This window comes from Dyadobacter sp. SG02, assembly GCF_900109045.1.
In the GTDB taxonomy this organism is placed as follows: Bacteria; Bacteroidota; Bacteroidia; order Cytophagales; family Spirosomataceae; genus Dyadobacter.
In genome coordinates this window covers 692057-807399 of sequence record NZ_FNYL01000002.1, presented here as the reverse complement: position 1 = coordinate 807399, position 115343 = coordinate 692057, and the positions used below count along the sequence as shown (strand labels likewise).

95 protein-coding genes (2 of these 95 running past the window's edge) are annotated in these 115343 nt (G+C 52.7%); 42 read left to right on the top strand and 53 right to left on the bottom strand.

The genetic code is table 11. The features are described from left to right. Both BMW93_RS06850 and BMW93_RS06845 read left to right on the top strand, forming a co-directional pair. Positions 1 to 338, top strand: partial view of a sodium:solute symporter family transporter gene (locus tag BMW93_RS06850; protein WP_090374437.1) — the 3' portion only. Its footprint begins 2182 nt before the window's first position; 338 of the gene's 2520 nt are visible here — the last part of the coding sequence; its start codon lies off the left edge, out of view; its stop codon occupies positions 336 to 338. Positions 339 to 466: 128 nt separating this feature from the next. Next, complete coding sequence (locus BMW93_RS06845; protein WP_090374436.1) at positions 467 to 1426, top strand: c-type cytochrome; 960 nt, start codon at positions 467 to 469, stop codon at positions 1424 to 1426. On the opposite strand, the gene BMW93_RS06840 is transcribed toward BMW93_RS06845, so the two are convergent. From BMW93_RS06840 to BMW93_RS06830, 3 genes are all read right to left on the bottom strand, one after another. Beyond that, positions 1423 to 1896, bottom strand: coding sequence for a hypothetical protein (locus BMW93_RS06840; protein WP_229240228.1), 474 nt, complete (start codon positions 1894 to 1896; stop codon positions 1423 to 1425). The genes BMW93_RS06845 and BMW93_RS06840 overlap by 4 nt on opposite strands. A gap of 23 nt (positions 1897 to 1919) precedes the next feature. Further along, complete coding sequence (locus tag BMW93_RS06835) at positions 1920 to 2480, bottom strand: Crp/Fnr family transcriptional regulator (RefSeq protein WP_090374435.1); 561 nt, start codon at positions 2478 to 2480, stop codon at positions 1920 to 1922. A gap of 75 nt (positions 2481 to 2555) precedes the next feature. After that, positions 2556 to 3869, bottom strand: coding sequence for a Gfo/Idh/MocA family protein (locus BMW93_RS06830; RefSeq protein WP_090374434.1), 1314 nt, complete (start codon positions 3867 to 3869; stop codon positions 2556 to 2558). A gap of 342 nt (positions 3870 to 4211) precedes the next feature. On the opposite strand from BMW93_RS06830, the gene BMW93_RS06825 reads away from it, so the two are divergent. The 6 genes from BMW93_RS06825 to BMW93_RS06800 all read left to right on the top strand — a co-directional run bounded on the left by BMW93_RS06825 (position 4212) and on the right by BMW93_RS06800 (position 14548). Beyond that, on the top strand, positions 4212 to 4760 hold the full coding sequence (locus BMW93_RS06825; protein WP_090374433.1) for an RNA polymerase sigma-70 factor: 549 nt from the start codon (positions 4212 to 4214) through the stop codon (positions 4758 to 4760). Between the two features lie 296 nt (positions 4761 to 5056). Beyond that, positions 5057 to 6103, top strand: coding sequence for a FecR family protein (locus BMW93_RS06820; RefSeq protein WP_090374432.1), 1047 nt, complete (start codon positions 5057 to 5059; stop codon positions 6101 to 6103). Positions 6104 to 6234: 131 nt separating this feature from the next. Next, positions 6235 to 9534: a TonB-dependent receptor gene (locus BMW93_RS06815; RefSeq protein WP_090374431.1), complete on the top strand. Its 3300-nt coding sequence runs from the start codon at positions 6235 to 6237 to the stop codon at positions 9532 to 9534. A gap of 21 nt (positions 9535 to 9555) precedes the next feature. Continuing rightward, complete coding sequence (locus BMW93_RS06810) at positions 9556 to 11202, top strand: RagB/SusD family nutrient uptake outer membrane protein (RefSeq protein WP_177194031.1); 1647 nt, start codon at positions 9556 to 9558, stop codon at positions 11200 to 11202. Between the two features lie 48 nt (positions 11203 to 11250). Continuing rightward, the gene (locus tag BMW93_RS06805; RefSeq protein ID WP_090374429.1) at positions 11251 to 12915 is read left to right on the top strand and encodes a glycoside hydrolase family 28 protein; all 1665 of its coding nucleotides are present in this window, start codon (positions 11251 to 11253) and stop codon (positions 12913 to 12915) included. Continuing rightward, entirely contained in the window at positions 12902 to 14548 is a 1647-nt protein-coding gene (locus tag BMW93_RS06800; protein WP_090374428.1) for a glycoside hydrolase 43 family protein, read from the top strand. Before BMW93_RS06805 ends, BMW93_RS06800 begins: the two co-directional genes overlap by 14 nt. An 8-nt stretch (positions 14549 to 14556) precedes the next feature. Here the strand turns inward: BMW93_RS06800 and BMW93_RS06795 are convergent, their stop codons facing one another. The 3 genes from BMW93_RS06795 to BMW93_RS06785 form a co-directional block, all read right to left on the bottom strand. After that, positions 14557 to 14943 (bottom strand): hypothetical protein, encoded by a 387-nt coding sequence (locus BMW93_RS06795; protein WP_090374427.1) that lies wholly within the window; start codon positions 14941 to 14943, stop codon positions 14557 to 14559. Between the two features lie 76 nt (positions 14944 to 15019). After that, positions 15020 to 15784, bottom strand: coding sequence for a LytTR family DNA-binding domain-containing protein (locus BMW93_RS06790; protein ID WP_090374426.1), 765 nt, complete (start codon positions 15782 to 15784; stop codon positions 15020 to 15022). Positions 15785 to 15787: 3 nt separating this feature from the next. Then, on the bottom strand, positions 15788 to 19375 hold the full coding sequence (locus BMW93_RS06785) for a histidine kinase (RefSeq protein WP_090374425.1): 3588 nt from the start codon (positions 19373 to 19375) through the stop codon (positions 15788 to 15790). A 303-nt stretch (positions 19376 to 19678) separates the two neighbouring features. Here BMW93_RS06785 and BMW93_RS06780 point away from each other — a divergent pair, with 303 nt between their 5' ends. After that, on the top strand, positions 19679 to 20383 hold the full coding sequence (locus BMW93_RS06780; RefSeq protein WP_090374424.1) for a DKNYY domain-containing protein: 705 nt from the start codon (positions 19679 to 19681) through the stop codon (positions 20381 to 20383). Between the two features lie 51 nt (positions 20384 to 20434). Here the strand turns inward: BMW93_RS06780 and BMW93_RS06775 are convergent, their stop codons facing one another. The 4 genes from BMW93_RS06775 to BMW93_RS06760 form a co-directional block, all read right to left on the bottom strand. Then, positions 20435 to 20815, bottom strand: a complete 381-nt coding sequence (locus tag BMW93_RS06775; protein WP_090374533.1) for a hypothetical protein — start codon at positions 20813 to 20815, stop codon at positions 20435 to 20437. A gap of 175 nt (positions 20816 to 20990) precedes the next feature. Beyond that, the gene (locus BMW93_RS06770; protein ID WP_090374423.1) at positions 20991 to 21170 is read right to left on the bottom strand and encodes a hypothetical protein; all 180 of its coding nucleotides are present in this window, start codon (positions 21168 to 21170) and stop codon (positions 20991 to 20993) included. Positions 21171 to 21323: 153 nt separating this feature from the next. Next, positions 21324 to 21764 carry a hypothetical protein gene (locus BMW93_RS06765; protein ID WP_090374422.1) on the bottom strand — a complete coding sequence of 147 codons (441 nt, stop codon included), beginning with the start codon at positions 21762 to 21764 and terminating at the stop codon, positions 21324 to 21326. 81 nt (positions 21765 to 21845) lie between these two features. After that, positions 21846 to 22853 carry a glycoside hydrolase family 43 protein gene (locus BMW93_RS06760; protein ID WP_090374421.1) on the bottom strand — a complete coding sequence of 336 codons (1008 nt, stop codon included), beginning with the start codon at positions 22851 to 22853 and terminating at the stop codon, positions 21846 to 21848. Between the two features lie 170 nt (positions 22854 to 23023). Between BMW93_RS06760 and BMW93_RS06755 the strand changes: the two genes are divergently transcribed. Further along, positions 23024 to 24055 carry an SDR family NAD(P)-dependent oxidoreductase gene (locus BMW93_RS06755; protein ID WP_090374532.1) on the top strand — a complete coding sequence of 344 codons (1032 nt, stop codon included), beginning with the start codon at positions 23024 to 23026 and terminating at the stop codon, positions 24053 to 24055. A gap of 6 nt (positions 24056 to 24061) precedes the next feature. Further along, positions 24062 to 24877, top strand: coding sequence for an AraC family transcriptional regulator (locus tag BMW93_RS06750; RefSeq protein ID WP_090374420.1), 816 nt, complete (start codon positions 24062 to 24064; stop codon positions 24875 to 24877). A gap of 109 nt (positions 24878 to 24986) precedes the next feature. On the opposite strand, the gene BMW93_RS06745 is transcribed toward BMW93_RS06750, so the two are convergent. Both BMW93_RS06745 and BMW93_RS06740 read right to left on the bottom strand, forming a co-directional pair. Further along, positions 24987 to 26642 carry an arylsulfatase gene (locus BMW93_RS06745; RefSeq protein ID WP_090374419.1) on the bottom strand — a complete coding sequence of 552 codons (1656 nt, stop codon included), beginning with the start codon at positions 26640 to 26642 and terminating at the stop codon, positions 24987 to 24989. Between the two features lie 267 nt (positions 26643 to 26909). After that, positions 26910 to 27806: a glycoside hydrolase family 43 protein gene (locus tag BMW93_RS06740; RefSeq protein ID WP_090374418.1), complete on the bottom strand. Its 897-nt coding sequence runs from the start codon at positions 27804 to 27806 to the stop codon at positions 26910 to 26912. A gap of 219 nt (positions 27807 to 28025) precedes the next feature. Between BMW93_RS06740 and BMW93_RS06735 the strand changes: the two genes are divergently transcribed. From BMW93_RS06735 to BMW93_RS06725, 3 genes are all read left to right on the top strand, one after another. Then, positions 28026 to 28436, top strand: a complete 411-nt coding sequence (locus BMW93_RS06735; RefSeq protein ID WP_090374417.1) for a DoxX family protein — start codon at positions 28026 to 28028, stop codon at positions 28434 to 28436. A 128-nt stretch (positions 28437 to 28564) separates the two neighbouring features. Continuing rightward, positions 28565 to 28795 carry a thioredoxin family protein gene (locus BMW93_RS06730; RefSeq protein ID WP_090374531.1) on the top strand — a complete coding sequence of 77 codons (231 nt, stop codon included), beginning with the start codon at positions 28565 to 28567 and terminating at the stop codon, positions 28793 to 28795. A gap of 264 nt (positions 28796 to 29059) precedes the next feature. Beyond that, positions 29060 to 31624 carry a TonB-dependent receptor gene (locus BMW93_RS06725; RefSeq protein WP_090374416.1) on the top strand — a complete coding sequence of 855 codons (2565 nt, stop codon included), beginning with the start codon at positions 29060 to 29062 and terminating at the stop codon, positions 31622 to 31624. A gap of 98 nt (positions 31625 to 31722) precedes the next feature. Here the strand turns inward: BMW93_RS06725 and BMW93_RS06720 are convergent, their stop codons facing one another. Next, positions 31723 to 32028: a helix-turn-helix transcriptional regulator gene (locus tag BMW93_RS06720; protein ID WP_090374415.1), complete on the bottom strand. Its 306-nt coding sequence runs from the start codon at positions 32026 to 32028 to the stop codon at positions 31723 to 31725. Beyond that, entirely contained in the window at positions 32025 to 32492 is a 468-nt protein-coding gene (locus BMW93_RS06715; RefSeq protein ID WP_090374414.1) for a hypothetical protein, read from the bottom strand. The genes BMW93_RS06720 and BMW93_RS06715 overlap by 4 nt, the downstream gene beginning before the upstream one ends. 176 nt (positions 32493 to 32668) lie before the next feature. On the opposite strand from BMW93_RS06715, the gene BMW93_RS06710 reads away from it, so the two are divergent. Beyond that, entirely contained in the window at positions 32669 to 35974 is a 3306-nt protein-coding gene (locus tag BMW93_RS06710) for a glycosyl hydrolase (RefSeq protein WP_090374530.1), read from the top strand. 178 nt (positions 35975 to 36152) lie between these two features. Here the strand turns inward: BMW93_RS06710 and BMW93_RS06705 are convergent, their stop codons facing one another. Beyond that, the gene (locus BMW93_RS06705) at positions 36153 to 36839 is read right to left on the bottom strand and encodes a hypothetical protein (RefSeq protein ID WP_090374413.1); all 687 of its coding nucleotides are present in this window, start codon (positions 36837 to 36839) and stop codon (positions 36153 to 36155) included. A 390-nt stretch (positions 36840 to 37229) separates the two neighbouring features. Further along, a complete protein-coding gene (locus BMW93_RS06700) occupies positions 37230 to 38294 on the bottom strand; it encodes an endonuclease/exonuclease/phosphatase family protein (protein ID WP_090374412.1) in 1065 nt (354 codons plus the stop codon). Positions 38295 to 38444: 150 nt separating this feature from the next. On the opposite strand from BMW93_RS06700, the gene BMW93_RS06695 reads away from it, so the two are divergent. Then, complete coding sequence (locus BMW93_RS06695; protein ID WP_090374411.1) at positions 38445 to 40016, top strand: glycoside hydrolase family 43 protein; 1572 nt, start codon at positions 38445 to 38447, stop codon at positions 40014 to 40016. Here BMW93_RS06695 and BMW93_RS06690 read toward each other — a convergent pair. Further along, positions 40013 to 40933 carry a sugar phosphate isomerase/epimerase gene (locus tag BMW93_RS06690; protein ID WP_090374410.1) on the bottom strand — a complete coding sequence of 307 codons (921 nt, stop codon included), beginning with the start codon at positions 40931 to 40933 and terminating at the stop codon, positions 40013 to 40015. The two genes, BMW93_RS06695 and BMW93_RS06690, sit on opposite strands and share 4 nt — an antisense overlap. Positions 40934 to 41034: 101 nt before the next feature. Next, complete coding sequence (locus tag BMW93_RS36045) at positions 41035 to 41163, bottom strand: hypothetical protein (RefSeq protein ID WP_255372341.1); 129 nt, start codon at positions 41161 to 41163, stop codon at positions 41035 to 41037. Between the two features lie 245 nt (positions 41164 to 41408). Here BMW93_RS36045 and BMW93_RS06685 point away from each other — a divergent pair, with 245 nt between their 5' ends. From BMW93_RS06685 to BMW93_RS06675, 3 genes are all read left to right on the top strand, one after another. Further along, positions 41409 to 42668 carry a hypothetical protein gene (locus BMW93_RS06685; protein ID WP_090374409.1) on the top strand — a complete coding sequence of 420 codons (1260 nt, stop codon included), beginning with the start codon at positions 41409 to 41411 and terminating at the stop codon, positions 42666 to 42668. A 189-nt stretch (positions 42669 to 42857) separates the two neighbouring features. Continuing rightward, positions 42858 to 43598 carry an SDR family oxidoreductase gene (locus BMW93_RS06680; RefSeq protein WP_090374408.1) on the top strand — a complete coding sequence of 247 codons (741 nt, stop codon included), beginning with the start codon at positions 42858 to 42860 and terminating at the stop codon, positions 43596 to 43598. 113 nt (positions 43599 to 43711) lie between these two features. Then, entirely contained in the window at positions 43712 to 45040 is a 1329-nt protein-coding gene (locus tag BMW93_RS06675; protein ID WP_090374407.1) for a glycoside hydrolase family 28 protein, read from the top strand. Here the strand turns inward: BMW93_RS06675 and BMW93_RS06670 are convergent. The 4 genes from BMW93_RS06670 to BMW93_RS06655 form a co-directional block, all read right to left on the bottom strand. After that, positions 45037 to 45435 carry a response regulator gene (locus BMW93_RS06670; protein ID WP_090374406.1) on the bottom strand — a complete coding sequence of 133 codons (399 nt, stop codon included), beginning with the start codon at positions 45433 to 45435 and terminating at the stop codon, positions 45037 to 45039. The genes BMW93_RS06675 and BMW93_RS06670 overlap by 4 nt on opposite strands. Positions 45436 to 45445: 10 nt before the next feature. Beyond that, the gene (locus BMW93_RS06665; RefSeq protein ID WP_090374405.1) at positions 45446 to 47329 is read right to left on the bottom strand and encodes a PAS domain-containing sensor histidine kinase; all 1884 of its coding nucleotides are present in this window, start codon (positions 47327 to 47329) and stop codon (positions 45446 to 45448) included. Between the two features lie 114 nt (positions 47330 to 47443). Beyond that, complete coding sequence (locus BMW93_RS06660; protein WP_090374404.1) at positions 47444 to 48190, bottom strand: SDR family NAD(P)-dependent oxidoreductase; 747 nt, start codon at positions 48188 to 48190, stop codon at positions 47444 to 47446. An 18-nt stretch (positions 48191 to 48208) separates the two neighbouring features. Next, positions 48209 to 48430, bottom strand: a complete 222-nt coding sequence (locus BMW93_RS06655) for a 4-oxalocrotonate tautomerase family protein (RefSeq protein ID WP_090374403.1) — start codon at positions 48428 to 48430, stop codon at positions 48209 to 48211. Between the two features lie 179 nt (positions 48431 to 48609). Between BMW93_RS06655 and BMW93_RS06650 the strand changes: the two genes are divergently transcribed. Continuing rightward, entirely contained in the window at positions 48610 to 49869 is a 1260-nt protein-coding gene (locus tag BMW93_RS06650) for an Hsp70 family protein (RefSeq protein WP_090374402.1), read from the top strand. A gap of 7 nt (positions 49870 to 49876) precedes the next feature. On the opposite strand, the gene BMW93_RS06645 is transcribed toward BMW93_RS06650, so the two are convergent. Further along, complete coding sequence (locus tag BMW93_RS06645; RefSeq protein WP_090374401.1) at positions 49877 to 51955, bottom strand: glycoside hydrolase family 127 protein; 2079 nt, start codon at positions 51953 to 51955, stop codon at positions 49877 to 49879. Between the two features lie 118 nt (positions 51956 to 52073). On the opposite strand from BMW93_RS06645, the gene BMW93_RS06640 reads away from it, so the two are divergent. The 3 genes from BMW93_RS06640 to BMW93_RS06630 are packed head-to-tail and all read left to right on the top strand — an operon-like array spanning position 52074 to position 55234. Beyond that, a complete protein-coding gene (locus BMW93_RS06640) occupies positions 52074 to 53051 on the top strand; it encodes a GntR family transcriptional regulator (protein WP_090374529.1) in 978 nt (325 codons plus the stop codon). A gap of 45 nt (positions 53052 to 53096) precedes the next feature. After that, positions 53097 to 54323 carry a Tm-1-like ATP-binding domain-containing protein gene (locus tag BMW93_RS06635; RefSeq protein WP_090374400.1) on the top strand — a complete coding sequence of 409 codons (1227 nt, stop codon included), beginning with the start codon at positions 53097 to 53099 and terminating at the stop codon, positions 54321 to 54323. A gap of 44 nt (positions 54324 to 54367) precedes the next feature. Then, positions 54368 to 55234 (top strand): phosphoenolpyruvate hydrolase family protein, encoded by an 867-nt coding sequence (locus tag BMW93_RS06630; protein ID WP_090374399.1) that lies wholly within the window; start codon positions 54368 to 54370, stop codon positions 55232 to 55234. Positions 55235 to 55425: 191 nt separating this feature from the next. On the opposite strand, the gene BMW93_RS06625 is transcribed toward BMW93_RS06630, so the two are convergent. From BMW93_RS06625 to BMW93_RS06585, 9 genes are all read right to left on the bottom strand, one after another. After that, on the bottom strand, positions 55426 to 59784 hold the full coding sequence (locus BMW93_RS06625; RefSeq protein ID WP_090374398.1) for a T9SS type A sorting domain-containing protein: 4359 nt from the start codon (positions 59782 to 59784) through the stop codon (positions 55426 to 55428). Positions 59785 to 59925: 141 nt separating this feature from the next. Continuing rightward, entirely contained in the window at positions 59926 to 60588 is a 663-nt protein-coding gene (locus BMW93_RS06620) for a peroxiredoxin (RefSeq protein WP_090374397.1), read from the bottom strand. Positions 60589 to 60651: 63 nt separating this feature from the next. Further along, positions 60652 to 60867 (bottom strand): hypothetical protein, encoded by a 216-nt coding sequence (locus BMW93_RS35120; protein WP_218147669.1) that lies wholly within the window; start codon positions 60865 to 60867, stop codon positions 60652 to 60654. A gap of 126 nt (positions 60868 to 60993) precedes the next feature. After that, positions 60994 to 61737: a LytTR family DNA-binding domain-containing protein gene (locus tag BMW93_RS06610; protein ID WP_090374395.1), complete on the bottom strand. Its 744-nt coding sequence runs from the start codon at positions 61735 to 61737 to the stop codon at positions 60994 to 60996. 6 nt (positions 61738 to 61743) lie between these two features. Continuing rightward, positions 61744 to 64887, bottom strand: a complete 3144-nt coding sequence (locus BMW93_RS06605; RefSeq protein WP_143061614.1) for a histidine kinase dimerization/phosphoacceptor domain -containing protein — start codon at positions 64885 to 64887, stop codon at positions 61744 to 61746. 87 nt (positions 64888 to 64974) lie between these two features. After that, a complete protein-coding gene (locus BMW93_RS06600) occupies positions 64975 to 65463 on the bottom strand; it encodes a response regulator (protein WP_090374393.1) in 489 nt (162 codons plus the stop codon). Between the two features lie 196 nt (positions 65464 to 65659). Next, positions 65660 to 66412: an SDR family oxidoreductase gene (locus tag BMW93_RS06595; RefSeq protein WP_090374392.1), complete on the bottom strand. Its 753-nt coding sequence runs from the start codon at positions 66410 to 66412 to the stop codon at positions 65660 to 65662. A gap of 115 nt (positions 66413 to 66527) precedes the next feature. After that, on the bottom strand, positions 66528 to 67913 hold the full coding sequence (locus BMW93_RS06590; protein ID WP_090374391.1) for a sulfatase-like hydrolase/transferase: 1386 nt from the start codon (positions 67911 to 67913) through the stop codon (positions 66528 to 66530). A 46-nt stretch (positions 67914 to 67959) separates the two neighbouring features. Further along, positions 67960 to 70362 carry an ABC transporter permease gene (locus BMW93_RS06585; protein ID WP_090374390.1) on the bottom strand — a complete coding sequence of 801 codons (2403 nt, stop codon included), beginning with the start codon at positions 70360 to 70362 and terminating at the stop codon, positions 67960 to 67962. 284 nt (positions 70363 to 70646) lie between these two features. Here BMW93_RS06585 and BMW93_RS06580 point away from each other — a divergent pair, with 284 nt between their 5' ends. After that, the gene (locus BMW93_RS06580; RefSeq protein WP_090374389.1) at positions 70647 to 72029 is read left to right on the top strand and encodes a serine hydrolase; all 1383 of its coding nucleotides are present in this window, start codon (positions 70647 to 70649) and stop codon (positions 72027 to 72029) included. A 21-nt stretch (positions 72030 to 72050) separates the two neighbouring features. Here BMW93_RS06580 and BMW93_RS06575 read toward each other — a convergent pair whose 3' ends face one another. After that, positions 72051 to 72482 carry a hypothetical protein gene (locus BMW93_RS06575; protein ID WP_090374388.1) on the bottom strand — a complete coding sequence of 144 codons (432 nt, stop codon included), beginning with the start codon at positions 72480 to 72482 and terminating at the stop codon, positions 72051 to 72053. A gap of 162 nt (positions 72483 to 72644) precedes the next feature. Here BMW93_RS06575 and BMW93_RS06570 point away from each other — a divergent pair, with 162 nt between their 5' ends. The 9 genes from BMW93_RS06570 to BMW93_RS06535 all read left to right on the top strand — a co-directional run bounded on the left by BMW93_RS06570 (position 72645) and on the right by BMW93_RS06535 (position 80009). Continuing rightward, positions 72645 to 72950, top strand: a complete 306-nt coding sequence (locus tag BMW93_RS06570) for a hypothetical protein (RefSeq protein ID WP_090374387.1) — start codon at positions 72645 to 72647, stop codon at positions 72948 to 72950. A gap of 166 nt (positions 72951 to 73116) precedes the next feature. Then, positions 73117 to 73362: a hypothetical protein gene (locus tag BMW93_RS06565; RefSeq protein ID WP_143061613.1), complete on the top strand. Its 246-nt coding sequence runs from the start codon at positions 73117 to 73119 to the stop codon at positions 73360 to 73362. A 179-nt stretch (positions 73363 to 73541) separates the two neighbouring features. Next, positions 73542 to 74417: a hypothetical protein gene (locus BMW93_RS06560; protein WP_090374385.1), complete on the top strand. Its 876-nt coding sequence runs from the start codon at positions 73542 to 73544 to the stop codon at positions 74415 to 74417. A gap of 146 nt (positions 74418 to 74563) precedes the next feature. After that, on the top strand, positions 74564 to 77218 hold the full coding sequence (locus BMW93_RS35115) for a sigma 54-interacting transcriptional regulator (protein WP_143061612.1): 2655 nt from the start codon (positions 74564 to 74566) through the stop codon (positions 77216 to 77218). 172 nt (positions 77219 to 77390) lie between these two features. Continuing rightward, entirely contained in the window at positions 77391 to 78140 is a 750-nt protein-coding gene (locus tag BMW93_RS06550) for an SDR family oxidoreductase (RefSeq protein ID WP_090374384.1), read from the top strand. A gap of 57 nt (positions 78141 to 78197) precedes the next feature. After that, the gene (locus BMW93_RS35380) at positions 78198 to 78371 is read left to right on the top strand and encodes a hypothetical protein (RefSeq protein ID WP_177194030.1); all 174 of its coding nucleotides are present in this window, start codon (positions 78198 to 78200) and stop codon (positions 78369 to 78371) included. A gap of 116 nt (positions 78372 to 78487) precedes the next feature. Then, the gene (locus BMW93_RS06545) at positions 78488 to 79366 is read left to right on the top strand and encodes a pirin family protein (protein ID WP_090374383.1); all 879 of its coding nucleotides are present in this window, start codon (positions 78488 to 78490) and stop codon (positions 79364 to 79366) included. 15 nt (positions 79367 to 79381) lie between these two features. After that, the gene (locus BMW93_RS06540) at positions 79382 to 79606 is read left to right on the top strand and encodes a hypothetical protein (RefSeq protein ID WP_090374382.1); all 225 of its coding nucleotides are present in this window, start codon (positions 79382 to 79384) and stop codon (positions 79604 to 79606) included. Positions 79607 to 79658: 52 nt separating this feature from the next. After that, positions 79659 to 80009: a YciI family protein gene (locus tag BMW93_RS06535; RefSeq protein ID WP_090374381.1), complete on the top strand. Its 351-nt coding sequence runs from the start codon at positions 79659 to 79661 to the stop codon at positions 80007 to 80009. A 123-nt stretch (positions 80010 to 80132) separates the two neighbouring features. On the opposite strand, the gene BMW93_RS06530 is transcribed toward BMW93_RS06535, so the two are convergent. From BMW93_RS06530 to BMW93_RS06495, 8 genes are all read right to left on the bottom strand, one after another. Further along, positions 80133 to 80450: a hypothetical protein gene (locus BMW93_RS06530; protein WP_090374380.1), complete on the bottom strand. Its 318-nt coding sequence runs from the start codon at positions 80448 to 80450 to the stop codon at positions 80133 to 80135. A gap of 168 nt (positions 80451 to 80618) precedes the next feature. Next, entirely contained in the window at positions 80619 to 82697 is a 2079-nt protein-coding gene (locus BMW93_RS06525) for a sigma 54-interacting transcriptional regulator (RefSeq protein WP_229240227.1), read from the bottom strand. A gap of 99 nt (positions 82698 to 82796) precedes the next feature. Continuing rightward, the gene (locus BMW93_RS06520) at positions 82797 to 83819 is read right to left on the bottom strand and encodes a hypothetical protein (protein ID WP_090374379.1); all 1023 of its coding nucleotides are present in this window, start codon (positions 83817 to 83819) and stop codon (positions 82797 to 82799) included. Positions 83820 to 83837: 18 nt separating this feature from the next. After that, the gene (locus tag BMW93_RS06515; RefSeq protein WP_090374378.1) at positions 83838 to 84845 is read right to left on the bottom strand and encodes a bestrophin family protein; all 1008 of its coding nucleotides are present in this window, start codon (positions 84843 to 84845) and stop codon (positions 83838 to 83840) included. Positions 84846 to 84886: 41 nt separating this feature from the next. After that, on the bottom strand, positions 84887 to 85939 hold the full coding sequence (locus tag BMW93_RS06510) for an alpha/beta fold hydrolase (RefSeq protein WP_090374377.1): 1053 nt from the start codon (positions 85937 to 85939) through the stop codon (positions 84887 to 84889). Between the two features lie 85 nt (positions 85940 to 86024). Beyond that, positions 86025 to 86837 (bottom strand): alpha/beta fold hydrolase, encoded by an 813-nt coding sequence (locus BMW93_RS06505; protein ID WP_090374376.1) that lies wholly within the window; start codon positions 86835 to 86837, stop codon positions 86025 to 86027. Positions 86838 to 86881: 44 nt separating this feature from the next. Beyond that, positions 86882 to 87874 (bottom strand): alpha/beta hydrolase, encoded by a 993-nt coding sequence (locus BMW93_RS06500; RefSeq protein WP_090374375.1) that lies wholly within the window; start codon positions 87872 to 87874, stop codon positions 86882 to 86884. 341 nt (positions 87875 to 88215) lie between these two features. Then, complete coding sequence (locus tag BMW93_RS06495; protein WP_090374374.1) at positions 88216 to 88563, bottom strand: hypothetical protein; 348 nt, start codon at positions 88561 to 88563, stop codon at positions 88216 to 88218. A gap of 138 nt (positions 88564 to 88701) precedes the next feature. Between BMW93_RS06495 and BMW93_RS06490 the strand changes: the two genes are divergently transcribed. Continuing rightward, complete coding sequence (locus BMW93_RS06490; RefSeq protein ID WP_090374373.1) at positions 88702 to 89988, top strand: glycosyltransferase; 1287 nt, start codon at positions 88702 to 88704, stop codon at positions 89986 to 89988. Positions 89989 to 89997: 9 nt separating this feature from the next. Here BMW93_RS06490 and BMW93_RS06485 read toward each other — a convergent pair whose 3' ends face one another. From BMW93_RS06485 to BMW93_RS06460, 6 genes are all read right to left on the bottom strand, one after another. Then, positions 89998 to 91185, bottom strand: a complete 1188-nt coding sequence (locus BMW93_RS06485; RefSeq protein ID WP_177194029.1) for a tail fiber domain-containing protein — start codon at positions 91183 to 91185, stop codon at positions 89998 to 90000. 29 nt (positions 91186 to 91214) lie between these two features. Further along, positions 91215 to 92651 (bottom strand): T9SS type A sorting domain-containing protein, encoded by a 1437-nt coding sequence (locus tag BMW93_RS06480; RefSeq protein ID WP_090374371.1) that lies wholly within the window; start codon positions 92649 to 92651, stop codon positions 91215 to 91217. Positions 92652 to 92692: 41 nt separating this feature from the next. Beyond that, entirely contained in the window at positions 92693 to 93850 is a 1158-nt protein-coding gene (locus BMW93_RS06475; RefSeq protein ID WP_177194028.1) for a tail fiber domain-containing protein, read from the bottom strand. Between the two features lie 324 nt (positions 93851 to 94174). Then, positions 94175 to 95152 (bottom strand): ThuA domain-containing protein, encoded by a 978-nt coding sequence (locus BMW93_RS06470; RefSeq protein WP_090374369.1) that lies wholly within the window; start codon positions 95150 to 95152, stop codon positions 94175 to 94177. 89 nt (positions 95153 to 95241) lie between these two features. Next, complete coding sequence (locus BMW93_RS06465; RefSeq protein ID WP_090374368.1) at positions 95242 to 96438, bottom strand: cytochrome-c peroxidase; 1197 nt, start codon at positions 96436 to 96438, stop codon at positions 95242 to 95244. A gap of 107 nt (positions 96439 to 96545) precedes the next feature. Continuing rightward, positions 96546 to 98960 (bottom strand): ABC transporter permease, encoded by a 2415-nt coding sequence (locus BMW93_RS06460; RefSeq protein ID WP_090374367.1) that lies wholly within the window; start codon positions 98958 to 98960, stop codon positions 96546 to 96548. Between the two features lie 227 nt (positions 98961 to 99187). On the opposite strand from BMW93_RS06460, the gene BMW93_RS06455 reads away from it, so the two are divergent. Both BMW93_RS06455 and BMW93_RS06450 read left to right on the top strand, forming a co-directional pair. Next, entirely contained in the window at positions 99188 to 100090 is a 903-nt protein-coding gene (locus BMW93_RS06455; RefSeq protein WP_090374366.1) for an AraC family transcriptional regulator, read from the top strand. Positions 100091 to 100176: 86 nt separating this feature from the next. Beyond that, on the top strand, positions 100177 to 101409 hold the full coding sequence (locus BMW93_RS06450; RefSeq protein WP_090374526.1) for an MFS transporter: 1233 nt from the start codon (positions 100177 to 100179) through the stop codon (positions 101407 to 101409). A 42-nt stretch (positions 101410 to 101451) separates the two neighbouring features. Here the strand turns inward: BMW93_RS06450 and BMW93_RS06445 are convergent, their stop codons facing one another. Next, entirely contained in the window at positions 101452 to 102309 is an 858-nt protein-coding gene (locus BMW93_RS06445; protein ID WP_090374365.1) for an alpha/beta fold hydrolase, read from the bottom strand. Between the two features lie 71 nt (positions 102310 to 102380). Beyond that, positions 102381 to 103520, bottom strand: a complete 1140-nt coding sequence (locus BMW93_RS06440; RefSeq protein WP_090374364.1) for a TlpA disulfide reductase family protein — start codon at positions 103518 to 103520, stop codon at positions 102381 to 102383. Positions 103521 to 103667: 147 nt separating this feature from the next. On the opposite strand from BMW93_RS06440, the gene BMW93_RS06435 reads away from it, so the two are divergent. From BMW93_RS06435 to BMW93_RS06420, 4 genes are all read left to right on the top strand, one after another. Continuing rightward, on the top strand, positions 103668 to 105107 hold the full coding sequence (locus BMW93_RS06435; protein ID WP_090374363.1) for a sulfatase: 1440 nt from the start codon (positions 103668 to 103670) through the stop codon (positions 105105 to 105107). A 651-nt stretch (positions 105108 to 105758) separates the two neighbouring features. Continuing rightward, positions 105759 to 106556: a glycosyltransferase family 2 protein gene (locus BMW93_RS06430; RefSeq protein WP_090374362.1), complete on the top strand. Its 798-nt coding sequence runs from the start codon at positions 105759 to 105761 to the stop codon at positions 106554 to 106556. Then, on the top strand, positions 106540 to 107388 hold the full coding sequence (locus tag BMW93_RS06425) for a glycosyltransferase family 2 protein (protein WP_090374525.1): 849 nt from the start codon (positions 106540 to 106542) through the stop codon (positions 107386 to 107388). The genes BMW93_RS06430 and BMW93_RS06425 overlap by 17 nt, the downstream gene beginning before the upstream one ends. 3 nt (positions 107389 to 107391) lie before the next feature. Continuing rightward, positions 107392 to 108099 carry a glycosyltransferase family 2 protein gene (locus BMW93_RS06420; protein WP_090374361.1) on the top strand — a complete coding sequence of 236 codons (708 nt, stop codon included), beginning with the start codon at positions 107392 to 107394 and terminating at the stop codon, positions 108097 to 108099. Here the strand turns inward: BMW93_RS06420 and BMW93_RS06415 are convergent. Genes BMW93_RS06415 through BMW93_RS06405 form a run of 3 tightly spaced genes read right to left on the bottom strand, consistent with a single transcriptional unit; the run spans position 108096 to position 110370 of the window. Next, positions 108096 to 108953, bottom strand: a complete 858-nt coding sequence (locus tag BMW93_RS06415) for a glycosyltransferase family 2 protein (protein ID WP_090374360.1) — start codon at positions 108951 to 108953, stop codon at positions 108096 to 108098. The genes BMW93_RS06420 and BMW93_RS06415 overlap by 4 nt on opposite strands. Positions 108954 to 108983: 30 nt before the next feature. Further along, a complete protein-coding gene (locus tag BMW93_RS06410; RefSeq protein ID WP_090374359.1) occupies positions 108984 to 109361 on the bottom strand; it encodes an FdtA/QdtA family cupin domain-containing protein in 378 nt (125 codons plus the stop codon). A 19-nt stretch (positions 109362 to 109380) separates the two neighbouring features. Then, positions 109381 to 110370, bottom strand: coding sequence for a glycosyl transferase (locus BMW93_RS06405; RefSeq protein ID WP_090374358.1), 990 nt, complete (start codon positions 110368 to 110370; stop codon positions 109381 to 109383). Between the two features lie 267 nt (positions 110371 to 110637). Between BMW93_RS06405 and BMW93_RS06400 the strand changes: the two genes are divergently transcribed. After that, positions 110638 to 111420 carry a methyltransferase, TIGR04325 family gene (locus BMW93_RS06400; RefSeq protein WP_090374357.1) on the top strand — a complete coding sequence of 261 codons (783 nt, stop codon included), beginning with the start codon at positions 110638 to 110640 and terminating at the stop codon, positions 111418 to 111420. 88 nt (positions 111421 to 111508) lie between these two features. On the opposite strand, the gene BMW93_RS06395 is transcribed toward BMW93_RS06400, so the two are convergent. Continuing rightward, positions 111509 to 112054: a RidA family protein gene (locus BMW93_RS06395; protein ID WP_090374356.1), complete on the bottom strand. Its 546-nt coding sequence runs from the start codon at positions 112052 to 112054 to the stop codon at positions 111509 to 111511. Between the two features lie 367 nt (positions 112055 to 112421). On the opposite strand from BMW93_RS06395, the gene BMW93_RS06390 reads away from it, so the two are divergent. Then, on the top strand, positions 112422 to 115343 hold the 5' portion of the coding sequence (locus BMW93_RS06390; protein ID WP_090374355.1) for a TonB-dependent receptor. It continues 393 nt past the right edge of the window; 2922 of the gene's 3315 nt are visible here — the first part of the coding sequence; its start codon is at positions 112422 to 112424; its stop codon lies off the right edge, out of view.

Below are 115343 nucleotides of genomic sequence, written 5' to 3'. Positions count from 1 at the left end.
GCTTCGCCCGCTACACCACGCTCGCATTGGGCGCAGCGGGAATAGGCATTGCCATATGGCTGGTATTTATGGAAAACAACAGCATCTGGGACCAGTACCTGAAACTGATCGGCATATTCGGCGGGTGCCTCGCGGGCATGTTTGTGGCGGGTATATTCTTTCCTTCCATTAACAGCACGGGCATTCTCGTCGGGTTTTTCATAAGTGCGGTGCTACTGTATTTTGTCCAGGCCCACGGTTGGCTGCATTTCTTCCTGTACCCGGGCGTGGGAATTTTCGGATGTGTGATTTTTGGCTGGCTGGTCAGCAAACTGCTACCGGTTACTCAACGCGCCTGACTTTTGTGATTTGAATCAAATGCATTTGAAAATGGCGCTCCTACTTTTGAACCGCCATCTGATCCGGCTCCGGACCGGTGACGGGGCAGTTTATTCAAAATAGTCATTTTTCAAATCAGAGATTCGCCATGAAATTCCTCAAATGGACAGGATATGCGCTTGCCGCCATCCTGTCAATCATTTGTATTGCAGCCACTTATGTAAAAGTAGCATTACCGGACACCGGCCCCGCACCGGATATTCAAATCGAAAAGACGCCTGCCCGCGTGGAGCGCGGCCGGTACCTGGCCAACCACGTCACAGTTTGCATGGATTGCCACAGCAGCCGCGACTGGTCGCGCCTCGCAGGTCCGATGATGCCCACCGGCCAGGGCGCAGGTGGCGAGCGCTTCGACCAGCAAATGGGTTTTCCGGGTACATTTTTCGCCCCTAATATCACACCTTACGCATTGGGCAGCTGGACCGATGGCGAGCTTTTCCGAGCCATTACAACCGGTGTCAACAAGAAAGGCAAGGCGCTTTTCCCCGTCATGGGCTACCATCGGTTCGGGCGGATGGACCAGGAGGATATTTTTTCCATTATCGCCTACATGCGCACCCTGCCGTCCGTGAAGAAGGATGTGCCCGAATCCCAGGCGGATTTCCCGGTTAACTTCATCATCAACACCATGCCCGCCAAAGCCGAACTATCGACCCGGCCCGATACCAGCGACGTGATAGCTTACGGCAAATACCTCGTGAATGCGACCGGTTGCGTGGACTGCCACAGCAAAACCGACAAAGGCAGCGTCATCCCCGGTACGGAATTCGGTGGCGGCATGGAATTCAAAAGTCCGGCGGGAAGTATGTTTTCGGCCAACATTACCATGCATAAACAAACCGGCATTGGCAACTGGACGGAAGCGGACTTCGTCGGCCGTTTCAAGGTATTCACCACGCCGGGTTACGTTGCGCCGCCCGTGCCCGCTTCCCAGCCGAACACCCCGATGCCCTGGACCATGTATGCCGGCATGAAAGAATCCGACCTGAAAGCCATTTTCAGCTATCTGAAAACAATCAAACCGATTGATAACCAGGTAAGACGCTAGGCTTCCTTTGCCTGCCTTTCGGCGATAAAACTTTCCGCTTCGCGCAGCGTGTTCACCAGCACGGTCGGTACGGTCGCCCCGTGCTGGTTGAACAGCGTCACGGAGGCCATTTTGGAGAAAAAATCAGGGGAAATGATGCTGATATTGCAGGAAAGGCCTGCCTGATGGCATTCGGGAAAGAAGTCGTTGCAAATGTAATCCATCGCACCGGCCCACGAGCCCTCCACTTCTTTGGTATCATGCACGTGAAATCGCAATTTCCGGGCCTTACCCTGGCTCTGCGACCATTTTTTCATGCTTTCGAGCGCCACGATAATCTCAGAATCGGTAGAATAACCGATCCATTTCATCAACAGGTAGTTTTTGGAACCATTATAGCTCAGCACGGCGTGGACCTGGCCTTCTGCATTCAGGAATTTCCCGATGCGGGTGATGGAATCCGCGGTCGGACTGGTGGAGGAGGTTTTCATAGGAGTATGCAAAAATCAATCTTTCAAATCCGGCTACGGTAGCGGCTCAGCGTTTCACGGGTAATGCCCAGGTAGCTGGCGATGTATTGCAGGGGTATTCTGCTAAAAAGTAAGGGATGTTCTTCCAGGATATTCCGGAACCGCACGTCCGGCGGGTCTTTCAACAAGGCCGTTTCGCGGTAATCGGTTTTCATCAGTTGCTCCACCACTAAAAGATTCCAGAACCGATGCCAGGCCGGACAATGCGCGTACAGATAATGGAAATCGTCGTTCGACAACACCAGCAAATGCGTTTCTTGCAAAGCCTGAATGCCCACCCGCGAAGCTTGGCCAAAGAAAAGGCTGTCGTACGAGCACGCAACGGCGTTTTCAAACAAAAAATCTTTGCAAATTTCCTTCTCAGCCGTCTCGACGTAAAGCCGCATCGTACCCTTTTCAACCAGCGCAACTTCCCCGGAAACATGGCCCTGCCGTACGAAATGATCGTTTTTCCGCAACACTTTCAAATGCAGGCGTTGTTCCATCATATCCAGCTCTTCCCGGGAGGGGTTGATCAGCTTTGCCAGATTGGAAAGTACTCTCATGCAGCTTAACGGGGGATGGGCAGCTCCAAAAATACCATTTGCGCTCCAATTTACCCACATCCGCTTCCTGAACGGCTACGCGCGGGGCATCTTGTAACCATTGTGATATTCCTTGCCGATCAGCTTGTTGGCCGCCGCGCTGTCGAATTCCCCTTTCTTGGCATCCCAATGCAGCGTACTCCCCGTCCGATAAGCGATATTGCCCATTTGCGAAAGGATCGCCACCTCCGCACCCGCATGTATAGGCGCGTGCAGGTCGCCCATGCGCCGCGAACGGATCACCTCCACGAAGTTTCTGGCATGCTCATCCAGCCCATTGTCCGACGACTTCTGCAACGGAACGGCTTCCATGCGCTTTTCGTAAGGTACCACTTCCCAGCTTGCCCTGTCGACGATCAATGTACCGTTCTCGCCCAGGAATGCGATGCCGTGCTGGCGGTTGTAAATACCGGCGCCATAGCCGATCACGTGCTCCCATTGTATGTTAAAATCGTCGAATTCGAAGAGGGCCGTTAAGGTATCCGGCGCTTCCGCACCGGGATTACGGACCATGGTACCGCTCGCGCTGACACGTTTCGGCGAGGCCCCGGCCTTCATGCCCAGCAATGCATAGTCGAGCAAATGCACGCCCCAATCGGTCAGGATGCCGCCCGCGTAATCCCAGAACCACCGGAATGAGCCGTGAAAGCGGTTCGGGTTGAATGGCCTTTTAGTCGCAGGGCCGAGCCACATGCCATAGTCCACCCCGGCCGGTGCTGCGCTATCTGGTTGTTTTAAAATTGGATTACCATAATTAAAATATCCCCAAACCTTCACCAGCCCCACTTTCCCGAGCTTCCCGGAATGCACAAAATCGACCGCGTCGCGGAAATGCTTCTGGCTGCGCTGCCATTGCCCTACCTGCACGACCCGCCCGGTCCGCTCCTGCGCCGCGACCATCGCCCGGCATTCGGCAATAGAGTTCCCGATCGGCTTTTCGACGTACACGTCCTTACCGGCCTCGCAAGCCTCGGCCATCATCAGGCAATGCCAGTGGTCGGGCGTACCGATCACCACCGCATCGATATCCTTATTATCCAGAATTCTACGGTAATCACTGAAAGTACTCACCTTGATCCCTTTCGCGGCTAGTTCGGCGGCGCGTTTATCGAGCACATTGCGGTCGGCATCGCAGAGCGCCACGCATTCCACACCCGGGTTTTTCATCACCGCATTGACGTCCGCCCACCCCATGCTGTTGATTCCGATCGCTGCGACACGGATCTTGTCCGCAGCCGCAGCCCGAAGCGGCGGGCTGGCATGCGCGAACCCGGTGATAACTGGCGAAAAGGCGGCGCTACCGGCAACGGCCGAGGCGGTATGGATGAATTTTCTTCTGGAAATAGTCATGACATATCAAGATGATGATCAGCGCGAAACAAAGCAGGATTTTGCACAGTTTTACCGCTGTTTTTACACAAAGTATTCTTGCAATATTTCAAATGTCAATCTGACAAATCTAGACTGATAATTTTGCATTGTCGTGAAAAAGTATGGCTTTCCTTATAAAAATCCGGAATGACAACGTTCCCGGCAACGTCTGCGTAAAAAAATCGGCCGATTGCATTGGTCACGATCAAAATTGGATTCAAATTAAGTCCCGGCAGGGTTCACCGCTTTTGCCGGATACCGGAAAAATCCAATTTCAGAATAACGCATCAGGCACCTTAAATAAGCATCGGGTAACCGCACATGAACTTCCAATCGCTACCGGACCAACACCTACTCGACGCCCTGCGGGACGACGACAGCCTGGCTTTCCGGGAGATTTACCAGCGTTACTGGAAAAAAATGTACCTGCTCGCCCTCCGCAAGATCGACGACCGTGAAGCCGTGGAAAGCATTATCCAGGACGTTTTCCTGCGTTTATGGGAGCGCCGCAGCCTCTTGCAGGTCGACAACCTAGAAGCCTACCTCGTCACGTCGGTCAAATACACGTGCATTAACCATTTCAAATCGGCGATGGTGCACGAAAAATACCTCGCCCACGCATTCACAGGCTATTCCGATGCCATTTGTACCACCGAAGAGCAACTCGATGCCAGCGAGCTCATGCGCAACATCGAAGCCCGCCTGAGCCATTTCCCCGAAAAAGCCCAGACCATTTTCCGCCTCCACCGCCTCGAAAACCGCTCCACCAAAGAAATCGCCTCGGAGATCCGGATGCCTCAGCGGACGGTTGAGTATCATTTGAGCCTTGTGGTGAAGGCGCTGCGGTCTTATTTGAAGGATTATTTGTGAAAGGCCAGCCGCGTAGGAAAAAAGGGAGTCATTCTGAGAATTCTTTTGGAATAAGTTGGTGACGCGTATCGATTGCTGTTACGTACGGATAGCCGTTGGGCGTAGTCTCCGACTACGTCCGAGCGACAACTGGTCTCTGACCAGTAAGCAACATTAAAGCGACGTTGCACAAAAACCAGAACTTTCCCCACAAACTCCAATTAAAATATAACTTATCAAATAATATTTAAAATCTTTTGCGGATCGCCGCCACGACCTTTGACTACTCATTAAAAAGCAAGTAGCCATCGGCACCCATGAACCGGGAACAATTCGCAGCATTATTGAAGAAATATCAGGAAGGCACGTGTACCGAGCAGGAGAAACAGCTGGTCGAGCATTGGTTTGCAATTCTTGAAAACGAAAATGCCGGTGAGGTTTCTGACAGCGATCTGGACGGGGCCGAACTTCGGATTTGGGCTGGAATGCAGGAAAAGGCTTACCTCCCCGATCTTCATGAACGCGACGGCAACAGCCCTTTTCGATCCATCTACCTCCGATGGGCCGCTATGGCCGCCTCCCTCCTGCTGATCGGCTGGTTTTTAGCGGGAAAGCTCCTCGATCGGAATGTACCGCTGTCGGCCTATACCTGGGAAGAAAAGCACAATGGTGGCAGCAACGTCATGCCGGTCATGCTGGAAGACGGCAGTGTGGTGGAACTTCGTCCAGGCGGCTCGCTGCGCTATCCAAGCCGATTTGAGGACAAAAAAAGGGAGGTAATATTGAAGGGAAACGGCTTTTTCATTATTCGAAAAAATCCCAAAAAGCCCTTTTACGTGCATTCGGGCAGTGTTACTACGCGGGTACTGGGCACGAGCTTTTACGTGAGCACGGCTGCGAATGGCGGCCAGACGAAGGTGGAAGTGGTAACAGGCCTCGTTTCGGTGTACAGCGAGCGCGGGAGCGAAGAGGCTGCGGACATGCTTTTGACGCCCAACCATACAGCTACTTTCGACCGGAATTCGGGCAAATTTTCGGCAGGGCTGGCGGAGCGCCCCCGGTTGCTGAATGCGAATATCTCATTCCGATTTCACAATACGCCACTCGTGCAAGTGGCGCAGCACCTGCGCGATGCGTGGGGTGTGGACGTAAGCACCGAAAGCAGCCAGATTATGAACTGCCCATTGACGGCCGACCTGAGCGGACAACCGCTTTATACCCAGCTGGATATCATCTGCGCTGCATTAGGCGCGAAATACAAAGTCCGCGGCTCGACGATCCGTATTGCCGGTCCCGGTTGCAAACCACGCGCGACGCACGCTTTCCGAACACGTAAACCCATCTATTCCAATATGCAAACATAGCCGCAAACGAAAACGCTGGCCATGCAGCGAACATGGGCCAGCGCCAGCAAATCCTGTGAGGCCGACAGCGAATCGCGCCTTACCGGGAGTTTCATTTTATCAAATCTCCATTTAATAAAACATTTAAAGGTATGAAAAAAACAGAACCTTTACTTTCCAGGACCTGTCGGCGCATGAAAGCGACCGGGAATGTACTGCTGCGGGTGCTCATGGTGACGTTGCTGGCTTGCCAGACCGCGTTCGCCGTTGACCAGCAGGAAGTAATGGCGCGGCTCGTTACATTGAATTTCCGTAACCAGCGCTTCGAGAAGGTCATCAGCAGCATTGAAAAACAGACCAAAGCCCGCATTGTGTACAGCTCAGAGCGCGTGAATGTGGCCAGGAATGTGAGTGTGGACGTGAGCAAAAAACGGCTGGATACCGTGCTGGACGAGATTTTGGCTCCGCTAAACCTCACCTACCGCGTCGTAGGCGGCCAGATCGTGCTGGAAAGCCTGGCCCGCGAGGAATCTGCGGCCCCCACGAAACAACAGGTTATCGACCGGACGGTGACCGGCGTACTGACCGACGAAAAGAACGCGGTACTTCCCGGCGTGAGCGTGATTTTGAAAGGTACCAACCGCGGTACGAGCACCGACGGCCAGGGTAAGTTCAGCCTGCTCGTGCCCGACGACGCGAGCGCCGTGCTGACCTTCTCATTTGTGGGTTATCAAAGCCAGGATGTGGTGCTGGGTGCCCAGACGACATTTAACATTTCGCTGAAACCGGACGTGAGCGCATTGGACGAGGTCGTCGTGATCGGTTATGGCGCCGTGCGCAAGCGCGACCTTACCGGCTCGGTGGTGCAGCTCAAAAGCGAGCAACTAAAAGAGGTACCTTCCGCCAATGTCCTCGATGCCGTACAGGGCAAAATCGCGGGCGCGGATATCACGCGTAGCAGCGGGCAGGCCGGTGCGGGTGTGAACATTACCATTCGAGGTAACCGTTCGATAGGCGGGAATAACTCCCCGCTCATTATCGTCGACGGCGTGCAGTATGGCGACCTGGCCGATATCAATTCGAACGACATCGAGTCGATGGAAGTTTTGAAAGATGCTTCTTCGATTGCGATTTACGGTTCACGCGGTGCGAACGGGGTTATTTTAATTACCACTAAAAAAGGAAGAAGCGGGCGTCCGGACATTTCCTTCAATTCTTACGCAGGTATTTCGCAGGTAACCATGTACCCACGTGCCATGAATATCACCGAGTTCCGCGATTTCAAACGCGAAGCCTGGCGCGCGGCGGGTGTCTGGAACACCCCGGCCGACGATCCGTCGATTTTTACCAATGTGGCCGAATACGATGCATTACAAAAAGGCATTTGGACCGATTATCAGAAGGAACTCATTCGTCCCGGCTTCCAGCAGAACTACCAGCTGGGCTTCCGGGGAGGTTCGGACAAATTGAAATCCTATGTTTCAGTGGATTATTTTAATGAAAAAGGAATCCTGAAACTGGATGAAATGAAGCGTTACACGGCACGTCTGAATGTCGATTATACGCTAACGGACTGGATGAAGATCGGTTTGCAAAGCCAGCTCACCTATTACAACCAGAGCGTCCGCCGCGACCCTTTGAACCAGGCCAACAAGATCAGTCCGCTGGGTTCGCTGTATGACGAGAATGGCAATTTCAACTTCATTATGCTGGATGGGCAGACTGCAAACCCGCTATCCGACGAGCAACCGGGCGTTTTTAACAACAATATCCTGACCACCCGCACGCTCACGAACGGTTATGTCGAAATCACGCCGCTGAAAGGACTTACGTTCCGCAGTACCCTCGGTGCGAACCTTTCCAATTCGCGTAACGGGGCCTATTCGTCGCCGAAGTCCATCGACCGCTCGCTGACCGGTAAATCACTGGCTACTTACAATGTGTCGAATGGCCGGACGATCAACTGGGAGAACGTGGTGACTTATCAAAAGGCATTTGAACAACATAGTTTTACATTCACGGGAATCGGCAGCTCGCTGGCCACCGTGTCGGATAACGCACAGGCTTCCGGCGTGAACCAGCTTATCCCGTCGCAGCTGTTTTACTCGCTCGGTAGCGCCACGGAAGAGATTAAAATCAATTCGGCTTATTCCAAAAATAACCTCGTATCGTTCGCCGCGCGTGTGAACTATGGTTTCAAAGACCGCTATTTGCTCACCTTGACGGCCCGCAAGGATGGTTCTTCCAAACTCGCACCGGGCAACAAATGGACGTTCTTCCCATCGGCTGCATTTGCATGGCGGATCATCGACGAGGGTTTTATGAAGAATGTTAAAAAACTCAGCGATCTGAAACTGCGTTTGAGCTACGGGATCGCGGGGAACGACCCGTCGGGGCCTTACGCGACGCAAACCACGCTGACCCGCATTGCATTTGGTTTTGACGAGGTGGCTTATCCGGCGTACACCTTCTCCCGCAATGTCGGTAATGCGGCGCTGGGCTGGGAACTTTCGGCTACGCAAAATCTCGGCCTGGATTTCGGGCTGTTCGACGGCCGCATTAACGGCTCGATCGATTACTACGATACCCGCACCTCCGACCTGCTCCTCGACCGTGGCTTACCTCCAACAACCGGCGTAACCACCGTGAAGCAGAATATCGGCAAAACCCGCAATCGTGGTGTCGAAGTCGTGCTGGGAACGACCAACATCCGTACCCGCGATTTCACCTGGAATTCGAGCCTCACATTTACCAGAAACAAAGAAGAAATCACCGAACTGGTGACCGAAGGCAACGACATCGGCAACGGCTGGTTCATCGGCAGCCCGATCAGCGTGTTCTACGATTATGAGAAACTGGGTATCTGGCAAACTTCGGAAGCGGAACAGGCCAAAGCGATGTCGCCTACGCAGTTACCGGGTGAAATCAAAGTAAAAGACCAGAATGGCGACGGCAAGATCGACGCCGTGAACGACCGGGTGATCCTCGGAACCCCGCGCCCGAAATGGAGCGGCGGCCTCGATAATACCATCAAATTCAAAGGTTTCGATTTGAATTTCATGATTTACGCACGGATCGGTTCGATGATCAACTCCGACCGCTACGCACGTTTCGACCAGCAAGGCGTTGGTAACAGCACGACCGGCCTCGATTACTGGACGCCGGAGAACCCGACGAACGAATACCCCCGCCCGAACAAGAATGCGGGTTTGAAATACCTCTCGACATTGGGTTACCGCGATGCCTCGTACGCACGTATCCGCAACGTGACGCTCGCGTACAACCTGCCGGTCGACAAGTTCAACTGGAAGATTATCCGCGGTCTGCGCATTTACGCGACGGCGAAGAACCTGGCGACATTCACCAAACTCGATTACGACCCGGAACGCGGCGGATCGGAGAACTTCCCGATGACGAAACTGTTCGTTTTTGGCCTGAATGTGAACCTGTAACCCTTTAAACCAGTCAAAACAATGAGATCAAAACTATTGAAAACAGGGTTTATAGCGGTTTCCCTCATGGGACTGTTTGCCTGTGAGCATACATTGGAAGAATACAACCCCTCCGGCCTGACTTCCGAGACGGTTTACACCACGCCCGAAGGCTTCGAAACGCTCGTGAATGCCGCCTACTCCTACCAGCGCTGGTGGTATGGCAAGGAAGAAGGCTACAACATCGCCGAAACCGGTACCGACATCTGGACCAGCGGTGCCGGCGAAGTATACCGCGATTTGACCCAATACCTCAACCTCCAAGGCAGCAATACCGCCCTTACCAACGAATGGCGGGAATTTTACGCGGCCATTAACCTCTGCAACGGGGGGATCAACCGCATCGATCAGGCGGGTCTTTCCGCTGCATTGCGCCCCGTGCGTGAGGGTGAGCTGCGCTTTTTGCGGGCATTCTACTATTGGCATATTGTCGAAACCTGGGGAGGCGTGCATTTCACAACCACCGAAACCAACGGCATCGTGACCACCGCCAATAAAACACCCGTCGAGACATTCTACAACCAGATTTTCGAGGATTTGAAAATCGCCGTCAGCAACCTCCCCGCCACACAGCCGCAATATGGCCGGGTTACCAAAGGTGCCGCGCAGGCATTTCTCGCCAGAATGTACCTCACCAGAGGCATGAATAAGGAGGCACTGGAAATGGCGAAAGCGGTTCTGGACGGCAATTACGGCTACAAACTGGAAGCCAGTTACGCCGATCTCTGGAAAATGAGTAATCTCAAATCCAAAGAGGTGATCTACACCGTGGACTACTCCGCCAACCTCGCATTGAACGACCTCGCGAACTCGACATTCAACCCTTACGGTCACAGCCGCGGCAGCAACAATGCGCATTTGCTTTTCCTGATGAAGTACGACGACCGCCCGGGCATGACCCGCGACATTAACAACGGTCGCCCGTTCAACCGCTACATGCCTACCCGCTTCCTGCTCGACCTGTTCTCGGCAGACGACGCGCGTTATGAGGGCAGTTTCATGGAGTCATGGTATGCCAATTCTGCGACTTTACCGACCGGCGTCGCCAAGGGAGATACCGCTGTTTACTGTACTAAATTGGAAATCGCCGACAATGTGGAAGCTTCCAAAAAGTACCAGACTTACGACCGCAGCGACATTTACCTCGCCGACGGGACCGTGAAGGATAACCTTCGTTACCCTACCCTGTCCAAATTCATGGACCCAACACGGGCGAGCCTGAATGAGGCCCAGAGCGCGCGCGACGTGTTCGTGATCAGGCTGGCGGAAGTGTACCTCATCGCCGCCGAAGCCGCCATGCAAACCGGCGACCTTACCGCTGCGGCGGAATATGTGAATGTGGTACGCACCAGGGCCGCCAAGCCCGGTAAAGCGGCGGCAATGCAGGTAAAGGCCTCCGATATTACACTGGATTTCATCCTCGACGAGCGTGCACGCGAGCTCGCCGGCGAGCAACTGCGCTGGTTCGACCTGAAACGTACGGGCAAGCTCGTGGAGCGTATCAAGAAATATGCGCCGGATAATGCAGTCAATATCCAGGAACACCACACCATCCGCCCGATCCCGCAAACGCAGCTGGATGCGGTGGTGAACAAGAACGAGTTCAAACAGAATGCCGGTTATCAATAATCCATTTTAAATGTCTTCCTGCCCCAAAAGCAGGAGGACGCTTTTGCTATGACCCATAAAACACGAATTGCAGCATTGGCCGCCGCCGCATGGGCGTGCTTCGGCCTGTCCACGCACGACGCCTCCGCCCAGGAAGCATACAGCTGGTCGAACCTGCCGAAAATCCAGCAGCCGGTTTTCCGCAAGGATACCATCCGCATTACCGCATTTGGCGCGGTGCCCGACGGCCATACGCTGAATACCAAAGCCATTAACCAGGCCATTGCAAGTTGCAGCCAAAAAGGAGGCGGTGTGGTGCTGGTACCTGCCGGGCTCTGGATCACCGGCCCCGTGCTGATGAAAAGCAATGTGAACCTGCATTTGCAGGAAGGCTCCCTGTTGCTTTTTACGACGGACAAGTCGCAATATGCTATTACCGAGGGCTTTTATGAGGGTAAAGCGGCGGCCCGTAATGAATCGCCTATTTCAGGAAAAGATCTTGAAAATGTGGCTATTACAGGCAAAGGCATTGTGGATGGCAACGGCGATGTGTGGCGGGCTGTGAATAAAAACCAGCTTACGGAACCGCAATGGAAAGAGAAAATTGAATCCGGCGGCGTGCTGAAAGACGATGGCAAGGTCTGGTACCCGAGCGAGCAGTTCAAAAAGGCCAGCGTCGAGAGCAAAAGCATGCTGCTGACCGGCGGTAAAAAACCGGCGGATTTTGCGGATATCAAAGATTTCTTACGGCCTAATCTCGTGGTTTTCAATAACTGTAAAAAGGTACTGCTGGAAGGTGTGACGTTTCAGAACTCAGCCGCCTGGTGCCTGCATCCGCTGATGGTACAAGACCTGACGATCCGCAATGTACGTGTCAAAAACCCCGAGTATGCTCATAATGGCGATGGTATGGACATCGAATCCTGCAAAAACTTCCTTATCGAAGGCTGCGTGCTCGACGTGGGCGACGATGCGATCTGCATTAAATCTGGCAAGGACGAAGAGGGCCGGAAACGCGGCATACCGACCGAAAACGGCATTATCCGCAACAATATCGTATACCAGGGGCACGGCGGGTTTGTGGTGGGCAGCGAAATGAGCGGCGGCGCGCGGAATATTTTTGTGGAGCAATGCACATTCATGGGGACCGATAAAGGCCTTCGTTTCAAATCGGTGCGCGGCCGCGGCGGTGTCGTGGAGAAGATTTATGCCAGAAATATCAATATGAAGGATATCAAACAAGAAGCGATCTTCTTTGACCTTTACTATTTCGTCAAATTCGCTACGGATGGAGAGCGCGATATGCGCCCGGTCGTAAATGAAGGTACGCCGGTTTTCAAGGATATGGTTTTTGAAAATATCATGTGTAATGGTGCTACCAAAGGTGTTTTTGTACGCGGCCTCCCCGAAATGCCGGTCCGCAATATCAAAATGGAGAATATGGTACTCTCCGCCGCAACCGGCGTCGAGCTTACCGATGCGGACAAAATCTCGTTCAAGAATGTGAAGCTGATCACGAAGCATTCCAAACCGATCATTTTCACCGATAATGCAACCAATATCAGTATCGACGGCCTGCAATACAACGACCACAGCGAAACGCTCATTTCGGTCGCCGGCGAGCGTAGCCAGAACATCAGCATTGCCCACACCGACGCTTCGAAAGCGCAAAAAGTAAAGGAATTTTCAAAGGGAGCACAGGAGAAAAGCCTGGTTATTCATGAAGGTAAATAAGTACTATTGGGTCGCCGGCGCATTGCTGGCGACCTCTGCTTTTGCACAAAAATCCATTAAAGAAACACCCGATTCGCAAACCTGGGTCGCCGATTTACAGGACGGCCGCTACCAAAACCCCATCCTTCACGCCGATTACTCCGACCCCGACGCCTGCCGCGTGGGGGAGGATTATTACATGACCGCATCCAGCTTCGACGCGATCCCGGGCCTTCCTATCCTGCATTCCAAAGACCTCGTCAACTGGACATTGATCGGCCATGCTTTGCCGCGCCAAGTGCCTATCGGACATTTTGAGCAAACGCAACATGGGAATGGCGTTTGGGCACCCGCGATACGCTTCCATAAAGGTGAATTCTACATTTACTACCCCGATCCGGATTTTGGTATTTATGTGATTAAAGCTAAAAACGCCGCCGGGCCGTGGAGCGAGCCGGTACTTGTGGAAGGCGGCAAAGGGCTTATCGATCCGTGCCCGCTTTGGGACGACGACGGCCAGGTGTACCTCGTACACGGATGGGCGGGCAGCCGCGCAGGCATCAAGAGCGTGATCACCGTCAAGAAAATGAATGCCGACGGCACCAAAGTCACGGACGCGGGCGCACTCGTGTACGACGGCCACAAGACAGACCCGACGGTGGAAGGGCCTAAGTTTTATAAGCGAAATGGCTATTACTACATTTTCGCACCCGCGGGCGGGGTGGCTACGGGCTGGCAGATTGTGTTGCGCTCCAAAAACGTGTACGGACCTTACGAACGAAAAGTGGTCATGGCCGAAGGAAAATCGGGCATCAACGGTCCGCACCAGGGCGCCTGGGTGACGACCAGCCCGGTGAATGGTAAAACGGAGGATTGGTTCCTGCATTTCCAGGACAAAAGCGAATATGGCCGCGTGGTGCATTTGCAACCGATGAAATGGGTAAACGACTGGCCGGTCATCGGCACCGACCCTGACGGTGATGGTGTCGGCGATCCTGTTTTGACCTATATCAAACCATTAACCACCCAAAAATACCCTGTCGCAACGCCGCCGGAATCCGATGAATTCACTATGCCTGCATTAGGAAAGCAATGGCAATGGCAGGCCAACCCGAAGAGCACCTGGGCCATGCCGGCGGCAGGCTTTCTGAGACTATATTCCTACAAAACACCCGAGCAAGCCAAAAACCTTTGGGATGTACCGAATGTGCTCCTGCAAAAATTTCCGGCAGAAGAATTTACGGTTACTACCAAGCTACGGCTTACCCCAAATGCAAATCTGATGAACGAAAAGACGGGACTGGTAATCATGGGGCAAAGCTACGCGGGCATTTACCTGAGAAGCGGAAAGAACAAGACGGAGCTGATTTATGCGGTTTGTCGGAAAGCCTCGGACGGGAAACCGGAAACTGAGCGTATTCTGGCGGAATTTAAACCTGAAACCGACCTGCATTTGCGTGTGAAAGTAACTAAGGGCGGCCAATGTGAGTTCGGGTTCAGCGAGGATGGGGCCAGTTTTAAAATGACCGGAGATGTTTTCCAGGCCGAAGCAGGAAGGTGGATCGGTGCGAAAGTGGGCCTGTTTTGTACCCGGGAAACGCAGACGAACGATTCGGGATATGCGGATTATGAGTGGTTCAGAATTACCAGGTAACCGGAATGTCAGACTGATCCGATGCTGTCCAGGTTCAAAACCACCATAGGCTTGCGCCCTGAGTAATTGTATTTGACCGAAACGCGGTCGCCGGCCTGGGGAATGCGGGTGAGTTGTTCGCGCAATACGTGCACTTCCGTCACAAAATTGCGGCCCCTGGCCGGCTTCACATGCACCTGAAATGTATAATAGGGTTCACCTTGAAGATAAGAGCCACGGTGTTCTTCCGAAAGCAGTACCACGGCGTCTGCTACCTGCCCGTCACGGATCCCCCTGCCGCCCAGTAGCAGCATCGTGCGGCGAAACCGCAAGCCAAACCAAAGCCCTCCAATGATCAGAAATGCCAGTAATAAAATGAGCAACAATTGCCCTGAACGTATCGCCAAAATCTCCATAGCCAGTTAAATTCGATGGCTTCAAAGAAAAGACGCAATGTTCCAAAGTACGACAATAGTGATTTAACGGACATTTTCACTTATCAAGTGGCTGGTTTCCGAGAGGCAATTGTAAAAGCACTTCCTCCTTTTTACGCCGCGATATTTCTACACGGCTGCCATCCAGTAGTTCGACCAAATCGTGGTCAGCCATGAGTTTTGCAATAAATTTCGGGTTGACCAGGTGCGATTTGTGCGTCCGTATAAACCCGAATTCCGTCAGCATTTCCTCATAGTATTTCAGGGTCTTGCTGGCCAGTACCGGTCTGCGGCTTTTGATGAAGATATTGGTGTAGTTACCCTCCCCCTGCAAGCGGACGATCTGATCGAGGGTGAAGAACGATACGCCGTCCTGATACGGCACCGCCAGCCGGAACTCGCTCGCCCGCTTGTGCGCGATGTTGCGCACGAGGTTATCGAACAGCACGGGGTTCTGGGACACGTTCTGTTTTTTCAGGAACCGGTCCACAGCCGCCCGCAGTTCATCGGGGTCGACCGGTTTGAGCAAATAATCGAGTGCGCTAAAACGGATCGCCTGCACCGCATATTGGTTATAGGCCGTCGTGAATATGACCTCGAAAGCGGGCTCTTTTAAAGCCCTCAGAAAATCGAAGCCATTTTTACCAGGCATTTCTACATCCAGAAAAACAATATTCGGACGGAACGTTTTGAGTATTTCGAGCGCACTATCCACTGATTCGGCTTGCTTTACTTCACGGATCTCTCCCACATAAGTTTCAATGTAATGCGCCAGCACGTTTCTTGATTTCGGCTCGTCGTCGACAATAAGTGCTTTGATCATCGTCTAAGTCTGATATAAATAGGTAGATAATTCTATTCTGACCAGCGTTCCGGTTGCGTTGCCGGCAACATCGTACCGGTCGATCACTTCCAGGCTCGCGTGGTTGCCCTGGCGGGCGAGGACATCGATCCGGTCTTCACAGATACGTATTCCGCGCGATTCGTGTTCCCGCGTACGCGAAGAATTTGCCCTCAGTTCCGCTGATTTTTTCCGGCCAATGCCGTTGTCCTCTATTTCGCATGCAAACTGCTCCGGCCCGATGAGGAAAAACCTGACGCTCATGTGCCTTTCGCCCTCTCTGTGCATTAGCCCGTGCCATAAACCGTTTTCCACAAAAGGTTGGAGCAGCATGGACGGCAGCCTCACATAATCGTCTTCCAGCTCCGGGTCGATTTCAATGGTATAGGCAAATCCTTGCCCGAAACGCAGCAGTTCGAGTTCGAGATAGAGTTCGAGAACGTCGCGTTCCTCGGAGATCGTTACCAGGTTACGGCCCGAGTTGTTGAGCACCAGCCTGAACAGCTTCGCGAACTTGTTGAGGTATTTGCTTGCTTCCGTATATTTTTGGGTAACGATGCACTCCTGGATGCTGTTGAGGCAATTGAAAATAAAATGCGGGTTCATCTGCGCGCGCAGGGCCATCAACTGACTTTCCGCAAGCATTTTATTGATCCGCAGCAGCATAATCTCCTGCCGCTCGGCCTGGGCACGGGCCATGGCCTCTGTAATCTTGTTGGCGCTGATGGCGGCGATAGTCGAAATCACACGGATGTGGTCTGACGTATAAAAGTTCCTGCTCGGGTGTTCCGAATCGATGACGCCGATCACCTGCCCTTCATGCAGGATAGGCACCGCGAGTTCCGATGCCCTCGCCTGGTCGTCGATAATGTAGCGCGGGTCTTTCGAGGTGTCGCCGATGATCTGCGGTATGCCGGTGGCCGCAGCTGCCCCTACGATACCCTCGCCCACCGGTATTTCGATCGGGTTGAGGATTTCATATTCTTTCGGACTTTTCGGCCCGTATGCGGCTTTCTGGATCAGTTTGCCACTTTCTTTATCCAGCAAGTAAACTACGCAATCCTCAAAATGTAGTTTCGAAATACAATTCCGGGCAATATCCCAGCATATTTCGTTCACGGAATTGTCGCCGTAAACGCTGTTGGCAAAATACTCGATCGTATCGTCGAGGTCTTTTTTCCGTTGCCTTTTGGTATAAACAATGTAAATCCAGTAGAGGATACCCACGACAACCAATGTGCAGGCAGTCACAAACCACCAGGTTTGCCACCAATGCGGTAACACGCGGATTTTGAGCGTTTCAGCTGCTTTCATCCATCGGCCATTCTCGTCGGTGCTTCTTACTTTAAAAACATAATCACCGGGAAGGAGGCTGGTGTAGGAGGCCGTGATGTTACGGCCCGCCATTACCCAGTCGTCGTCCAGTCCCACGAGTTGATAACTATATTGCAGCGAAGGAATATCCCGATGGCTGAGCGACGCGTACTGGAAAGCGACGAACGACTCGTCCGGTTTCAATTCCAGCAAATCGTCTTTGAGGTCCCGGATACGCTCCTGCCCGAAAATTTTTACCGAAGTAATGGTGGGTGGCTTTTGAACGGGCACCGAAGCGAAATGCTGCGGATTAATCACCACCACGTGATCGAGCATGACGGTGTAGATTTTCCCCCCGGCCACGGTCAGGTAGTTCCAGTAATCTTGCAACGTTTTGCCCAGATCCAGCTCGACCTTGCTGACGTTGTTGCTGGCAGGGTCATACGCGGCGAGCCCTTCGCGCGTAGCCGCCCATACTACCCCGTTATTATCGATATCCAGCGACGAAACCTGATCGTACGGCAGGCCGTTTTTAGTACTTATTGTTTTGATAACCTTGCCGTTAACGTCGATTTTCATCAACCCGTTGGCCGTCGACGCCGCCCAGATGTCGCCCGTTTTACTCTGGCGCATCGCGTACAGGTACTCTTCCGCAAGCGCGGGCGCGGGCAGGGATGTGAACCGCTGCGTCGCGTGATCGTACCGCAACAGCCCTTTCCCATGCACGGCAAAAAGAATATCCCCATTCGAAAGCAGCACAAATGCCTGCGAATTGGCAAATGTGAACAAGCCGTATTTAGGATCGGTGCCATCGAAGCGGACACAGGCTTTTGTGACCGGATTGTAACGGTAGTAGGCATCACCATCGATCTCGAACCAGATATTACCCTGTTTGTCCAGAAACACGAAAGGTGCCTGGTTCGACGACAGTCCCTTCCTAATCTGATCGAAACGCTGCAATACTGACTGCCCGGGAGAAAGCGAATAAATGCCTCCAAAGCCCGCGAACCACCGTGTATCGCCCGCTTTGGCCGTCATCACAAAGCGGTTATTACGCAGGATTTTGCTCAGGGTGAGGTATTTGCGGTACGTACGATCCACGGTATTGTAGAAGATGACACCGTCCTCCTTACAAGCTACTATTGTCTTGCCATCGACTGCGATAGAATTGGCGTGAGCGAAACCGGTTTCGAGGAAAAACTCAAAACTGGGCAATTTATAAATGGACTCGATGGGATTCTTAGGCAATGTTTTGCTCACACCATTGATCGTGCCCAGCCACACATTGCCTTGCGCATCCGAAATTGCATCCCGGAAATGCCCATATGCGATCGTATACGCCTGATCCTGACTATATTCAAACTTGCGAAATGGCTGCCCCGGCTCTTTCAAAAATGCAGCAAACAACCAGGTTGACACCCATACCCGGTCCTGGCGGTCGATAAAAATGAAGTTACACCCCTCGCCGATCAGCTTGCCGTCCAACTGGTAGTATTTGTCCAGTTTGCCGGTGCGATAATCCCAGTAGTTCAATGTCGGCTCCGTATCGCAACCGTACCATACATTACCATGGCGGTCGAGCGCAATGGCATTCACATCTTCTGATTCAAGCAGCGGGCAGTTCAGCGGGTTATTACCTTTGAAATAAACCCTGTTGGCTTTACAATCCACAAATAGCGGACGGCTTCCTCCGACCCACAAGCCGCGCCGCAGGGTATCATAGGTCATGAATGTGAGCTGAAAACGCGAAAAATCGAACTTTTGAGCTTCCGGGAATACGTCTGTCAGCGGTTTCAGTTTTTGTTCGTCATACAGGTAAAGGCCTGATGACGTGCCGATCCATATGCGCCGCTGCCCGTCCGCACGTATGCTCACGATGTTTTTTTGCGCCAGGGCTTCGAACCTGGGATCGCGCGAGAACTTGCCGGATTTTTTGTCAAAAAGAAGAATACCCCTCCTAAGCCCGATGATGAGCGTGTCTTCACCCCCAAACGGCAAAATCGCATTCACGAAATGCTTTTGTCCGCCATTGGTATCATGAAACCGTTGCACCACGGCCCCATCGTACCGGTCGAGCCCGGCGGAAGTGCCGATCCACAGGAAACCGGAGGAATCTTTATATAAACTTCTGACTTGCTTCGCGCTGAGGCCGTCCTGCCACCGGATGTTTTGAAACAGCGTTTGTGCCCCGAGCCCTTCGCCGAACAGGCAAACGCATACAAGGGGTAGCACACAGACCAGCTTTTGGAGGAAGCGCATCACTGCTGACGGATTTTTTTGACGATTCGCACCCAATATGTGCGATACCAAGACCAAATACGTCAATTCTATGTAACTGTACTATCCCATTTATTTATCGGTAAAAACCCCCAATCGCCTCAGAATGGAAGAAATAGGGTTTTTCATAATGCCATATAATCAGTGATTTACCGGTAAATAGCCAAGAGTTACCGTTGCATCATTAAAACTGGACGATACTTTTCCCGATCCACACTTTTGCGGCTCGATTCCCAACGCCATGAAAAATAATCCTTATCACACTCAACCTCATCCTATACCATCATGCTCATCCTACTCCTGATAACCGGCATTTGCCTGACCCTGGTCATCACAAGCCTGCTCCTGCTTCGCCCTGCTACTCAACCTTTCGCACCTTCGGCATCATTTGACATTTACCAGATCGAAAACAAGCTCGTTTACTACACCGAAAACGATGGCAGAAAATCGCTGATTCCCGATGCACACGCCAGGACGTTCCAGATATTGACCGCGGGGTCGGTAGGGCAGCCGGATGCGTCGCTTTATGCACGCGATTTTGATCAAGTCTATTTCCGGGGCAAAAGCATTCCGGGGGCCAATCCGGTACATTTCCAGATCCTGGGCCCCGATCTCGGCCGCGACGACCGGCACGTTTTCAAAGCCCATCACCTGATTTCAGCCGATGCCCGAAACTTCAAATGCCTCGACGAGCACCTGAGCAAAGACAGTCACCGTGTCTATTTCGACGACCAGGTTATTTCGGAAAATGCCGGCCATTTCAGATACATTGGCAAATGGCAGAAAACCTCATTCTATAAAGATCAAAGTAAGGTTTTCGTAAATGGAAAGGGCTATCGCGTCGCCGATATCGACACTTTCGACTACGCCGGAAACGGCATTTTCACCGACCGCTACCAGGTTTACAAGTTCCATGGAGATGGTTTTCAAAGTAATTCCGGGCAGCCAGTTTTCCGGGCAATGATGCAGTTTCAGCCGGTGTTTGGGTAAGTATGACCGCCGAGGGGGTTCTGTGGACCATCGGCGGCCTTCAGGCCTCCCCTACTTTACTCTCTTCGCCGAAGCATCGAACATGCCCATCATGCTCCCTTTCAAATTATCGTCATCTAGTTTCGAGAGATCCAGGGCAACATCGTAACCCTGGGCGGAAAAGCCGATTGTGATCTTGTCAGCCGCTTCATCGACACTGGTGATAGCGATTTTTTCCGCACTGGGGTCGGTTGCATTTGTAATCTGGCCAGCAAGCTTGCCGTCAGTCCTTGCGAGGTCCGCCACTAGCTTGGCGTCGCCATTAGGTGTTCCCACAACGGTGATCTCCCATTTACCGGCAAAAAAATCCGCAGGTGCCGTCGTTTGGGCAATGCTGGTGCAAACCGCGCCAAGCAGGCACAACATCATCAGAATAGAACTAACCCTTCTCATAGTCAATAAGTTTTGGTGAAGAAATGGAACCATCCGGTTACGTTCATTTCAAGCTTTCGCAACCATCCTGCGACAAATGTAAAAAAGATGTTCGTTTATTGTCTATATTTAAGACAATAATATTTTTCCAATTACTTATTTATTTAGTCCAAAGAAATCCGGGAGCTCGAACGCGCTAATGCCGCTCTTTGCCCCAGTTCTTTTTCATCGCCGAATACGACTTTTTGCTGACCGTCTTTTTGCTCTTCGATCGCGAAGTGCCCTTCTTTTTCCGGGCGTTGATATTATTGACCAGCGAATTCTTCACGCCAAGCTTGTTGCGCTTCGCAGTCCCTTTCTTTTTAGCTGTTGACATAACTTTTTTCTTTTGAAAAAATGGTATGTCAATATCTGTGCCCCAGTGGAACTGCCGCAGTGGAACTACCCCAGTGGAACTGCCCCAGTGGAACTGCCCCAGTGGAACTGCCCCGGTGGAATTGCGGCTTTAAGGGAACTACTGCATTCCTATTTAATCATTGGAAAAACTTGAATTATCACTGGAAGAATCGGAGTACGAATCGCTGCTTCCTGAATCGTTCGTCCCGGAATCGCAACTATTGAAATCGCTGTTATTAGAGACAATATCGCTTTCACAAGTCCCGAAACTATTGACTTCGCTGCCGGCAGGATCGCTTGCTCCGGTATCGTAGGAATCACCGGCACCGCCTCCGCCGAACTCTCCGCCTTCGAAAGCCAATGCTTCGTGCATTGTATACCCGGCCCCGGTTTCCCGCTCGGCATGGTAGTCGGAGGAAGCTGGTGGGCCGAAGGCAGACGGGTGGTCGTTGATCGAACATATCCGATCGGGCGGCGCAACGCGTTTTCGGTAAACGATCGTGTTCTGCCTGCCGGCACGTAAAAAAAGTAGTATTAATGCAATGATAACCAGGGCAACAACAGCTTCGAGCATAGGAAGTGGGTTTTGGTTCAAACCCAATTTAACGCTCACAAAAGCCGACCTTAAATCCGATTACCAGGCGGAAGCAAATAATTATTGTTCGTTTTTCAACTGCTTTCCTACCACCAGCTTATCGCCCGAATCGTCGATCTCAAACAGCTTCGGATAGCGCATTGTCCGGCCGTTTACGCTCCGGTGGCTGTGAATGGACATCAGCAATTTGCCGTCGAATGTTCGGAACAGCATCCCGTGACCGAAGTTGGGCGGGGTAATCGGTTCCTTTTCCTGAACCCAGGGGCCATCGAGCGTGCCGCTTTGAGAATAGGCAACTCCCTGCGTATAAACGTCATAAATCCAGCTTGTCCAGAGCATACCCAGCTTCCCGGTTTGCGTACGGAAGACCCACGGACCGTCGGTAACCTTGTTAGGGCGGTCGGAACCGTCCTTGTTTTTCTCGCGGCTCCAAGGTGAGTCGCTGGCGCGAAACAGCAGTTTCGGAGAACCGGTCGTACCGCTAAAATCCGGCTTCAAGGCGATCTTTTCAATGGTACCATTGTCATTTTGAAGCCATTCGTGGCAAAAAAGCATGTAGGGTTTACCATCGGTATCGGTCCAGAGCGTGGCGTCGAGCGTGAGTTTATCAGCCGGCAAATAAGTGGAATCCTTCATAGGCACATAAGGCCCTTCCGCGCGATCGCTCACGAGTATATGGCACGCACGGCGTTCGAGGCCTTCGCCGAGTTTTACGGCCTTATTGGTAAAAGTCGCGAAGTAATAGTATTTGCCCTTGTGCGCATGCAACTCCGCCGCCCAGATCATCGGCGCCGGCCCCATCCACGATTTCGGATCGGTTTGTGCCACGGTAAACGGCCCTGTCCACTTTTTCAGGTCCTTGCTCTTCCAGAGTTTACCGCCCGTGCCGGTCATGTAATAGGTTTGGGTAGGCTTATCGGCCATAATGAACGGGTCGCTGAGGCGGATGGAATCCAGCGGCACGTCGGTTTTCACCACCGGAGCGGCATTTTGCCCGAGCGTCGCGCCTGTCACGCACAAGGTTACCGCGCATGCGCGCAAAGCACTTTTAAAAAGGGTCAGGATCATTACTAACAGGTTCTTTGAGATTAGTAAAGGTGAATGGGCGGGCATTTACTGGATGTTCCGGCTATTTTGTTTTGGAATGGTCTTTAAAACAAATAAAATCGGCCCTTAAAACAAAACCCTCCGGAATGCGACAGGCTAATTTTGCTCCATCACAAAACAACCAGATTTTTATGGAACATTCAGCAACAGCAGCCGTTCAATCAAACCATTACCAACAACCCATCGGCTCCGGCTTCGATGCGTTTTCGACATCGGACGATGTGATCCGCGGCATTGACCTTGGCGGCAAAACCATTATCGTCACAGGCGGCTATGCAGGTATCGGCCTCGAAGCCGTGAAGACCTTCGCGGAAGCGGGCGCGCAGGTCATTGTACCCGCCCGCGACCTCGCCAAAGCCGCACGCAACATCGCAGGCATCCCGAACACGACCCTCGAATCCCTTGACCTGATGGATCCGGCTTCGATCGACAGTTTTGCCCGGAAATTTTTGCAAAGCGGCCGTTCGCTGGATATATTGGTCAACAATGCAGGCATTATGTGGGTACCGCTCACCCGCGACGCACGCGGGTATGAATCGCAGCTGTCGACCAATCATTTGGGGCATTTTCAACTGACGGCAAGGCTTTGGCCAGCATTAAAGCAGGCGGGCAATGCGAGAGTGATCAGCGTTTCGTCATTCGGTCACCATATTGCGCCGTTTGATTTTGAAGATCCTAATTTTGAAAACAGGGAGTACGAAACGCTGGCAGGCTACGGGCAGTCGAAAACGGCCAATAATCTTTTTGCTGTGGAGCTCGATCGTCGTGGAAAAGCATTGGGTGTCCATGCATTTTCGTTGCATCCGGGGTCTGTGAATGGTACCGATCTCGGCCGGGTAGCGCCGATGGCGCTTTTCCAGCAAATGGGCACACACGATGCCGACGGCAACATTTACCCGGAAGTCGCGCGGATGCTGAAAACCATCCCCCAGGGTGCCGCAACCACCGTGTGGTGTGCGACGAGCCCGCAGCTGGAAGGCATCGGCGGATTATATTGTGAAAATGCGGAAGTGGCGGAGATCGATAACGGCGACATCGAGCACCGGTACGACGAACCGCTGACGTTGCGGGGTGTGAAACCCTATTCCATCGACCCTGAAAATGCCCGTCGGCTTTGGATATTGAGCGAGCAAATGACCGGTATTAATTTCGAAACAAACTGACATTCAGTGGCACACGAGGCGCATTACATCCATCCCGACCTGAAAATCTCCGGCTTTACCGAGCATTTTCACAAAAGCGATGTGCTTTTTGAAGAGCATTTGCTGGTCTGGCTTATTTCGGGAGAGACCAAAATCATTCAGGGCGGACAAACACACCGCTTCGGCGCGGGAGATACGCTTTTCTTTCCGAGGCACGAGTTGGTTACTGTTATCAATTATCCCAAGGACGGTTTGCCCCATCAATCGGTGGTAATGCATTTGACTTCGCAGCGGTTGGAAGCCTATTATGCCAAAAATAAAGTGGAAGTAAAACCGGTACCGAAACCGGGTTTCAGGACATTTGACAAGCATCCGTTGCTGCAAAGCTGCCTGGCGTCGCTCGTCCCGTATTTCGATCTGCGTGAGCCGCTGCCGGAAGCCCTGGCGGCCATTAAAATCGAGGAAGCCATTACCATTCTGAGAATGCTCGCACCGGATATCGACCATTTGCTGGCCGATTTCGGGGAACCGGGCAAGATCAATCTCGTCGATTTCATGGAACAGCATTATATGTATAACCTGCCCATGAGCAAATTCGGCTACCTCACCGGCCGTAGTCTTACCACGTTCAAACGCGATTTTAAAAAGACCTTCCAAACCACACCGCAGAAATGGCTGACCGAAAAGCGGCTCGACCTGGCGCATTACCTCATCCGGGAAAAGAAACGGCGGCCATCGGAAGTTTACCTCGAAGCCGGATTCGAGAACCTTTCGCATTTCGGGTACGCATTCAAGAAGCATTTCGGATACGCGCCCAAATGGCACGAAGGTCCACCTTCGTGACTAAATATGCGCAGGCCTCCGGCCGGTCCGTACCGCAAACAAAGTTGCTGTTAAGACCGGCCGGAGGCCAACTATTAGCGTGCACGAAGCAGAGCTTCATGCCAACGTCTCAAAAAGTAGGCGGTCTGCGGTTCGGCCGCTCAGCCTGCGCACCAATCGGGTTCGCAGGCTTGATTTTCTCATAATCCACCACCCCTGTTTTCTCGGCCCAACGGAAATAATCGGCAGCTAGCTGATCCACCACATTCGGGTTCGCAGACGCTACATCGGTCGTTTCGCCACGGTCGGTTTCCAGGTCGTAGAGCTCCCATTTGTAGGCCGGGTAGGTCGAAACGATCTTCCATTTACCCTTCCGTACTGCCCGGTTACCGGCGCGTTCCCAGAAAATCGGTTCGCCGCTGCGGTCTACTTCGCCCGACTTGCCTGTAAGCACGGGGACAAGGCTTTTTCCCGGAAGCGGATTGATATTTATGCCCTTTTCAGTCGCCGGATAGGTCGCCTTGGCCAGGTCGTAGAACGTCGGAGCGAGGTCGATCAGGTGGCCTGTACCTTTCACGATCTGTCCGCCCTTGATCTGCTTCGGAAACCATGCGATGAACGGCGCGCTGATACCGCCTTCATGCATATTGTTCTTATAAGCCAAATGCGGCGTGTTCGAAACATACGCCCACGGCTGATCCTGGTACACATACGAACCTGCCGTTCCAGCCGGACCGGTATTGCGCTGGGGCCTGCGGGGCGATGCGCCCGCATAGCCGCCCTGCGCGCCATTGTCTGAAATGAATACAATCAGGGTATTATCGTCCTTCTTCAACGCTTTCAGCTTCTCGCGGAGCTTGCCGATGTTCTGGTCTACCCGGTCGACCATCGCCGCATAGATTTCCATTTTCTTTTCCCAAAGCAACTTTTCATCATAAGGTACATTATCCCAGGGTGTTACATCCTTGTCGCGCACGGCGATCGCCTGCTTCGGATCTGCGATACCCAACGCTTTCTGACGTTCGATCCGCTCGCTGCGTAGCGAATCCCAGCCGATACTGTACCGGCCTTTGTATTTTGCAATATCCGATTCCGGGGCTTGCAGCGGCCAGTGCGGCGCATTGAAAGCCAGGTACAGGAAGAAAGGTTTGGCGGTTTTGCTTTGCTCGTCGAGGAAGCCGAGAGCATGGTCGGTGATCTCGTCGGTCAGGTATTTGTCGGGCGGGAGGTTGATGCGTTTGTTGTTTTCAACCAGCTCCACCGCCTGGCCTTTGCCGTATTTACCGATGTCATAATAGTTGCTCGCGCCATTGATAAAACCATAAAAACGATCAAAACCGCGCTGGTTAGGCCATGCGATGCTATCGTTACCGACGTGCCACTTGCCGCTCAGCAATGTGCTGTAACCTGCATTGCGCAATACCTCGCCAAATGTGAGCGACTCCTTGTTGAGGTATCCCTGGTAAGCGGGCAAGCCCAGGTTCACATTGAAATACCCCACGCCTGCCTTATGCGGGTACTGGCCCGTAATGAGCGACGCACGGGTGGGAGCGCAAATGGAGTTGTTATAAAACTCGCGGAAGCGGATGCCCTCGCCGGCAAGCTGGTCGATATTGGGGGTTTTGATTTCGGAACCATACGCGCCGATGTCGGAGTAGCCCAGGTCGTCGACCATGATCAGGATAATGTTGGGGCGCGAGTCGGGGCCTTTGGGCGCGGATTTCTTTTGAGCCACGACGCCGGAGAAGGTCATCAGTGCCAGGGCTAAGAATGCGGAGGTCTTCATGATTTGGGGAAATGGTGTAACAAGAGATGCCTGAGCGCAAAAATATATTTATTCCATATATCCTATATACTATATTGAAAAATAAAATTGCGACTGATAATACTCACTTGTTTGTGCTATCTGCTGTTACATGCCTACGGCATTCGAAAATACATGGGTGCATGCGTTGTGCTACAAATATTGCGTGCCTAACGGCACTTGCGCGGTGGGGTAACAAGCGTAAAAGGCAGGACATACCCGAAATGCCGTGAGGCATGTGACAACAATTCAAAAGTCTATCGCATTGTTGATGCCCTCGGTCGTCATCACCACCCTGCGCATTGTGCCGTCGCCATTGTAATACAACCGATCGACACACACCGACCTGCGGTGACTGCCGCCTTTCGGCAATGCACCATTGTGATAGAAAAAATAATCAGAACCCTTGAATTCAATGATCGCAGGCCGGTTTGTCGCACAGTTTCCGGCTGTTTCATTCAAAATACCCTTGAATTCCCAAGGTCCGGTAATGGTACGGCTAGTCGCATACGCCACTTTTTCGGGATAACCGTAGCCGTAAGCCAGGTAATAGGTGCTCCCCCGCTTATGAATATGCGCGCCTTCGGTAAATTCAGGAAGCTCTATGACGCTGATTGGACCCGCGAGTTCCAGGAGATTCTCATTCAATTCGGCAAAGTAACAGCGGCCATTGCCCCAGAACAGATACGCCTTGCCGTCGTCATCGATCAGGACGGTCGGATCGAGGTTGGCCTTCTCACTTTTGGTAACCGGTAACATATCATGGGTAACTAATGCCGAGCCTATGGCGTCTTTGAAAGGCCCGGTCGGGCTGTCGGAAACTGCCACACCGATCGCCTTGTACGGCCCGCCCGCGTGGGTTACGGATACGAACCAGTAGAATTCACCTTGATATTCAACCACTTTCGAAGCATAGGCATCGCCGCTCGCCCACGCGAAGTCCGTGGCTTTCAACGGGGAGTTATGTTCAATCCAATGCACGAGATCGTTCGAAGAAAAGCATAGCCAGTCGTGCATATGATAATCGTCGATGCCCTCGGGCGGATCGTCGTGGCCGGTGTAGAGGTAAACCGTTTGGTTATGCACGAGCGCCGTTGGGTCGGCGGTGTAGGGGCTTTGGATAATCGGATTGCCTTCTTTTATCATGGTCTGCCTTGGCTGAAACCGGTTTTCAGGGCGGTTGCAGCGATTAGTTTAGGTTTTTAGCCTAAAAACCATTCCAAAAGTCACTCGTGCTTCGGCAATGTCACCGGTCGCCGCGTCCATTCCGGCTGCGGATGTGTCCAATTCGCCACGAATGCAAATGTGCAATCCACGGTTTCAGGCCAGTTTTGTGTCATCAATCACTCAAAAACAATCAAGGTCATGACACAGAAAACAACAACCACAATCTACTGGATAGGCACAGCACTCACATCCCTTTGGTTCGGCGCAAGCGGCTTTTTTGAACTTACTAAAAACCCCGTCGTGTGGGATATTACGGTACAACTGGGTTACCCCGCGCATTTCATTTACCTGCTCGGCGTTTTCAAGCTTTCGGGCGTAGCGGTACTGCTGACACCCAACAAATTGCACAGGTTAAAAGAATGGGTGTTTGCAGGAATCTTCTTCGATATCATTTTCGCATTCGTATCGAAACTGGCGGTAATAGGCTTTGCAGCAACCACCGACGCGATCATTGCATTTATCATGGTATCAGTCACTTACACTATGTTCCGCAGGCTTGAAAAGTACTCAGGCAGCGCATTCGATCACAAACACGCCCTGGCGCATTAAGTAAAATGGATTTCACGCCCAACTCATCTGGCCTAGCTGTTTTTGTAAAAACTGCACCAGAGCAACAGTCCACCAGCGATTTACCTTCGTACTGCGATTTCGCACTGAACTATTTTAATTCGAAAACAATGAAAAAGGCCATTTTCTTTCATGCAGGTTGCCCGGTTTGCCTCAGCGCAGAACAAGACATATTGAACCTCATTCCTGCGGACCAGATAGAAGTAGTGCACCTTGGCGACGAGAAAGGTAAAGTCGCTGATGCCGAAAAGGCTGGCGTGAAGTCGGTACCGGCATTGCTGACGCCCAATGGGAATGTCCTGCACATTAATTTCGGCGCTTCGATCGAAGATCTTAGATAATGATTTACAGTACATTATGAACGGGCCGGGAGCTTATCCCCGGTCCGTTTTTTGTTTTATTTCAAAAAAATATTACTCTACTATTTCTATATACTAAATAATATCCATAGCTTTGCCTGAGAAACTTACAATCCCTACACATGAAACCACCGATTATACCTTACTGTTGTTGTCCTCTTCTCCGTAAGCAGCACTAGGACAGGCTGTTTTGCAGTAACCACCACTCATGAACACCATCGAAAACAGTAAAGCAATTCCTCATTTATGAAGACATTTTTAACGACCCTATTCAGCTCAGCAATTCTACTCATCTCATTTGTTGCACAGGCCCAGAACCCACCGATCGTCAATGCCACGGTTTCCGGAAAGATTCTTGACGCCTCCAACGACTCCCCGCTCATCGGCGCAACCGTGACCATCAAGGGAACGACCAACGGAGCCGCAACAGATGCAAACGGTGAATTTCAACTAGTTACGGGTCAAAAACTGCCATTTACACTGGTAGTATCGTTTTTAGGTTATATCAAAAAAGAAACAGTGATTGAAGGCAGCGGGGTGACGATCAAACTCGACCCTTCGGCTGGAAATCTGGAAGACGTGATCATTTCTTCGCGTCGTCGACAGGAATCCGCTCAGGAAGTGCCTATTCCGATCTCGGTAATCCGCGGATCGACCGCAGAAGACGCGGGTGCGTTCAATGTGAACCGTTTGAAAGAACTCGTTCCAACAGTTCAGCTGTACGTTTCCAATGCACGTAACACGACATTGAATATTCGCGGCCTCGGCTCTACTTACGGTCTGACCAACGACGGTATCGACCCGGGTGTAGGTTTTTATGTCGACGGCGTTTACTACGCACGTCCCGCAGCTACCGCCCTGGATTTCATCGACATCGAGCGTATTGAAGTACTTCGCGGGCCTCAGGGAACGCTTTTCGGAAAGAACACTACTTCCGGTGCATTCAACATTACTACCCGCGCTGCGCAGTTCGATCCGGGCGGCAGCTTCGAATTGAGCTACGGTAACTTCGGCTACATTCAGGCCAAAGGATCATTTACCGGTCCGATCAGCAAGAAACTCGCAGCACGCGTTTCATTCACCGGTACGCAGCGCAACGGTCTGTTTTTCAACGAGCATACTCAACAGCCGATCAACGATATCAACAACATCGGTGTACGCGGCCAGATCCTTTACCAACCCAGCAGCAAGGTTAATATTACCGTAATCGGCGACGTTTCGGACCAGAAACCAAACGGATACGGCTGGCCTGTGGCAGGTGTGGTGCCTACGAAACGTGCAGCTTACCGCCAGTTCGACGCGATCATCGCCGATCTGGGTTACAAGCTCCCCTATTCCAGCGCATTCGAGCGTAAACTGGATTTGGATACGCCTTCCAAAGCCGACAACAGGCTCGGGGGCGTTTCTGCCAACGCGGATATTAAAATCGGTAACGGAACGCTCACAGCAACTTCTGCATGGCGTTTCTGGAAATGGGTACCCCTCAACGACCGCGATTACCTTGGAATTCCTGTATTTACGATCTCTTCCGGCAACTCGGTGCATGACCAATGGTCTCAGGAGATCCGCTATTCTGGTAAAATTTCTCCGAAACTCAGCGGCGTAGTAGGATTGTTCGGCCTTTGGCAAGATCTGAAATCGGATCCTGTACAAACAGAAGAAGCTGGTTCGGCACAATGGCGTTTTGCGCAGAGCACTACCAGTGAGCTTTGGAAAACACCAGGCTTGTTCGATAATTTCGGTATCCGCACGACAAACCGCATCAAAAGCACCAGTTTGGCCGTTTTCGCAAATGCTGACTGGGCTATTACCGACAAATTCCACATTTTGCCGGGTGTGCGTTACAACTATGACAAGAAGGTTGTTGACTATAAAAGAGAGACTTACGGTGGTCTGCAAACAACCGACCCTGCATTGATCGCATTGAAAAGGCTTGTTTATACCGACCAGGCATTCAATACCAACTACGATCAGGGCAATTTCTCCGGACAGTTGTCGCTTCAATACAAAGCCAGCAGCCGCCTGAATGCATTCGCAACTTACTCGATCGGTTACAAACCTATCGGTGTAAACGTGGGTGGTTTACCGACTGCCAACGGCGCCGTACTGCTCGACCTGGCCAACGTAAAACCTGAGCACGTAGAGCATAAAGAGCTGGGTTTTAAAACCAGACCTACCGCCAACTCGGTGTTGAACCTGACCATCTTCCGGTCCGATATCAAAGATTTCCAAACGCAGGTACAAACTCCGGAGCCCGGCGTAAACCGCGGTTACCTCGCGAATGCTGAAAAGGTACGCGTACAAGGCGTGGAATTGGACGGAAACATCCGGTTCAGCCACCTCTCCTTCAATGCGGCGGTGACCTATACCGATGGTAAATATGTAACATTTAAAAACGCGCCGGTTCCATTGGAAGAAGTTGGCGGCGAGCAAGCTTTCAAAGACATTTCCGGCGGCCGTCTGCCCGGTATCTCGAAATGGTCGGGTTCTGTGGGTGGTGAAGGGACTGTAAAAGGTACATTCCTCGGCCTGAAAGGCAACTACTTCCTCGGTGTCGATGTGTTCGCACGCTCGGAATTTTCTTCAAACCCGTCGCCATCGAAATACCTGAACATATCGGGTTACTCGCTGACCAACGGCCGTCTCGGTTTCCGCGGTTCGAATGGCATTTCGTTCTTCGTTTGGGCCAGAAACGTATTCAACAAAGACTACTATGAACTGCTCCTCGCAGCACCGGGCAGCTACGGCCAGTACGCCGGTATCGTAGGCGACCAACGCACCTACGGCGTTACCTTGCGCTACTCGTTCTAAGATTTAGAGAGAAGTACGAATTATTATAACACTGCTGATCAGGGCGTTCCATTGGGACGTCCTGGTTTTTTTGTGCGCACAACTAAAACAAGTACGGTCTATTCCAGTACATCAGCGGGTTCTTCCACTTCGTTTTTCACAGGCTCGAAGGGACCTTTCGTAACTTGAAAAATCGACACACCCAGTTTCACTTCGATCAGAGCGAGTGTCTTGATCGTGAAATTGTGCGTCCCAGTCATCCATTTACTCACCTGCGATTCCTTTTTACCGATCATGTCAGCCAGGTCCTTCTGCGTTAACCCTTTCGATTCGAGGATTTCATGAATACGATCTGAAAGGTCGAAACTTGTGTCGATGAATCTGTCTATTGCGGGGTCAGATGTAAGTTTTTCTAATGCATTCATAATTTTAAGTCGATAAAAAGTTCACCTTCCAACGTCATGAGGTCATTTGAATAACGAATTTCGTTCTCCTGAATCTTTACGATCAGCTTCTCGTCAATGGCCATCATCAATTTCATCGCTTTCCAGGTCTCCGCTCCGTCCTGCGTTTTTTGGCCTTTCTTCTCTCCTCCGCCGTCAATAACTACGATGTTGTGGCTACATCTAATGCAGTAAATACGAAGCCTGGAAAATGAAACTGGCCCGGCAAAGACATTGTTTTCGGCCCGGAAGTATCGAAGCTGAGCGCCACGGTTTTCGATATTTATCAGCCAACGTTTGATTGCCAGAATATCTTCTGAAAAACCCTTTTCAAGATATTCGTCTACAAATAGGTCGGTCTCGGTGGATAGACAACCTTCAAATCTAATGGTGTAGATAGTAGCCTCCCTGGATTTGGAATACAACTCAAAATAAATACGATTCACTTATAAGTTAAGTTCAAAGATAAAACATTTCCAGACAAAAAAGAATGTTGAGCAAGCTCCACCGTCATTGATATTATCTAAAAATATCTCGCTTAAACCACATGAGTAGAAAGCTCAGGCGGGTCGCTTCACCATCGGTACAGATCAGTTTTTTGGCGGTAAATCAGCTTATTACTATGAAAAAACTCGCGCTACTCGCGTGGGCGCTTCCCGCGCTCGCATTCGGACAGACGACCTCCCTCCAACAAGGCTTCCAAACCCCGCCAGACGCCGCCAAGCCGCGGGTATGGTGGCATTGGATGAACGGCAATATCACCAAGGAAGGCATTACCAAAGACCTGGAATGGATGAAGCGTGTAGGCATAGGCGGTTTCCAGAATTTCGACGCGAGCCTTTTTACGCCGAATGTGACGCCGAAGAAACTGGTGTTTATGACGCCGGAATGGAAGGATGCATTCAAGCACACCACTGATCTCGCGGAAAAACTCGACCTCGAAATGGCCATTGCGGGCTCGCCCGGGTGGAGCGTAACGGGCGGGCCGTGGGTACCCGCAGCCGACGCGATGAAAAAATACGTGTGGACCGAAACCCGCGTCTCAGGCGGTCAGGCTTTCACCGGTAAACTGCCGCAGCCCAAGCCGGTAGCAGGCAAATTTCAGAATGTGCCGCTGCCTGCGGAAGGCGGCATTACCGGTCCGACGGGCGAAGTACCCGATTACTATGCCGATGCGGCCGTGATCGCTTATCGCCTGCCGGCAACCGATAAACTCATGACTTCCCTGAACCCGAAAGTAACTTCCAGCGGCGGTACATTCTCTGTGGCGGAACTGACGGATGGCGATCTGGGCAAAACCACCCTCCTGCCGCCCATGGAAGTAGGCCAGGATATGTGGGTACAATATGAATTCGACAGCCCTCAGACCTTCAAGGCATTGACGATTGTAGGCGCGAGTTCGGGCGGGGCATTGGCGGAATTCAATGGCGCACCCAATAACCGTACATTGAAAATCAGCGACGACGGTGTGAATTTCAGGGATGTAGCGCCCATTAAAGGCAGTACTGTTCCGCAAAACACGTTAGCATTCGCACCGGTTACGGCCAGGTTTTACCGCATTGCATTTAAAACATTACCTCCGCCGCTCAATCCTTTTGCATCGATGTTTGGCGGCGGTAATGCGCAGCCGGCCAAGCCGGAAGGTGTACAAGTTGCCGAAATCGTATTCCATAACACCGACCGGATGGATCAATTTGAAGAAAAGGCCGGTTTCAGCCCCTGGCGGGAAAATACAACGTCCTTCATTCAAGCTAATGCCGACGTGGTACCGCTCACGGATGTCGTTGACCTGACCTCTAAAATGAATGCCGACGGCAGCATCAACTGGACGCCGCCCGCCGGCAACTGGGTCGTGTTGCGGCTAGGATACTCGCTTACCGGCCGCAAAAACCACCCCGCTTCACCAGAAGCGACGGGTTTGGAAGTGGATAAACTGGATAAAGACGCGGTTACCAAATACATTAATACTTACCTCGACATGTACAAAGACGCTACCGGCGGCCAAATGGGCGCCAAAGGGTTGCAATACATGGTGCTCGACAGTTACGAAGCCGGGCATATGACCTGGACGAAGGCAATGCCTGCGGAATTCAAAAAGCGGCGCGGCTACGACATTACGCCCTGGATTCCCGTGCTCACGGGCGTGGTCGTGAAAAGCGCGGCGGAAAGCGACCGGTTCCTCTGGGATTTCCGCAAGACGATCGGCGAACTGATCGTGGAAAACCACTATGAGACGATCGGCGAAGCATTGAAGGCCCGGGGCATGAAACGGTATACCGAGTCGCACGAGGGCGGGCGCATATACCTGGCCGATGGCATGGACGTGAAGCGCAAGGCGGATGTTCCGATGGCTGCCATGTGGACGCCCGGAAGTCTGGCCGGTGGGGCCGACGAAGAAGTGCGCAGCGAAGCCGATATCCGCGAATCGGCGTCGGTAGCGCATATTTACGGGCAAAATATCGTGGCTGCTGAGTCGATGACGTCCGTCGGTAATGCATTTACCTGGTACCCGGAGAAACTGAAACGCACGGCCGATCTGGAAATGGCGTCCGGTTTGAATCGCTTTGTAGTCCATACCTCGGTGCACCAGCCGCTGGATGACAAAAAGCCTGGTTTTTCGCTGGGGCCGTTCGGGCAGTATTTCACCCGTCAGGAAACATGGGCTGAACAGGCGAAGGCGTGGATGGATTACCTCGGCAGAAGCTGCTTCATGCTCCAACAGGGCAAGCAAGTCGTGGACGTGCTCTATTATTATGGTGAAAATTCCAATATCACCCAGATTTCCACTCAAAAACTGCCCTCCATTCCTGCGGGCTATGCATTCGATTTTGCCAATTCGAGTGTGATTAAAAATATGCTGAAAGTGGAAAAAGGCGCGATTACCACGCCTTCCGGCCAACAGTACCGGTTGCTCGTGCTGGATTCTACCGCCCGGAATATGACTTTGCCCGTGTTGCAAAAGATCGGCGAGCTGGTATCGGCAGGCATGAAAGTGGCAGGCGTAAAACCCGAGCGCTCCCCCAGCCTGAGCGACGATGCCACGGCTTTTGCGGCATTGGTAAACCAGATTTGGAGCAATCCTAATGTCTCAACCCAGCCTATTGAAACCGTTTTGAGCAGCATCACACAAAAAGACGTGATCATTACCGGCGAAAAGGCTAAAATCCTTTACGTACACCGCCAGACCGCCGATACCGATATTTACTGGCTCGATAACCGGAGCGCCGACGCCAACGACGCGCAGGTCAGCTTCCGGGTCGCAGGCAAAACCCCGCTTCTCTGGAATCCTGAAACCGGGAAAACCAGTCCGCTCTCCTACCAAATCGCTGACGGACGCACGACGATACCTTTGAAATTCGATTCCTGGCAGGCATATTTCATTGTTTTCAGCGGAAAGACGGCTTCGAATTCCCACACCGTGCCGGCGTTGACGGAATCGGAAGTCGCGGGCGTTACAGGCACGTGGACGGTGCGCTTCCAGCCGGGCCTGGGTGCTCCCGCACAAGTGCAACTCAATGCATTGGCCCCACTGTCTGACAATGCGGACGCGGGCATCAAGTATTTCTCCGGAACAGCTACTTATGAAAACACATTGAATGTTCCTACCATCCATAAAAATGCGCGGTATTGGCTGGATTTGGGTGATGTTAAAAACCTGGCGGAAGTGATTATCAATGGCAAAAACATAGGCATTACCTGGAAAAAACCATTCCGCATCGATGTAACGGAAGCATTGAAACAGGGCTCCAATAACATTCAGATAAAGGTTACCAATACCTGGGTCAACCGGCTGATCGGTGATGCCCAACCCGGGGTAACGAACAAAATCACTTTCACGACCATGCCATTCTACAAACCCGATTCCCCATTGCAACCCAGTGGTCTGCTCGGGCCGGTGAAACTCGTTGCGGCGACTCCGACGGAATAAGGATCACGCGTGGTCGGGGGTGGTCATTTGTGGTCAGGTATGGTCAAGAATGGTCAGGTATGGTCAAGAGTTGTGTGATCAGGTGTTGTCCTATCATGAATAAACATGACAAATCTTGACAACACTTAACCATTCTATACAACAAATGACCACGCTTGACCAGACCTGACCAAAACCGCTAACACGTCCTCGGGCAAGGAGCGCTCAGGTCGTAATAGCCGCTTTCCTGGTCGGGACCGATCAGGCTGCCGGTGCCGCCTTCGCGGTTGGCAATGGCCTGGAAGAGCAGACCGAAGGCGTAGGAGCCCGTTAATTCTTTCTGAACATCCTCATTAGCAGCCGGGAAATACCGGTGCAGTACAAACCGGATGTAAATCCTCGGCATTTTCTCAAACCTGAAAAGTGCCGCAAGCAGCTCTTTCAACGGATAATTATAACCATTCAAAAACCCGTATTGGGTACGGAAAAGCGGACTGCCCACTTCGCCCGCATGGCCTTTTTCCTCCCAATAACTGATCCATTGCTTTGCCAGCACATCGGGCACATTGCCTCCGGGGCCGTCTCCCGCCTCGCGGAAATCGCCCGGCGTATGCGCATAATAAGGTGTAATGATTTGGCCGGCATTGTCGACGCCGAAAAGCACGAGTTTGAACCTGGTATCGTCGGTATCGAAACCAAAGCGGACTTTTATGACTGCAATTCCGGGTGTCGACACGAGTGTTTCGAAGTCGTCACCGTCGAAAAAATCGCCCAGAAGGAGTTTGCTCCCCCAATTAAAAAAGCTAAACGGCTCGCGGCTGTGTTCCAATGCCTGCCATTGGGCGACCCATTTTGCAAAAACTTCATCACTGATAAACTTCGGCATGCTCGCTGAGATTTAATGGTTTAAAAAGATAATTGCTTCCCGATCGTGCAGCGCAACCCGCATCCGCACAATGGAAAGCAATATACCTAAGGGCAAGGTAGTCGTGTAACTAATTCGTTAAAAAATTAGAATTAATTCGATTTATCGGTTAGGTTAATAGGTTCGTTCCACACCCGGACTCCGATTCGAAGAACCCGTTATCGAGCTCCCCGAATCTTTGATCACGCCCGGATTTTTTTAGTTTGTTGAATCAGACGCAAGCGCCAACCAGGATTATTTTTTCAGCACCCCGTCCTGATTGACATGTCAAAATTCAGCAAACCGGCGGAGCGGCGTAAGCGTGTAAACACGTGGTTGTAAAAAACAGGTGTTTTCCGGGGGGGTATGGGGCTACTCCGGCGACTCTTTGGAAATTTTCTCGTTCGCGAGGGCAATGTCCTCCGGCTCGGCCTCGGGCTCGTCCTGTTCGATGCTTGCCGTCGGCTCAAATTGTAGTGAAAGCAGGATAGGAAAATGATCGGATGAGAAGTTTTCAAGCCGCGCCATTTCCACCAGTTTAAAATCCGTAGAACAGAACACATGGTCGAGCGGGAAGCGCAGAAACGGCATTTTCGCATGGAATGTGTTGTAAAAACCCCGGCCAATGCGCGGATCGAGCAGGCCGCTGATTTTGGTAAACAGATCGGTGGTGTACGACCAGGCCACGTCGTTCAGATCCCCAACGACAATGCATGGCAAACGGCTCGTTTTCACCTCCTTTGCTACCAGCAAAAGCTCCTTGTCGCGCTCCGTGGAATGCAGGTTTTCGCCCGGAACAGGCGGCGTCGGGTGCACACAAAACAGCTGCACTTTCTGGCCGGAAGGTAAGGTTACCAGCACTTTAATGGACGGTATTTCATCATCCACCAGGTGCCGGACCTGTATTTCGGAAAGGGCCAATTTAGAGTAAAGCAGCATTCCGTAAGTGTTTTCCAGCGGTACCGGCACCTCGTAAGGATAATGTTCGCGCAATGCCAGCGTGTTTTCGTGCCAGTAACTGTCGGTTTCCAACAGGAGCACCACGTCGGGGTCGTATTTACGGATGAGGTTCAGGCAACCGGGGGTATTCCTGTTGTCCTGAAAAACATTGGAAGACAAAATCGATATCCGGTTCTCAGGCAAATGCGTCCGCGCCGCCAGGATTACCTTTCCCGCAACGGGCGTAAACGGGTACACCAGGTAGCACAGATAAAGCGTATTCAGGATGAAAAGTCCCGAGAGCAGCACTGTTTGCAGGTCTGTCTGGAAAAACAGGCTCAGGTAAACGCCGCCGATGGCTACGCTGAGGACGAGCTTCTGTAATCTGGGATATTCAAATACCCGAAAGGTCCAGTAATCACTCCGGATCAGCGGAATGAGCGACATCATTACGATCAGCACACCGGCGACTTCCAGGAAGGTTTTAAAATAATGCATTGCTCAGGTCAGGTAACAACTGCAATATTCCGATTATTTCACATCATTTCAACTATCGAAATGCGACACAACCTTACTCTTTTGCCGCATTTGCGGGTTTCTTATCCCAAAATAAATGCCTTTCTTCGCAGCTGCATCTATCAATGACCTATGAAATTCCTGCCCGCGATATTCCTGCTTACCCTGTTTTACGCCGCCAATGTATTTGCCCAAAAGCCCCCGGCGAGGGTCATCACCTACCGGAACCCGGTTATCGCAGGTGACTTTGCCGATCCGTCGGTGATACGCGTGGGCGATACGTATTATGCCGTCGGAACTTCGTCGGAGTGGGGCCCTGCTTATCCTATTTATACTTCCAAAGACCTGGTGAACTGGGAATATCTCGGACCGGTTTTCGCGGAGCTGCCCAAATGGACGATGGGAAGCTACTGGGCGCCGGAGCTGTTTTTCCGAAATGGGACATTCTTCGTTTATTATACCGCACGGCGGAAGTCGGACAAGCAATCGATGATCGGCGTGGCGAGCACGAAAGACCTTTCGAAAGGCTTCAAAGATCATGGTGTAATTATCGAATGGACCAAAGAGGCTATCGACGCCTATGTGGTGGAGGACAAAGGGAAATTATTCATTACCTGGAAAGCCTATGGTCTCGATAAAGACCGGGACATCGAACTGCTCGGCGCAGAGCTTGCACAGGACGGCCTGAAAGTAATCGGCAAGGAATTCAGCCTCATTAAGGCCGATCCCGCGGGTTGGGAAGCGGGCGGTGCCGAAGGGCAGGCTATCTTCAAAAGAGGAAATTATTGGTATATGCTCTATTCCGGCAATGCCTGCTGCGGCGACCGTTGCGATTACCAGGTAGGGCTTGCCAGGGCAGAGAAGTTGCAAGGGCCGTGGGTTAAATATACGGGCAACCCGGTGCTTTTTGGAGACGATGCCTGGAAATGCCCCGGGCACGGCACCGTTGTGGTAACCCCCGACCGCCGCTATTTTTACCTGCACCATGCATACAATGGCACCGATTTCACATTTGCCGGCCGGCAAGGCGTGCTCAGCGAGCTGGTTTGGGACGAAACGACCCGCTGGCCCGCATTCAGGTATGGCAAAACCACGCCCACGCAAGCCGAATCACCCGCCGGCGCAGGACCGCTAGCACACAACAGCCTCAACTTCTCGGTGAATTATGATCGTGATACGACGAGGCTGCCATGGGTTTTCGATGTCAGCCTGCCTAAGCCGCAATTTGCCATCAGGGCAGCTGCCTTGCAAATCGAATGCGGGAATCCCGCCGCGACGGGTAATTTCCTGGGACAAACCATTAGAAAAGGCAGCTACACATTCGCTACCGAGTTTGTGATCAAGGATACCGTTTTTCAGAACGTCGTGCTGTATGGTGATGCGCAAAATGCCATCGGCTATGGCGCCGGCCAGAACCGCGTGGAACTATGGCAAGTGAAAGACGGCCGGTATGAAGTTCTCAAAACGCAGGAAATTCCCGATAAATACAAACATATCCGGCTGGAACTGCAAAGCCGCTATGGTCGCTTCTATACGTTCAGCTGGGGCGTAAAAGGTCAAAAAATCGACTCATTGACCAGCTCCGTACAAATAGAAGCCCCCTGGCTGCCGCGTTGGGACAGGGCGCCAAGGGTGGGTGTGAGCGTCAGCGGTGCCGCGAACCAGAAAAGTGAAATTAAAGCGATCGAAATGAAGTACGATTAAAAGTACTGCTGCATCAGCTTCGGATACGCAGGTATCACCACTTCCGGCTCCTCGATTTCGGGGTGCCATTTTTTCTCCCATTCGAAGCTGTAATAGCCTTTGTAGTTGTCTTTCACAAGCACTTCTATCGCCTCCTTCAAAGGTCCCTCGCCCTTGCCTACCTGCACGTACGCGATCTTCCCGTCTTTCAGGAGTCCGTCCTTGATGTGCGTGTGGCGAATGTACTTTTTCAGTTTGGCATACACCTCTTTCGGAGGCTCTTTCGTCACCGACCACATATTGAAAATGTCCCATATCAGGCCGACATGCTTATGCTCGGCTTTGCCCATTACGGTCGCGAGAATGTCCTTGCCGGTCACGTCTCCATGCGATTCCAGCAGCACGGTTACCGACGTATTTTTAGCATAATCCCCCAGTTCAAGCAGTCCGCTGCTGATTAGCTCCACGGTTTTGGCTACTTCCTGGTCTTTGGGCAGATCATTGGGGAACACGCGGACATAAGGACAATTCAGTTGCTGCGCAAGGTCTATGAATCGCTTTGCCTCATCGAGGTTTTTAGCGCGAACGGCCGGATCAGCCATATGCAATGCCGCCGACGAACCGAGATCAACGATCCTTAATCCCTTGTCCTCCGCCATTTTACGGGACCGGGCAATGTTTTGCGGACTATCGAAATCGCTGCATTTAGGCAAATCCATGCAGTCGAGCACGCCGCGGATCTCGATGCCTTGGTAGCCATTGTCGGCTGCATATTGGACGATCGTCGCCCAGGCCCATTTCGGGCAGGCGAGCGTGGAGAATGAAAAAAGCGGTTTGGCCTTTGCCAATGCATGCAGGGGTTGCATTAACGGCAATGCGAGACCGGCGGAGGCGGCTAGCAGGAAATCCCTGCGGTTAAGGAAAGATGGTTCGTTCATAAGGTTCAGGAAAATGCCCCGAAATATACACTGAAAAAAGTAAGGTCTGCAAACCCGTGGGCTTGCAGACCTTACTTACATATTCAGCGCTTTGATGAGCTCTATTTCGCGGGTTGGTCGGTCAATTCGCCTTTCCGCAGTTCGAGTACGATCCGGATGCCTATTGCTGCAATCGCCACCGCAATCCCGAGCTGGGCCAGTCCTGCCCACATGCTAATCGTCCATTCCATTTTTGTATCGATTTGATTTTCGACACAAAATAAAAGCGACCCTTGATGACAATAAAGCGTTATCCATTAACCGGTTAGCAAAATTAGTAAACGGCCAAACCGGGTATTTTGAAAAAAAAATCAGCCTGTCTATGTTGCAAAATTTGAATTCATATTTAACTTTGAATTACAAAGTACTTTTCAAAATACCAATCACACTTACTCACCACGGAAAAGGTTAAATTTCAATTCTCAATCATCGTTTTATGCGCGAAGAAATTCTGTTGAACCAAGACAATGCCCTGCAACTCGAAAAGTTGTACCGGGGCAACAAGCCGGGCTTTAAAGCAGCTTTCAATGCATTGTACCCCGAATTGCGCACTAGCCCGCTCGCGGAAGGATGGTACCAGCGGCTCAATTTCAGTCAGGACGACCTTTTGCGGGGCGCTTCCGCGTGGGGCACGCCGACCGAGCGTACTTTCGTCGTGGCGGCTTCACTTTTCGCGGCGCTGCTGGCCAAGCTGCCCGAAATGCTTTCCATCAGCGAAGACTTCTTTTACCCGCGCAATATCGGTTTCATCGTCGCGCCGGTACTGATGGCCTATTTCGCCTGGGAAAACGCTGTTTCCTGGAAAACAAGGGGTTTTGCGGTGCTGCTGCTCATCGCATCGGCCGTGTTCATCAATTGGTTGCCCCAAAATGAAAAGAGCGATACGCTGATCCTTTCCTGCCTGCACCTGCCGCTCTGGCTGTGGTCGCTGCTGGGAGCTGCTTACAACGGCGGGAAATGGCGAAATGGCGAAAACTGGCTGGAATTCCTGCGGTATACGGGGGAACTGGTCGTAATGTCGGGGCTGCTGGTGTTGTCGGGCGGGCTCACGACGGCTATTACGATCAATCTTTTCAAACTGATTGGCTGGGACATTCAAAAATTCTATTTCGACTATATCGTCATATGCGGACTGGCGTGCGTGCCCATCTTGGCAACGTTCATTACCCGCGTGCAACCCACGCTCGTGCGTAAAGTACCGACTATAATTGCAAAATTATTCAGTCCGGTGGCATTGGTTATGCTGGTCGTGTACCTGGTTGCCACGCTGATTGCCGGCAAAAGCCCCTACCACGACCGCGAGTTCCTCGTTCTTTTCAACGGATTACTGGTCGGCGTAATGGCCCTGATCTTCTTTTCGCTGGCCGAAACCGATCCATCCGGCGATAACCGTGCGCAGGTTGTGTTGCTGTTCCTGCTATCGGCGGTGACGCTGCTCGTCAACAGCATTGCATTATCGGCCGTATTGTTCCGGATTTCGGAGTGGGGACTCACGCCCAACCGCGCCGCCGTGCTGGGCGCCAACGTACTGATGCTCGCCCATTTGTTTTATGTAGGACTCAAACTTTTTGCGGTACTGAGCAAAAAAACAGGCCTTTTCGCAGTTGGAGCCTCGCTGGCGATATTCCTCCCGCTGTACAGCATCTGGAGTGCGGTGGTCATCTTCCTATTCCCATTGATTTTCGGGTTTAAATAATCCCTTTTAGAAAGTATTGCCTGTATCGAACTATCTTCAAATTGACCAAAAAAGCTGTCGGATCACCGGCAGTTTTTTGTTTTAACGGCTATCTGAGAAATTTGCAACTCTTGCTGTAATCCTTGTACGCCCGGGGCGCGGCCAACCTGCCATCTTTGTATTGTTCTTTAACACTAAACAAAAACGACCATGAACTCACTCGAAAACAAAGTAGCCCTGGTAACCGGCGCGTCAAGGGGAATAGGTGCGGCAGTAGCCCTTCATCTGGCACAGGCAGGTGCGAAAATCATCGTAAACTACACCGGCGGTCTGGAAGCAGCGCAACAAACGGTAGCAGCGATCCAATCCGCCGGCAGCGAAGCCATTGCAGTACAGGCCGATGTAAGCAACGCGGAACAGGTGAAAGCCATGTTCGACACAGCTATCGCGCATTTCGGTAAAATCGACATACTGATCAATAACGCGGGCATTATGATCACCAAATTGCTCAAAGACACGACCGATGAAGATTTCACCCGCCAGTTTGAAGTGAATGTGCGTGGAACATTCAACACGCTCCGCGAGGCCGCGACCCGCCTGGCCGATGGCGGCAGCATCATCAACTTCTCCTCCACGACGACGCGCGTCATGATGCCTACCTACGCGACCTACGTGGCGACAAAAGGTGCCGTGGAGCAGCTGACACGCGTTTTCGCCAAAGAAATAGGTTCCCGAGGAATTAACGTGAATGCGGTACTACCCGGCCCTACCAACACCGAACTGTTCACCAAAGGCAAACCCCAGGAACTGATCGACCGCCTCGCCTCCCTGAACGCCTTCAACCGCCTCGGCGAACCCGAAGACATCGCCAAAACCGTAGCCTTCCTCGCCAGCGACGACGCCAAATGGATCAGCGGGCAGACGATCGGGTTGAATGGGGCGATGGCTTGATACGGCGTGGAACCTGATATCTCAGAATAATCGATTACCTGTACGACTGGATCGAAAAGAACTAGTAGCGTCAAAAGACAGTAAAAGCGAGCAGAACAAGCCTTCAAGGGGTTATGAAAAAGTTCTGCTTGCTTTTATTTCAACTATCACTATTTGCTGCCGTTGCATTGGCGCAATCCGGCAGATCTACTACATTCCCTGACGGCGCGAAAATACCGACCTGGTTTTCAGATACTTCCAAAATAGATTTAAAGAAACTGGGCAGGCAGTTTGTCATTACCGAACATGGCGTTTCGGGAGATAGCAACGTGGTGCAAACTGCGAATATCCAGCGTGTGATCGACCAGGCGAGTGCGCAGGGTGGAGGCGTGGTGGTGATCCCGAAAGGTACTTTCCTGAGCGGTGCATTGTTTTTCAAACCTAAAACACATTTGTACGTATCGGAAGGCGCCAGGCTGAAAGGTTCGGACAAGATCGCCGATTATCCGATGATGCCGTCGCGGATGGAGGGGCAAAACCTCGATTATTTTCCCGCATTAGTGAATGCCTACGGCGTGAATGGTTTCACGATTTCAGGCAAAGGGATCATCGACGGCAACGGGCTGAATTACTGGAAAGCATTCTGGCAGCGGCGAAAAGAGAATCCGAATTGTACCAACCTCGAAGTGTCGCGCCCGCGGCTCGTATTTATCTGGAAAAGCAATGATGTACAAGTGCAGGATGTGACACTGCAAAATTCGGGCTTCTGGACGAGCCATTATTATCAATGCAACAATGTTAAGATACTGAATGTCAGGATCACGGCACCGCACGAGCCCATTAAAGCGCCCAGTACGGACGCCATCGACCTGGACGTGTGTAATAATGTACTCGTAAAAGGTTGCTATCTGGCCGTGAACGACGACGCCATTGCATTGAAAGGCGGAAAAGGGCCTTACGCCGACACCGATCCCGGCAATGGCGCCAATACGAATATCATCATTGAGGACACCCATTTCGGTTTCTGCCACGCGGCGCTGACCTGCGGGAGCGAGGCCATTCACAACAAAAACGTAATCATGCGCAACTGCCATATCGAGAACGCAATGCGCGTGCTGTGGCTGAAAATGCGGCCCGATACACCTCAGAAATACGAGTTCATCAGCGTCGAAAATGTGGATGGTTACGCGTACAGCCTCATTTACGTGAAGCCCTGGAAGCAATTCTTCGATTTGAAAGGCAGAAAGGACGTCCCGCTCTCCTACTCCGACCATATCAGCCTGAAAAACATTAAACTGAAATGCGAGGTGTTTTTCGACGTGAGTCCGGGCGAATATGACAAATTATCGAAATTCACCTTTGAAAACCTGAATATTACCGCCAAAAACGCCGCTTACGACAAATCCGTGGTCAGTGACTTTACGCTCAGGAATGTCAAAGTAAATGAGAAGATAATCCATTAACCCAGGTACCGGCACGCGAGCAGGTACAGCTCGGCGACGAACGAATCGTAGGCTATGAAAATGTCGGGTTTAGCAATGAAATCCTTCGCGCCAGCCCGCATGCATCGCTCGCGCGTGGCTACCACGGACGAGGTCGAGGTCGCGAAAACCGCGATATCGGGATAGGTTACTTTAAGCTCGTCGATAATGTCGTAGCCGTTTTTGCCCGGCATATTCAGGTCCGACAGGACCAGTTCGGGCAATTCCCCCGGTGAGCCATGCAGCCATTCCGTCAGTTGATCGCCGTTAGCGAATTCGCCGAGGATTTCAAATTCCCGGGATGACCTGAACGCCTCGGACATAAAATAGCGCTCGTCTTCATCATTTTCAACAATGGCTAATCTGAAAGTTCTCATGTTCGGCGGCTTATATCTTGGGTAACATAATATGAAAGCAGGCACCGCGGTTCTGCGCCGATTCGGCCCAGATTCTGCCCCGGTGCCGCTCAACGACTTTTTTGCAAACGGCCAGGCCCACCCCGTTCCCCGGATATTGGCTCACAAAATGCAACCTTCTGAAAATCTCGAAGATCTTTTCCAGGTTTTCCGGTGAAATACCGATGCCGTTATCCTCGACGACGAACCGCACGCTGCCATTTTCCATCCAGGATTTTACCTTCACTTCGGGCGTCAGGCCATTTGTGAATTTCAATGCATTGGCGAGCAGATTTTGAAAAAGCTGGACCAACTGAATACGATCGCCGTAAATGAACTGCACCTCGCTTTCCACGCGGATCTCCGCACCCGATTGCTCCACGGCATCGTTCAGATTCTGGATCGCCTCGCCGATTACTTCGTCCACTTTCAGCTTCTGCCGTTGCAACCCTATTTTGCTCAGTTGCGAATAATGCAGCAGATTATCGATCAGCTCATGCATGCGCTGGGCCGCGAGAATGCCTTTTCCGATACTAGGCTTCAAGAGGTCGAACTTCTGCTGGTCGAGTTGCTGGTCCATCAGGTGTAGAAAGCTCCGCACGGTGCGCACGGGCTCTTTCAAATCATGCGAAACAATGGCTGTAAACTGCTCCAACTCCCGGTTTACCGAAGACAGCTCGCTATTGGTTACCGAAAGCTCTTCGGCCAGCTGCCGGTATTTGTCGGAACTCTCCTGCAATGCCTGTTCGCTCATCTTACGCTCGGTAAGATCGCGGGTCACTTTCGAAAAACCACTCAGCCGACCTTCGGTATCATACACCGAGGTAATGACGATATTTGCCCAAAAACGGCTCCCGTCTTTCCTCAAGCGCCACCCTTCTTCTTCGTATTTGCCACTGGACCTGGCCACTTTCAACTCCCAGGCGGGTTTCCCGTTCAGAATATCTTCCTCGGGATAAAAGATAGAAAAATACTTTCCGATGACATCTTCTGCGCTGTAACCTTTGATGCGCCGGGCGCCTTCGTTCCAACTGACAATCCGGCCTTTCGTATCGAGCATGAATATCCCGTAGTCTCCCACCTGCTCCACCAGGGAACGATACCGGGCTTCGCTTTGCCGCAATACCTCCTCGTCTTTGAGCCTATGCGTAAGGTCGCGGGTCACTTTGGAATAGCCTATCAGCACATTCCGCTCGTTGAACAGCGCGGTGAGTACCACACTGGCCCAGAACAGCGAGCCGTCTTTTTTCACGCGCCAGCCTTCTTCCCGGTACGAACCCGCGTCGCGGGCGACCTGCAATTTCTCTTTCGGCTTCTCGTCGAGTTGGTCGGTGGCCGGGTAAAACACCGAGAAATGCTTACCCACGATTTCGTTTTCGGTATAACCGTGGATAAACGTCCCGCCGTCGTTCCAGGTCAGTACATGGCCTTCCGGGTCCAGCATGAATATCGAATAGTCACGGATCGCCTCCACCATCAGTCGGTAGCGTTCCTCGCTTTCGAGGAGATCGAGTTGTTTTTTCTTCTGGTCGGTAATATCCCGCAGCAGCACACAGTACCCGGCGAAACGTTCTGCATCGTCGAAAAGCAGGGAATAGGAAGTTTCTGCCCAGTACCGGGTGTGATCTTTTCTCAGCTTCCAACCTTCCACGACAAACTTCTTCTTTTTCTGTACCTGGTCTAGTTCGTAGCGGTATTTGATGGGGTCGTCCTGGCCGTCGCCGATCGTGTAAAACGGTTTGGCCTCTATTTCAGTCTCTTCGTAGCCGGTGATTGCGCTTGCCGCGGCGTTGCAAGTCGTGATTCTGCCTGTTTCGTCCAACAAAATAATACCTTCGGTTAGGTTGCGGAAAATCAGGGCGCTGTTCAGATGCATGAGTGGGTAAGGTGTAAATCGAGTTGGGTAGGAACATAGCAAATTCCATGCCACAAAAATCAGGCGTGCCGGAGCTAAGCCAGCACGCCTGAATTACATTCACATCCATGGTTCTTAACCAATGTGGTGCCCTGCAACGTGGCCGCCATCGAGGTTGATCACCTCTCCGGTGATGAAGTTGCTGCTTGCCAGGTACAATGCAAGCTGGGCAACGTCTTCCGTTTCCCCGATGCGGTCCACCAGGTGCAGGCCGGCCAGGCTATCGGCATCGCTTACGCCGGTTTTCGCTTGAAGCGGGCTGCGGATAATGCCGGGCGCGATAGCGTTGACGCGGATATTGTTCTTGCCAAATTCCGCGGCCAGCTGGCGGGTCAATGCATGAATACCTCCCTTGCTCGAAATGGGCGCGGTAGCGGGGAATCCGCCGATCGCATGGTCAACCAGCACGGTACCGATGTTGATGATCGAGCCCTCGCCTTGTTGCAGCATTTGTCTGATAGCCGCCTGACTGGTGAAATAGGTGCCTTTCAGGTTGATACCCAGGAAATAATCCAGATGCGCTTCGTCCACTTCGAGGAAGTTGCGCGGTTCGAATACCCCCGCATTGTTCACCAGCACGTCCACGCCGCCGAACTTACTTACCGCGGTATCGACGAGCAGCTGGCCGGTCGCTTTTTTGCTGATGTCGCCCGGCACCGCCACGAGACGGTCATGGTTACCCAGTTCGTTATACGTCGCCGACAGGTTATCCCCGTTGGCCGAGTTGATGATCACATTGTGGCCGTGTTCCAGGAACAGGCTTGCTACTGCTTTTCCGATGCCGGTAGATGCACCGGTTACGATAATGGTTTGTTTTTTCATGATGATATGTCAGGTCTGTTACTGTTTTCTGTTAGCTGTAATTCCTTTTTCGCGGAGCACCGATACCTGCTCTCCGGCGTATCCCCAATCGTCCAGTTCCACTTCCTGGATCACGACGTGGGTCAGGTGCGGGTCTTTGTCGAGCACTTCGGTGATCAGTTGTGTCACCCCGGCGATAAGCTCCTGTTTTTGTTCGCGGGTAACGCCTTCGCGGGTTACCTCAATTTTTACGTATGGCATGATTCCTGTCTTTAAAAGGGTTGTCAATGGATTCGTTGTCAATTCATTACTGCGATTTGACATAACAAAGGAACCCTGTTCGCAGCAGACCATTACGTGACATACATCACAAGTATCGTGTTTCCGATTTGCATTGCCGGGCAAATAGTGAGAAATTGCGCGCCCAATTTTCCAATACAATGACAACTCCTGTTTTCTGCGGCATCGATTTCGGTACTTCCAATTCCAGCCTCGCCATCGCCAACCCCAACGACGTTTTCCTGATTCCGGTAGAAAACGACCATAAAACAATCCCGAGCGCGATGTTTTTTGCGCGGAAAGATAATGAGGCATTCTTCGGCCGGGCAGCGATGGAACGCTTCCTGAGCCGCCAGCCGGGCAGGTTAATGCGCAGCTTGAAACGCGTGCTGGGAACACCGGCCATGCGCCAGGGTACCATGGTGAATGGAGAATTGATGAAATTCGACCAGATCGTGGCCGCATTTCTCGACCAGATGAAGAAAAAGGCGGAGACCGACTGCGGTACCGAACTGAAACACGTGGTCATGGGTCGGCCGGTGCATTTCATCGACAACGACCCCGCCGCCGACGAGCGTGCCGAAAACGAGTTGAAAGCGATCGCGACCAGCCTGGGTTTCGAGCACGTCGGCTTCCAGTTCGAACCGATCGCGGCCGCATTCGCACATGAGGCGCGCTTGACGGGCGAAAAATTGGCTATGGTGGTCGACCTCGGCGGCGGAACTTCCGACTTTACGATTATCCGTCTGTCGAAAGACAATGCCCGCAAACACGACCGCAGCAGCGATATTCTCGCCAACACGGGCGTGCGCCTCGGTGGTAACGACTTTGATAAAGACCTCAGCCTCGCCCGCATGATGCCCGAGCTGGGTTTCCGCACGACCTATGGCGCTAAAAACCTCGAAGTGCCCTCCTACCATTATTTCGACCTTTCGGAATGGAGCAAGGTAAACTTCCTGTACACCAACCGCACGATATTCCAGGCGAAACAGCTCCTCCGCGAAACGCATTCACCTGAAAAATACGGCCGGTTGATCAACGTCCTCGAACAGGAAAGCGGCCACGCCGTGCTCGCCGAAACCGAGAACATCAAGATCGGCCTCACGCAAAGCGACGCCTACGTAGCCTCCCTGCCATTTATCGACGAAAATTTGCAGATTAATGTCGAACGCGAGGTGTTCAACGAAGCCATCGGCACCAAAACGCAGCGTATTATCGACGCCGCGAAACAATGCCTCGAAAGCGCGGCCATTGCTCCCGAAGCCATCGGCCTGGTGATCATGACCGGCGGCTCGACGGAAATCCCGCTGATACAGGAACGCTTCCGCGCGTTGTTCCCCGCCGCCGAATGGTCAGAAGAGAACAAACTTTCGAGCGTCGGGCTTGGATTAGCCTACGACGCCCGAAGCCGGTTCTCCTGATTAAAACTTAGCGTGTTGCCGGATTAACCGGCAGCCATACCTTATTGCCTTTTCCCCCGCGGTTACCCATTGCATAGTAGGGTACCGCGGTGAAGCTCGTCACTTTACCGGAGGCATTCTTTGATTTACCGGTAACGACATTCACGCCATTGAGCAGGTCGTTGCGGTATTGCAATGCCAGCGGCGATTTCGTATCCACCTGCAATGCATCCAGGTCGGCATTATCGGCGGTTTCCAGGCAGTAAATCACCGGCCCCGCCGCAATGGCGACCTGATTTTTCAAATCTTTTACCTGGTCGTTTGCCGTAATGACGCGTGGCCTTACAGGCAAATCGAGTTCCACACGGTCGCCTTTCTTCCATTCGCGGCGGATAACCGCGTAGCCGTTTTCCAGCGTTACTTTCTGCGCCTTACCGTTTATTTTAAATGCAACAGGCTGTTTCAAATCCGAAGCATACAGCCCGTAAGGATTCTCGATCCCCCGCGCCCAGCCCGGCACCCGCACGTGCACGCTGAATGCGCCGGTTTTTTCAGGATTAATGTTTAAAACGACCTTCCCATTCCACGGATAACCCGTTTCCTGCGAAACAGCAACCTTATTATCCGCTAAACCGATTTCCGCATTGCTTCCGATGAACATATTGACATACAACCGATCGGCAGCGGAAGCATAGATATAATCCGGCAACGCGGAAACCATTTTCAGGAACATCGGCGGGCAGCATGGGCACGAATGCCACTCCCAGCGCGTGTGGTCGTGCGCGTTGAGCGGGTTCTGATAGGTATATTGTTTGCCCGAGAGCGAGACGCCGGTCAGGACATTGTTGTACAAAACGCGTTCGAACTCATCCATGTATTTGGCATCGCCGGTGAGCTCGTTCATCCGCTGACTGAAAAAGCCCGCGCCCACGGCCGCACAGGTTTCGAGATAGGCATTGCTCGGCAGGAAATAATCGGCTCCGAACTTCTCGTCGTGCGCAATGGCCCCCACCCCGCCCGTCACGAACATACGCCTGCCCGCCATATTGTCCCAAAGGCGACCGGCGGTTTGCATATATTCGGGCATATGGCTTTCCAAAGCCATGGCGGTAATGCCGGTAGCAAGCAATGTGGCCCGCACGGCATGGCCTTCGATGGTTTTTTGCTGAAAAACGGGGATCGAATCCTGCGCATAGTCGCCCCAGGCCGGGCGGGCATCGGCAGATATCTCCTTGTACTTCTGTTCTTTGACCCATTTCTCCGATTGATCGTTACCCCACGTCAACCACAGCGGGTAACCCGCATTATGTCCACGGTTTTCGATCCAGAAACGCGCCAGTGCCAGGTAAGCCTGCTCGTTCACAGGCACATTCAGTTTAGTTTTCAGGTCCGGATTTTCTTTGAATAACCAGTACAACTTGGTTACCGCTTCCTCCGGCCCTGAATGCGCGGGCACGATGTTGCGTTTCGGCGCGGGGCCCATCAATGCGGTCATATGGTTGGCAGCGCGAACAGCCACTTCGAGCAGTTTCGTCTTGCCCGTCGCTTTGTAATAATGTACCCCGGCCTCCACAAGCATTCCTGCATTGTACACATCGTGCTGCCAGCGCAGGAAACCGCCATTGTCGCCCCAGCGGTGTGTGGGTTCCATGAGATCGGTGTAGGTGTTGATATAACCGTTCGGGTCGGCTTGCTGGGCGGCGTAAATGCGATCTATGTAGCCGTCGATGCGTGCTTGCAACGCGGCGTCGGGGTGCAGGTCGCCGATGCCGCGGATGGTTTCGTAGATCAGCCCGTCGAACCAGGGCAACCCGGCATGGCCGCCTTTTTTCCCCGCCGCTACCTTATCGAAGTTTTCGAAAACATTGTTTTTAGCCTGCTCTTCGGCTTTCAGGTGTTTCCCTTCGAATTTATCAAGGACGTCCGTAGCGGTAGTCGTACGCCATAGCTCCATTTTCGGCGACCAGAACGGGTCGTTGATCGTTACTTTTCGCACCTGGGTAAGTTGAGAACCCGCCGCCGGGACGTTCACGGCGTTTTGAGAATAGGTCTGACCGGCTGCCAGCAGCGAAACACCCAGGCCGATCGATAGACAATGTTTTTTCATGTTCGGTTTTAATTTCGGCCAAATATATAAATGTTTTCCAACTGGTACGAACTGGTATGACTTTATTATTTTGCAACAACCGCCGAACCGCTTACCTTTGCCGTCCTACTGCAATACTGTGAAAGAAAACAGATCGAAATACAAGCTGGTGGTCAACCACGTGACAGACCGCATCCAGTCGGGGGAATATGGCAATGGCGACCGCATTCCGTCCATCAATGCATTCCGGACCGAGTACAATCTCTCGCGCGACACGGTTTTCGCCGGCCTGCGCGAGTTGATTTCAAGGGGCATTATTACTTCCAATCATGGCGTCGGATATTTTGTAAACAGTACCAAAATCGGTGCCGCGCACCATATTTTCCTGCTTTTCAACGAGTTGAACGGCTTCAAGGAAGTTTTGTTCAAATCATTCATCGAATCGATAGGCAGCGCAGCCACGGTCGATCTGTATTTTCATAACTACAACCGCAAGGTGTTCGAAACGCTCGTCGCCGACGCCCGCGGCAAGTATACCGATTACGTGATCATGTCGGGCAAGTTCCAGGGCATCGGTCCGCTGCTCGAATCGCTTATGGGCCGCGTTTTCCTGCTCGACCATTTCGATTTTGAATTGAAAGGCCAGTACTCGGCTGTGTTTCAGGATTTTGACAAAAACACTTATGAAGCGCTCGCATCCGGCCTCGACCTGATCCGTAAGTACCGTCGGATTTTCATGGTCCAGAAGGAAGAAAAGGAGCCAGAGGAAAGGTATGACGGATTGAAACGATTCTGCCTCGAACATGACTTCGAGCATGCTTATATCCCCGAAATCACCGGCCACACGATCCGCCCGGGCGATTTGTTCATCGTGGTGAAAGACGAAGACCTCGCCGAACTCATCAAGCAGGCCGAGATGCTCCAAATGACGCCGGGCGCACATTTTGGCATAATCTCCTACAATGATACCCCGCTGAAAGAAGTGCTCGCAGGCGGCATTACCACGCTCTCCACCGATTTTAAACGCATGGGTAAAACCATGGCCGGGCTGATCGATACCAAAGCCATTTGCACCATTGAAAATCCCTGGCAACTGAATGTGCGGAAGTCACTTTGACGGCCGCGTTTGCTTCGGATACCGATATGTGGTTATACTTGCATTATGTCAATTTCAGATAAAAGCATTTTAATACTCGGCTGTTTCGATACGAAAGGCGAAGTGTTCTCCTATTTGCGGGATTGCATCGTCGCACGCGGCGAAGCGGTCGTTACCATCAACACGGGTATTTTTGGAACTACCAGCGCATTCCCCGCCGATTTCGAAGCCGACGCCGTCGCCGCTGCCGCCGGTCACGATATTACCGACCTGCGCCGCGATCGCGACCGGGGCAAGGCCATAGACGTCATGGGAAAGGGTGCTTCCCGGCTGGTTTCGCAGCTTTACCATGAAGGAAAAATCAAGGCCGTCGTCGGAATGGGCGGCGGGGGCGGTACTTATATTGCCCTTTCAGCCATGCAAGGCATTCCTTTCGGCGTGCCGAAGGTCTGTCTGACCACGTTGGCCACGAAAGACCTCTCGCGGCAGATCGGCGACAAAGATATTATGCTGATCCCGTCCGTCGTGGACGTGGCCGGTATGAACCATATTTTAAGGCAGCTGGTAGCACAAGCCGCCGCTGCCGTCTGCGCGATGGCTAATGTCGAAACTACCGATAACGACACGAAAACAAGAAGCATTGCGATCAGCATGTTCGGGAACACCACGGCGTGCGTCGACAAATGCACCGGGCTTCTGACCGGCGCCGGTTATGAGGTGCTCGCCTTCCATGCGACCGGCGTGGGCGGTAAAACTATGGAATCGCTGATCCGTGAGGGCTGTTTCGATGCCGTGCTCGACATTACCACCACCGAGCTCGCCGACGATCTTTGCGGCGGCATTTGCAGCGCGGGACCGGAAAGGCTTACCGCCGCGGTAGAAATGGGCATTCCGCAAGTGGTCGTGCCGGGATGTATGGATATGGTCAATTTCGCGCACCTCGATACCGTCCCACGCGCGTTCGCGGACAGGCACCTGTACAGCTGGGCTCCCGACGTGACGCTCATGCGTACGGACGAGCGCGAGAACGCGATCCTGGGCGAGCGCCTCGCGCGCAAGGTAAGCCAATCGCCCGTACCTGCGGTGGTCGTACTGCCTTTGAAAGGCATTTCGCAGGTCGCTTCGGAGGGCGGGATTTTTCACGATCCTGCCGCGGACAGGGCATTGTTCCATGCGATCCGCACCCATGTTTCCGGTAATGTATCAGTCATCGAGGCTGATACGCACATTAATGACCCGGCATTCGCCCTGTTGTTGGTGGAAACATTGCTGGGCTTAATGCAAAAGAAATAGTTGAAACAAATCATCTAATCATTTAATAATCAAACCGAAACAACATGCCTAACCCATGGACAGGTAAGGGAAATCCTTATACGAAACAGGAAGTAAGAGACCGCCTGCAAGCGACGATCAATCAGGGAAAAGCGATTATAGCAGCCGGCGCGGGCACGGGTATCAGCGCCAAATTCATCGAGAAAGGCGGTGCCGATCTCATTATTATTTATAACTCCGGCCGTTTCCGGATGGCCGGGCACGGCTCCACGGCCGGCCTGATGGCCTATGGCGATGCCAATGCGGTGGCCATGGAAATCGGGGAATTCGAGGTATTGCCGGTGGTGGAGGAAATCCCGGTGATATGCGGCGTACACGGCTCCGATCCCCGTCGCAGAATGTGGCACCATTTGCTGAAAGTAAAGGAAATGGGTTTTTCAGGCGTGAACAACTTCCCTACCCACAGCATCGTGGACGGGCATTTCAGGCAGGTATTGGAAGAAACCGGAATGGGTTTTGCCAAAGAGGTCGAAATGATCAGACTGGCGACCATGATGGATCTCTTCTCGATCGTGTACGTAGCGACGCCCGAGGAAGCACGCCAGATGGCAGAAGTAGGCGCGGACGCCATCATTGCACACGTCGGCACCACGGTAGGCGGCTCCATCGGTGTGGTGGACGCCACTTGCAGCATGGACGAAGCAATTGAACGTACGCAGCTGATCGGCGATGCCGCGCGAAATGTCAACCCGAACGTATTCGTACTCGCCCACGGCGGCCCGGTGAATACCCCCTCGGACGTCCGCGAAGTACTTTCCAAAAGCGACATCCACGGCTTCGTAGGCGCCTCCTCCCTCGAACGCATGGGCGTAGAGCAGTCGCTGACCGAGCTGACGCGGGATTTTAAGCGGATTATGTTGGGGAATGGGTGATGACGGGCTTGCGGTATTTTTATCTGGCTTGCAAATGACCATTGACGAAAGACCATTGACCATAGACGTGAGATCATAGACATAGACGAGAGACCATAGACCATGGTGTATGTTACAATTAAGTAACGAACATGGTCCGTGGTCTTTCGTCTATGGTCATTTGAACGATCTCGCCTGACAGCAAGCCGTCTTCAATACAAAACTACCTTCTTCACTACCGTACCGCCCGCCGTAGTTACCCGTACCAGCACAATGCCGCTGGCTGCCCGTGAGAGGTTCATGGTTGATTCTTTTGAAACCACTAATACGCGGCCCGAAAGATCGTAAACGGTGGCCTGGTTGATAGGCTCGCTGGATTGGATGTGGACGAGCCGTGCGGGATCTGCCCATACGGTTACGGAACATTGCGGGTCTCCAAACCGCACGGCCACGGCGCGGGAACGCTCGGTAGTGCCATCGAAATCGGTCTGGCGCAGGCGGTAGTAGCTCAGGCCGGGTGCGGGTTTTTCGTCGCGGAATGTATAATCCTTCACCACTGCTGTGGTAGCATTGCCATCCACGAAGCCTATATCATTCCAGTTGAATGCGTCGGTACTGCGCTCGATGTAGAAGCCGGCGTTGTCGGTCTCGGAGGTGGTGCGCCATTCAAGTCTCACGATGGAATTTTCCGGGCGGGCATTGAAGGAAACGAGCGTGACAGGCATTGGGTCGTCGTAACGCAATTTTACCGCATTCGCTTCATACACCACCTTCCAGCCGATTGCCAACCCTGTCACCGAGCTGAATGTGCCCGATACCAATGTAGCACTCAGGATCGTAAACTGATCTCCGATGGCCGGGGTATAATTAACCTTTACAGCCAATGTGCCGCCAAGTGTTGCCTGTCCCGTGACGACGATCTGGTCATAATCGGTGCCCGCTGCGCCCAATCCATTCAATTCCATATCCAGAATGCTGTTGGTAAAATCATGGCTGGCATTGAATGTCAGCATACCTGGTGAATATCCCGGAGATAATGTACCTCCATTGCTCGTCAATGACAGCGGGTTAATAGAGCCGGTTCCTTTAACGACCCCTCCGGTATTGTTGTTGAACGAGCCTCCCTGGCGCGTCAGTAACAATGTAACCTTGCCGGGAGCCCCGAATTGGACGGTTCCTGTATTTTCAAATACACCCTCTGACCGGATACCGTCGTGCGACCAATCGAGACTGATCGTCCCACCCGCATTATTCAGGAAGGTTGCCTGGTTGCGGATGCCGAAGTCCCCGGTATAATTTAGACCGCCCGTGGTAATACTTCCGGCATTGGTGAATGTATTCTGAAAATTTCGCAGAGCCGCATTGGTCGAGCCGTCGATACGGATATCGCCATTATCTTCATTGGTAAAGGGCGCCTCATTGAAAATACCATTGATCCCCGGAGACTGGCTCGCGCCGATCGTCAGCCTGGCATCATTGGTAAAAGTGCCGCTGGAATGATACAACCCTGTATCCGTCGACCGATCAATGCGAATGTGCCCCGCGCCGCTGTTTTGAAAAGTCGATCGGTTTACCATTCCGTACGACCCTACGCTCTCAGCGCCGCCGAGGGTGATCTGTGCTTCATTGGTAAAAGCGCCGAAAGGTGTTTTCAATGCGATGTTGGTGCTGCGGTCGATGCGGATATGTCCTGCGCCCGTGTTGGTGAATGTCGCCTGGTTCTCCAAGCCGTCGGGACCTACGGTAGCGCTGCTGCCGATCGTCAGGTTTCCGGCATTAACGAATGTCGCAGCCGGTGCTGGTGCATCGGCGTTGGTTTGCCATAAACCGGTGACGGTCGAGCGGTCGATCAGGAGATTGGAACCGGCATTATTTTTAAACTCGCCAGTGTTCCTCAAACCATATTGCCCAACGGCATTGCCGTTGCCAATGGTGATATCGCCGTCGTTCGTAAAAGTACCGGCGATGTGGTAAAGACCCACTTCGGATGTGTTATCGATCCGGATATCCCCTCCCACATGGTTATTGAACGCCGCGCGGCTCTCGATACCGGTCGTTCCCCCGGCGATACCTTCGCCGATGACGATGTCCGAAGCATTGTTGAAGGTACCCGAAGCCTGGTAAATCGACGACCCCGTTGCCCTGCCTATCCAGAGGCTGCCCGCTCCCGTATGCTCGAATATGCCCTCATTCACAAGTCCGTGTATTCCCGTACTGCCGCTCCAACCGATGACAAGGCTGGCCGAATTGGTAAACGTCCCTGCCGAATTATACAAGCCGATATCAGTGGTCTGGTCTATGACAATATCCCCTCCGGCATTATTATTGAAATTGGCCATGTTACGAATACCTATCGTCCCAACGCCGGCCGACACTCCGATGTAAAGGTCGGCGGCGTTGTTGAAGGTTGCGTGTATAGATTTGGATTCGTCGGCATTGTTGACCAATGCCCTTAATGTGGAATTGCTGATCAGGATCTGACCGTCGGCATTGTTATTGATCACAGCGTCGTTCCAAATACCGTGCAGCCCCACGGGATCACGCTCACCGATCGTCAGCATACCGGCATTGCTAAAGGTACCGGATGCGTTATAGAATGCAGTGTTGGTAGACTTCGAAATGCTTATCCGTGCGTCAGCATTGTTATTGAAGGTCTTATGGTTAATAATCCCAAAATCTCCGGCGCTGTCTGATCCTACATCAAACGACCCGCTATTGTCGATCTTTCCTTCATTGTTAACTGCCGCCTCAAAATTGAATGGCGAGGTGTAAGCCGCTTTACCCTGTACCCCTATTATTACCCCTGCGTTGATCGTTAGCAAGGCATCCGGCTGTATGTGGAGCGACTTCATGATGGCCGACGACATGATCACGGGTGCATTGGTCACGTTTGGAATAGTAACATTGTCGCCACCCGTCGGCACGGTTCCGTCCATCCAGTTGGCTCCGTCGTGCCAATTGGTCGAAACGCATCCGGTCCAGGTATCAAGGGCCGTCACCGGATACTGGGGGTTAATCACCACAGGGTTTGCCGGATACGCGCCCTCGCAAGCCGGACTGGCCTTCAATCGCGCTTTCAAAATGTAACTTCCGCCGGGAAGCGAAGAAAAAACAGGATTCTCAGACCATGACTGCCCGTTGTCCACGCTGTATTCGAGCGCACCGTTCCCTGTCGCGTGTACGGTGATCGCTCCCGTCGCCTGGGAGCATGACGTTTGTGCTACATCAGGCGCAGCGAGAACAGGCGGTGCGCAGCATTCTGTGAGTGTCAGTTGCCAGGGCACTGTCCACGAACAATTTGCCCCGTCGGCAATCCTTACAAACAGGTTGTGCGTTTCCTCGCTCAGTGAGGCGTCTGGTGTAAAAGTGTTGGTCGCTCCGTCATACACACCCGCAGACGTAGTCGCCGTCTGATCGGTAAAAACACCGGTAATCGTGAAGTCGATCGGGCCTGCTCCAAATGGCCGGTTCAATGATCCGCAGCTGCTTACGGAGCCTGGTGTATTGACAATCTCTTTATTTAAAATGCCTTGAAAAGTGTTGCCTTGCGGAAAAACCAGGACGCCATTATTCATAAACTGCGCGGGGGCGATGTACGTGTGCGTGCCGGAGGTGTTCACCTCAAAAAAACCGTCGTTGGCGATATCGGAAGCCATATTAAGCGGGGCAAACAGGCGCATTTCTGCGCAATCCTCGTTCCCCACAACGGCGGCGTTGGAAATGCTGTAAGTACCCGGAACATTGGCGCCGATGATCGTCGTCCCGTCATTTCTGAAACTTCCAGTCCATTCGAGACGAAAGCCATTGGTGGCCGCACGGTCTATTTTGAGCGTACCGGCATTCACAAACCCACCCAGGTTTTCAAATCCTGAAATGCCCACGTTGGCAGTGGCACCGATCGTAATCTCTCCATCATTCTGCATCGCTCCGCGAATGGCGGCATCGGTATTGGAGTTGTTCATGATACCGCGTATCGAAGTGCGGTCTATTACCACTTTTCCAGTGCTGTAAATATAGATTTGCCCGTCGTTCCAGAGTCCATGGTTACCCGAACTGGCCAATGAGCCGATCGATATTTCTCCACGGTTCTCTAACCGCCCTTTGCTGTTGAAAATCCCGGCCTCAACGGAGTTGTTGATCTCCACTTTCGCACCAATCATGTTATTGAACCTCCCCGGATTATAAATGCCGTGATCGCCCGAACTGCCCGTGGAGCCGATTACAAGCTCGCCAAGATTATCGATCGTACCCAGGTTGGCGAGTGCTGAAGTGAATGTCGAAGGTGTCGTGTAAGATGCAAAACTGCTGATCGTGAGTTTTCCTCCGGCACTGATCGTTAACAAGGCATCCGCCTGTACAAGTACCGAGCGCGCAGCCGCCGCGGTACCCGCTCCTACCACCGGGTTGTTTGCAACGACCGGTATGCGCACATCGTCATCGGCATCCGGCACACCGGCCGACCAGTTCGCCGGATTACCCCAATTCGCATCCGCACCGCCGTTCCAGGTGGTCTGCGCGAATGCATTTGCGGTGAACAGCAGCGATAAAAGGGTTAGTATAGTTGGTTTCATTTTGGTTAGTTTATATAAAAATGACCATGGACGATGAATCGCTGACCATGGGTTTCACTTAACTAGACATGACCCATGGTCAATGGTCGATGGTCGAAGGGTTATGATCAACGGTCAATGGTCCATCGCCAGCTCAAACAGCTATTTCCCCGGCTGCGGCACATACCGCAAATACGGCTTCACGGTCTTCCAGCCTTCTGGGTATTTCTCCTTCGCTTCGGCGTCGGATACTGCGGGGACGATGATCACCTCGTCGCCATTTTGCCAGTTCACGGGCGTTGCCACTTTGTGTTGTGCAGTGAGCTGCATGGAATCGAGGACGCGGAGGATTTCGTGAAAATTGCGTCCTGTCGTCATCGGGTAGGTCAGGTTCAGCTTGATCTTCTTGTCGGGGCCGACGATGAATACCGAGCGAACGGTCTGATTCGTGGCGGCGGTGCGGCCTTCGGAAGTGCCGGGCTCCTCGGCCGGAAGCATATCGTACAGTTTCGCAATCGCCAGGTTTGGGTCCCCGATCATCGGGTAGTTTACTGCGTGGCCCTGTGTTTCTTCGATGTCCTTCTCCCATTTCAAATGGCTGTCTACCGGGTCGACGCTCAGGCCGATCACCTTGCAGTTGCGCTGCGCGAACTCGGGGGCGAGCCTGGCCATGTACCCGAGCTCGGTTGTGCATACGGGCGTGAAGTCCTTGGGGTGTGAAAAAAGTATGGCCCAGCCGTCGCCGATCCACTCGTGGAACTGGATGGTACCCTGGGTAGTATCAGCCTCGAAGTCCGGAGCGATGTCGTTGATTCTCAAACTCATGGTATGAAGTAGTTTTAAAGGTTAATGGATGATTGTGGTCATGTGAATAGGTGTGGACGGCCATCAGAGAAGCGTATATCGCTTTTTGCAGGTTTCGCATTCGTAGCATTCGGGTTTGAGTCTGCCCAGCGAAAAGATTTTCGCCAGGCGGGCGATGTGGCATTTTCTGTCGGACGCGATCAGGTTTCCGCCGCATAATGTACAGCGGATGCCCACAATGGTCCGTTTTATGATGATTTTGTCCAGATCGAGCAAGCCCATAACACCGTCAAAAGTCACCGCTGGCGGGTTTTTGAGCAAAAAAATGGGACGAATGTCGTTGGGATGGGATGAATGTCGGGAGGTTTGGGAAGAGGGAGGGGTGTGGGGGCCAGGGTCCATCGTCCATCGTCAAAAAAACAACGGTCATCCCTCCCCACCAATCCCCAACGTCCTCAGCAACTCCTCCCGGTACGACTTCCCGATCGGCAACTTCTCGCCGTGCGCCGAAAGTTCATTCGGGAAAACGTCTTCGATGAAATGGCTATTCACTGCAAAGCGCCGGTGGATACGGATAAAACGGCCCGGATCTAGCTGTTCCGTGAAATCGTTGATCGTGGAACGGACCATGATCTTTTTTTGGGACGTCAGGTGCAGAAGGACGTAATTGGCTTCGCTTTCGAGGTAAAGGAGCTCGTCGAAGAATACCTTTCGGAAAACGTAGCCGTCCTTGACGAAAATGAAGTTTTTGGGAGAAGATGAGGCAGACTTTCCGGGTTTGGCACCGGCCTGTGTACCGGTAAAATTATGAAAGGCGATCTCGATCGCCGCGTAGAGTTCTTCTTTGGTGAACGGCTTTACGATATACGCATGTGGCTTCACCTTTTTGGCGCGATCGATGGTTTCGAAATCGCTGTTGGCTGTGAGGAAAATGAATGGCAGTTTGTAGGTTTCGTTGAGCCGTTCCGCCACGTCGAAGCCGTCTTTGCGGCCTGCGAGCTGGATGTCGAGCAGCAGCAGGTCGGGTTTGTCGGTGTCGAGCATTTCGAGGGCTTCGGTGTAGCTGATCGCCGGGCCGCAATGTGCGTAACCCAGTTCTTCGAGCGTGCCCAGGATCGTGCGTGCAATCACGAGCTCGTCTTCCACAATACCGATTTTCAATTCTGCCATCAGGGTTTAGTCTTGGTTTTTACGTATTTCCCTATTCGTGAAATGGATGGTAAACAAGGCGCTGTCCTGGTAATGCACACGCCCTCCTATCTGCCGGCTGAGATCGTTCACGAGCTGCAAGCCCAGCGTCGTTGCACGGCTCAGGTCAAAGTTCGTCGGCAGGCCAGGCCCATTATCGGAATATACCAGCTTAAACCTTCCTTCCGAAGCAACGTCGATCGTCAACCTTATTTCACCTTCGGATACTTCTTTGAATGCATATTTAAACGAATTCGACAACAATTCGTTCAAAATTAGTCCCAGCGGCACGGCAGAATCGATATCCAGATGTACGTCGGGCACTTCGATGACGACCGAAACCTTTTTTTCGGTTTGAAATACACTTTGTACCTGCCTGCACAGATCGGTCGTGAAACGTTGCAGGTCGATGCTGCTGAGGTTTTCGAACTGGTACAGGTTCTGGTGGATCAATGCAATGCTCCGCACCCGGTTCCGCCCTTCCTCCAATGCCCCGCGGGCTGCTTCGTCAGTAAGGCTTTTGCCCTGCAATTCCAGGAGCCCCGAAATCACCTGCAAATTGTTCTTCACGCGATGGTGGATCTCTTTCATCAATACATCCTTTTCCAAAAGCAATGCGGTTTGCTCGGAAAGCGATTGTTTCAGCTGCCTCGTCCGCTCACTGACCGTTTCTTCCAACCTGCTTTTCTCCCGAGCCAATTGCTGGATCCTAAACCTGATAAACAGATAGATCAGCAACCCGATCAGCAGCGCCACCACAAGTAGAAAGTACCATTGCAAGTAAACGGGTTTCAAAACTTTCAGCGGAATAGCCAGTTCCTCTTTGTTCCAGGCCCCTTCCCTATTCTGCGCCCTGACCCTCAGCACGTAATCGCCGTAAGGCAAACCGCTGATCCGGACCGAATTTTCGTTGATAAAAACCCAATTCTTGTCCAGTCCCGCGATCAGGTAGGCATATCTCGCGCCTTTGTCTTTGGTAAAATCCAGCAACTGGAAATCCAGTGTGAAAAATTTGTCGTCCGGTTCTAGCACAATGCGCGGATTGCGGAGTAATTCGGTGGTTTTGTTAACGAGCTCACTGGCCTCGCCCACAAACTGGTTGAATGCAATCACCCGCAACGGCACGCGCAGCTGCGAAGTGTCGGTCTTGAAATCACGCGGATCGAAACCCACTACACCGTTCAACCCGCCGAAATATAGCTTCCCGTCGGCGGCCTGGAACGACGACGTCCGGTTGAACTCGTTATGGGAAATACCGTCGGTGGTGGTGTAGGTATTAATGGAAAAACTCTTACGGTTGAAACGAATGAGGCCGTAGTCGGAACTGATCCAGAGGTTATTGAATGCATCCGGCTCGATGCGGTAGAGCACGTCGGACGGAAATCCGACCGTAATATTGAACTGCCGCGAGCGGTTGGTCTTCGGGTCCCAGCGGTAAAGCCCCTCGCCATTTGTGACGAGCCACCATACACCGTCGGTATCCTGCCAGGCGTCGAGCAGGCTCAACGCATTCAGAAACGGCGATTGCATCCGGACCATTTGCAGGGGCCGGCCTTGCGCAGGATAGCCGGCTAGCCGGTACAGCCCGTTTTCGGCAACGGCCCACACGGCCTTGTTTTTATCCCGCAAGAAACGGTACACAAACCTGGCTTCCGGCGCAGGTGGTCCCGAAGAAGGTAGCGGTTCGAACCGGTCGGCTGCCGAATTGAAGATTGAAAAGCCATTGATACACCCCAATAACAGCAGGCTGTCGTTCAACGAATGCATCGACCATATCTCCGAAGGCGGGGCTGCCGCAAAACCAATGAACCGTTTCTGCATTTCGTCGTACCGCGACAATCCGAAGCCGCCCGTATACAGCGCCCCGCCATGCCGGGTAATGCCATAATTGATGAAATTATGACTGAACCCCTGCGTGCGGTCGTCCCGCTGGATAAATGTATGCCCCCACACGTTCGCTACCACCTGCCCATGCGTGTCCGCGAGTATGCCGCGCGCTTGTCCGTTCCGCTCCATCGACTGCTGACCGGTCGAGAAATAGGGTTTGAATCGGTTCTTTTTGATCGTCAGCTGCATGACGCCGGATGACGTACACAGCCACAGATTCCCCAGTTTATCGGGAAAAAGCCGGTATATGAATAAGTTTTCGAAGCCTTTCAACTCCGACTTGCCCATTACTTTCAGAAAACCATGCTTGTTCCAGAGATATAGCGCATCGGTGGCAATGTAGAATGCCGTGGCCTGTCCGTCGGTCGCCGGCCACACCTGGTACCAGTACCGGCCCTTCACCGCATTCAAATGATATTGATCCAGGTTCTCAACTTCCACGAGCTGACCGCCTCCCGTCAGTTTGTCTACGAGGAAGTTATCCATATCGCCCGCGACATTATAGGTGATCAGCAACTCGTTCCGTTCTGTCAAGCCGACGGGCAGCGACCGGAGCACATCATGCTGGCGGAACGGAGTCACCTTTTTGTCCTTCACCACATATTGCACCTGCTGGTTAGTCAGTTTCAAATGGGCCGTTCCTCTGATAAAAGTGTTCACCGGACCGGTAACGCGGTAATCGATCAGGGAATCCTGCCCGAACCACCCTTTCATTTCCAGCATCAGCCTGAACCCCTTTTTGGAAGAATACCGCCAGTACCGGAAAGGTGACGCAGTGAGAAAGCTGATTTCGCCGGTACCGTCGTTGGTGATCCAGTACACATCGCTTTCCTTGAATGGCAGATTAGGAAAAGCGGTCGTCAGCGTTTTCACCTTTTGCGTAGTGGCATCCATCACGTCCACCTTCCCGATGGTCGTCAGCTGGAACCCGGCGCTGCCGTATTGAATGAAAAGACGGTTGGCGTCGTCGACCGCCAGTTGCACCACTTTGTTTTCCTGAAGGTCGTTGCGCTGGCGGGTAAAAAGCAGGCATTTGCTCCCGTCGAAGCGGTTCAACCCGTTGCGCGTCCCAAACCACAGGAACCCCGACGAATCCTGCACGCCGCAGAATACCTCGTGTGACGCAAACCCGTTTTCAACAGATAGTAATCTTTTGGTAATGGTGTATTCCAAACTGGTACGTATGGAATCGCCCTGCCCGAAAACTGTCAGGGCATTCAGAAATAGCAACAGCAACCAGTGCACGCGGAAACGGCGCGGTTTCCAAAACCGACGATCTGCCAACGACAACTCCTTTGAGGTGAAAGCGGCAAGATAACCGAAATTTCACTATCAGGTATCCGCCAGCTGCAAATGCACATAAAAATCATTGACCGAACGCGTACGCCAGTTGATCGATAACACATTGGTCAGCAGGCTGCCCAGCTCTTCCATAGCACTCGGCTTCGACAAATATCCCGTAGCGCCGAGCTTGCGCGCTTCCTCTACCGTGAGGTGATCCTGGGCGGTCGAAAACAGGAATACCGGCAGTTCTTTGGAATAATGCTCCCGGATGTTGCGCAGACATTCAAGGCCGTTTTGCAGGGGCATATTGATATCGAGGAAGACAATATCGGGTTCGTCCCTGAGGGGTATTTTCAGGGCATCGAACAATTCCTGGCCGTTCGCGAATGTGCTTAATGCGTGTCCTGCTTTCAGTCCGTTCAAGGCGCGTTCGAAGAGGTAAATGTCGTCGTGGTCGTCTTCCGCCAGAAAGATCAGCTGTCCATTGCCTGGGTCTCCGGTCGGGTCTGCGTGCTTCGGGTCTGGGTTTGATTCCATGGAAAGTTAATAGTATAAATTGCCCATGCTTAAAATCAAAATATAGTTAAATACTATGCCATCTGACATCGCACATCTGCGCCGCATCCGCACACACGAAGAACCCGACCGCGCTGGCGGCCGGGGAACTTACCCGGGGCTTTTATTCCACAATGCTGTGGAACAGTTTTGAAAAGCGCATTTTGCAATAGGATCGTTATTGGTTTGCTCCGCCGTTCACCAGCAAATGCTGGCCGTTCACGAACGAAGAAAGGTCGCTGGCAAAGAACTCGGCGATATTGGCCACGTCTTCCACCTCGGCCAGGCGACCCATCGGACAGCTATCGAGCAGCGATTTCCGCAGTTCCGGATAGCTGCCCTCTTCCGCGAAAATACCCGAATGGTCTACCGCGAACGGGATAATCGAGTTCACGGTCACGCCACGGTGGCCGATTTCTTTGGACAAAACATCCACCAGGTAACGCGGTGTGGTTTTGCTGCCCCCGTACACGGCCATCCCGGCCACGGGAAATGCGGTAGTACTCGAAGCGATGTAGATAATGCGGCCGTTGTTTTCGACATTCAATGCGGCCTGCTGCATGGTGAAGTAAGCGCCTTTGGTATTAATGGAAAACAGGCGGTCGAACTGTTCCTCGGTGAACTGGGTAACGGGCGTTTCTACCATTTCGATACCCGCATTGGCTACTACTATATCGATTTTACCAAATGCCTTTTTAGCTTCATCGAACAGGCGGTGAATGTCCGCTACCTTGCTCACATCGGCCTGTACGGCGATGACGCGGGCCCCCATGGCGGTGATATTGCTTACTACTTCCTCGGCCGAAGCTTTGTCGCGGGAGTAGTTGATAACGATGTCGGCGCCGAGTGCGGCGTAACGTTCTGCGATGGCTTTTCCAAGGCCTCTTGCGGATCCTGTGATAACGGCAACTTTGTTTTTGAGCGAGTTCATGGTCGTTTTTGTTTAGTGTTAAAGAACATTACAAAGGTGGCCGATAGAACCCGCCTGCGGCGTACAAGGATTACAGCAAGAGTTGCAAATTTCTCAGATCAGGTGGTTTTTGTAATTAATTGACATTCAACTTCGGAAGCGATTTCCACCAAGTCACCAGCTTCCCGCTCAGCTCTTTGGTGATCTTTTCTTCCGTCGCTTGAAGATTCGTCGTTTCAGCGGAATCCTTTACGATATTGTACAGCTCGACTTTGCTGCCGTCGGCGTCCATCAAAAGCTTCCATTCGCCCGAGCGGACGGCCAGGCGCGGACTACGGTCGTTGCCTTTCGGGTAGTTGTAGGCAACGTCGTTCCTGCCGTATTCCCAATACATTTCCTTTTTTCGCAGCGAAGGTTTCCCCAGCAGTATCCCCGACCGGTCAATACCGTCGCCGTGATAGCTTTCGGGAATTTTCACGCCTGCGAGTTTGGATAAGGTCGGTAAAAGATCGGTTGCGTGCAGCTCCGAGCGGTCGTCCGTTTTGTTGGCCGGAATGTGTCCCGGCCAGCTGATAAGAAACGGCATACGGATACCGCCTTCGTACAGTGACAGCTTCGAACCCCGCAGGCCGCCACTTCTGGCCCCACCGAAAGTGGGAAGCGCGCCATTGTCGCTCGTGAAGATAATGATGGTATTCTCCGCCAGTCCCAGTTCCCGGAGGCCGTCGACCAAACGGCCGATCTGTACATCGTATTCTTTGAGCACACCTTTGAATGCGGCTTCTTCCTGCGGTTTCAAGGGAGATTTGCCGGTGTATTCGGTTTCCGGCTCGGGTACCCAGGGCGTGTGCACGTCGTCGGGCCAGAGGTTTACGAAGCAAGGCTGGCCTTTGTGGCGCTTCATGAAATCCAGCGTCCGGTCGACGAAGTACTTGCTCCTGTCCCACCTTTTAATGCTGTCCTTATCAGACCATATCCAGTTCGTAGCGGTAATAGCGGGGTCCGGTTCGGGGCTTTCGTAGGTGCTGGCATGTTCGTCGAAGCCGTATTGCACAAACCCGGGCGCATTGGTAACGTCCCTCCCGCCGCCCATATGCCATTTGCCGAAATGCCCGGTGGCATAGCCGGCGTTTTTGAAAAAGCGGGCAATGGAAGGCGCCCCGGGATTCAGGTAATCGATTTGTTCGGCGTCTTTGTTGTGTTTTTGGGTATCCAGAAACGTCGTGAAGTTCCATTTACCAGGCTGCATACCGGTAAGAATGCTGGCCCGCGAAGGTGAGCAAATGGGCGCGCCGCTGTAATACTGCGTGAGTTTGAGGCCACTGGCTGCCAGCCGGTCAATATTCGGTGTGGGAACGAAGCGCCCGCCGTACGCGCCGATGTCGCCGTAACCCATGTCGTCCGTCAATATGACGATAATATTAGGCGGCGATTGGGCCGCACGGCGCTGGACAAATGCGGTCAATAAGCTTATTACCAGCACTATTTGTATTACCGACTTTGAAAACCTGTTGAATCCCATGAATTTATATATTGCGATTTTTGCTAATATAGTAAATCCATGGATTTTACTCGCTTCTCAAACTTTTAACAGGGTTCATCAGCGCGGCACGGATACTCTGGAAACTCACCGTGAACAATGCGATGGCGATCGACAAAGCACCGGCCAGCAGGAACACCCACCAACGAATGTCGGTGTGGTAGGCAAAATCCTGCAACCAGTTTTTCATCCCGTACCAGGCAATGGGCGAGGCTATCAGTATCGCAATCAGGACAGGTTTGAGAAAATCCTTCGAAAGCAGCCCGACAATGCTCGGTACCGAAGCACCCAGCACTTTTCTGACGCCGATTTCCTTCGTACGGAGCTCCGCCATGAACATCGAAAGCCCCAGCAAACCCATGCAGGAAATGAGAATGGCGATCCCGGCGAATATACCGAACAACAACTGCTGCGTTTCCTCACGCGCGTAAAGCTTACCGAAACGCTGGTCGAGGAACTCATACTGGAACGGCACGTCGGGAAAACGCTCTTTCCATACCGAGCCGATGTGCGCGATCGCGCCCTGAATGTCCCCGCCCGCGATGTGTACGGACACCCGCCCGAGCCGACCGGGCTGATAGAACATCGCAATAGGCGCCACTTTCTGGTGCAGCGATTCGAAATGGTAGTCGTCGGTGACGCCGATGATCTGCCCCCGCATTTCGCCATAGCCGAAGCGGTTGCCGATCGCGTCTTCCGGATTTTTCCAGCCCAGCAAACGCGCAGCCGTTGCATTGAGGATGAAACCTTCCTTACGATCGGTCGGGTGCTGGCGCGAAAAATTGCGGCCTGCTGCCATCCGGATCTGATAGGTCGGAATAAAGTCTTCATCCACAGAAAGCGACTTGATATTGATCTGCGTAGGCGCCATCGAATCGCCTTTCATCACGTACGCATCCCAGGAATCGAGCAACCGGCCCGAGGGAATCCGCGACGAACGGCCCATTTCCCGCACAGCGGCATGTTCCTTGAACCGCTGCCGGATCGCCTCCACGTCGGTCGTAGAGTCGTCGGGCATGCCGAACACCACCACCTGGTCTTTGGCATATCCGAGCTTGTAATTCTGAATGTAACGCATCTGATTGTAAACCACCGTCGTGCTGATGATCAGCGTGACGGCGATCGCGAACTGTGCTACTACGAGTGTCTGGCGCAGTTTTCCGTTTTTCAGTGCGGAGGCGATTTTACCTTTCAAAACCGCGATAGGCTGAAAACCCGTCATAAAAAACGCCGGGTAACTGCCCGCCGCCAGCCCGGTGAAGACGGTAATGCCGACGAGAATGGTCAGGAAAGTCGGGTCTAGCAATGCGGAAACGGAAAGTTGTTTTTGGGTAAAATTATTGAACAGCGGCAGGCACAATACCATCGTCGTAAATGCGAGTACCACCGAAATCGCGACCAGGATCACCGATTCGCTCAGAAACTGGTTCACCAGCTGCGAACGCACCGCGCCGATCACCTTCCGCATACCTACTTCCTTCGCACGCGTGGCGGATTTGGCCGTGGCCAGGTTCATATAATTGATGCAGGCGATGAGCAGAATGAAAATCGCGATCGCCGAAAACAGGTACACATATTGAATATCCCCGTTGGCCTCGATCTCCGAATCCAGGTGCGAGCGCAGGTGAATGTCGGTGAGTTTAGTGAGCGTCAATACCGAGTATTTCGAAGCCTTGGGGTCGATATGCTTGTTCTGAAATGCGGGGAAAGCCGCTTCGAGTTTTTTAGCGTCGAAATGTTTGGGAAGCAGTAGGAACGTCGAGAAAGAATTGTTACCCCAGTTGGTACGCAGCCCTTCGGCACCGTAAATGCGGTCATCGTTCAGGGTCGAGAAAGAAACCAGGAAGCTGGGATGGAAATGCGACTGCGCAGGCAGCGGCTCGAAAACACCCGTAACCGTGTAGTCAAACTGATTATCCAGCCGCACCACTTTTCCGATCGGATCGTCGTTCCCGAAATACTTCTCGGCCATAGGCTTCGAAAACATGATCGAAAAAGGGTTTTCGAGCGCTTTGTCGGGGTTTCCCTGGTCTATTTTAAAAGTAAAAACCTTGAAAACATTCGCTTCCGCGGCAAACATATTTTCCTCTGAAAACCGTTTCTCGCCGTACTTCACCAATGCACCGGTTTCCAGCAGACGCACAACCTGCTCCACCTGTGGAAAGTCCTGCTTCACCAGCGGGCCAAATGGCGGTGCCGCATGCCCGAGCCTAAGCGATTCCGTGCCGTCGTTGGCCAGGAACGTACGGTTCAGCCTGTAAATACGGTCGCCATGTTCGTGAAAACGATCATACGCCAGTTCATCCTTCACATACAAAGCGAGCAGCAGGAAGCAGGTGAGCCCCAGTGATACGCCGGAAATGTTGATAAAGCTGAAAGCCTTGTGCTTCGTCAGGTTCCGGAAGGCGATTTTCAGATAATTTTTGAACATAATATGGACGTTTGGCCCCGGTAAGGCAAAGGAGAAATCGATTTTCCTGCATATCAACAAATGCATGCCATGTTACTAAACCATTGAAAATCAAAAATTTAATCAAAACAATTCTGTCCGAAATCGGACGCGGTCGTCCGTCGCTGCACGGCTTCCATCGACTGAAAGCGGACAGGCCCGTTCGCTTCCGAACATTCTATCATTTCAAAAACATACTATGTATCAATTAGTTACAAATTGGCATAATACTTGAATGTCCGCATTCATCTAATCAGCCATATTTTATGAAAAACCAGTTCCTGACGTTCATCCTTTTCGCCAACCTCCTCACCACCCCGCTTTACGCCCAAACCGACCCGCTTTCCAAACGCATCGATTCCCTCATGCAGGCCGCCCACCGCATCGGCGTTTTCAATGGTAATGTACTCGTAATGAGTAAGGGACAACCGATTTACAAAGCTGCCGTGGGATTCGCCGATGGTAGCAAACAATACCCGCTCACGCTGCAAAAGCGGTTCGACATCGGCTCCATTGCCAAGGAATTTAACGGCTTGTCGATCATGTTTCTCGCGGAAAAAGGCAAGCTTTCCGTAACCGATCCTGTTCGCAAATACCTCCCCGAGCTGCCCGCATGGGCCGACAGCATTCAGATCGCGCACCTGCTCAGTTACACCAGCGGACTGCCCGCAAGCCCCGCAAATACGGACCAGGCCATCGGGAATGAGCTTCTGGCCATGAAACACCTCGCGAATTCGCCCGGGAAGGCGTACATATACAGCTATTCCAATGTGTACCTTCAACAGCGGATCGTGGAGAAAATATCCGGTTTGAAATACCAGGCATTTTTAGAAAAAAATATCCTGAAACCGGCCGAAATGAAGCGTACCGTGATCGACCTGCCCGTGAACGACACCACGATGGCGATTGCTTTTAACAACAAGTATATCAATGAAGTACCTCGCGAAACCACGACCGGCTGGCCCCGGCTGACGGTAGAAGACCTGTATCGCTTTATGGCGGCGGTCGACAGTTACAAACTCGTCGGGAAAGCCTCGGTCCGGCAACTTTCGGAGCATTTCGGAGAAGGCGAAAGCAGCCTGGGCGAAGGGAGATTTGAGAACGGCGAACTGGTATGGCATCAGCACCACGGCTCCAATTTCAACTACGAAGCGCTGATCACCCATGATCTGAAAAACGACCGGTTCGTGATACTGATGACCAACAACCAGAATTTTAAAGTACGGCAGCTCACTACCGCCATTCTCTCGATCCTAGACAATAAGCCATACACGGTACCCAAACGTTCCTTATACCTCGAACTGCGCGAGGAAATGCTCGCCGATTTCGACGCCGGCGTGGCATTTTACCGGACCGTCCGGGAACAGAAAAAAGACATGTACGACCTGTCGTTCCCCATCGGCGACCTCGTCAATACCGGCAAGTTCCTCATGCGCCGCAACCGGATCGACGACGCTATCAGGGTATTCACGCTTGGCCTCCTCCTCGATTTGCAGGACAAGGATTACGCCATTGCCTGCCAGTTCATCGCAGAAGCGTATAAACAACAGGGTAAGGCGGATCTGGCCGTTTTGTACGCACAGCAAGCCATCCGGAAAGATCCCGATAACAAAATCGTCCGCTCGATACTGGATCAGGCAGCGCGGTAGGCAGGCGGTCCGGGAAAACTACTAGCAGAAAGCCGCGGGTTGCTTGTAGACCCGCAGGCCTTTGCACCAGCTGTAAAGTACCTGAAAGAACCTGGGGGTAGTAAGGATTTTCCAACGTTTCCGTTCTGCCGGTCGCTGGCTTGGGGTGTCTCCCGCACCCGGGCCTCGCGTAGACGATGCGGCCACGACGATATCGAGCGCGCCGTTGGTGAGATTGTAAATGTCTTCACGAAGCTCGTCGAGCAGGCTGGCTGCGCGGCTGCGGAGGTGGTGACGGTCGGCGATCTGGATGGTGGTATTGACGGCGAAATCGTAAATTTCCTGCGAAAGCTGGTCACAAAGTTCGCATAAATCTGCCCGGCGTTCGGGCAGGACAATGCTTCTGGACTTCATTTCCTGGATTTTACGCTCGGTTTTCGTGACCAGTTCGGCCCGGATTTCATTCAAATTCATGTTAGGGTGCTGTTAGAGGAGTTCATTGTGAACGCATGAACGTTCTCAGAAATATTATCAATATTTTCATAGGATCAAAGGTTTTAATTTTTTTCTAATCCACATCGGTCGGCTCCGGCTTCCTTATCCCCTACTTTTAACACTTCATCATTGGGATCAGGAATGTTTATAGGCTACTTGCCATACGGGGCAGAAGACACTTTCTTAGCAAAACTTCAAACGGCGGGATGCCATCAAATCGTCCGGGAACAGCAAGCAGAGGGCCAGTCCGGCCTTTCGGATGTGGTTAGCGGGTTAAATGAAGGGGACGTCCTCCTGCTTTGCCACAGCAGCCACGCCGGTTCGGAGGCCGATTTCCTGCGTATACTTGTGCAGGTTGGCCGTAAATGCGCCCATTTCGTTTCCATAGACGAAGGCTTCGACACCCTGCGCGACACCGCCCTTCATTACGCGGAAGCGGCTCGCTGAGTGCGCTTCCCGGCCGGTTTTCCATTAAATAAATATTGTGGGTAAACCGCGTCACCGCCTGTAAATAATAGTATTTGGTATTGGAATTTTATTATATTTATCCCGTCCGGCGCATCATCACATGCACGGGCGGAACCGCTTCCAACCACCCAAATCAGTATTCCACATGAAAGCATTATTTACTCGTAAAATAGTAGCGTCGATCTGCATTCTGATGATGGCCGGCCTTCCCTGGTCGTGTATTGATGACCACGAGCCGCTGAAAACCGTCACTTGTTCCTGCGACATCCTGGACAACAGCGGCCCTATCGGTAAAGACACCAGAACATTGGATTGCCCCGGCGGCACGGCTGTGTGTACTTGCAAAGGCCTTCAATTCAGGGGAGGAATCGATCAGTTTTATTGCAACTGACCGGGCTGAAACAGGAAGTAGTACCACTCAAAAATTCACGGTATTTCGTAAGCCATTAGGGATTTGACGAAATATCGTGTCTTTTTTTGTGAGCTACGCTTAAAATTGCATTGATAACCATCATCTTAACTTTTGGCATAGGTATTGTTTTTCAAAAAGCATCCTATCCATAGCTCAACATGATGAACCGCCAATCTTTACCGGACGATGCCACGCGTACCATGCTGCATTCGGTCTCGCAAGCCGTCGGGCTCCTCCGCGAAACCGACTTTGCACCTGATGCGCCTACCGAGGACACCGCTGCCTTGCTGCAATCGTTGGGAATCCGGGCCCGGCCGACAACCGGGCAAGATAGTACGACCGGCGCGCGCGAGGTGGGCAAATGGCGTGATATTGTTTCAAAAGTGGGCATAGAAGCGCTTCAAAAGCTTTTTTCTCAAACCCGTGTCATTCCCTTTTCCGAATGGACGGACGTCGGTCAGGCGGCCGATCTCTGGTATGGCCTGCTCTCCGGGGTGATCCGCCCGCTAGGGCGCAACGACTGGGAATTCATTTTCTACCTTGGCAACCCTGCGGGCAGTAATTTCTTCGATGTGGACGAGATCCTCGATGTAATGGGCAGCTTCACCCGGACCGGCAACGTGACGCTGGCGCTCGAAGAGCGGGAAGTCTCGGTCCTGTGGTCGATCCTTTTCGGCGCTAAATCCGCGCCGGAGTTCGACACGCAAGACCCGGAAGCCAGGGCGCGCTACCGGGCTATCTTCCAAACGCTGGACATCCGGCGCCTCATCGTGTATTCCGAGAGCCACGGTGTGCTGATCATGCAGGACTCCTATTTCGACCTCACCCGCCCTCCCGTGCCCGCACATACACATAATGCGTACGAGCGGGCGAACTTTATCGAAGGCTATGCCTTGGGCCTGCAAAACGGCATGGAACCGGCGCGTTGCCTGGCGTTGGGCATTGCCACCTCGGGGTCCGTTGCGGAGGGCAGTACGGTTCCGGCTAAACAGGAAGTATTGCGCTTTTTGTCCGAATGGGCAGGCGACATTTGAATGCAACCGTTCACCGCTGATCAGTGGCTGCTCCTGACGGGTGGCCTTTTTGCATTCCAACATTTATTAAATTCGTACAACTGCTACCGCCAAGGAACCGGCACTACTTTCGCCGGACGCCATCGGCCCGGCAACCATATCCAATTATGAAAGCAAATACTCAACACGGGAACGACGCGCAGGCTATTCTACCCAGGGATTTCGAAACCAGGGAATTCCTGGAAAAGCAGCGGAAGATATTGCTCGACCTGAGCGACGATATCACACAGATCCGCGATAAGAATGACCTGATCGTCCTGTTTTCTTCACGCATTAAAAACCTTTTCTATTTCAAACACACGATCGTAACCCTGATCGACGCGGAACGGACTTCCTATCACCCCTTTCTGCTCGACCCAACCTCGTCCCCGATTCAGACCCACCCGGCCTATGCCGCGCTCATCGATGCCGACTTCCCGCTCAGTGGCGCATTTATCGAGGAAGTGCTCGATGCCGGCAAACCTGTTTTGCATTGTATGGAAGATGTGATGGACCTTCCCGGCAGCCCTACCTTCCTGCGGATCAATTATGAAGGCGGCATCCGGGAGATCCTCATGACACCGCTGAAAAGCAAAAATGAGACGATCGGCTTCCTGCATATGTACACCGATCGCCCCGGCAGCATTACCGAAGAGTTCATCAATATTATAGAAAGCATTGCACCGCAAATTTCCAGCGCGGTGACCAATATTATCAAGAACGACGAGATCAGGGAAAAGGAATGGATCAATGAAATTCTCCTCGAATGCAGCATTGGCCTCGCGGCCGTGCGCACCCGGCAGGAGCTCGCCGCAGCGGTACGGGCGACGCTCATCCGGTTCAACCTCATGCGCGGGTTCGGTATCCGGCGGATCAACCCCGATCAGGAAACGATGACCACCGTTGTTCATGACCTGGGAATCAGTAATCTTTCCGATGCCGAAGTAGCCGAACTGACGCAAAGCCGCTTCCCGATCCACGACGGCTTACAAAACCGCGTGCTCGACAGCAGCATACCCTTGCAGGTGAATGTCGACGCGGAGATCAGACGTGGCATTACCAGCCGGTACCTTTTCCTGTGGCAGGCGATGGGCCTGAAAACGATGGTGGGGATTGCCCTGCGAAATGGCGATGTGACCCACGGGCTGCTCTGGCTGGGCATCGAGCAGGCCAACCTTTCGCTCTTGCAGGCGATCGGCTCCCAGATTTCCATCGCGATGTCGAATGTACTGGCGGCGGAGGAAATCATCGAGCGCGAACGTGAAAAGACTTTCCTCCTCGGTTTCAGCAATGAAGTCGCACGCGTACGCACGAAGGAGGATTTGAAGAATGCGGTGTTCAAAGTGCTGAGCCGCGTCCTGAATGTGAAGCTGGCGATGATTAACCTGATCGAAGACGATAATGTTACTTTGAAACCGTTCATGTACGACCGGACGCTCTTCGAAGACGCACTCGAACAATTCGATGCATTGGTAGCCGCTTCCAATACCATCGACGAACCGATTGCCGCCCGGGTACTGGCCGCCGATGATCACATCATCCTGAAAGTCGCCGAGGAACTGGAAACTTGTCCCGAAAACCCCTTCGTTCGGCTATGGGCGAAAACGGGGCTCAAATACATGTTCGCGGCACCGCTGCGCAGCGCCCAGGCCGACCTCGGCACGCTATGGTTACTGACCGACAGCCTGAAAAGCGAGCTGCTCCAAGGCATTTGCTCGCAAATCTCCACCGCCATTGCCAATATTCAGGCCAATGAAAAGATCCTGGCGTACAAACGAATGCTCGAAATGGAGAACAGCCAGTTGAAAGAGCAGATCAAACGGACTTATAATTTCAATGAAATCGTAGGAAGCGGGCCGGAAATGCAGCAGGTATACGAGCTGATCAGCCTTGTTTCTGAATCCAATTCGACCGTGCTCATCACCGGTGAGACCGGCACGGGCAAGGAGCTGATCGCCAGGGCCATTCACAGCGCCTCGCCGCGCAAGGACAAGCTGATGATCAAGGTCAACTGCGCCGCATTACCGGCCAATCTGATTGAGAGCGAACTGTTTGGTCATGAAAAAGGCGCATTTACGGGCGCATTGGAACGACGCATCGGTAAATTTGAGCTGGCCGACAACAGCACGCTTTTCCTGGACGAGATCGGTGAAATGCCATTGGAAGCACAGGTGAAGCTGCTGCGTGTATTGCAGGAAAAAGAGCTGGAAAGGATCGGCGGCAAAACGACCGTTAAAGTAAATGTCCGCATTATCACCGCCACCAACCGCAACCTGGAAGAGGAAGTGAAAGCCGGACGGTTCCGCTCCGACCTTTACTACCGCCTCAATGTGTTCCCGATCCACCTCCCGCCCCTGCGCGACCGTCGCGACGACATTATCCCCCTCGCGCATTTGTTTGTGGACCGTTACAGCAAGGCAACCGGCCGGAAAGTGAAGAAGATTTCGCCCAAAGTATTGCACGAGCTCACGAGTTACCCCTGGCCGGGCAACGTGCGCGAACTCGAACATTTGATGGAACGGTGCGTATTGCTCTCGACGGAGCCGATGATCCGGGAGGTGTACCTGCCCACCAAAAACATAGGCGCGGAAGTCCAGTCCATCGCCATGATGGGCACATTGGAAGATGTGGAGCGCATACACATTATCGAGACCATCAAACGGTGCCGCGGGAAGCTCGCGGGACGCGGCGGGGCCGCCGAATACCTGGGTATGCCGGCCACTACGCTGCATTCGAAAATCAAGAAACTGGGCATTACCAAACGCCAGTACCTGGCCGACTGACCCGGTGCGCTACGGATCGCGCGATATTTAAAGCCGATGCATGTCATTAGACGAAATATCGCGTGATTTTTAATTAAAATAAATACATAAACAACTGATTATTAGTATATTAATACTTTGGCACGGCGATTGATTCCTATTAAGTGTTTTCAAACCAAAATCTTTAACACTCATGAAAATCGTTGTCATCGGCGGAAGCGGCCTGATCGGCTCCAAAGTCGTAAATAATCTTAGAAGCCTGGGCCACGAGGTGATCGCCGGTTCACCCGATACCGGCATTAATACCATTACCGGCCAGGGATTGGCAGAAGCACTCGATGGTGCCGGGGTGGTGATCGACGTGGCCAATTCGCCTTCCTTCGAAGACCAGGCCGTGCTCGATTTCTTCACTACCTCCGGCCAGAACCTGCTGGCTGCCGAAAAGGTCGCCGGCGTGAAACACCACATTGCATTGTCCGTAGTAGGTACGCAGTTGCTTTCGGACAGCGGCTACTTCCGGGGCAAGATCGCGCAGGAAAAACTGATCCGCGAATCGGGTATACCCTATACCATCGTGCATTCAACGCAGTTTTTCGAGTTTCTGGGCGGCATTGCGCAAGCGGCCACGCAGGGGCAGATCGTGCGGCTGTCGGCAGCGTACGTGCAACCTATTTCCTCTGACGACGTGGCGTCGGCCGTGACGGAAGTGGCCCTCGACATGCCCCACAATGGCGTGATCGAAATTGCCGGACCGGAGCGTTTCAGGCTCGCGGAGCTGGTGCAAAAATTCCTGAACCTCAAAGGCGATACCCGCTCGGTGGTGACCGACGCCCAGGCCAGGTATTATGGTGCATTGCTTTCAGATGTGGTACTGCTCCCCGCAGGCGACGCGCGCGTAGGCTCCGTCACGTTCTCGGATTGGTTCGAGGCTGTGAACGTATAGACTTTACAGTAAGCATTTATTTCATTATTTATTTCTAAACCATAAACAACAACTACTATGAACCTGTTTATGCAAATGGTGCACGACAACGGCACCCAGGACAACTACAAACGCCAGGTCGAGATACTTTCGACAGAGCTCCATCACCATGAGGACCATACCGCCGACGGCAGCGAGTTCATGGACGATGCGCTCCGTATGAACGAGCAGCTCCTCGACGACGACGAGTAACCGCACCGCAAGCCGCGGACAGCTTACATCGTCTATGGTCAGGCCGTCAGGCCCATGGTCGGCGGTCAGCAAGTCCCCCGGCACGAATAGTATAGTACAGTTTTTCAAATTCAGTCATGAAGCATTTAGAGGTATCCAAGGTATTTCAAACCACCAGTTCGGGTGACGGGCAGTTTGCAGCAAGGAAAGTCCGCTCGATCCATTTCAACGGGTTGCTGGACCCATTGATCGGTTTCGATCATTTCGAGTTGACGTCCGATGTTTTCGGCCCGCACCCGCACGCAGGCATGTCGGCGGTAAGCTATCTTTTTGAGGATTCCGGGCATTACCACAATCTCGACTCGTCCGGGACCGACATTATGATCACGCCGGGCAGCCTGATGTGGACTGCGGCGGGCCGGGGCATTGTCCACACGGAATTCCCCGTGCCCGAAGGCGCCCGCATACACGGCATGCAGATATTCGTGAACACCGCCGCTAGCCGCAAACAGCATCTCCCCCAGGCGCTCTTTATCGACCACCGCGACATGCCCGTGGTAAGCGCCAGGGGAACTGCCGTGAAAGTGGTTACCGGCCGCACGGAGGCCGGCAGTAACCCCACCGAAACACCCGACCGCCTGACATTCCTCGATATTTCCATTGAACAGGGCCATACGTTCCAGCATGACCTGCCGACGGGGTGGACCGCGACCATTTACGTGGTGTCCGGGCAAGCCGTTTTTGCCAACGACCACAAATCCTGGATCGTGAGCAACGGACAGGTACTGGCCGCGGGCCGCTCCGACCGGCAAGAAGTACTGACGTTAACGGCCATTTCCGACGCCCGGATCATCCTGTTGAGCGGCAAACCGCTCGGCGAGCCCATCTTTTCCGCCGGTGCGATGGCCATGGGTTCCGAAGAAGAGCTCGGCAAGGCCATATCGGATTTTGAAGAAGGCCGGATGGGCTTTATCCGCATCGAAGGGGATGTAAGAACAATCATTTTAGCTACTTAAATTCTCAACCAAACCATGCAATACAGCGTAAAAGTGCTACCCGGCGATTGCTCGGGGATCGTTATCAGCATGCTTCAAGACCTCGCACTGGGGCATTTCATAGAACTCCATCCGGTATCATCCACTACCACCCTGCTCAGCGACGACCAGGTGCTGGAAATGATCGAGGAGGCAGACCTTACCGCACACTATTCCCTTGAAGAAGCCCGGGAAATCCTGCACGTGGGAGCCCGTTATTAATTAATCATTCAATTCCTTTTATTTTTTTATTAACCATTTAATTATCAACACAATGAACGATTTTCTGATTGCTATCCACAGAGACATTACCAGCGCCGATCCGATACCAACTCCCGCGCAAATGCAGGCGGCTATGAAGCCCTACCAGGACTGGGTTGCCGGCATCGGCGCCAAAGGCCGCCTCGTGGCACCTCCCAAAAGATGGGACGTCGACGGCCGCGTGATCAAAAAAGGTAATGAGATCTCCAAAGGGCCATTTGTAGAAAACAAACAATCCATCGGCGGGCTGTTCCTCATCCAGGCGGAGAGCTACGACGAAGCCGTCGAAATCGCGAGCGGTTGTCCGATCATCGAGTACGGCGCCTCGGTAGAAGTGCGCATGGCGATCCCGCCGGTGCAATAATTGCTTGATTGTCAGCCTGAGCGAACCGGATCGCCGGGCGGTCGAAGGCAGTCCGAACGGCAACATAGTACATGCCCTTCGACCGCCCGGCGGCCCGGTGCGCTCAGGCTGACATACAGCTTCTCATTTCCCTTGCAAAATCTCCACACATCCTCCCAAAAGCAATATCGGGCAGTCCGCGGCGATTTCAGCGGCTTCGGTGTAGTCCCGCGCTTCGATGAAAATCAGTCCTTCGATAGCTACCGCATTTTCGGTTACCCCTTCCTGGCTGACGGTAAAGCCCTTCGCATCCCACCGCTGAACGGCCCGTGTGAGTCGCTGGCGGGCGGCGAGGCTGAGGTACCAGTCCTGCCAATGCTTGCGGTACATGAGCAAATCTTCCTCTTCCAACTGCGGGGCATTGCCTCGGTGGTCCCTTCTGAAAACCAATACGAACTCCATGGTGGTTGTGTAGCTAAGTTATCGCAAACACCTGGTTGCAAGCGCTGTGCCAAATAGCCAACCAGCTATTTACAAGCACGTTACCGTTTGGACACAATGCAAAATGACGCGGTATTTAGCCATTTGGCGATGCAAAGGCTAAATACCGCGTCATTTCCGTTTGCAGGTTCAGAAGTAATCTGCCTTGCTGATTTTCAGTTTTTTGATTTTGGAATGAAGGGTTGTAGAGGGAATGTCCAGGAACTCGGCAGCGCCGTCGGCCCCTGAAATCCTGCCTTGAAATTGCTTCAATACTTCGATAATATAGGCCCGTTCCACTTCCGCGAGCGTTCGGCTAAGCGGTACGGCGGCTTTCTCTCCGGGTTGGGGTTTAGGTAAATGGATTTCGCGGACTACGACATCCTCGTTCAGCAACACGCTGCGTTCGATAAGGTGTTCGAGCTCGCGCACATTGCCCGGCCATGCGTAATTTTGCAGTTCCTGGATGACCCTGGGCGAGAAACCGGTTACCTTCCGGCCGGAATTTTTATTATAACGGTCCACAAAGAAATGCGCTAACGGCAGAATGTCGTCACGGCGGTTGCGCAATGGCGGGAGCACGATGGGAAATACATTGAGGCGATAATAGAGATCGGAGCGGAAACGGCCTTCCCGTACCTCTTCTTCCAGGTTGCGATTGGTCGCCGCGATAATGCGTACATCGACTTTGACGGTCGTTTTGCCGCCGATCCGTTCCAATTCCTTTTCCTGCAAAACCCGTAGCAGCTTTACCTGTGCTTCCAAAGGCATTTCGCCGATTTCGTCAAGGAACAAAGTGCTTTCGTTCGCCAGCTCGAACTTGCCGATACGCCGCTCCACCGCGCCGGTGAAGGCGCCTTTTTCGTGCCCGAACAACTCACTTTCGATCAGACTGGCCGGTAATGCGGCGCAATTGACCTTGATCATCAGCTTGTTCCTTCGCGGGGAAGCATTATGGATCGCGCGGGCAATGAGTTCCTTGCCCGTACCCGTCTCGCCCAGAAGCAAAACAGTGGAACCTGAATCGGCCACGAGGGACATTAAATGGTAAACTTCCTGCATTTCGGGGCCGCTGCCCACGATTTCCGAGAAATTGTAGATCGTCCGGATCTGCTCTTTCAGCTGGTCGTTTTCGATTTCGAGCAACTGCTTGTAAGCCAATATCTTTTCATTGGCCCGGATATTTGAAATAGCAATGGAAATCTGTGCGCACAGACCTTTCAGCAAGCCCAGGTTGAGCTCGTCGGAGAGGAAAAACATCGTCCCTACATTTTGCTGGCCCACACGCAACGCCGATGCGTACACGTTTCTCAGTCCCAGCCGTTTCCAGAACGCGATGTAAGCCGGGCTGTTGCCCTTTCGCTCCTCTTCGGCGATATCGATCACGATCGGCTCTTTGCTCGCGAGCACCTGCGCGAAAAAGTACTCGTCGACCGTCGCCCGCCGGTTAGCCAGTTGGTCGAACAAATCCATCACATCGCTGAACAGCGAAATGTCCCACAGGTAGGGGGTCAGCGTTTCGCCATCGTCCTCGATCACCCTGATCATCGCCAGGCGGGTGCTCAGCAGTTGTTGCAAGGCGTCGGAAATGGCTACTTCGAGATCAGCTTTTGTGCGTACGGCGGCGATATTCTGGCTGAAATTGAGGAGAAAAGATTTTTCGGCTTCGCGGTTGAGGATTTCCTCGTTGGCGGTAATGTTGCTGGCCGCCGTGGACAGCTGGTTTGCAATTCGTTCGATAATGTGCACCGCGCAATCATCGAACGTGCCTGTTTCATCGGAGAAAAGGATCAGGCTGTGTCTTCGGGCATCTTCGCCCGGCAGGGCTTTGATCATCATTTCCCGCGCACCGGCCGCGTAATGCAGTTTGAACCACACGGGCGCATGCGCTAAGTCGATGCTCTGCATATCGAAGAGTACCGGTCCTTCCGACTGCGCCGCTACATCGTAAATGCCGTCCGCAACCGGATATGGCGTGCTGATCGCCTCGTTATAGGCCGCATAATCCCTGGGTTTCGTATCGGGGTCGGTCAGAAAAGCCTTGTAGGTCTGGTGTACATCGTCGAGGATCGTCATCAAACAGGCTGTAAAATTGATCGCCTTGCGCAGGCCCGTATTGATCACATGCAGAAGGTCCCTCCGGTCGCGCACCTTCACCATTCTGTTGCTCAGTTCGAGTAAAGCGTCGTTGATCCGCTCCTTTTCCGCAAGTTCTTCGCTTTTAAGCATACTATTTTGCCTATCAACAAGTCTCACGACCCCACACGCCTCATCCCCGCACCGGTTGACCTGTTGTTGTGGAATATTCCTTTTCAGTAATCAAATGTGTTACTGGTAAAGATACATGATTTCCTGCTGTTGAAGGTCGTCGACCCATTGATCGATATAATCCATGAGGCATTGCCGGTTAGTCCTGGAACGTTCCTGCGCGGTATCAATGCCGGTCCGCGAGCCGAAAACAATGAGCCCCAGCGCGAGGCAGCGGACGATATCCATCTGCCGGACCAGGCCAATGCAGAAGCCTTCCATAAAATGCTCGCGTCCCTCTGGCGCGATCTCGAACGACGATGCCACCTTTTTGCGGGCCAGCAGCAGTTGGGTCTGCCTCGTAAAAAGCATTACCTGGGTGGCCGAGTACACCATCAGACGATCGATATTGATCGTCCTGAAAATAGAGATGTATTTTCTTTTCAAATCCGGAAAAGTCTGATTGATGACGCTGCCGTATTCGTGCACGCCATTCAACACCATCCAGAGTTTAATGGCCTCTTCTTCGTCGAGTGCGACGGTAACCTGGCCGTACTCCGAAAAATCGGCGATGATATCAATGGCCTCTTCCACCTGAAACGTACGCCGGGTAAGCGGGTCGCCGAGGTAGAAAATAAACTCGATCCCCTGTGTGCCCGCCGGCTTAATGGCGCCTCGCAGCAGACTGGCCCAGAGGTTGGAAGCCCCTGCGAGGCTCGCCCAGTCGTGGAATGCGATCGTGCGGCAATTCATTAAAAACGGTTTCAAAACGTGCGTCACGGCGCTGCTCATGAGGTAGCGCCATTTGTCCTGTTCGTTGCCGGTATGCGGGATGCCCGCGCTCAGGCGGTGCAGCGAGCTCATGTCCTGCACGGTATTCAGCGTCAGGTTGCGGATTCCGATCAGTTGCAGCACTTCGGGCAGGGCCGATTCCCGCACGCCCAGAGGGTGTACGCCAAAATCCCAGACTGAAAAGTCCGGGGAGCCGCTGGGCGTCGGGCGGCGCAGGTAGTAATGCGGCAATGCGGCAAGCGAGAGTAACTGGCCCCGCATGGCGGTAAGGATCGGGCCGGGGTTCAAAATTTCGAGGTTAAGTGTTTCCATTTTGAGGTTTGATTGAGGTTAAAGGACAATGTTGTTATGAGCCTGCAAATCTTCGGGCAGGTTATTTTCACCGAGCATTTCACGGAGCTCGATATTCAGTTGCTGGCTGATCTGCGAAATAGGCACGTCGTTGGCGCTTCCTTCAAAGGGATTTTCGGTACTCTCCCCCACCTGTTCGAGCGAAATGTACATCCACGAAATGAGCATGCTGAACGGGATCGTCACCCAGGCCATATACCCCCGCAGCGGCGCATCCACGACCTCGTTGAGCAAATCGAAATCATGCACGATGCCGAATGGCAGCATAAAGCAGAACGTCCACACGAAAATGTTGTTGATCACCGCGTATTGCCGCGGGTAGGGCGAATCTTTGAGCTGCTCGCATTTCGCCTGCAAACCGTGAAAATCTTTCAGCATCTGTTGCAATACCGAGTACTGCACCGCGATCACCTCCCCGTTCGCATTCAGTGATTTGATGGCTTTGCTTTGCAGTGAGAGTATTTTCCCGATCCTGTTTCGCGAACCTAGCACCGGTTCCAGCTCGTGGTCGGGCAGGAGTGCTTTCAGTTCGGTCTCCACCGTCTTTATTCGTTCTGGGATGTGGAAAAACCTTTGGTACTCTTTGTTATGGCTCTTTTCATTGCTTTCCCAAACGCGGTCCTCGCGGAGGTAATAGCGTAGCGCGGTGAGCCAGGCCAGGTGGCGGTAAATCAGTGCCCTGCTTTGGTCGTGATTATCCAGAAAATCAATGCTGATCGTGCCCCAGAAGCGGCTAAGGCTCAGGATATCGGTCCAAAGGCGTTGCCCCTCGGCGGCGCGGTTGTAGGTTTGGGCATTCTTGAAGCCTACCGTAAAAGCCGTAGCTGTACCCAGCAGCGCCACTACCGGCCACGGCACATTCAGCCATTTCAGCCCCCATGTTTCATGAATCACCACGGCAAAAAGTCCGAAGAGAAAGAGTATGTAAGTGTTCCGCCGGGTCCAGACCAGAAATTCACCCAACCGGTAAGATTTGCCTACGTGCATTGTATTCAGGTATTTGTTTTAGAATTAAAATATAAGGTTGCTTAATGTTGCCGCGAAGCCAGCTCCCATACTGCCGCCGCAAATGCGCGCGGATCTTCCTGTGGGAGGTTATGCCCCGCACGCGTTACAATGCGATGCTTCCGCTCGCCCGAAAACCGGACAGCCGCCGCCTTGCCGTCCGTCGCAGGTACCACGCCGTCGGCACCACCGTCGAGGGTAATCGTCGGTACGGTGATCGCGGGTTGCGCGGCGAGGCGTCGCTCGATGTCTTCGTAATGCGGAAATCCTTTGGCGTACCCCAGCCGGTGGCGGTAAGAATGAATGGTAATGTCCACGTAATCGGGGTTATCGAATGCGGCCGCGCTGCGATTAAACGTCGCGTCGTCGAAATTCCACGCGGGCGAGTTCCGCTTCCACATGAGGTGGGCGATCTCGCGGCGGTTGGCGGTCAGTCCGGCATGGCCGCGCTCGGTGAGGAAATAGTACTGGTACCAGAAAGCTGCCTCCATACTGGCTGGTAATGGCTGCGAGGCTTTGGCAATATCCTGGATCAGGTAGCCGTTCACCGACACCAGGCCTGCGCAACGCTCCGGCCAGAGCGCGGCCGCCACGCAGGCGGCCCGCCCGCCCCAGTCGTACCCGGCCAGCACGGCGCGCGGGATATTCAATGCATCCATTAACGCGATCACATCCTTGCCGACGGCCGCTTGTTGCCCCGCCCGCGGGGTCGCGTCGCTCAGGAAACGCGTGGTACCGTGCCCGCGCAAATGCGGCACGATCACCCGGCACCCGCGCGAGGCGAGCAGAGGCGCCACTTCCTCATAGCTGTGGATGTCGTAAGGCCAGCCGTGCAGCAACAGTACGGGTATTCCGTTTTCCGGCCCCAGCTCGGCGTAGCCAATGGACAGCTCCCCTGCTTCGATCTGCCGAATGGTTCCCAGCGGGTCGTGCTGCCGGGTTTCGAAATTGCCGGCAACTCTCCTGCCTGCGCGGTACATGTGTATGTACGAGGCCTGCGGCAGCATAAATGGCCCCGCTGCCAATGTAAGCACAGCATTGTCCAGGAAATTCCGGCGACTGTATCGGGCACTCATGATGTATGCGGTTTAAGATCAGAAGAAATTCCCGGCCACCTTGTCGACGAAGTGAAAGGTGACCTGGGAACATTTGAAATCGTGCTTATTTCGAAGCCAATCCCTGCGTATCGACACTGCTGGCGGCATTGGCGATGAAAGCGGCCACTTTTGAAGGCTGCGACAACATCGGTACGTGGCTGGAATTCAGTTCGAGCGACTTTGCACCTATTTTCTTAGCGCGTGCACGTTGCAGACCGGGGTTGATCATCCGGTCGTTGCCGGCTACTATGAACCACGATGGTTTATCGTGCCATGCGGCTTTGGTCACCTTCTCATCAGTCGTGAATGCCGCCCATTGGCCTTGTGTGGCGAGGATCACCTTGCGGTCGGCCATAGGCAGGTCTTGTGCGAAGTCTTCGAAAATGCCCTTCGGGGTCAGCGTCAGGAAGCCCGCCGCATCGGCCCGGACCTGTTCATTACCCGGTCCGGGTGTAGCGGTTTTGGCTACATCGTTCAAAGACTCGCCATTATCCGGCGCGAACGCTGCTACATATACGAGACCTGCCACTTTCGGGTCATTGCCCGCCTCAGAGATCACCACGCCGCCCCAGGAATGGCCGACCAGCAACACCGGCCCGTCCTGCAATGCGATGATGCGTTTGGCGGCGGTCACATCGTCGTTGAGCGATGTAAGTGGATTTTGTACCGCGGTCACTTTGAAGCCTTTCGCTTCGAGCAGCGGGATCACTTTCGCCCAGCTCGAACCGTCGGCGAATGCGCCGTGTACCAGTACGATGTTTTTGACGCCTTTTTTGGGTTCTTCGGGCTTTCTTCTCGATTCGATCTGTTGCCGTGAAACGAATGCAAGTAATGCGGTAGCGACCATACCGATGGCGATTGAGCTAAATTTTAACATGGTATTCAATGGATTAGGGGTGAATTTTTGAGAATTTTTGTTGACTAGCCCAGGTATTTTTTGAGCTCCGCGCCGATCTGCCGGATGTGCGAACGAACGGCGGGTAATGTGGCCAGGCCATTCAGCAATCCGAAATCGTGGATCATTCCATTGTAGCGGACGGTCGTCACCGGCACGCCTGCTTCGTCGAGTTTGCGGCCGTAGGCTTCGCCCTCGTCGCGGAGAATATCGTTTTCGGCCGTCTGGATGAGCGCCGGCGGCAGGCCTTTCAACTGCTCCAATGTGGCTTGCAGGGGCGAGGCGTAAATGGTTTTACGTTCTTCGGGGTTCTGGATGTAGAGGTCGTACATCCATTTCATCAGCGATGCGCTCAGGAACCGGTCTTTTCCGAATTTGCGGTAGGATTTGGTTTCGAAATCGGCATCCACGATCGGCCACATCATCACTTGCAGCTTGATTTCCGGCCCGCCTTTTTCCTTCGCCATCAGACAGGTGACAGTGCTCATATTGCCGCCTACGCTGTTGCCCACAATGGCCATGTTGCTGCCGTCGACATCGATCATGTGCCCATTGTCCGCCACCCATTTCGTAGCTGCATAAATTTCGTTGATCGCCTTCGGGTACCGCGCCTCCGAGGTGCGGGAGTAGTTGACAAAAACCGCCGCCATACCCGATTCGAGCACGATGTCGCGGACCAGCCGGTGGTGTGTCGGGAAGTCGCCGAGTATCCAGCCGCCTCCGTGGATAAACATGAACACGGGCAATACGCCTGTCGCATTTTCGGGGCGTACAATGTGGAGGTCTACCGTGTAGCCGTCGCTGGTAATGGTTTTCAGGTCTATTTTAATTCCGGAAACATCTACTTCTACCGAAGCCTGCGCATTAGCCAGCCCTGCCTGGGCGTCCGCCAGCGGAAGCGTTTCGAGGGCGGGTCCGCCGGAGTTGTTGACGATTTTCAGAAATTCCCTGACGCCGCTGGACAGGTTAGGATCGGTAGCGTAGTCTTTGATCACGTGCTTTTTTTGTTTCTTTTTCATTTTGGTTAAGTTCTCTTTTAACTGATTGCTGGTAATTCCCCCCTCATTGAATCACCGTGTTGCTGATCGGACTTCGCGGGAACGGCGCGCCGACGTTGGTTTGTCCCGTGCACGAACGGATGGAAAGTGCACACCCCTTACAGCAGCCTCGGTGAGCTGGCATCCGTCATCTTCGTTTCGATGAAAGAGAAACCGAAATCTAATGCTGACTTGTTGTTTGCATTGGTGCCCGGGCAGATTGTCAGACTGTATCACCAGTGAAATCCGTCCGGACATTATATTTCATTGCAAGGCGCGTGCCATTATTTTAAATAATTGATTTACAACTATTTAAAATAAAATTAACTACAAAATTCAATACGATATTTCGTATAATTACGTGTTATGGCGCTAAATACAGTGTATGCCGCACCATACCAAACGCCGCTATACAGGTTGCAGCAGCGGCAACGTCTGAATAGCCGGTCGGGCAGTACCACGTTATGTTTCACGGCATTTTCCACCAGTAATTGTAACGTGAGCGGCGGCAGTAATGCTTCGCTATGCGTTTCCACAGCCAGCAAATCGGTATGGACGCTATTCCCGTAACGCGTGCGCAGAATGTCGGTACGACGGAGATGTCTGACAAACGTATAGAAAATGGTGAGATTGGTGCCCGCCAGTACAATGTAATAGCCGGGCAGGGTCATGAACGGGTAGGGTGATATTCAGACGAAAATACATAAAAGTCGTTTCATCCCCTTCATTTTACAGTTCATCTGAGTGAGCGTAGGCAACGGAGAAATGCGCGGCTAATTTTGTCCCATTCGAAACGAATACTATTAGCCATGAAAATTCAACGTATACTTTTTGCCACTGTTCCCCTCGACGGGCATTTCAGTCCGCTTACCGGCCTGGCCGTTCACCTCAAACAACTCGGGCATGACGTGCGCTGGTACGTGGGCGGGCACTACGGGGCGCGCGTCGCGAAGCTGGGCCTCGTGCATTACCCGAGCGTGAAGGCGCCGGTGATCAACCAGGAGAATATGGACGAGCTGTTCCCCGAGCGGAAAAAGATCAAAAACCCGATCGCCCGCGCCCGCTTCGATGTGAAGCACACGTTCCTGAGTCCCATTCCGGGGTATGTCGACGATCTCGTGCAAATCCACAACGAATGGCCGTTCGACCTGATCGTGTACGACCTGGCCTGCCTGGGGGCATTGTTTGTGCAGGAATTACTGGCAGTAAAAGGCGTCGCCGTGGGTGTGCTGCCGTTGTTCGAAAGCGCATCGAACCCGCCTTCCGACGATCCCGGACAAAATGCAATCGCCAGGTCACTGACGCGCTGGGCGAAACGTGCCAAAATCCATTTTCAATTCAACATCATTATGAAGCCGTGCAGCGTCATGTTCAATGAGCTTCGTGCCAGATACGGACTGCCGCAGGAGCCCGGCTTTATGTTCGACGCGGTGTTCCGGAACGCGAACCTCTACCTGCAAAGCGGCGTACCGGGTTTCGATTACCCGCACCGGAAACTGAGCCCGAATGTCCGGTTTGTCGGGCCGCTATTGCCTAATAAATCAAATGGGAAGGCTGTTTTTGCACAAGCCGGTGAGACATTGAAATACAAAAGGGTCATTCTGGCAACACAGGGCACATTCGAGCGGAATGTAGAGAAAATCATTGTCCCGACGTTGGAAGCCTACAAAAACGACCCCGATACAATGGTGATCGTTACCACAGGCGGCTCGGGAACAACCGAGTTGCGCAAGCGCTATCCGCAACCCCATTTCCTGATCGAGGACTTCATCGATTACGACGCCATAATGCCTTACGCGAGCGTGTACGTCACGAACGGCGGTTACGGGGGCGTAATGCTCGCGCTGCAACACAGGCTGCCGATCGTGGTGGCAGGCGTTTATGAAGGCAAAGACGACATTGCGGCGCGCGTACAGTCCAACGGCGTCGGGATCGACCTCAAAACCGAGACACCCAAAGCCGGCCAGATCCGCCGGGCCGTGGAGACAGTACTAGCCGACCACCAATACCGGCGGCAGGCGCAGCAGCTTAGTGAGGAATTTCGGAGCTACCCGGCCAATGAAATCGCCACAGGCTTTATCGGGCAGCTCCTTTGAACGGGCAGATTACCGGGAAGCTGAGACTTCCTCTTTCCGCGGTGCTCCCATGATCATCTTTTCAATGGAAGCCATTTTCGCGTCCATGGCTTCCAGTTTTGCTTTCAGGCGGTCATTTTCTTCCTGCAAGTCCCTGGTGCGTTTTTCAAGTGCCTGGATGGCGGCCATATTGACGCCGTCGATATCCAAGGAGTTGATCGTCGTATCGTTCCCGATGCCGTCCAGACCAAATGCCGCATAGAAATCCTGCGCCATCGGGCCGATGTGCCTGGTGGTTGCAGGCTGACTCTTGTAGTTCCAGCTGGTAAGCGGGAGCTGTGCTACTTTTTGAAGGACGTTTTCAGTATTCAATACTTCGAAATTCTCCTTTTTCCGCCGGTCGCTTACTCCACTCCAAGATCCGCCGCCGGAAAAAATTTCGACGCCGCTCGTGAGGCCCTGATTGGTAAACACACGTGCACCTCCGGCAAAACGCATGGTGAGCTGGTTATTTGCAGTACTATATGCACTATCGCTACTAAAACCTGCGCTGGCGTCGCTGATCACGAAAGACCCCTGGTGCTTCACGCGTGCGTTCTTGCCAAGCGCAAAGGAAAAATTCCCCCGCGCACTGTTTTGCAGGCCTATTGCGATTGCAAATGATCCATAAGCAATGGACGGGCCTATCACGACCGAGGCGAGCCCGCCCGCGATCGACGACGGACCAATGGCTACGGCATCATCGCTGGTGGCCTGCGCACCGCTGCCTAATGCGATGGCGCCTACTCCGGTAGCCGTTCCATTGAATGCCAACGCGCGGTCTGCCGCCGCCGTACCATTATTCCCCAGCGCTACCGACGCTTCACCGCTTGCGGTAGTCGCCAGGCCGACCGAGAAAGAACTTGCCCCGGCGGCACGCACGTGCTGGCCCGCTGCGAACGAGTAGTTGCCTACATTGGGAGCATCCCAATAATTACTTGAAAATGAACCCACATACCCTACGCGGAACGCGGCCTTATCCACATACCACATCAGGCGACGGCCTTCGCCTGTAACAGGTACGGGTTTATTTACCGCCACGTCACCGGACGCAGCGAAAACGACGCTACTGTCGGCCACGTGCAATCCGGCGCGCGGTGTAAGTGTGCCGATACCGACCTGGGCGTAGGCGCAGGAAGAAACAGTTATAAACAGGGAAGCAAATATGATTCGTTTCATATCAAATGGATAAATAGGAAGGTTTATCATTATTCAACAACCAGTTTGTGGTTCACAACACCCTGGCTGGTAGTCAGTTTAAGAAGGTACATCCCCGAAGCAACACCATTCAGACTCACCTGCATGGAGCCGTCGGACAGCGCCGAAGTGCGGGCAGGTATTTGGCGGCCAAGCATATCCCAAAGGCTTACTTCGCTTGCGGGAATACCAGACGAAACCGTCACCATACCCGTCCTACGTGCGGGATTCGGGTATACGCCCGCGAGCTGGCCTGTACCACGCGGTTGCAGGGAAACAGCCCTTGAAAAACTGAAAGTACCATCGAGATCGACCGAACGGAGCCGATAGTAAACCGTTTGCAGCTGGCTTCCGAACGAGCGGTCTGTGAAATAGTAGCGTTGCAGCTCGTTGCTGTTGCCGGCCGCGGCCACGGTGCCAATTTTCTGAAAGCTCCTCGCGTCGAAGCTTCGTTCCACCTCGAAATGCGAAGCATTTTCTTCACTGGTCGTCTGCCATTCGAGCAATGCATTGTTTTCGACTGCTTTGGCATTGAAACTGACCAGCGTCACAGGCAACCCGGCTTCCGGAATGGCGCCGAGTGTGAAGGGGCTCCACGAGGATATCACCTCGCTTGTAACGGTTCCGGCTGTTAGTGTCCCTGTTACATTGTGCCCTTCGTTGAGCCAGCTGCCACCCGTGAGGTGGGCTACGCTGAAAACGTTCGGGTTTTCGGAAACTGTGATCGACGGGTTTTTATAGTCATCATATGTAATGATCACTTTGCCGGTGGCAGTGCCTTTCGGCGCCAGGTCCCAGTATTCCTCATTGTTGTACGCTTCCAACGCAATGTGGGAGCCGCCCGTGGTAGCGAATGGGGCCGTGCCTGCATCTCCATCGAAATACCGCACACTCATACCCGCGCTGTTGTCGGTCAGTTCCACGGTGACCGGCTGATACCTGATGCCGTCCCCGACCGGGTAAACGAAACTACCCGTCCCGGTCTTGACCACATACCCATTGACGTGCCTCTCGTCGGACACACCCGCTACCGATGCGGTATCCCCTATCACCAGTGCGGCCACGGCGTTCGTAGCTTCCACAATGCCATTTAGGAGATTAACCGTCCCGCCAACTTTGATACTGTTGTCCAGCACAATGCCCGCAGCGTTGTCGATCGTCAAAAAGCGCGTGAAATACGTCTGGGTACCACTCACCGTCTGCGTAGCGGTACCGTCTAATATCAACGAGCCCGTATCCACCTCGGCCATCGCCTGGTTATTGACCAGGTTTCCCGACACGAAAACGCTCCCATTATTCGTAAAAGACCCACCGCCCAGTTGCAGGTCGCCTTTTACTTTTAAAATGCCTCCCTGGACGGTAAGCGCCCCGTCGACACTGGAAAAACTCTGCGCGGCCACACTTCCGCCCAACCCGGCAAGAATAGCCAGAATATATATAGTTTTCATTTAGGATCTATTTGATTAAAACACGAAAAGGACTGGATGCGTCAGGCCTGAAAAACCCGGCTTCTACCGGACAGCAGGCGGTGCCAAACCAACATTAAACCGCCACCCAGCGCAAGTACAAGCAGGCCGATACCGGCAAAACCCATCCATGAATTACCGCCGTTGTCGTTTAGTTGCTGGCGAAGTGCCGCATTGTCGGCTTTCAGGCTTTCCAGTTCTGTCGCGAGATGCCGGGTGCGTTCTTCCAGCGCTTTGATACCGGCCAATGCCACGCCGTCGGCGTCCACGGTTCCGATGCCGCGGTTATCGTTGCCCAGTCCGAATGCCGCATAAAAGTCCTGCGCCATCGGGCCGATGTGCCTTATATTGTCGGTTTCCGTCTTATAGCTCCAACTGGTTATCGGAAGCTTCCGGAGCTTTTCCAGAACGTCTTCGGTTGATACCGGCTGGAAGCGATGTTTGCGGTTGACGTCCGAAACACTCGTCCATACACCGCTGGTGGACAGGTAAGCACCAGTAGAAGTGGAAATGACCGCATTGGACTGCCCCCAGTTACTCACTGAAGCGCCGCTCTGGAGTGTTACGCCGGTACTGAGGTTGGACGACGTAAATATGCGAAACCCGCCACTGGTACGCCAGTTGGCCGAGTGGTTTACGCCGGCGCGGATGGTATCCACAGAAGACCGGTCAGCAAACACGAAACTTCCCTGGCGGGCATTCGTATGAGCGTGATAACCCATGGCCACGGATGCGGCCCCGCTCGCGACGTTGTTTTCGCCCACCGCAAAAGATGACTGCTGCGCTGCTGTTGTTCTTAGGCCAAAAGCAGTTGCATTGCTCGCCGATGCCCGCACATCTTGTCCGATCGCCACGGAATAGTCTCCGATATTGGCCGCATCCCATTGCGTACTGTTTACACCTCCTCCGCGGAAAGCGCCCTTTTTTGGGTACCACATCAGGCGTGTACCGGCTCCTTCGACAGGTACGTCAACGCCTGATCCGTCTCCATTGTATTCACCGCCCAACAGAAACGCGCCGTCTTGAAAAACGATCATGTTTTTGTTCTGCGCGGCATCCCGCCCCACCAGGAGGGTGTCCGTCTTTTGTGCATACACGCCCACAGGTGCAAGTAATGCGCATAGTAATACATTCAGGGTTGGTCGCCGCAGGGACAGTTTCACTGATTTTTTGTCAAACATCTTTGAAGTAAAATTTGTATTCATAGTAGAGAAATGGACTAATGCTGTTATAAAAAGTACAACTAATTCCAAAAATACAACTATGATTATGAAATACTTCTAAATAATTCCACATTCGAATTGTAGAACATATCTACAAGGCATTATCCAATTCCGAACGCGCATGTAGTATGATTTAATCGACCTGACCTGAATTTATAACTCACTGATTTACCGCCATTAGCCTTCCGTTAACACAATTTCTTGACCGTTTAATAATTATTTATGCAAAAGCGCCGCGGAAGTTCGTTCCGAGGCGCTTTTGCATATGCTTTTTTTGCCCAATCACTGCGCAAACTTGCGCTGCTTCGTCTCTGTCTCGGTCGGGAAGTCGGATGGAATGGGGATATTCACCTTTCCCGTGGCGGCCCACTGGCTGCCGCGTTGCAGGCAGGTAATGAAGCCAACGCATTCGACGGAGTAATCGGCGTGGCCCAGAGCCATATGGAAAATGCGGCCCTTACCATAGCGCAGGGCTATCAGCATGGGTTCGTTGCGGTCGGTACCGTTATTGGATTTAGGCGAAAACGCGGTACCGAGGATCTGCATATTTTCGGCAGGGCCGCGCAGGCGGTCGTACAATTCGTCGCGGCTGTGGAGCCAGTTGGCCGGCATACCTTTGGTAATAGGGTGATTCGGATCCCGAACGGTGATTTTAAATTCCATTTGCGCACCGTGTGAGCCTGCTTTGCCCGGCTGCGTATCGCGTACTTCCTTGCCGTTCTGGTCGAAATACACGTACGGGCCGTCTTTTTCCGTCCGGTCGCCCCAGCCGCCAAGGCCGATCATCTGGTTGTAGGCGGGCCATTGCGGGAACGAGTTGTTCGCCGCGTGGATCACCACCAGTCCGCCCCCGTTTTTCATGAATTTTTCAAAATCTTTCTGGGCCTCCGCCGACCACGGCACCGCATTCCACCCGAAGTTGCAGATCACCACATCGTAATTGGAAAATTTGGGGTGAAATGTCGAATCGCTTTTAGGCTGCTTTAACGCCTCCGTTGCCGGGCCGTTCTTCACCGGGTATGCTTCCACGAGCTTATCGCCCTGCCAGGTGTACCGCGTGCGCTGGATGTCCACAGCGAATTTCTTACTGTCTTCCAGGTAGTACTTCATCATGGCCGTGATCTTCGGCCATTGTTCGTGGTTGTTCTGCCCATCGACGATAAGCACTTTCAGCGGCGACTTTTGCGCGGATGAAGGAACGGAAACAGTGGCCGCACCAAGCAATGCGAGCAGGAAAATCAGAAGTTTATTTGATGTCATAAATCGACGGGTTATGGGATAATGCACCGGGTACCGGAGGCGCCAAGGTAAAAATAATGTAAGTTTCAAACCAAACACAGGCTGTACCCCTATTTACCCATTACCGGCAATCCGCTCGGAACATTTTCGGGTACCGATTTATCGAAGGAATCGTCATTGAGCGTATTCAAAAACTCGACGATGCGGGAAATATCTTTGAAATTGACGTCCATATGCGTGGCCAACGGATCGACCTGGCCTTCCTTGACATGCGGGTTCAGCAGTTTGCCGCCTGCGATATCTTCGTAAAACATAAGCACCTGATCGAGGGTGGCGAATTTCCCGCTGTGCATGTAAGGCCCTGTAAACCGGAGATTACGGAGCGATGGCGTTCTGAATGCATACTTCTTATCGGCTCCCGGGTCGCTTTCCTTCCGGTTTTCGGTATCGGGCACGCCCAGGGTATGCAATTTAAAATCGGAGAACATCGGGCCGGAGTGGCATTTGGCACAACCCGTCACGAGGAAGGCGTTCATCCCCTCTTTTTCGCCGGTCGATAATGCATTGCTGTCGCCGCGCATATACTGGTCGAAGCGCGTGTTGGGGGCCACGAGCGTGCGCTCGTACGCAGCGAGCGCGCGGGCGAGGTTCAGCTGGCTCACGGGCGACTGCGCTTCCGGAAATGCCACCGAAAACAACCGGCGGTATTCGGGAATGCGCGAAAGTCTTGTTACTACTTCGTCGAGAATACCGGTTTCGTGAAAGCCGTTCCCCCGCATTTCCTCCAATGTCCTGATCGGCTCCAACGCTTGCTGTTCCAGGCCCTTCGCCCGCACATCCCAGAACATCGGTGCCGATGCCGGGTCGTATTCTTCGCCATTTTTCAGCCCGTTGAAGGCCGTATTCAATACGCTTTGGGAGTTTCTTTTGACAAACGGGATGTCGTTCGGGTCCACAAACCGCCGGTTCTGGCCCCTTCCGACGCCATTAACGCCGATGGAAGTTTCGAGGAATTCGGCATAGTTGAACTCGGGCTGGTGGCAGGTAGCGCAGGCCACATCCTTGTTCCCCGAAAGCACCGGATCGAAAAACAGCAACCTGCCCAACGCCACTTTCCCGGGTGTCGAAGGATTATCTGCCGGATCGCTGGCCTTCAATGGCAATGCGCCGAGGTCCGCGATCGTTTCCACGCGGGCTGCTTCCTTTTCGGATGTTGCATCCTGTTCACCGCCGCACGCAAAAAGCGTAGTGGCGGCACCCAGGATCACAATACAATTCTTTACTATTCCAGTCGATATTACTGCCATTCCATTCACCCTATTCAACTCAAACTCCCTTATATAAGGCAGGCAGGAACTGAAATTTACCATTCGCATGGCACTATTAACGCCGGACGTCCCGTATTTGCGTCTGCTTAGTCGGCCCTCAGGTTTTTTACCGGGTTCAGTAGTGCCGTTTTCACAGCCTGGAAACTGATCGTCAGAACTGCCAGCAGCAAAGCAGCGCATGCCGCCATTGCCGGCACCCCCCAGCTTATGCTGATGCGGTATGCAAATGCATCTAACCAACGGTCCATCGCCCACCACGCCAGCGGCAAGGATATCCCGATGGCAATGAGCACGAGCACCAGGAAGTCGCGCGAGAGCATGAATGCTACGCTGCCCACCGACGCGCCCAGCACCTTGCGGACGCCCACTTCCTTCACGCGCAGCTTCGCCGAATAGGCCGACAATCCGAACAGCCCAAGGCATGAAATAAAGATCGACAATGCAGCAAAGCCGGTGAAAACCTTGCTCATGCGGTTTTCGGTAATGTAAAGTTTGTCGAGGTTCTCATCCAGGAAGGAATAGGTGAATTTGCCCGACGGCGCCAGCGCGAGCACGCGTTTTTCAAGAAATCCGATTGTCGCGGGTAACGAGCCGCCTTTTATTTTCAGCAAAATGTAGTTGGTCCGGTAAGGATTATATTGGATCACAAGCGGCTCCACGCCCGCATGCAGGGAGGCGAAGTTGAAATCCTTCACTACACCTACCACCGTGCCCGTATCGCCGTCGGCAATGAATGGTTCGCCAACGGGGTTTTTGAGCCGGTATGCTTTCACGGCCGCTTCATTGAGTATGAATTCATGGTTTTTGATCTGAGGCATTTGACCGCGGAAAGTGCGCCCGTCGCTGAGCCGGATGCCCAGCGTGGTAAGCAGCTTATCGTCGGACCACAGCATCCTCGAATTTTCCGGCAGCGGAATTTGCTCCGGTCGGTGCAACGGGGAGGCATCGTAATTTCCAAAACGTTCGCCAGGAAGCGTGGACGTGACTGCAAAACTGGCGATGTTGCCGTTCTTGGCCATTTCGTCCATCAGCACACCCAATTTTTCCTGCATCTGCTCATAAATCGTCACGGCCAGGATCTGGTCCTTATCGAACCCCAGGTCCTGCCGGTGGAACAACTGCATTTGCCGGTAGACGATCATCGTGCCGAATATCATGAACACCGAAACCGTGAATTGAAAGACGATCAGCCCTTTCCGCACCATATTGACCGTCGTACCCGAAAGCCGTTTGCCTTTCAGCGACACCACCGGGTTGAACCGCGCCACGAACCAGGCCGGGTACAAGCCCGCAAGCAATGCAATGCCGGCAACCAGCAATGCGACGATGGCCAGATTCTGCCAGGTAAGCAGGCTATCGAACACGAAACCACCCGAGGCGACATGGGTATAATAGGGAAGTATGATCTTGAACAACAGGACCGCCACGGCCGTCGACAGCAGGGTAACCAGCAAAGATTCACCCAGGAACTGCCGCAGCAACTGGCCACGCGTACCACCGACTACTTTCCGGAGGCCAATCTCTTTCATACGGTTGAACGCCAGCGCCGTAGAAATGTTGATGAAATTGACGGTCGCCACGAGCAATATGAAGATCGCGGCCACGGCGAAAATGTAGATATAGGTAATGTCGCTGTTGGGGTACATTTCCTTTTCCAGTTTCGAATGCAGGTGAATGTCGCGGATCGGCTGCAAATGCAGGTGGCGGGTGGCGAGGATTTTCTGCTCCGAATCGCCGGAAGGCGCGTAGAATTTAGTCGCGAATGACGGTAAGGCCGCTTCCAACTGCGCGGGCGAGGCATCCTTCCTCAACAATATGTAATTGTAAAATCCCGACCAGCCGATATTCTCCAACATCCGCTTGTCGAGGTACCGCTCCAAAGTTGGCATTGAAACCAGGTAATCGAATGCGAAATGGCTTGGAAACCCTAAATCCTTTACTACGCCCGTGACGAGCAGCGGCAGCCCGGCGCGGTCGTCGTTGATCGTTTTGCCCATCGGGTCGGCATCGCCGAAGTATTTTTTCGCCATGGCCTCGCTGATGATGATGGTATTGGCATCTTTCAGCGCCGATTTCGGATCGCCGAAGACGAACGGCAGATCGAACACCCCGATCACTTCCGGATTCGCAAAAAAGCCTCCCTTCTCTTCAAACCGCTTCAATTCGCCTCCCGGACTTGTGTAGCTGAAAAGCTGGTAGGGGAACAACCGGTGCAAGCGAACACCTCCCTCGATCTGCGGAAATGCTTGTTGAAGCGCGGGTACCAATGCCGGCGACGTGGCGGCCCAATGCCGACTATCCTCGCCCGAGCTTTCATAAGTTACCCGGTAAATACGGTCGGCTTTTTCAAAACCTTTGTCGTAACTCAATTCGTGACGGATATGAAACGTAATGAGCAACACGCCTGCCATGCCGACGGCGAGTCCTGTGATGTTGACAATCGAAAAAGTTTTACTTTTCCAGAGGCTGCGCCAGGCGATTTTGAGGTAGTTTCTGAACATATCGGACGGATGTTTTACCGGGAACAATGGATGTTTGTGGTTAGGAAGCTAAAAAGGAATGCCAAAAATACAATGAATTGAAATACAGCTAATTATATGTAATTAAATGCAGATAAGTGTCCGTTATCGCACAAAAGTGACCGCCGACGGCCGGCGGTCAGCCGTCAACGCCCCGGGAACTTAACCCCCCGCCTTTGAATTTGATTTGTATAATACCCGAAAGCCCCATGCATACCGAAACGCTGCAACAATTTTACGAACGCACCAAACAGCCGATGCCGGCCGAGCTGGCGTCGCAGGCTAACGTAAGCCATTTCAACGTCAAACAACGTACGTGCCTCAACCGGATGACACCCTATAACCGGCGCGATTACTATAAAATATGCCTGATTATCGGCCAGGGCGTGCACCTCGCCGACGATAAGGAGACGCCCCTGGACGGCGCCAGCATTATTTTCTCCAACCCCGATGTACCCTCGTGCTACCAGGGCATTTCGGAAACGCAAACCGGGTATTACTGCCTGTTCAACGATACCTTTTTGCTGAACAGCATCCGGCAGGAAGTGCGCTACCGGAGCGCTTTGTTCAACCCTGCGATTCAGGCGGTTATTCCGCTGAACATCGAAGATCAGGAGCGGTTCCTCTACCTGTTTAGCGAGATGGAACGCTTATTATCAAGCACATACACCTACAAATCCGATATGATCCGAAGCCTGTTGCAGATGATCATTCTCGAAGGTATCCAGTTACAGGGAGTTGTCGCCAGCGAAAATACCCACGATCGCCTGATCTCCCGGTTTTTCGGACTCCTCAACCAGCAGTTTCCCGTCGATTCGCCGGAAAACCCGCTCCGATTGCTCACGCCGGCCTCCTACGCCGACCAGTTGAGCATTCACGTCAACCATTTGAACAATGTGCTCAAAAGATCGACCGGCAAAACCACGCGTGAGATCATCCACGAGCGCATTGTGGAGGAAGCTAAAACACTGCTGCTGAACACCGACTGGGACGCCGCCCAGATTGCCTACACCCTCGGCTTCGAGTATCCTTCCCATTTCAACAAGTATTTCAAACAAAACACACGCACCACTCCACTGCTTTTCCGGGAGCAGCTCCGGCAAGCGCATTGACATTTGATTTGTATAAGCATTGCTTTGATTCATATTACCTGCGGATCGGCTTGCAGCCCTACCTTTGGGACATTAATAGCAAGCATATGAAAACACTTAAAGAATCCAATAAAGCAGTAAGCACAGTCCTGGCCCTCGCCCTGATCCCCATCACAGGCTTCGCGCTCGACGTGTTCATCCCCTCGCTCCCGGCTATGAGCGCACGTCTGCACGCTACGCCCGAAGCCGTACAATTGTGCATCTCCATTTTCCTCGCGACCTACGGCGTAAGCCAACTGCTGATCGGCGGGCTGCTCGACAGCTACGGCCGCTTCTGGCCCAATATCTTTGCCCTCGCAGGTTTCAGCGCCGCCAGTTTCGCGATCGCCAACACCGAAAGCCTGGAAGTGATTTATGTTATGCGGGCGATCCAGGGAGTCATGTCGGCCGTGATCGTGGTCAGTAAACGGTCCTTTTTCTTCGACCTTTTCGAAGGCGAAAAACTGAGACATTACACCAGTCTTTTTTCCGTGATCTGGTCGGCGGCGCCCATTATCGCACCGTTCCTCGGCGGGTATCTGCAAACCCATTTCGGCTGGCAATCCAACTTTTACTTTCTCGGCTTCTTCGGATTGGCGTTTCTCGTACTCGAACTCGTGTTCAGCGGGGAAACCATCGCCTCCAAAACGCCGTTCCGCCTGAAAACCATCGGTAATGCCTACCGCTCGATGCTCGGGACCTGGGATTTCACCTCCGGCCTGCTCATTCTGGGGCTGTCGTATGCGGTTTTGATGATCTACAACATGTCGAGCCCCTTCCTGATCGAGGAAGTAATGCATTACCCGGCGACCGTCACCGGTAACTGCTCCATGATTTCAGGGCTGGCTATGCTCGGCGGGAGCCTGCTATCCAAAGCGCTCATTTCCAAACCATTCTACAAACGACTCTTTACCGCGGCCGTCGTGCAGCTGACCGTTTCGGGCGCGCTTATTCTGCTCACATTGCAGTACCACAACCTGTATACGCTGATGATTTACGTGATTTTGCTGCACTCGGCATCCGGCTTTATTTTCAACGGTATGCTGGCCTATTGCCTTACCCGCTTTTCACAATTCGGCGGCCTGGCAAGCGGGCTGACCGGCGGCGGCTACATTATTTCGACTTCCGCATTCAGCTACATCGTCGTCAAAACCATTCAAATCGATAGTCAGGTTTGGCTTGGCGCAGGTTATGCCGTACTCATTTTTGCCGTACTGACGCTCATTCTCCGTACCAAGTGGATCGAACGCGGGTCAACCGACGAAGTAAAAGAACAGGATGTTGCATTTGCGGTCGAGTAATATTTAACCGGGAAACCAGGAGCCGGCTATTCGGAATCTCTGTCAGTTACTGGTTTCCCGCCCTATATTTCCTTTCAAAAAATCGATGGCGATCCGGCAAAGCATTTCACTTTTCAGCTCGGGCATTTCGTGTCCGACATTGGGATAAATGCATAATTGACCCTTTTGAAGTGACCGATACATTTCAATGCTGTGTTCCAGACGGATCATATCCCGGTCACCCCGGACGACCAGCACAGGAACAGTAATGCCGGCCAGTTTTTCATCGGGTACTTTGATGGGCCTGGCCCACATTTTCTGATTATCCTCCCAGAACTTGATCCATTTTCCGGGCTGCGGGTTGATTTTCTGATAATTAGCTAGCCAGTCCTTGTCCTCCTTTACCGCCTCGACAGTGTATTCTTTTAACAAATCACGGCCCTCCTGCGTCAATCCGTCGGAACTCGAGTTGGAGGCTCCGCTGACTACTTTCTTAATTTTGTCGGGCCGGTTGGCGGCCAGTAACAGCGCGGTATTACCTCCCATACTCCATCCCATTACATAGACGCTATCCAGTTTCAGCTGGTCGATCAACGCGGAGCTGTAATCGGCCAATAATGCGCCGCTTAGCGAATCCGCCTGTTCGGAACGCCCATGCCCCGGAGCATCGGGTGCGATAATGCGGAAATGTTTTGATAACTCCGGTATAATATCCCCCAGGTTCTCGATCGATCCCAAGCCCTGGTGCAACAATAATAGCGGTGTGCCATTTCCATATTCCTCATAATAAATTCTTGTGCCTTTGACGGTCAGATATTTCCCGTTGTTCGATCCGTATTTCACAGGCGTTTGCGCATTTTTCGGCTTTTCGCAACCCATAAACGCAAGGCCGGCCAGGAGGAAGCAAAGGATTAGTTTCATGTCGATTTTGGTTTTAACTAATCAATACGCAAACCGATTTATATCTGAGGCAGTTAGCATAACATTCGCGGTTATTTATTATCCAGAATACTTTTGAGCTTTTCGGGCAAATCCTTTCCTCTTAAATCCCGGGCAATGATTTTACCGGACGGGTCAATTAAAAAATTGGCCGGAATGCCGCGGATACCGTACAGCTTCGCGGCGGCATTATCCCACCCTTTTAAATCAGTTACCTGTTTCCACGTCAGCTTATCTTTTTCAATGGCTTTGAGCCAGGCGGCTTTCTGGGATGACGCATCGAGCGACACGCCGAGTACTTCGAAACCCTTATCGCGGAAATCGGCGTACGATGCGGCAACGTTTGGGTTTTCCTCACGGCACGGTCCGCACCAGCTTGCCCAGAAATCGAGCAGCACATATTTGCCCCGAAAATCGGAAAGCTTCACCTCTGTTCCGTCGACGGATGTTTGTGCGAAGTCAGGCGCTTCCTTCCCGATCTGAACTTTACGCTGCGAGGCCAGTAAAACAGGGATTTCTTTGCCTATGGGCGTGTTTTTGAGATTTTGGGACAATTTCTGATATGCTTCCGCGGCTTCATCGGTTACGGCAGGCTGGGCGGCAATGTGCGACAAACTGATGACGCTCAGGTAAGAATCCGGGTGCTGATTGACAAAGTTCAGGTGTACGCGGAAACTTTCATTGAGCAACTGCTTTTCCCTCGCCACGAAGCTGTCGAACACCGTCTTATCCTTTTGCTTTTCAACAGGTAATGCTTCAAATTCCTTTTGCAAAGCCGTGAAATCGTCTTCATTCTTTTTCAGCATTGCACGCAGCTTTGCATTGAGTTTGTTTATTTCGGAGCCGGTAATGACGATATTCTTTAACGAATCACCGGCCGACATCATCTGCTGTTCGGGTGCAAGGTAAAATCGCAGGTAATCCATTTTCTCTCCGGCTTGAAGTCTGTTTTTGTAAGGGTCCTTATGCAAATACAGGCCTGCCAAAACCGGGTATTCCAGCTTTCCGCTGAATTTAAAACCGCCATTCTGTACCGTGGTCGAATCGGCAATATGCCGGTCGCCGACCTGGTAGATCAGGAAAACTTTGTCGTTGTTTGGCAACTGATTTACTTTTCCCTGAATGGAAAAACCGGATTGCCCGATGGAAAGCAATGGAATGGAAGATAAAATCAGGGTTATTAAGCCGCGCATTTGCTGATGTTTTAGTGAATAACGGTTACTTGCAGTCAAGATTTCAAAAGATTCCTATTGTAAATTCCTACCGTCGCGTGCAGCACTTCATTTGAAATGGCCTTTTTAATACAAAAACTATAAATTTGATGGATTAACAATACAATAATGAACCGCGGAAAAATTTCCATCCTGCTGACGCTGTTGTTCACAGTTGCGGCATTGAACAGCTACGGCAAGCAAAACGCCACGCCGAAACCCAATGTACTTTTCATCATGGTCGACGACCTTCGACCTGCATTGGGCTGCTACGGCGACGCCCTCGCACGTACGCCGCACATGGACGCGCTCGCGGGTACGGGGACGCTTTTCAGCCGCGCCTATTGCCAGCAGGCCGTGTGCTCACCTTCACGGACCTCCATGCTCACCGGGTTACGGCCCGACGCCACACAGGTCTGGGGACTGAAAAGGGCATTCAGGGAGACTACACCCGGGGCGGTTACCTTGCCGCAACATTTCAAAAATAATGGCTACATCACAGCCCAGGTCGGGAAGATTTTCCATGACCCCGCCTCGCACCAGGACAACGCCTCGTGGTCGGGGCCGGTATTGTATAATGTGACCGGCAACGGAAAAGGCCACAAATACATACTGGATACCAACCTCAAAGGCGGAAAAGGCGCATCTACCGAGCGGCAAGCGGTCCCCGACAGCTCCTACATCGATGGAAAGGTGGCCGACGCGTCGGTACAGGTGCTGCGCCAGATCGCGGACAAGCCTTTTTTCCTCGCGATAGGCTTCCGGCGGCCGCATTTACCTTTTACTGCGCCGGATAAGTATTGGAAACCTTTTGATAAAACCCATTTCCCTTTTACAAAACCTGAACGGCCCAATAATGCGCCGGCAATCGCATTCCATAACTCGCAGGAATTGCGCGGCTACTCGGATATTCCGCAGGAAGGAACCATCTCGGAACAGCTGGCGAGGCATCTGTGGCAGGGGTATTACGCCGCGGTAAGTTATACCGATGCGCAGATCGGGAAAGTACTGGCCGAGCTGGACCGTTTGAAGCTCCGCCAGAATACCATTATCGTACTCGTTTCGGACCACGGCTTTCACCTGGGCGAGCAGGACCAATGGGCCAAATCGACCAACTTTGAAAATGCGGTGCGTGTGCCGCTGATCATCGCCGCGCCGGGCGTTTCGAAACCAGCGAAGTCGAACGCGGTCGTGGAGTTGCTGGACGTCTATCCTACCCTATCCGAACTGTGCGGCCTGCCGGTGCGGAAGGAGTTGCAGGGCAAAAGCTTGCTAACAATCCTTAAAAACCCCGCGGCCTCATTCAAGGGATTTGCATTGAGCCAGTTTATACGTCCCTATCCGGCGCTGCAAGACGAAAGCAAAATCCGGACGATGGGTTACACCCTCCGCACCGATCGCTACCGTTACACCGAATGGTACACTTTCAAAACCGATTCCATCATCGCCCGCGAACTCTACGATCACCGGAACGACCCCGCCGAAACCGACAATATAGAAGCGCGAACGCCGAAAGCTTTGCTCGATTCGTTGCACAAACGGCTCACGGAGCTGACGGCAGCCAGGTAGCCGGGATGTCATTGAAATAAAATACTTATACGATTTTTGCAAAACACTCCCAGGAAAGTCAATCCTTTCTAGGCCGGCTAGCCCCGGCAAAGCCGCCATTCAGACTGATAATCCAAACCAGGCCCATTCCGGAAAAATCCCTTCGATCCCAGCGGATCAGCGTACTTTTTGTAATCATGATCTCCGTGTCACGTATGTTACCGCCATGCACAAAAAGATTAAAAATAAATTAGAAAAATAAGAAACCGCTTTTCTGTAATTCTTATATTTTTTTGATCTTTATGACGTCTCAAACAAAGAAGACGGCTCAATCCCTAACAAACGTAAAGCATGTCCCCTATCAACAATTTACTTCTTAGCCTGTTACCGAAAATCCGGTCAAAACACGGCCCAACGTATAGCAACGTAAGTAACTGGCGGTTTCCGGAATAATCTTCCATCTCCCGGCCCGGATCGCCTCTTTCCTCTTTTTGGAATAGCCGTAATTTTTTAACCGATCACTGAACGATCGGTTACAACCATGGGTAACCCGCGTGTGTCTCGTGTTTGCTATACCCTTCCAAAAAAGAATTGCAGTCAACAAACAGGTTTGGGAATGTTTTTAAAATATCCGACACCAAGTGTATCAGGAATTAATAACTCAGATTATTGATGGTCTCCGCACAGACAACATCGCTCGTTATCGCTACTTATAACTGGGCGGAAGCATTGCATTGCAGCCTTTTGAGTGTTAGAAAGCAGAAAGTCCTGCCTGCGGAGGTGATCATCGCCGACGATGGCTCCGACGACCGGACGAAAGAGGTAGTCCGCAAAATGCAGGAGGCATTTCCTGTGCCGATCATCCATGCGTGGCACGAGGACCTTGGTTTCCGCAAAAGCCAGATCCTGAACAAGGCGATCGGCCAATGCGCCGGCCCTTACGTGATCCAGGTGGATGGAGACGTGCTGCTGCATACCTCGTTCGTACGCGACCACCTGGCCGCGGCCGAGCGCGGCGCTTTCATACGCGGCACCCGCGCACGCCTCACACCCGCAAAAACCGACGAGCTGCTCGGGAATGCCGATACCGACCTCAGTTTCTTTTCAAAAGGAGTTTACAACCGGCTCAATGCCCTTCGGCTGCCGGTATTGCAGTCGCTCGGGCAGCGCAAGGAAATGAAATCGCGGAGCGTCCGCGGCAGTAACCTGGCATTCTGGAAGGAAGATTTCCTGCGCGTGAACGGGTATAACAACGAGCTCAGCGGATGGGGCCACGAGGACGAAGAACTGGCAGCACGCTTCATCAACAACAATATCATCAAAAAAATCGTGAAGCTGGGTGCGGTGCAATACCACCTTCACCACGAAGAATTGCCCCGGTCGAACGAGTCTTACCATCGCGAGATCATCCAACATACCCTGCTAACAAAAGTTAAAAGATGCCTTAATGGATATGAAAACCTTCTCTAAGAGCTCGCTGATTATTTCCACCTACAACTGGCCGGAAGCATTGCGGCTTTGTCTGCTCAGTGTCAGGGAGCAGTCGGTATTGCCTGATGAAGTGATTATCGCCGACGACGGCTCCACCGGGCAAACCGCGGAGGTGATCGAAGCCTTGCGGCCTTCGTTTCCGGTGAAACTGATCCACGTCTGGCAGGAGGACGAAGGTTTTCAGCTGTCCAAAATCAGGAACAAGGCCATTGCCACGAGTTCGTGCGACTACATTATCCAGATCGACGGCGACCTCATTTTGCATAAACATTTTATCAAAGACCACCTCGCATTGAGCAAACGGGGTACTTTCGTAGCAGGGAGCCGGGTTTTAATGGACAAGTCGCTGTCCGAAAAAATGCTGCACGGCAGCCGCGCCCGTATCATGCCGTTCCAGTCGGGACTGGGTAATTTCACGAACCGGTTCAGCATTGCCTGGCTGAGCAGGTATATGGCCGATCGCTACAAAACGCAGGATATATTTGCATTACGCGGCTGCAATATGGCATTCTGGCGCGAAGACCTCCTGCGCGTGAACGGCTACAACGAGGTATTTCACTCCTGGGGCCGCGAGGATAACGAAATTGCCGTGCGACTGCTCAACTCGGGCCTGAAAAAACGGGCCGCCAAATTCGCGGGGGTCGTATTCCACATTTACCATCCCGAGGTAGATCGCGGCGGCTGCCCCAAAAACGAGACTTACCTTACCGAGGCACTGCTAAACAAAACGGTGTATTGCTGCCAGGGTGTCCATCAATACCTGGCCCACGCCGAGCCCGTACAGCTCGCCGAAAGGGAATTTGCGCTTTAATGCATGAGTAACAGCCCATCGATCTCCGTCATCCTGGTCACTTACAATGCAGCGCAATTCTTGCAACGGTGCCTCGACAGCATTTACGGCCAGCATTACCCGCATATCGAAATCATCGTCATGGACGGCGGCAGCACCGACGGTACAGCGGCCATTCTTCACGAAAATACCGGCAACATCGCTTTCTGGAAAAGTGAAAAAGACAGCGGTATTTACGAAGCGATGAACAAAGCCCTCGACCACGCGCGGGGAGAATGGATTTACTTCATCGGTGCCGACGACATACTTACGCCCGCATTCTCGCAAATGGCGGAAGCATTAACCGATCCGTACGCCATCTATTACGGAAGCGTGCTCAAAGCCGGCCAAAAGTACCTCGGCCAAATGCCCCCCTACAAGCAGGCCAAGACGGGTATCAACCATCAGGCGATCATTTACCCGGCCGGCCTATTTTCCCTGCGCAGGTACGACACCCGTTACCGTATTTCCGCCGACCATGTGTTCAACATGCAATGCCATAGCGACAAGCATTATCACTTCACCTTCAAGGATTTCGATATTGCAATTTTCAATGATACGGGCATCTCTTCCTTGCAGAAAGACGCCGTTTTTGAAAAAGAAAAAGCCGGACTGATCTTGAAGCATTTCGGTCCGGCTATTTATCTGCGGTTTTTATTTAAACGACTGAAAGAAAGGCTCTTCAATCACTAAAAGGTATCCTGCAAGGTCATTCCCGCATTCCTGTCGAATACAATTTTGGGGGGCAAACCGAGTAGCTTCACGAGCAGGCGGTTACGCCATTTTGTTTTTGGGATAATACGAATGAAAACCATTGCCACGCGGCAGAGCGCCAACTGCATGGCATTACGATTTTCCTTTGCCAGCAACTGTTTCATTTCTGCCAGATATTGCCCGCGCTGGTTATAACTTTTCTGGTTTTCGGTGCGGAGCCGGAAGCCGCCCAGCATGAACGACGTGGAATACAAGCGCTCATGCTTGAAAAACCGCAGCCAAAGTTCGAAATCCGCCGCCAATGCATGGTTTTGATCGATAAAAGCGCCCGCCTGCGCCCATAACGTGCGCCGCCAGAAGACGGACTCCTGCTGGATAAACCGGCCATCGGACAATTGCAGCCGCAACCGCGACCAACGTTGCCCATACGGCAGATCGTCATAGAGGAAAGCCCGGCCGGTTTCGTCAAAAAAAGTGTTGCTGCCCATGATCCATCGCACGTCTGCGAAGCGGCCAAACAGTTCAGCGATTGTGAAAAGCGATTTCGGATGGTACATATCATCGGCATTGAGCCAGGCCATAATTTCGCCCGAAGATCGTTCGAAACCTTTTTGCAAAGCGTGGTAAAGGCCATTATCCGGTTCGCTCACCCAGTAAGCGAGCTGCTGTTCGTATTTCCGGATGATGTCCACGGACCCATCGGTGCTGCCGCCGTCGATAATGATATATTCCAGATTGGGATACCCTTGCCCCAGCACCGAAAGAATGGTACTTTCCAGGTATTTCGCCTGGTTGAAAGACGGAGTCACGATGGCAATTTTCGGCAACGACATACGCAGCATTGAGAACTCATTAACAATCCATTACGAAACCGACAATTCATATTGACATGGCTCGTGCACCCGCATGTCGTGCTCGAACGGCTCGGAGGCAAGCACCATCAGGATGGATTCGTCCGTGATTTCGAGCAACTCGTGCCGGTCTTCTGGCGCCAGCAGCAGACATTGGTCCGCCGTATTGAGGACAAAGTGCTGCTCTTCGGTGCCGGTGTGGTTGGTAATAAGGCAACTTCCTTTCAGACAAATGACCGCCTGTTTCATATGCTGGTTTCCGCCGCGACTGAAATGATCGGGGCCGTTGACATAGAAAATACGTTTGATTTCGAACGGAATGACGCGCTCGATCACGGTCAGGCTACCGCGGGTGTCCGTAATGGTTTTCAGATTGATTAAATGAGCCAAGGGGTGTTTACGATTTATGTTAGGTTAATGCGTTCTCTTTGGTGTAATTCTTGTATCTCCCCCTCAACCCGAACTGTATACGTCGCGACAAGCTGACCTTTATCCATTTCAAAACCATCGGTGGTTCATGGAAAACCGCCGCAGGATCAATCGCCAGAATCTGCGATTCGGCAGAGGAAAGCGCTTTGATATAGGCGCCATATACGAGCCGGATAATGCTGTCCGGAAGCCGGTATTGCTCCGCGGTGAGGCGGAAGCTTCGGTCGATACAGTACCGGAAATCGTGAAAATGGTAGAATACGAGCGGGACCTTTTCTCCACCTGCTTTTTGCACAAACATTTGCCCATTCGCATTATCGCACGCATAATCGACTGCATTCCAGGGCGCTATACCCCCGCCTGTATGTTCCAGCACGTGTACGCCTGTGAAGCGCTCTGTCCAGTCGTCGAGGTACTTCTGATCGCCGAACTTGCCGTCTTCGAAACAGGCATAGCACCATTCCAGGCAGGCATTCATCCACCAGGCCAGCGTCGCCAGCCCTTCGGTCGTGTTTTTAAAAGTCACAAACTGAACGCAGTAAATGCCGCTGTGCTCCGACTGATCGTACTGCGCGGCATACCGGTGTGCGGTAATCAGCACCGACCGATCACCCATTTCATCCGTCAGCACTTTTGGGTCCGCAAAAAACAGCAGATCGGCGTCCAGGTAGGTACAATGGTCTAGTGAAAAAGTGTGAATGCAATGCCAGATCGTGAACGAAGTACAGGTCCAGCAATACTCTCCGGCGGTGCGGCCACCCTTTACCGCGAGCAATTCGGGCGTTTCAAATTCTTGCAGGGAAATAATCGTCGCATTCGGCAGATTCAGGCGGCGCAGCAAAACGTCGCAATCGTCGTCGAACGCGAAAATGTACAAATGAAAATCAGCCCCTTGCCTGACCAGCGAATGGTACATCGCCAATCCCCGCGAGAGGTAGCCCGAGTTGAAAAGGGTACAAAAATGCTGCATCAAAGTATGTTAGGGGCAGAAGAGGGTAACTTCTTCTACAAATATCAATGATAAATTGTAAAATGCAGCTATCCTTCCGGTTGACAAAATAATATAGCACTGACTATTTTCCCAGCGACATGGTTGCAAAAATTGTACTGAATTAATTGACTATCAGTTATATATTTCACAACCGCTCTCATTATCACGAAGTTGGCTATGCTAAGATCGTATTATAATAGAGTTACTAAATATTATCCTAAATTGCAGACGATCTAAAAGAACATCATGGCCTTCTTTAAACCGAAGAAAAAAAATCCTTACGGCTGGTTTGGCGACTACAAAAAGTGGGAAGCGCTCACGGCATTGTCCGGCGGCTACGAGGCCGGGGCTATTTTGGATAAAACGAAGAACGCGCTCCTGAAAGTGAAGAATGGCCAGGCCGTTTACGAGCGCGATTCGGTATTGTTCGACAAAAAAATTTATCCCTATCCGGTTATCTCAGCCCTGCTGCACACGGCTATCGAATGCGGCAATCAGCTGCACGTCCTTGATTTCGGGGGATCGTTGGGGAGTACCTATTACCAAGTGAAGGATATGGTTCCCAAGGCGGTACGGCTGCATTGGAGCGTCGTGGAGCAGGAGAATTACGTACGGTGCGGGCAGGCGTTTTTTGAAGACGAAACCCTGCAATTCCATTTTACGATCGAAGAAAGTATGAAGGCACGGAAGGCCGACATTCTGTTGCTATCGAGCGTGGTCCAATACCTCGAAAAGCCGCACGAGTTCCTGGAAGAGATCAAACAATACGATTTTAAATACATCCTCATCGACCGGACCGCATTCGTCAATACCGACCGCCCCGACAGGCTTACATTGCAGGTGGTACCACCGGAAATTTACGAGGCGCATTATCCCGCCTGGTTTTTTAACGAAAAACGCTTCCTCGAACATTTTGAAGACTACGAAATCAAAATGGAGTTCGAATCGTTCGTGGCGGGCGAGCAGGAAATGGAGATCGACCATGTGAAGGCCGGGTATGACAAAGGGTTCTTTCTGATTAAAAAGTAGGCAGGCACCCATTTTCACCCCCAGCTGATTTTCGTGCGCGCCATTTTTCGCATTCATGGCGCGCACTTTTCCATATCAAAAATCCCCCTTACGGCTCTACTTCGACAATCATTTCGATCTCGACCGCGATACCGGAAGGCAACGACGCTACGCCGATCGCGGAGCGGGCGTGTTTGCCGCTTTCCCCGAATACCTCCACCATGAAATCGGTAAAGCCGTTGATTACCTGCGGTTGCTGGGTCAAAGTCGGTGTGGAATTCACAAGGCCCAATACTTTCACTACTCTTTTCACCTTTTTCAGGTCGCCGATTTCGTATTTCAATGAGGCCAGCAATGCGATCCCGCAAAGTTTAGCCGCTTCTTTTCCCTGCTCCACGGTGAGGTCGTCCCCTACTTTTCCGAGGATCTGCCCTCCGCCCGGCTTGTCGGGTCCGTGGCCCGAGAGGTAGATCAGATTTCCCACGCGCACGGCACGCAGGAGGTTGCCTTTGCCTGCATTAAGTTTCGGCAGGGTAATACCCAGCTCGGTCAGCTTTTTCTCGGGATCGGGACGGCCGGTTTGCGCGATGCTTTGAAAACTGACGGTTAGCAACAGGAGCAGCAAGGCTGCCAGCGAGGATGATTTGAAATGCATAAGGTTTAGTTTTAAAAATAAGACGGCTAAAATTAGCAATCATTCCGGGAGAACCTGCAATTGCGGTCGCTCATTTGTCCCTACCGGTCCTTCCTTGCGGCGTACCGTTCACAGCCTGAAAAATCACGTCCAAAACAGCCCCGCATTTTATTTTTAATATTTTTTCATCATATAATTAAACAAATACAGTAATTGTTAAGCTTTACTTGACTTTTTAAGTCGTAAATCCCCCCTCTCCCATCTGGTCATCCAGATTATGATATTGTTAAATAGCGTTTCGCGAAACCGCTAAATAAGACAGATTACCCAATTTTGTCGCCTCAAAACCGGAACTAACTTAATTACCATACCATAAATCTACACCCATATGTATCGATGTAAAGAAAGGTGGCCGCTGCGCGCAGGCACCTTGCAAAAATCGATTGCCCATGCGACCCTGATCGCTATGATCGGCGGCACGAGCTGGGCAAGCCCGACTCTTGAAACCGGCCTCAAAACCGGGAATTCGCACCGTAATTTCACCAAAGCAGACCGCCAGATCAAAGGTCGCGTGACCGAAGGCGATTCGCCGGACGGTATCCCGGGCGTAAACGTCGTTATTAAAGGCAGTCAGACCGGTAGCGTTACCGACGCCAATGGTAACTATTCCCTCGAAGTTCCGGAAGGCGGGGCCATTCTGGTGTTCTCTTATGTAGGTTATATCTCCCAGGAAGTTGAAACCGGCACCCGCTCCACGATCGATATCGCATTGAAGGCCGACAGCAAGTCACTGAACGAAGTGGTGGTGGTCGGATACGGTACCCAAAAGAAAGTAAACCTGACGGGCGCCGTTGACCAGGTGGGCCAGGAAGTATTGCAAAACCGCCCGGTTCCTAACCTCGCGCAAGGCCTGGTAGGTACGGTACCCAACCTGAACATCCGGATGTTCGACGGTAAACCTACGCAGTCGCCCGCATTCAACGTGCGTGGTACGACTTCCATCGGTCAGCAAGGAAGTGCATTGGTGCTCATTGACGGGGTCGAAGGCGACCCTCGCATGCTGAACCCGCAGGACATCGAGAGTATTTCGGTACTAAAAGACGCGGCTTCGGCCTCTATTTACGGTGCCCGTGCGGTATTCGGGGTGGTATTGATCACCACGAAACCTGCTCCGGAAGGTAAAATGAGGGTTTCCTATTCGGCTAACTACTCGATCAAAGCACCGACCGAAGTTCCCGACAATATCACTGATTCCTATCCGTGGGCACAGGGTTTCAGCGACGCGTGGTCGCGCTGGAATGATAACGGTAGCACACCGACGGCCATCAACAAGACCATCGCCTTCTCCCCCGCCTACCTGGCCGAGATCAAGAGAAGATACGAAGACCCGTCGCTGCCGCGCGTGGAAGTGAACCCTACCACCGGTGAATATCAATACTTTTACAGCACCGACTGGTACAAAGAATTATACAAAAAACGCCTCAGCGCACAGGATCACGCGCTTTCGATCGCCGGTGGAACCGACAAGGCTACCTACTTGCTGAGCGGTCGTTTCAACAATCAGGACGGTCTGTTCCGCTACAACACGGACAAATACAGCATGTACAACTTCCGTGGTAAAGGCGGTGTGCAGCTGACCCCGTGGTTGCGTGTCGACAACAACACCGAGTTCTCGACAATGAAATACCACCAGCCATTGAACGTGGGTGAAGGAAGCGGTATTTACCGTAACATCGCCGACGAAGGCCACCCGCTGGCGCCATTGACCAACCCGGACGGATCGCTTTCATTCTCTGCGGCTTATACCGTGGGTGATTACTACTACGGCCGCAATGCGCAGGACCAGACCCGTCGTTTCCTGAAAAACCAGACCGCATTCAAGGCACAGTTCTTCGAAAAAGCGCTGACGATCAAAGCGAACATGACATTCCAGAACACCGACCTTGCTACGCACCAGGTCCGCGTTCCAGTGCCATACAGCCGTGCCAAAGGGGTAATCGGATACACCGGTACCAATACGAACGACATTGCGGAAAACAGGAACACGATCAACTACCTGGCAACGAACTTCTACGCGGACTACGTGAAATCGTTCAACAACGTACACAACTTCACCTTGCTGGGTGGTTTCAACTACGAGCAATCGACTACCACCAACATCGGCGCGCAGCGTAATGGTATCGTATATAGCGGTGCGGACGATATTAACCTGGCATTGGGACAAAGCATCGTAACCCAGGGTGGTTACCAGAAATGGGCGATCGCCGGTGGCTTCTTCCGTTTGAACTACAACTTCCGCGAGCGTTACCTGCTGGAAGTGAACGGACGTTACGACGGTTCTTCCAAATTCCCGACCGACCAGCAATGGGCATTCTTCCCGTCGGTATCTGCCGGATGGCGGGTATCTGAGGAACCATTCTGGCACCTGAGCCCAAAAGTCCTTTCGAATGTGAAAGTGCGTGCTTCTTACGGCTCGCTGGGTAACGGTAACATTGCTCCATACGCATTCAACGAGAAATTCGGGATTTCTCAATTGGGCCGTGTGATCAACGGTGTACGTCCGCAAGCTACCAGCATGCCCGGTGTAGTACCTAACGATTTGAGCTGGGAAACGGCTACCACAGCCAACCTGGGCCTTGATTTCCATGCCCTCAACAGCCGTCTCCAGTTCTCGGGGGATATTTACCAGCGCAACACGACGGATATGTTCACCGTGGGACCAACCGTGCCTGCTATTTATGGAACAGCCGTTCCAAAAGGAAACTACGCCGACCTGAGAACCAACGGATGGGAACTTTCCATCAACTGGGATGATCAGTTCACGATGGCTTCGAAGCCTTTCCATTACAATGTGCGATTCACATTGGCGGACTACAAAGCCACTATTACCAAATACAACAACCCCGACAAAAACCTGAGCGACTACTACGAAGGACAGCGCGTGGGTGAGATTTGGGGATACAAAGTTGCGGGACTCTTCAAATCGGCCGCTGAAATTGCCGAATCGCCTTCGCAAGCCGACATTCCGAACACGAATACGCGTAAAAACTATCCGGGTGATATCAAATTCCAGAACCTGGACGGCGATAACGTGATTTACCAGGGCCTGAACCGCGTGGGCAACTCGGGTGACAAAACCATCATCGGTAACTCCGAGCCTCGCTATACTTATGGCGTGAACCTCTCGGGTGACTGGAACGGCTTCTTCCTGGGCGCTTTCTTCCAGGGTGTATTGAAACAGAACTGGTACCCGTCGTCGGAAGCGCGTTTCTGGGGCCAATACAACCGTCCGTACAACTCCTATCCACGC

Bases quoted from the DNA above. Each gene is read 5' to 3' on its own strand.
- BMW93_RS06720 (WP_090374415.1), bottom strand. From the start codon at position 32,028: ATGAATGCATTAGAAAAACTTACATCTGACCCCGCAATAGACAGATTC.
- BMW93_RS06675 (WP_090374407.1), top strand. From the start codon at position 43,712: ATGAAAAAGTTCTGCTTGCTTTTATTTCAACTATCACTATTTGCTGCC.
- BMW93_RS06670 (WP_090374406.1), bottom strand. From the start codon at position 45,435: ATGAGAACTTTCAGATTAGCCATTGTTGAAAATGATGAAGACGAGCGC.
- BMW93_RS06830 (WP_090374434.1), bottom strand. From the start codon at position 3,869: ATGACTATTTCCAGAAGAAAATTCATCCATACCGCCTCGGCCGTTGCC.
- BMW93_RS06770 (WP_090374423.1), bottom strand. From the start codon at position 21,170: ATGTCAACAGCTAAAAAGAAAGGGACTGCGAAGCGCAACAAGCTTGGC.
- BMW93_RS06530 (WP_090374380.1), bottom strand. From the start codon at position 80,450: ATGGAGTTCGTATTGGTTTTCAGAAGGGACCACCGAGGCAATGCCCCG.
- BMW93_RS06765 (WP_090374422.1), bottom strand. From the start codon at position 21,764: ATGCTCGAAGCTGTTGTTGCCCTGGTTATCATTGCATTAATACTACTT.
- BMW93_RS06425 (WP_090374525.1), top strand. From the start codon at position 106,540: ATGAAAACCTTCTCTAAGAGCTCGCTGATTATTTCCACCTACAACTGG.
- BMW93_RS06645 (WP_090374401.1), bottom strand. From the start codon at position 51,955: ATGAAAAAACATTGTCTATCGATCGGCCTGGGTGTTTCGCTGCTGGCA.
- BMW93_RS06535 (WP_090374381.1), top strand. From the start codon at position 79,659: ATGAACGATTTTCTGATTGCTATCCACAGAGACATTACCAGCGCCGAT.
- BMW93_RS06625 (WP_090374398.1), bottom strand. From the start codon at position 59,784: ATGAAACCAACTATACTAACCCTTTTATCGCTGCTGTTCACCGCAAAT.
- BMW93_RS06705 (WP_090374413.1), bottom strand. From the start codon at position 36,839: ATGCCGAAGTTTATCAGTGATGAAGTTTTTGCAAAATGGGTCGCCCAA.
- BMW93_RS06490 (WP_090374373.1), top strand. From the start codon at position 88,702: ATGAAAATTCAACGTATACTTTTTGCCACTGTTCCCCTCGACGGGCAT.
- BMW93_RS06475 (WP_177194028.1), bottom strand. From the start codon at position 93,850: ATGTTTGACAAAAAATCAGTGAAACTGTCCCTGCGGCGACCAACCCTG.
- BMW93_RS06755 (WP_090374532.1), top strand. From the start codon at position 23,024: ATGGAACATTCAGCAACAGCAGCCGTTCAATCAAACCATTACCAACAA.
- BMW93_RS06470 (WP_090374369.1), bottom strand. From the start codon at position 95,152: ATGACATCAAATAAACTTCTGATTTTCCTGCTCGCATTGCTTGGTGCG.
- BMW93_RS06660 (WP_090374404.1), bottom strand. From the start codon at position 48,190: ATGAAAAAACAAACCATTATCGTAACCGGTGCATCTACCGGCATCGGA.
- BMW93_RS06550 (WP_090374384.1), top strand. From the start codon at position 77,391: ATGAAAATCGTTGTCATCGGCGGAAGCGGCCTGATCGGCTCCAAAGTC.
- BMW93_RS06710 (WP_090374530.1), top strand. From the start codon at position 32,669: ATGAAAAAACTCGCGCTACTCGCGTGGGCGCTTCCCGCGCTCGCATTC.
- BMW93_RS06735 (WP_090374417.1), top strand. From the start codon at position 28,026: ATGACACAGAAAACAACAACCACAATCTACTGGATAGGCACAGCACTC.
- BMW93_RS06585 (WP_090374390.1), bottom strand. From the start codon at position 70,362: ATGTTCAAAAATTATCTGAAAATCGCCTTCCGGAACCTGACGAAGCAC.
- BMW93_RS06445 (WP_090374365.1), bottom strand. From the start codon at position 102,309: ATGAAACTAATCCTTTGCTTCCTCCTGGCCGGCCTTGCGTTTATGGGT.
- BMW93_RS06480 (WP_090374371.1), bottom strand. From the start codon at position 92,651: ATGAAAACTATATATATTCTGGCTATTCTTGCCGGGTTGGGCGGAAGT.
- BMW93_RS06430 (WP_090374362.1), top strand. From the start codon at position 105,759: ATGGTCTCCGCACAGACAACATCGCTCGTTATCGCTACTTATAACTGG.
- BMW93_RS06580 (WP_090374389.1), top strand. From the start codon at position 70,647: ATGAAAAACCAGTTCCTGACGTTCATCCTTTTCGCCAACCTCCTCACC.
- BMW93_RS06685 (WP_090374409.1), top strand. From the start codon at position 41,409: ATGCGCGAAGAAATTCTGTTGAACCAAGACAATGCCCTGCAACTCGAA.
- BMW93_RS06440 (WP_090374364.1), bottom strand. From the start codon at position 103,520: ATGCGCGGCTTAATAACCCTGATTTTATCTTCCATTCCATTGCTTTCC.
- BMW93_RS06455 (WP_090374366.1), top strand. From the start codon at position 99,188: ATGCATACCGAAACGCTGCAACAATTTTACGAACGCACCAAACAGCCG.
- BMW93_RS06635 (WP_090374400.1), top strand. From the start codon at position 53,097: ATGTCAATTTCAGATAAAAGCATTTTAATACTCGGCTGTTTCGATACG.
- BMW93_RS06650 (WP_090374402.1), top strand. From the start codon at position 48,610: ATGACAACTCCTGTTTTCTGCGGCATCGATTTCGGTACTTCCAATTCC.
- BMW93_RS06510 (WP_090374377.1), bottom strand. From the start codon at position 85,939: ATGAGTGCCCGATACAGTCGCCGGAATTTCCTGGACAATGCTGTGCTT.
- BMW93_RS06820 (WP_090374432.1), top strand. From the start codon at position 5,057: ATGAACCGGGAACAATTCGCAGCATTATTGAAGAAATATCAGGAAGGC.
- BMW93_RS06465 (WP_090374368.1), bottom strand. From the start codon at position 96,438: ATGGCAGTAATATCGACTGGAATAGTAAAGAATTGTATTGTGATCCTG.
- BMW93_RS06810 (WP_177194031.1), top strand. From the start codon at position 9,556: ATGAGATCAAAACTATTGAAAACAGGGTTTATAGCGGTTTCCCTCATG.
- BMW93_RS06690 (WP_090374410.1), bottom strand. From the start codon at position 40,933: ATGAACGAACCATCTTTCCTTAACCGCAGGGATTTCCTGCTAGCCGCC.
- BMW93_RS06745 (WP_090374419.1), bottom strand. From the start codon at position 26,642: ATGAAGACCTCCGCATTCTTAGCCCTGGCACTGATGACCTTCTCCGGC.
- BMW93_RS06655 (WP_090374403.1), bottom strand. From the start codon at position 48,430: ATGCCATACGTAAAAATTGAGGTAACCCGCGAAGGCGTTACCCGCGAA.
- BMW93_RS06515 (WP_090374378.1), bottom strand. From the start codon at position 84,845: ATGCACGTAGGCAAATCTTACCGGTTGGGTGAATTTCTGGTCTGGACC.
- BMW93_RS06495 (WP_090374374.1), bottom strand. From the start codon at position 88,563: ATGACCCTGCCCGGCTATTACATTGTACTGGCGGGCACCAATCTCACC.
- BMW93_RS06815 (WP_090374431.1), top strand. From the start codon at position 6,235: ATGAAAAAAACAGAACCTTTACTTTCCAGGACCTGTCGGCGCATGAAA.
- BMW93_RS06575 (WP_090374388.1), bottom strand. From the start codon at position 72,482: ATGAATTTGAATGAAATCCGGGCCGAACTGGTCACGAAAACCGAGCGT.
- BMW93_RS06590 (WP_090374391.1), bottom strand. From the start codon at position 67,913: ATGGGATTCAACAGGTTTTCAAAGTCGGTAATACAAATAGTGCTGGTA.
- BMW93_RS06760 (WP_090374421.1), bottom strand. From the start codon at position 22,853: ATGATCCTGACCCTTTTTAAAAGTGCTTTGCGCGCATGCGCGGTAACC.
- BMW93_RS06620 (WP_090374397.1), bottom strand. From the start codon at position 60,588: ATGAGTTTGAGAATCAACGACATCGCTCCGGACTTCGAGGCTGATACT.
- BMW93_RS36045 (WP_255372341.1), bottom strand. From the start codon at position 41,163: ATGGAATGGACGATTAGCATGTGGGCAGGACTGGCCCAGCTCGGGATT.
- BMW93_RS06800 (WP_090374428.1), top strand. From the start codon at position 12,902: ATGAAGGTAAATAAGTACTATTGGGTCGCCGGCGCATTGCTGGCGACC.
- BMW93_RS06725 (WP_090374416.1), top strand. From the start codon at position 29,060: ATGAAGACATTTTTAACGACCCTATTCAGCTCAGCAATTCTACTCATC.
- BMW93_RS06500 (WP_090374375.1), bottom strand. From the start codon at position 87,874: ATGAAAAAGAAACAAAAAAAGCACGTGATCAAAGACTACGCTACCGAT.
- BMW93_RS06695 (WP_090374411.1), top strand. From the start codon at position 38,445: ATGAAATTCCTGCCCGCGATATTCCTGCTTACCCTGTTTTACGCCGCC.
- BMW93_RS06600 (WP_090374393.1), bottom strand. From the start codon at position 65,463: ATGGAATCAAACCCAGACCCGAAGCACGCAGACCCGACCGGAGACCCA.
- BMW93_RS06630 (WP_090374399.1), top strand. From the start codon at position 54,368: ATGCCTAACCCATGGACAGGTAAGGGAAATCCTTATACGAAACAGGAA.
- BMW93_RS06805 (WP_090374429.1), top strand. From the start codon at position 11,251: ATGACCCATAAAACACGAATTGCAGCATTGGCCGCCGCCGCATGGGCG.
- BMW93_RS06595 (WP_090374392.1), bottom strand. From the start codon at position 66,412: ATGAACTCGCTCAAAAACAAAGTTGCCGTTATCACAGGATCCGCAAGA.
- BMW93_RS06610 (WP_090374395.1), bottom strand. From the start codon at position 61,737: ATGGCAGAATTGAAAATCGGTATTGTGGAAGACGAGCTCGTGATTGCA.
- BMW93_RS06405 (WP_090374358.1), bottom strand. From the start codon at position 110,370: ATGCAGCATTTTTGTACCCTTTTCAACTCGGGCTACCTCTCGCGGGGA.
- BMW93_RS06665 (WP_090374405.1), bottom strand. From the start codon at position 47,329: ATGCATCTGAACAGCGCCCTGATTTTCCGCAACCTAACCGAAGGTATT.
- BMW93_RS06835 (WP_090374435.1), bottom strand. From the start codon at position 2,480: ATGAGAGTACTTTCCAATCTGGCAAAGCTGATCAACCCCTCCCGGGAA.
- BMW93_RS06415 (WP_090374360.1), bottom strand. From the start codon at position 108,953: ATGTCGTTGCCGAAAATTGCCATCGTGACTCCGTCTTTCAACCAGGCG.
- BMW93_RS06545 (WP_090374383.1), top strand. From the start codon at position 78,488: ATGAAGCATTTAGAGGTATCCAAGGTATTTCAAACCACCAGTTCGGGT.
- BMW93_RS06400 (WP_090374357.1), top strand. From the start codon at position 110,638: ATGGCCTTCTTTAAACCGAAGAAAAAAAATCCTTACGGCTGGTTTGGC.
- BMW93_RS06525 (WP_229240227.1), bottom strand. From the start codon at position 82,697: ATGCTTAAAAGCGAAGAACTTGCGGAAAAGGAGCGGATCAACGACGCT.
- BMW93_RS06700 (WP_090374412.1), bottom strand. From the start codon at position 38,294: ATGCATTATTTTAAAACCTTCCTGGAAGTCGCCGGTGTGCTGATCGTA.
- BMW93_RS06790 (WP_090374426.1), bottom strand. From the start codon at position 15,784: ATGATCAAAGCACTTATTGTCGACGACGAGCCGAAATCAAGAAACGTG.
- BMW93_RS06775 (WP_090374533.1), bottom strand. From the start codon at position 20,815: ATGAGAAGGGTTAGTTCTATTCTGATGATGTTGTGCCTGCTTGGCGCG.
- BMW93_RS06845 (WP_090374436.1), top strand. From the start codon at position 467: ATGAAATTCCTCAAATGGACAGGATATGCGCTTGCCGCCATCCTGTCA.
- BMW93_RS06740 (WP_090374418.1), bottom strand. From the start codon at position 27,806: ATGATAAAAGAAGGCAATCCGATTATCCAAAGCCCCTACACCGCCGAC.
- BMW93_RS35115 (WP_143061612.1), top strand. From the start codon at position 74,564: ATGAAAGCAAATACTCAACACGGGAACGACGCGCAGGCTATTCTACCC.
- BMW93_RS06505 (WP_090374376.1), bottom strand. From the start codon at position 86,837: ATGTTAAAATTTAGCTCAATCGCCATCGGTATGGTCGCTACCGCATTA.
- BMW93_RS06450 (WP_090374526.1), top strand. From the start codon at position 100,177: ATGAAAACACTTAAAGAATCCAATAAAGCAGTAAGCACAGTCCTGGCC.
- BMW93_RS06565 (WP_143061613.1), top strand. From the start codon at position 73,117: ATGAAAGCATTATTTACTCGTAAAATAGTAGCGTCGATCTGCATTCTG.
- BMW93_RS06485 (WP_177194029.1), bottom strand. From the start codon at position 91,185: ATGAAACGAATCATATTTGCTTCCCTGTTTATAACTGTTTCTTCCTGC.
- BMW93_RS06680 (WP_090374408.1), top strand. From the start codon at position 42,858: ATGAACTCACTCGAAAACAAAGTAGCCCTGGTAACCGGCGCGTCAAGG.
- BMW93_RS06795 (WP_090374427.1), bottom strand. From the start codon at position 14,943: ATGGAGATTTTGGCGATACGTTCAGGGCAATTGTTGCTCATTTTATTA.
- BMW93_RS06840 (WP_229240228.1), bottom strand. From the start codon at position 1,896: ATGAAAACCTCCTCCACCAGTCCGACCGCGGATTCCATCACCCGCATC.
- BMW93_RS06560 (WP_090374385.1), top strand. From the start codon at position 73,542: ATGATGAACCGCCAATCTTTACCGGACGATGCCACGCGTACCATGCTG.
- BMW93_RS06520 (WP_090374379.1), bottom strand. From the start codon at position 83,819: ATGGAAACACTTAACCTCGAAATTTTGAACCCCGGCCCGATCCTTACC.
- BMW93_RS06460 (WP_090374367.1), bottom strand. From the start codon at position 98,960: ATGTTCAGAAACTACCTCAAAATCGCCTGGCGCAGCCTCTGGAAAAGT.
- BMW93_RS35380 (WP_177194030.1), top strand. From the start codon at position 78,198: ATGAACCTGTTTATGCAAATGGTGCACGACAACGGCACCCAGGACAAC.
- BMW93_RS06435 (WP_090374363.1), top strand. From the start codon at position 103,668: ATGAACCGCGGAAAAATTTCCATCCTGCTGACGCTGTTGTTCACAGTT.
- BMW93_RS06780 (WP_090374424.1), top strand. From the start codon at position 19,679: ATGCTCATCCTACTCCTGATAACCGGCATTTGCCTGACCCTGGTCATC.
- BMW93_RS06570 (WP_090374387.1), top strand. From the start codon at position 72,645: ATGTTTATAGGCTACTTGCCATACGGGGCAGAAGACACTTTCTTAGCA.
- BMW93_RS06395 (WP_090374356.1), bottom strand. From the start codon at position 112,054: ATGCATTTCAAATCATCCTCGCTGGCAGCCTTGCTGCTCCTGTTGCTA.
- BMW93_RS06730 (WP_090374531.1), top strand. From the start codon at position 28,565: ATGAAAAAGGCCATTTTCTTTCATGCAGGTTGCCCGGTTTGCCTCAGC.
- BMW93_RS06540 (WP_090374382.1), top strand. From the start codon at position 79,382: ATGCAATACAGCGTAAAAGTGCTACCCGGCGATTGCTCGGGGATCGTT.
- BMW93_RS06420 (WP_090374361.1), top strand. From the start codon at position 107,392: ATGAGTAACAGCCCATCGATCTCCGTCATCCTGGTCACTTACAATGCA.
- BMW93_RS06785 (WP_090374425.1), bottom strand. From the start codon at position 19,375: ATGCGCTTCCTCCAAAAGCTGGTCTGTGTGCTACCCCTTGTATGCGTT.
- BMW93_RS06825 (WP_090374433.1), top strand. From the start codon at position 4,212: ATGAACTTCCAATCGCTACCGGACCAACACCTACTCGACGCCCTGCGG.